This window comes from Amylibacter marinus (assembly GCF_030160015.1).
GTDB classification, from domain to species: Bacteria; Pseudomonadota; Alphaproteobacteria; order Rhodobacterales; family Rhodobacteraceae; genus Amylibacter; species Amylibacter marinus.
The window spans coordinates 1-115343 of sequence record NZ_BSNN01000001.1 but is presented as its reverse complement, the minus strand read 5'-3'; the positions used below and the strand labels follow the sequence as shown (position 1 = coordinate 115343).

At 50.6% G+C, this 115343-nt stretch carries 113 protein-coding genes, 2 tRNA genes and 1 riboswitch (1 of these 116 running past the window's edge); of the genes, 44 read left to right on the top strand and 71 right to left on the bottom strand.

Going from position 1 to position 115343, the window contains the following annotated elements; translation table 11 throughout:
• Positions 1 to 684: the final stretch of an excinuclease ABC subunit UvrB gene (uvrB, locus tag QQL62_RS00575; RefSeq protein ID WP_284375117.1), read on the top strand. The gene continues 1485 nt to the left of window position 1, outside the view; the window shows 684 of its 2169 coding nt (coding positions 1486–2169); its start codon lies beyond the left edge, outside the window; its stop codon occupies positions 682 to 684.
• A gap of 12 nt (positions 685 to 696) precedes the next feature.
• On the opposite strand, the gene QQL62_RS00570 is transcribed toward uvrB, so the two are convergent.
• Positions 697 to 2994 carry a glycosyl hydrolase family 28-related protein gene (locus QQL62_RS00570; protein ID WP_284375115.1) on the bottom strand — a complete coding sequence of 766 codons (2298 nt, stop codon included), beginning with the start codon at positions 2992 to 2994 and terminating at the stop codon, positions 697 to 699.
• 220 nt (positions 2995 to 3214) lie between these two features.
• On the opposite strand from QQL62_RS00570, the gene QQL62_RS00565 reads away from it, so the two are divergent.
• Positions 3215 to 3673 (top strand): signal peptidase II, encoded by a 459-nt coding sequence (locus QQL62_RS00565; protein ID WP_284375112.1) that lies wholly within the window; start codon positions 3215 to 3217, stop codon positions 3671 to 3673.
• Positions 3674 to 3723: 50 nt separating this feature from the next.
• Here QQL62_RS00565 and QQL62_RS00560 read toward each other — a convergent pair whose 3' ends face one another.
• The 4 genes from QQL62_RS00560 to QQL62_RS00545 form a co-directional block, all read right to left on the bottom strand.
• Entirely contained in the window at positions 3724 to 5940 is a 2217-nt protein-coding gene (locus QQL62_RS00560) for a 3-hydroxyacyl-CoA dehydrogenase NAD-binding domain-containing protein (RefSeq protein WP_284375110.1), read from the bottom strand.
• 11 nt (positions 5941 to 5951) lie between these two features.
• Positions 5952 to 6443, bottom strand: a complete 492-nt coding sequence (locus QQL62_RS00555; RefSeq protein WP_284375108.1) for a hypothetical protein — start codon at positions 6441 to 6443, stop codon at positions 5952 to 5954.
• 65 nt (positions 6444 to 6508) lie between these two features.
• Positions 6509 to 6967 carry a cupin domain-containing protein gene (locus QQL62_RS00550; protein ID WP_284375106.1) on the bottom strand — a complete coding sequence of 153 codons (459 nt, stop codon included), beginning with the start codon at positions 6965 to 6967 and terminating at the stop codon, positions 6509 to 6511.
• On the bottom strand, positions 6967 to 8181 hold the full coding sequence (locus QQL62_RS00545) for an acetyl-CoA C-acetyltransferase (RefSeq protein ID WP_284375104.1): 1215 nt from the start codon (positions 8179 to 8181) through the stop codon (positions 6967 to 6969). Before QQL62_RS00545 ends, QQL62_RS00550 begins: the two co-directional genes overlap by 1 nt.
• A gap of 251 nt (positions 8182 to 8432) precedes the next feature.
• Between QQL62_RS00545 and QQL62_RS00540 the strand changes: the two genes are divergently transcribed.
• Together QQL62_RS00540 and chrA are read left to right on the top strand one after the other, a co-directional pair.
• Positions 8433 to 9248 (top strand): sulfurtransferase/chromate resistance protein, encoded by an 816-nt coding sequence (locus QQL62_RS00540; protein WP_284375103.1) that lies wholly within the window; start codon positions 8433 to 8435, stop codon positions 9246 to 9248.
• The gene (gene chrA / locus QQL62_RS00535) at positions 9245 to 10507 is read left to right on the top strand and encodes a chromate efflux transporter (protein ID WP_284375101.1); all 1263 of its coding nucleotides are present in this window, start codon (positions 9245 to 9247) and stop codon (positions 10505 to 10507) included. Before QQL62_RS00540 ends, chrA begins: the two co-directional genes overlap by 4 nt.
• Here chrA and QQL62_RS00530 read toward each other — a convergent pair.
• Together QQL62_RS00530 and QQL62_RS00525 are read right to left on the bottom strand one after the other, a co-directional pair.
• Positions 10504 to 11460 (bottom strand): alpha/beta hydrolase family protein, encoded by a 957-nt coding sequence (locus QQL62_RS00530; RefSeq protein ID WP_284375099.1) that lies wholly within the window; start codon positions 11458 to 11460, stop codon positions 10504 to 10506. The genes chrA and QQL62_RS00530 overlap by 4 nt on opposite strands.
• 237 nt (positions 11461 to 11697) lie before the next feature.
• Complete coding sequence (locus QQL62_RS00525; protein ID WP_284375097.1) at positions 11698 to 13344, bottom strand: lysine--tRNA ligase; 1647 nt, start codon at positions 13342 to 13344, stop codon at positions 11698 to 11700.
• 107 nt (positions 13345 to 13451) lie between these two features.
• Between QQL62_RS00525 and QQL62_RS00520 the strand changes: the two genes are divergently transcribed.
• Together QQL62_RS00520 and QQL62_RS00515 are read left to right on the top strand one after the other, a co-directional pair.
• A complete protein-coding gene (locus QQL62_RS00520) occupies positions 13452 to 13877 on the top strand; it encodes a tellurite resistance TerB family protein (protein WP_284375095.1) in 426 nt (141 codons plus the stop codon).
• Positions 13878 to 13938: 61 nt separating this feature from the next.
• Positions 13939 to 15210 (top strand): DUF2330 domain-containing protein, encoded by a 1272-nt coding sequence (locus QQL62_RS00515; RefSeq protein ID WP_284375093.1) that lies wholly within the window; start codon positions 13939 to 13941, stop codon positions 15208 to 15210.
• A 1-nt stretch (position 15211) separates the two neighbouring features.
• Here QQL62_RS00515 and dacB read toward each other — a convergent pair whose 3' ends face one another.
• The 3 genes from dacB to QQL62_RS00500 form a co-directional block, all read right to left on the bottom strand.
• On the bottom strand, positions 15212 to 16558 hold the full coding sequence (gene dacB / locus QQL62_RS00510) for a D-alanyl-D-alanine carboxypeptidase/D-alanyl-D-alanine endopeptidase (RefSeq protein WP_284375091.1): 1347 nt from the start codon (positions 16556 to 16558) through the stop codon (positions 15212 to 15214).
• Between the two features lie 183 nt (positions 16559 to 16741).
• Positions 16742 to 17344 carry a nicotinate-nucleotide adenylyltransferase gene (locus QQL62_RS00505; protein WP_284375089.1) on the bottom strand — a complete coding sequence of 201 codons (603 nt, stop codon included), beginning with the start codon at positions 17342 to 17344 and terminating at the stop codon, positions 16742 to 16744.
• A 66-nt stretch (positions 17345 to 17410) separates the two neighbouring features.
• Positions 17411 to 18328: a LysR family transcriptional regulator gene (locus QQL62_RS00500; RefSeq protein WP_284375087.1), complete on the bottom strand. Its 918-nt coding sequence runs from the start codon at positions 18326 to 18328 to the stop codon at positions 17411 to 17413.
• A gap of 120 nt (positions 18329 to 18448) precedes the next feature.
• On the opposite strand from QQL62_RS00500, the gene QQL62_RS00495 reads away from it, so the two are divergent.
• The 5 genes from QQL62_RS00495 (at position 18449) to QQL62_RS00475 (ending at position 23649) form a co-directional block, all read left to right on the top strand.
• A complete protein-coding gene (locus QQL62_RS00495) occupies positions 18449 to 18685 on the top strand; it encodes a hypothetical protein (RefSeq protein ID WP_284375080.1) in 237 nt (78 codons plus the stop codon).
• Positions 18686 to 18912: 227 nt separating this feature from the next.
• Complete coding sequence (ettA, locus tag QQL62_RS00490) at positions 18913 to 20568, top strand: energy-dependent translational throttle protein EttA (RefSeq protein ID WP_284375078.1); 1656 nt, start codon at positions 18913 to 18915, stop codon at positions 20566 to 20568.
• Between the two features lie 191 nt (positions 20569 to 20759).
• Positions 20760 to 21308: a hypothetical protein gene (locus QQL62_RS00485; RefSeq protein ID WP_284375075.1), complete on the top strand. Its 549-nt coding sequence runs from the start codon at positions 20760 to 20762 to the stop codon at positions 21306 to 21308.
• Positions 21309 to 21406: 98 nt separating this feature from the next.
• Positions 21407 to 23263, top strand: coding sequence for a monovalent cation:proton antiporter-2 (CPA2) family protein (locus tag QQL62_RS00480; protein WP_284375074.1), 1857 nt, complete (start codon positions 21407 to 21409; stop codon positions 23261 to 23263).
• A complete protein-coding gene (locus QQL62_RS00475; RefSeq protein ID WP_284375072.1) occupies positions 23260 to 23649 on the top strand; it encodes a VOC family protein in 390 nt (129 codons plus the stop codon). The genes QQL62_RS00480 and QQL62_RS00475 overlap by 4 nt, the downstream gene beginning before the upstream one ends.
• Here QQL62_RS00475 and QQL62_RS00470 read toward each other — a convergent pair.
• Positions 23644 to 24336: an HAD family hydrolase gene (locus QQL62_RS00470; RefSeq protein WP_284375070.1), complete on the bottom strand. Its 693-nt coding sequence runs from the start codon at positions 24334 to 24336 to the stop codon at positions 23644 to 23646. The genes QQL62_RS00475 and QQL62_RS00470 overlap by 6 nt on opposite strands.
• A gap of 4 nt (positions 24337 to 24340) precedes the next feature.
• Positions 24341 to 24889, bottom strand: a complete 549-nt coding sequence (locus tag QQL62_RS00465) for a TetR/AcrR family transcriptional regulator (RefSeq protein WP_284375066.1) — start codon at positions 24887 to 24889, stop codon at positions 24341 to 24343.
• A gap of 95 nt (positions 24890 to 24984) precedes the next feature.
• Here QQL62_RS00465 and QQL62_RS00460 point away from each other — a divergent pair, with 95 nt between their 5' ends.
• The 4 genes from QQL62_RS00460 to trhA all read left to right on the top strand — a co-directional run bounded on the left by QQL62_RS00460 (position 24985) and on the right by trhA (position 28829).
• Positions 24985 to 25761, top strand: coding sequence for an SDR family NAD(P)-dependent oxidoreductase (locus QQL62_RS00460; RefSeq protein ID WP_284375064.1), 777 nt, complete (start codon positions 24985 to 24987; stop codon positions 25759 to 25761).
• A gap of 63 nt (positions 25762 to 25824) precedes the next feature.
• Positions 25825 to 26616: a crotonase/enoyl-CoA hydratase family protein gene (locus tag QQL62_RS00455; protein ID WP_284375062.1), complete on the top strand. Its 792-nt coding sequence runs from the start codon at positions 25825 to 25827 to the stop codon at positions 26614 to 26616.
• Between the two features lie 41 nt (positions 26617 to 26657).
• The gene (gene rimO / locus QQL62_RS00450; protein ID WP_284375060.1) at positions 26658 to 28037 is read left to right on the top strand and encodes a 30S ribosomal protein S12 methylthiotransferase RimO; all 1380 of its coding nucleotides are present in this window, start codon (positions 26658 to 26660) and stop codon (positions 28035 to 28037) included.
• 93 nt (positions 28038 to 28130) lie between these two features.
• Positions 28131 to 28829, top strand: a complete 699-nt coding sequence (gene trhA, locus QQL62_RS00445) for a PAQR family membrane homeostasis protein TrhA (protein ID WP_284375057.1) — start codon at positions 28131 to 28133, stop codon at positions 28827 to 28829.
• Here the strand turns inward: trhA and QQL62_RS00440 are convergent.
• Positions 28826 to 29176 carry a YigZ family protein gene (locus QQL62_RS00440; RefSeq protein WP_284375056.1) on the bottom strand — a complete coding sequence of 117 codons (351 nt, stop codon included), beginning with the start codon at positions 29174 to 29176 and terminating at the stop codon, positions 28826 to 28828. The genes trhA and QQL62_RS00440 overlap by 4 nt on opposite strands.
• Before the next feature lie 48 nt (positions 29177 to 29224).
• On the opposite strand from QQL62_RS00440, the gene QQL62_RS00435 reads away from it, so the two are divergent.
• A complete protein-coding gene (locus tag QQL62_RS00435) occupies positions 29225 to 29479 on the top strand; it encodes a DUF8831 family protein (protein ID WP_284375055.1) in 255 nt (84 codons plus the stop codon).
• Here QQL62_RS00435 and QQL62_RS00430 read toward each other — a convergent pair.
• From QQL62_RS00430 to QQL62_RS00420, 3 genes are all read right to left on the bottom strand, one after another.
• On the bottom strand, positions 29463 to 29822 hold the full coding sequence (locus QQL62_RS00430; RefSeq protein ID WP_284375053.1) for a diacylglycerol kinase: 360 nt from the start codon (positions 29820 to 29822) through the stop codon (positions 29463 to 29465). The genes QQL62_RS00435 and QQL62_RS00430 overlap by 17 nt on opposite strands.
• Before the next feature lie 73 nt (positions 29823 to 29895).
• The gene (locus QQL62_RS00425; protein WP_284375051.1) at positions 29896 to 31845 is read right to left on the bottom strand and encodes an acetoacetate--CoA ligase; all 1950 of its coding nucleotides are present in this window, start codon (positions 31843 to 31845) and stop codon (positions 29896 to 29898) included.
• Positions 31846 to 31922: 77 nt separating this feature from the next.
• The gene (locus tag QQL62_RS00420; RefSeq protein WP_284375049.1) at positions 31923 to 32774 is read right to left on the bottom strand and encodes a lytic transglycosylase domain-containing protein; all 852 of its coding nucleotides are present in this window, start codon (positions 32772 to 32774) and stop codon (positions 31923 to 31925) included.
• Between the two features lie 344 nt (positions 32775 to 33118).
• Between QQL62_RS00420 and QQL62_RS00415 the strand changes: the two genes are divergently transcribed.
• From QQL62_RS00415 to QQL62_RS00360, 12 genes are all read left to right on the top strand, one after another.
• Positions 33119 to 33295 (top strand): hypothetical protein, encoded by a 177-nt coding sequence (locus tag QQL62_RS00415; protein ID WP_284375047.1) that lies wholly within the window; start codon positions 33119 to 33121, stop codon positions 33293 to 33295.
• 136 nt (positions 33296 to 33431) lie between these two features.
• The gene (cpaB, locus tag QQL62_RS00410) at positions 33432 to 34271 is read left to right on the top strand and encodes a Flp pilus assembly protein CpaB (RefSeq protein ID WP_284375045.1); all 840 of its coding nucleotides are present in this window, start codon (positions 33432 to 33434) and stop codon (positions 34269 to 34271) included.
• Between the two features lie 183 nt (positions 34272 to 34454).
• Complete coding sequence (locus QQL62_RS00405; protein WP_284375043.1) at positions 34455 to 35882, top strand: type II and III secretion system protein family protein; 1428 nt, start codon at positions 34455 to 34457, stop codon at positions 35880 to 35882.
• Between the two features lie 5 nt (positions 35883 to 35887).
• Positions 35888 to 36553 carry an OmpA family protein gene (locus QQL62_RS00400; RefSeq protein ID WP_284375041.1) on the top strand — a complete coding sequence of 222 codons (666 nt, stop codon included), beginning with the start codon at positions 35888 to 35890 and terminating at the stop codon, positions 36551 to 36553.
• Positions 36554 to 36727: 174 nt separating this feature from the next.
• Positions 36728 to 38284 (top strand): P-loop NTPase, encoded by a 1557-nt coding sequence (locus tag QQL62_RS00395; protein WP_284375039.1) that lies wholly within the window; start codon positions 36728 to 36730, stop codon positions 38282 to 38284.
• The gene (locus QQL62_RS00390) at positions 38285 to 39703 is read left to right on the top strand and encodes a TadA family conjugal transfer-associated ATPase (RefSeq protein WP_284375037.1); all 1419 of its coding nucleotides are present in this window, start codon (positions 38285 to 38287) and stop codon (positions 39701 to 39703) included.
• An 8-nt stretch (positions 39704 to 39711) separates the two neighbouring features.
• Complete coding sequence (locus QQL62_RS00385; protein ID WP_284375035.1) at positions 39712 to 40674, top strand: type II secretion system F family protein; 963 nt, start codon at positions 39712 to 39714, stop codon at positions 40672 to 40674.
• 9 nt (positions 40675 to 40683) lie between these two features.
• The gene (locus QQL62_RS00380; RefSeq protein ID WP_284375033.1) at positions 40684 to 41658 is read left to right on the top strand and encodes a type II secretion system F family protein; all 975 of its coding nucleotides are present in this window, start codon (positions 40684 to 40686) and stop codon (positions 41656 to 41658) included.
• Positions 41636 to 42253 (top strand): tetratricopeptide repeat protein, encoded by a 618-nt coding sequence (locus QQL62_RS00375; RefSeq protein WP_284375031.1) that lies wholly within the window; start codon positions 41636 to 41638, stop codon positions 42251 to 42253. The genes QQL62_RS00380 and QQL62_RS00375 overlap by 23 nt, the downstream gene beginning before the upstream one ends.
• 10 nt (positions 42254 to 42263) lie before the next feature.
• A complete protein-coding gene (locus QQL62_RS00370; protein ID WP_284375028.1) occupies positions 42264 to 43103 on the top strand; it encodes a tetratricopeptide repeat protein in 840 nt (279 codons plus the stop codon).
• Position 43104: 1 nt separating this feature from the next.
• Positions 43105 to 43596 (top strand): A24 family peptidase, encoded by a 492-nt coding sequence (locus QQL62_RS00365; protein ID WP_284375026.1) that lies wholly within the window; start codon positions 43105 to 43107, stop codon positions 43594 to 43596.
• Positions 43597 to 43646: 50 nt separating this feature from the next.
• On the top strand, positions 43647 to 45062 hold the full coding sequence (locus QQL62_RS00360) for a DUF8689 domain-containing protein (protein WP_284375024.1): 1416 nt from the start codon (positions 43647 to 43649) through the stop codon (positions 45060 to 45062).
• Between the two features lie 40 nt (positions 45063 to 45102).
• Here QQL62_RS00360 and folD read toward each other — a convergent pair whose 3' ends face one another.
• The 14 genes from folD to ruvC form a co-directional block, all read right to left on the bottom strand.
• Entirely contained in the window at positions 45103 to 46002 is a 900-nt protein-coding gene (gene folD / locus QQL62_RS00355; RefSeq protein ID WP_284375022.1) for a bifunctional methylenetetrahydrofolate dehydrogenase/methenyltetrahydrofolate cyclohydrolase FolD, read from the bottom strand.
• Positions 46003 to 46143: 141 nt separating this feature from the next.
• Positions 46144 to 48075, bottom strand: a complete 1932-nt coding sequence (gene ftsH, locus QQL62_RS00350; protein ID WP_284375019.1) for an ATP-dependent zinc metalloprotease FtsH — start codon at positions 48073 to 48075, stop codon at positions 46144 to 46146.
• 74 nt (positions 48076 to 48149) lie between these two features.
• Complete coding sequence (gene tilS, locus QQL62_RS00345; RefSeq protein ID WP_284375196.1) at positions 48150 to 49361, bottom strand: tRNA lysidine(34) synthetase TilS; 1212 nt, start codon at positions 49359 to 49361, stop codon at positions 48150 to 48152.
• Positions 49362 to 49405: 44 nt separating this feature from the next.
• A complete protein-coding gene (locus QQL62_RS00340; RefSeq protein WP_284375017.1) occupies positions 49406 to 50212 on the bottom strand; it encodes a tetratricopeptide repeat protein in 807 nt (268 codons plus the stop codon).
• Positions 50213 to 50214: 2 nt separating this feature from the next.
• On the bottom strand, positions 50215 to 50706 hold the full coding sequence (gene pal, locus QQL62_RS00335; protein ID WP_284375015.1) for a peptidoglycan-associated lipoprotein Pal: 492 nt from the start codon (positions 50704 to 50706) through the stop codon (positions 50215 to 50217).
• Positions 50707 to 50784: 78 nt separating this feature from the next.
• On the bottom strand, positions 50785 to 52107 hold the full coding sequence (tolB, locus tag QQL62_RS00330; protein ID WP_284375013.1) for a Tol-Pal system beta propeller repeat protein TolB: 1323 nt from the start codon (positions 52105 to 52107) through the stop codon (positions 50785 to 50787).
• Complete coding sequence (locus QQL62_RS00325; RefSeq protein WP_284375011.1) at positions 52104 to 53180, bottom strand: hypothetical protein; 1077 nt, start codon at positions 53178 to 53180, stop codon at positions 52104 to 52106. Before QQL62_RS00325 ends, tolB begins: the two co-directional genes overlap by 4 nt.
• Positions 53181 to 53186: 6 nt before the next feature.
• On the bottom strand, positions 53187 to 53660 hold the full coding sequence (gene tolR, locus QQL62_RS00320; RefSeq protein WP_284375009.1) for a protein TolR: 474 nt from the start codon (positions 53658 to 53660) through the stop codon (positions 53187 to 53189).
• A 9-nt stretch (positions 53661 to 53669) separates the two neighbouring features.
• Positions 53670 to 54362: a protein TolQ gene (tolQ, locus tag QQL62_RS00315; protein WP_284375007.1), complete on the bottom strand. Its 693-nt coding sequence runs from the start codon at positions 54360 to 54362 to the stop codon at positions 53670 to 53672.
• A 104-nt stretch (positions 54363 to 54466) separates the two neighbouring features.
• Positions 54467 to 54886, bottom strand: coding sequence for a tol-pal system-associated acyl-CoA thioesterase (gene ybgC, locus QQL62_RS00310; protein WP_284375005.1), 420 nt, complete (start codon positions 54884 to 54886; stop codon positions 54467 to 54469).
• On the bottom strand, positions 54883 to 55551 hold the full coding sequence (locus QQL62_RS00305) for a hypothetical protein (protein WP_284375003.1): 669 nt from the start codon (positions 55549 to 55551) through the stop codon (positions 54883 to 54885). Before QQL62_RS00305 ends, ybgC begins: the two co-directional genes overlap by 4 nt.
• Positions 55548 to 56582 (bottom strand): Holliday junction branch migration DNA helicase RuvB, encoded by a 1035-nt coding sequence (gene ruvB / locus QQL62_RS00300; RefSeq protein WP_284375001.1) that lies wholly within the window; start codon positions 56580 to 56582, stop codon positions 55548 to 55550. The genes QQL62_RS00305 and ruvB overlap by 4 nt, the downstream gene beginning before the upstream one ends.
• Before the next feature lie 31 nt (positions 56583 to 56613).
• Positions 56614 to 57288, bottom strand: a complete 675-nt coding sequence (ruvA, locus tag QQL62_RS00295; RefSeq protein WP_284374999.1) for a Holliday junction branch migration protein RuvA — start codon at positions 57286 to 57288, stop codon at positions 56614 to 56616.
• The gene (gene ruvC, locus QQL62_RS00290; protein WP_284374997.1) at positions 57285 to 57797 is read right to left on the bottom strand and encodes a crossover junction endodeoxyribonuclease RuvC; all 513 of its coding nucleotides are present in this window, start codon (positions 57795 to 57797) and stop codon (positions 57285 to 57287) included. Before ruvC ends, ruvA begins: the two co-directional genes overlap by 4 nt.
• A 219-nt stretch (positions 57798 to 58016) precedes the next feature.
• Between ruvC and QQL62_RS00285 the strand changes: the two genes are divergently transcribed.
• On the top strand, positions 58017 to 58220 hold the full coding sequence (locus QQL62_RS00285; RefSeq protein WP_284374992.1) for a DUF1127 domain-containing protein: 204 nt from the start codon (positions 58017 to 58019) through the stop codon (positions 58218 to 58220).
• Between the two features lie 11 nt (positions 58221 to 58231).
• Here QQL62_RS00285 and QQL62_RS00280 read toward each other — a convergent pair whose 3' ends face one another.
• The 5 genes from QQL62_RS00280 to rpsD all read right to left on the bottom strand — a co-directional run bounded on the left by QQL62_RS00280 (position 58232) and on the right by rpsD (position 63006).
• On the bottom strand, positions 58232 to 58645 hold the full coding sequence (locus QQL62_RS00280; RefSeq protein ID WP_284374990.1) for a hypothetical protein: 414 nt from the start codon (positions 58643 to 58645) through the stop codon (positions 58232 to 58234).
• A 31-nt stretch (positions 58646 to 58676) separates the two neighbouring features.
• Positions 58677 to 59561 carry a 50S ribosomal protein L11 methyltransferase gene (locus QQL62_RS00275; RefSeq protein WP_284374987.1) on the bottom strand — a complete coding sequence of 295 codons (885 nt, stop codon included), beginning with the start codon at positions 59559 to 59561 and terminating at the stop codon, positions 58677 to 58679.
• 49 nt (positions 59562 to 59610) lie between these two features.
• Positions 59611 to 60996 carry an MATE family efflux transporter gene (locus QQL62_RS00270; RefSeq protein WP_284374985.1) on the bottom strand — a complete coding sequence of 462 codons (1386 nt, stop codon included), beginning with the start codon at positions 60994 to 60996 and terminating at the stop codon, positions 59611 to 59613.
• Complete coding sequence (locus QQL62_RS00265) at positions 60993 to 62228, bottom strand: MFS transporter (RefSeq protein WP_284374983.1); 1236 nt, start codon at positions 62226 to 62228, stop codon at positions 60993 to 60995. The genes QQL62_RS00270 and QQL62_RS00265 overlap by 4 nt, the downstream gene beginning before the upstream one ends.
• Before the next feature lie 157 nt (positions 62229 to 62385).
• Complete coding sequence (gene rpsD, locus QQL62_RS00260; RefSeq protein WP_284374981.1) at positions 62386 to 63006, bottom strand: 30S ribosomal protein S4; 621 nt, start codon at positions 63004 to 63006, stop codon at positions 62386 to 62388.
• Between the two features lie 213 nt (positions 63007 to 63219).
• On the opposite strand from rpsD, the gene QQL62_RS00255 reads away from it, so the two are divergent.
• Complete coding sequence (locus QQL62_RS00255; RefSeq protein ID WP_284374978.1) at positions 63220 to 65976, top strand: [protein-PII] uridylyltransferase family protein; 2757 nt, start codon at positions 63220 to 63222, stop codon at positions 65974 to 65976.
• Positions 65977 to 66005: 29 nt separating this feature from the next.
• Here QQL62_RS00255 and QQL62_RS00250 read toward each other — a convergent pair whose 3' ends face one another.
• The 5 genes from QQL62_RS00250 to QQL62_RS00230 all read right to left on the bottom strand — a co-directional run bounded on the left by QQL62_RS00250 (position 66006) and on the right by QQL62_RS00230 (position 73224).
• Positions 66006 to 67004 carry a type I glyceraldehyde-3-phosphate dehydrogenase gene (locus QQL62_RS00250; RefSeq protein ID WP_284374976.1) on the bottom strand — a complete coding sequence of 333 codons (999 nt, stop codon included), beginning with the start codon at positions 67002 to 67004 and terminating at the stop codon, positions 66006 to 66008.
• A 61-nt stretch (positions 67005 to 67065) separates the two neighbouring features.
• The gene (locus tag QQL62_RS00245) at positions 67066 to 68352 is read right to left on the bottom strand and encodes a beta-barrel domain-containing protein (RefSeq protein ID WP_284374974.1); all 1287 of its coding nucleotides are present in this window, start codon (positions 68350 to 68352) and stop codon (positions 67066 to 67068) included.
• On the bottom strand, positions 68352 to 70421 hold the full coding sequence (locus QQL62_RS00240) for an ATP-binding cassette domain-containing protein (RefSeq protein ID WP_284374972.1): 2070 nt from the start codon (positions 70419 to 70421) through the stop codon (positions 68352 to 68354). The genes QQL62_RS00245 and QQL62_RS00240 overlap by 1 nt, the downstream gene beginning before the upstream one ends.
• Before the next feature lie 42 nt (positions 70422 to 70463).
• Entirely contained in the window at positions 70464 to 72908 is a 2445-nt protein-coding gene (locus QQL62_RS00235; RefSeq protein ID WP_284374970.1) for a calcium-binding protein, read from the bottom strand.
• A 239-nt stretch (positions 72909 to 73147) separates the two neighbouring features.
• Positions 73148 to 73224: transfer RNA gene (locus QQL62_RS00230), tRNA-Met, on the bottom strand.
• A 255-nt stretch (positions 73225 to 73479) separates the two neighbouring features.
• Between QQL62_RS00230 and QQL62_RS00225 the strand changes: the two genes are divergently transcribed.
• The 3 genes from QQL62_RS00225 to QQL62_RS00215 are packed head-to-tail and all read left to right on the top strand — an operon-like array spanning position 73480 to position 75922.
• Complete coding sequence (locus tag QQL62_RS00225) at positions 73480 to 74895, top strand: Glu/Leu/Phe/Val family dehydrogenase (protein WP_284374968.1); 1416 nt, start codon at positions 73480 to 73482, stop codon at positions 74893 to 74895.
• 10 nt (positions 74896 to 74905) lie between these two features.
• Positions 74906 to 75352, top strand: coding sequence for a D-aminoacyl-tRNA deacylase (dtd, locus tag QQL62_RS00220; RefSeq protein WP_284374966.1), 447 nt, complete (start codon positions 74906 to 74908; stop codon positions 75350 to 75352).
• 27 nt (positions 75353 to 75379) lie between these two features.
• Positions 75380 to 75922 carry a DUF2799 domain-containing protein gene (locus QQL62_RS00215; protein ID WP_284374964.1) on the top strand — a complete coding sequence of 181 codons (543 nt, stop codon included), beginning with the start codon at positions 75380 to 75382 and terminating at the stop codon, positions 75920 to 75922.
• On the opposite strand, the gene trpB is transcribed toward QQL62_RS00215, so the two are convergent.
• The 5 genes from trpB to rpsA all read right to left on the bottom strand — a co-directional run bounded on the left by trpB (position 75923) and on the right by rpsA (position 80512).
• Positions 75923 to 77152, bottom strand: coding sequence for a tryptophan synthase subunit beta (gene trpB, locus QQL62_RS00210; RefSeq protein ID WP_284374962.1), 1230 nt, complete (start codon positions 77150 to 77152; stop codon positions 75923 to 75925).
• Positions 77142 to 77792: a phosphoribosylanthranilate isomerase gene (locus QQL62_RS00205; RefSeq protein WP_284374960.1), complete on the bottom strand. Its 651-nt coding sequence runs from the start codon at positions 77790 to 77792 to the stop codon at positions 77142 to 77144. The genes trpB and QQL62_RS00205 overlap by 11 nt, the downstream gene beginning before the upstream one ends.
• Positions 77793 to 77877: 85 nt before the next feature.
• Complete coding sequence (locus QQL62_RS00200; RefSeq protein ID WP_284374957.1) at positions 77878 to 78225, bottom strand: LapA family protein; 348 nt, start codon at positions 78223 to 78225, stop codon at positions 77878 to 77880.
• A 48-nt stretch (positions 78226 to 78273) separates the two neighbouring features.
• Complete coding sequence (ihfB, locus tag QQL62_RS00195; protein WP_284374955.1) at positions 78274 to 78555, bottom strand: integration host factor subunit beta; 282 nt, start codon at positions 78553 to 78555, stop codon at positions 78274 to 78276.
• A gap of 277 nt (positions 78556 to 78832) precedes the next feature.
• Positions 78833 to 80512, bottom strand: coding sequence for a 30S ribosomal protein S1 (rpsA, locus tag QQL62_RS00190; protein ID WP_284374953.1), 1680 nt, complete (start codon positions 80510 to 80512; stop codon positions 78833 to 78835).
• A 323-nt stretch (positions 80513 to 80835) separates the two neighbouring features.
• Between rpsA and QQL62_RS00185 the strand changes: the two genes are divergently transcribed.
• Positions 80836 to 81132, top strand: coding sequence for a hypothetical protein (locus QQL62_RS00185; RefSeq protein ID WP_284374950.1), 297 nt, complete (start codon positions 80836 to 80838; stop codon positions 81130 to 81132).
• 126 nt (positions 81133 to 81258) lie between these two features.
• On the opposite strand, the gene QQL62_RS00180 is transcribed toward QQL62_RS00185, so the two are convergent.
• The 4 genes from QQL62_RS00180 to QQL62_RS00165 form a co-directional block, all read right to left on the bottom strand.
• A complete protein-coding gene (locus QQL62_RS00180; protein WP_284374948.1) occupies positions 81259 to 82272 on the bottom strand; it encodes a serine hydrolase domain-containing protein in 1014 nt (337 codons plus the stop codon).
• 43 nt (positions 82273 to 82315) lie between these two features.
• Entirely contained in the window at positions 82316 to 82948 is a 633-nt protein-coding gene (cmk, locus tag QQL62_RS00175) for a (d)CMP kinase (RefSeq protein ID WP_284374946.1), read from the bottom strand.
• Positions 82945 to 84279 carry a 3-phosphoshikimate 1-carboxyvinyltransferase gene (gene aroA / locus QQL62_RS00170; protein ID WP_284374943.1) on the bottom strand — a complete coding sequence of 445 codons (1335 nt, stop codon included), beginning with the start codon at positions 84277 to 84279 and terminating at the stop codon, positions 82945 to 82947. Before aroA ends, cmk begins: the two co-directional genes overlap by 4 nt.
• A gap of 154 nt (positions 84280 to 84433) precedes the next feature.
• A complete protein-coding gene (locus QQL62_RS00165; protein ID WP_284374941.1) occupies positions 84434 to 85471 on the bottom strand; it encodes an alpha/beta hydrolase family protein in 1038 nt (345 codons plus the stop codon).
• Between the two features lie 157 nt (positions 85472 to 85628).
• Here QQL62_RS00165 and QQL62_RS00160 point away from each other — a divergent pair, with 157 nt between their 5' ends.
• A complete protein-coding gene (locus QQL62_RS00160; RefSeq protein WP_284374939.1) occupies positions 85629 to 86642 on the top strand; it encodes a helix-turn-helix transcriptional regulator in 1014 nt (337 codons plus the stop codon).
• On the opposite strand, the gene trmB is transcribed toward QQL62_RS00160, so the two are convergent.
• The 10 genes from trmB to QQL62_RS00110 all read right to left on the bottom strand — a co-directional run bounded on the left by trmB (position 86637) and on the right by QQL62_RS00110 (position 95702).
• Positions 86637 to 87359, bottom strand: coding sequence for a tRNA (guanosine(46)-N7)-methyltransferase TrmB (gene trmB, locus QQL62_RS00155; RefSeq protein ID WP_284374937.1), 723 nt, complete (start codon positions 87357 to 87359; stop codon positions 86637 to 86639). The two genes, QQL62_RS00160 and trmB, sit on opposite strands and share 6 nt — an antisense overlap.
• 57 nt (positions 87360 to 87416) lie before the next feature.
• The gene (gene metK, locus QQL62_RS00150; RefSeq protein WP_284374935.1) at positions 87417 to 88583 is read right to left on the bottom strand and encodes a methionine adenosyltransferase; all 1167 of its coding nucleotides are present in this window, start codon (positions 88581 to 88583) and stop codon (positions 87417 to 87419) included.
• Between the two features lie 3 nt (positions 88584 to 88586).
• Positions 88587 to 88634, bottom strand: a riboswitch (SAM-SAH riboswitch).
• A gap of 33 nt (positions 88635 to 88667) precedes the next feature.
• Positions 88668 to 90167: an apolipoprotein N-acyltransferase gene (gene lnt / locus QQL62_RS00145; protein ID WP_284374934.1), complete on the bottom strand. Its 1500-nt coding sequence runs from the start codon at positions 90165 to 90167 to the stop codon at positions 88668 to 88670.
• Between the two features lie 28 nt (positions 90168 to 90195).
• Positions 90196 to 91044, bottom strand: coding sequence for a hemolysin family protein (locus QQL62_RS00140; protein WP_284374933.1), 849 nt, complete (start codon positions 91042 to 91044; stop codon positions 90196 to 90198).
• A 20-nt stretch (positions 91045 to 91064) separates the two neighbouring features.
• A complete protein-coding gene (ybeY, locus tag QQL62_RS00135) occupies positions 91065 to 91577 on the bottom strand; it encodes an rRNA maturation RNase YbeY (RefSeq protein WP_284374930.1) in 513 nt (170 codons plus the stop codon).
• Positions 91570 to 92589 (bottom strand): PhoH family protein, encoded by a 1020-nt coding sequence (locus QQL62_RS00130; protein ID WP_284374928.1) that lies wholly within the window; start codon positions 92587 to 92589, stop codon positions 91570 to 91572. Before QQL62_RS00130 ends, ybeY begins: the two co-directional genes overlap by 8 nt.
• Before the next feature lie 129 nt (positions 92590 to 92718).
• Positions 92719 to 93039, bottom strand: coding sequence for a hypothetical protein (locus QQL62_RS00125; RefSeq protein WP_284374926.1), 321 nt, complete (start codon positions 93037 to 93039; stop codon positions 92719 to 92721).
• Entirely contained in the window at positions 93036 to 93632 is a 597-nt protein-coding gene (locus QQL62_RS00120; RefSeq protein WP_284374919.1) for an OmpA family protein, read from the bottom strand. The genes QQL62_RS00125 and QQL62_RS00120 overlap by 4 nt, the downstream gene beginning before the upstream one ends.
• A gap of 217 nt (positions 93633 to 93849) precedes the next feature.
• Positions 93850 to 95172, bottom strand: a complete 1323-nt coding sequence (gene miaB / locus QQL62_RS00115) for a tRNA (N6-isopentenyl adenosine(37)-C2)-methylthiotransferase MiaB (protein WP_284374917.1) — start codon at positions 95170 to 95172, stop codon at positions 93850 to 93852.
• 83 nt (positions 95173 to 95255) lie between these two features.
• Positions 95256 to 95702: a Ros/MucR family transcriptional regulator gene (locus QQL62_RS00110; protein ID WP_284374915.1), complete on the bottom strand. Its 447-nt coding sequence runs from the start codon at positions 95700 to 95702 to the stop codon at positions 95256 to 95258.
• A 163-nt stretch (positions 95703 to 95865) separates the two neighbouring features.
• Here QQL62_RS00110 and QQL62_RS00105 point away from each other — a divergent pair, with 163 nt between their 5' ends.
• Positions 95866 to 96723 (top strand): hypothetical protein, encoded by an 858-nt coding sequence (locus QQL62_RS00105; RefSeq protein WP_284374913.1) that lies wholly within the window; start codon positions 95866 to 95868, stop codon positions 96721 to 96723.
• A gap of 10 nt (positions 96724 to 96733) precedes the next feature.
• Here the strand turns inward: QQL62_RS00105 and irrA are convergent, their stop codons facing one another.
• Positions 96734 to 97165 (bottom strand): iron response transcriptional regulator IrrA, encoded by a 432-nt coding sequence (gene irrA, locus QQL62_RS00100; protein WP_284374911.1) that lies wholly within the window; start codon positions 97163 to 97165, stop codon positions 96734 to 96736.
• Between the two features lie 149 nt (positions 97166 to 97314).
• Here irrA and fabA point away from each other — a divergent pair, with 149 nt between their 5' ends.
• The 7 genes from fabA to QQL62_RS00065 are packed head-to-tail and all read left to right on the top strand — an operon-like array spanning position 97315 to position 103584.
• A complete protein-coding gene (gene fabA / locus QQL62_RS00095; protein WP_284374908.1) occupies positions 97315 to 97821 on the top strand; it encodes a bifunctional 3-hydroxydecanoyl-ACP dehydratase/trans-2-decenoyl-ACP isomerase in 507 nt (168 codons plus the stop codon).
• Positions 97822 to 97864: 43 nt separating this feature from the next.
• Positions 97865 to 99091 (top strand): beta-ketoacyl-ACP synthase I, encoded by a 1227-nt coding sequence (fabB, locus tag QQL62_RS00090; RefSeq protein ID WP_284374906.1) that lies wholly within the window; start codon positions 97865 to 97867, stop codon positions 99089 to 99091.
• A 6-nt stretch (positions 99092 to 99097) separates the two neighbouring features.
• Entirely contained in the window at positions 99098 to 99886 is a 789-nt protein-coding gene (locus QQL62_RS00085) for an enoyl-ACP reductase FabI (RefSeq protein WP_284374904.1), read from the top strand.
• 8 nt (positions 99887 to 99894) lie between these two features.
• On the top strand, positions 99895 to 100674 hold the full coding sequence (locus tag QQL62_RS00080; protein ID WP_284374903.1) for a metalloprotease: 780 nt from the start codon (positions 99895 to 99897) through the stop codon (positions 100672 to 100674).
• Between the two features lie 48 nt (positions 100675 to 100722).
• Complete coding sequence (locus tag QQL62_RS00075; RefSeq protein WP_284374901.1) at positions 100723 to 101409, top strand: haloacid dehalogenase type II; 687 nt, start codon at positions 100723 to 100725, stop codon at positions 101407 to 101409.
• Positions 101406 to 102380 carry a threonine ammonia-lyase gene (locus QQL62_RS00070; RefSeq protein WP_284374899.1) on the top strand — a complete coding sequence of 325 codons (975 nt, stop codon included), beginning with the start codon at positions 101406 to 101408 and terminating at the stop codon, positions 102378 to 102380. The genes QQL62_RS00075 and QQL62_RS00070 overlap by 4 nt, the downstream gene beginning before the upstream one ends.
• A gap of 1 nt (position 102381) precedes the next feature.
• Positions 102382 to 103584, top strand: a complete 1203-nt coding sequence (locus QQL62_RS00065; RefSeq protein WP_284374896.1) for an endonuclease/exonuclease/phosphatase family protein — start codon at positions 102382 to 102384, stop codon at positions 103582 to 103584.
• Here the strand turns inward: QQL62_RS00065 and QQL62_RS00060 are convergent.
• The 3 genes from QQL62_RS00060 to QQL62_RS00050 form a co-directional block, all read right to left on the bottom strand.
• Positions 103581 to 105086, bottom strand: a complete 1506-nt coding sequence (locus tag QQL62_RS00060) for a malonate--CoA ligase (protein ID WP_284374895.1) — start codon at positions 105084 to 105086, stop codon at positions 103581 to 103583. The genes QQL62_RS00065 and QQL62_RS00060 overlap by 4 nt on opposite strands.
• Before the next feature lie 216 nt (positions 105087 to 105302).
• Positions 105303 to 106868: an alanine/glycine:cation symporter family protein gene (locus tag QQL62_RS00055; protein WP_284374893.1), complete on the bottom strand. Its 1566-nt coding sequence runs from the start codon at positions 106866 to 106868 to the stop codon at positions 105303 to 105305.
• Positions 106869 to 106876: 8 nt separating this feature from the next.
• Complete coding sequence (locus QQL62_RS00050) at positions 106877 to 107314, bottom strand: universal stress protein (protein WP_284374891.1); 438 nt, start codon at positions 107312 to 107314, stop codon at positions 106877 to 106879.
• Positions 107315 to 107509: 195 nt separating this feature from the next.
• On the opposite strand from QQL62_RS00050, the gene QQL62_RS00045 reads away from it, so the two are divergent.
• A complete protein-coding gene (locus QQL62_RS00045; protein WP_284374889.1) occupies positions 107510 to 107980 on the top strand; it encodes an Lrp/AsnC ligand binding domain-containing protein in 471 nt (156 codons plus the stop codon).
• 8 nt (positions 107981 to 107988) lie between these two features.
• Here the strand turns inward: QQL62_RS00045 and phoB are convergent, their stop codons facing one another.
• From phoB to QQL62_RS00005, 8 genes are all read right to left on the bottom strand, one after another.
• Complete coding sequence (phoB, locus tag QQL62_RS00040) at positions 107989 to 108687, bottom strand: phosphate regulon transcriptional regulator PhoB (protein WP_284374887.1); 699 nt, start codon at positions 108685 to 108687, stop codon at positions 107989 to 107991.
• Between the two features lie 4 nt (positions 108688 to 108691).
• Positions 108692 to 109357, bottom strand: coding sequence for a phosphate signaling complex protein PhoU (gene phoU, locus QQL62_RS00035; protein ID WP_284374885.1), 666 nt, complete (start codon positions 109355 to 109357; stop codon positions 108692 to 108694).
• A gap of 8 nt (positions 109358 to 109365) precedes the next feature.
• Positions 109366 to 110130 carry a phosphate ABC transporter ATP-binding protein PstB gene (gene pstB, locus QQL62_RS00030; protein WP_284374883.1) on the bottom strand — a complete coding sequence of 255 codons (765 nt, stop codon included), beginning with the start codon at positions 110128 to 110130 and terminating at the stop codon, positions 109366 to 109368.
• Between the two features lie 2 nt (positions 110131 to 110132).
• On the bottom strand, positions 110133 to 111401 hold the full coding sequence (pstA, locus tag QQL62_RS00025; RefSeq protein WP_284374881.1) for a phosphate ABC transporter permease PstA: 1269 nt from the start codon (positions 111399 to 111401) through the stop codon (positions 110133 to 110135).
• Positions 111394 to 112362: a phosphate ABC transporter permease subunit PstC gene (gene pstC, locus QQL62_RS00020; protein ID WP_284374879.1), complete on the bottom strand. Its 969-nt coding sequence runs from the start codon at positions 112360 to 112362 to the stop codon at positions 111394 to 111396. The genes pstA and pstC overlap by 8 nt, the downstream gene beginning before the upstream one ends.
• Positions 112363 to 112526: 164 nt before the next feature.
• Positions 112527 to 113564, bottom strand: a complete 1038-nt coding sequence (locus QQL62_RS00015; RefSeq protein WP_284374877.1) for a PstS family phosphate ABC transporter substrate-binding protein — start codon at positions 113562 to 113564, stop codon at positions 112527 to 112529.
• Positions 113565 to 114002: 438 nt separating this feature from the next.
• Positions 114003 to 114078, bottom strand: a tRNA-Trp gene (locus tag QQL62_RS00010).
• 106 nt (positions 114079 to 114184) lie between these two features.
• Positions 114185 to 115144, bottom strand: a complete 960-nt coding sequence (locus QQL62_RS00005) for a glycosyltransferase family 2 protein (RefSeq protein WP_284374875.1) — start codon at positions 115142 to 115144, stop codon at positions 114185 to 114187.
• Between the last annotated feature and the right edge of the window lie 199 nt (positions 115145 to 115343).

Below are 115343 nucleotides of genomic sequence, written 5' to 3'. Positions count from 1 at the left end.
GATACAATCGAGCGTATCGAAATTTTACGCGATTTGCGGCTTGGCGCATTTGATGTGTTAATCGGTATCAACCTGTTACGCGAAGGCCTAGACATCCCTGAATGCGGATTGGTTGCAATTTTGGATGCAGATAAAGAAGGTTTCTTGCGCAGCGAGACCTCTTTGGTACAAACAATCGGACGCGCTGCACGAAATGCCGAGGGGCGCGTGATTATGTATGCAGATCGCATCACGGGATCGATGGAACGTGCACTGGGGGAAACCAATCGCAGACGTGAAAAACAAATCGCGCATAATGAGAAACACGGGATAACGCCTGCAACAGTAAAAAAGAATGTAGAAGACGTTCTGAAGGGTATGTTTGGCGGAGATACGGATCAATCTCGCGTGACCGCACAAATCGATAAAAAACCCTTGGTCGGTGCAAATTTGGCAGCGCACCTAGAGGCCCTGCGCAAGGATATGATTGCAGCGGCCGAAAACCTAGAGTTCGAAGAAGCCGCCCGTATTCGCGACGAGGTCAAACGCCTAGAAGCTGTCGAAATGACCATCGCGGAAAATCCTATGGCACGTCAATCTGTTGTGGATGATGCCATTGAAAGTGCACTACAAAAAGGCGGGCGTTCCACCGCTGGAAAGGGTGGAACGCGCGTGCGCAAAGGAAAAACCCAGCGTAAGTTTTAAAAAATTTTTAGCCTAATCACCCAGCAACTTGTCGGCACGGACAGTACAGAGCACCGTGCCCTTAACATTGCTGGACCACTTGATATCAATTTCATCGCCGTTGGCACCCTGCTCTGTCTCGGCATAGGGCTGTGTGAATACGGCTGAGTTACTGCTATTGGTAATCGCGCCATTGGGTGTGATCGCCGTTACATATTTGGCCGGCAATCCAAACGGTAAATATTCGGCCAGTTCACCTGTCCACGTATTGCTGGTGGATGATGAAGATACCTCGATCGTTACGGGATTTGCTGTGGGGTAATCCACATTGATGAAGCTGTTATTCACCATCGTGAATTCTTGGGTTTTGTTTGTATCAAGGGGGGCAAAGCTATCATCATAGCTCTCGATTTTATCGATATCCGTACCTGAAATCTTAAACACGTTCCCTGAAATATTAAACCCATTGATGAAGTGATCCGCGCCATAGGGCTTCAAGCGAATCAAGGTAAACCATGGATCAACATGCGAAATCAGGCAGAAATTATTGGCGATACTCAATCCAGAAAACGAAGACCCAGTGTTATCGGGGGTACCATCATGCTCGTTGTTCCATTCGATAAAACAATTATCGATATAGTTGGATGTGATAACAGTATTTGTATAGTTTTCGGTCAACACAATACCGGCGGTTTTATCATGCGTCCCTTGGTTATCACCCTGAAAGAAATGGTTCCCACTGATGATATAACCACCGGCCGTTAACACAGCAAAATGCTTAAATCGAACCACCCGGTTGTTGCGAATTTTTGCATCATTGGTGTTGATATTCAACGCGATGGTCGTTCTGTCGGCTACAGCAAGAGGTTGTTCGCTAGATAAAAATTGATTTCGATCCACATTCAACCCTGCACAGGCTGTTCCTATAGACGTAATCCCGCGATCTGCTGGGGACGAGAAGAAACAATCCTTAACCGTATTCGTCAGCCCCGATTTCGCCAAAATGATGCCGCTGGCAACTCCGCCACCGTTGAAATCAATGTTCTCCAAAATCAGTTTCGAAATCTTGGCAAACCCGCTGAAATCCAACAGGTATTGGAATCGTGTGAACGTATAACTTTGGGATGCCGCCGCGCCATACAGAGCATTACTTAGTGAGATCGTGTTCGTTACGGTATCAATATCCTTCACGTAGACCTCGCGCCCAACGCCCGTACCCTGTACCAAAGACCCAACCGCAATTGAGGCAATGTTTGTCACGTTTGTCAGCTGGAAATCATTGGCGGAGGCATCGTAACTGGCTGTTTCTGTGACACTAACGCTATCCCAATTCGTGCTGTTCTGCGCTCTGATTTCTCCGTTTTTCAGCACGCGGCGGGTGCTGAAAATATCGTGATTGCCCACGACTGCATGCACATCAATTGGGCCAGTCAAACTAATGCTGCGACCACCCAGATCAAATGTCTCATGATCTGTAAAGTTAAAGAGCGCTTGAATACCCTTTTTCAACGCCGTGGTCTCATCTCCGAACGCTTCTTCATAGCTTTCAAACTCAAAGTTTTTGGTCAGCTGAAGAATTGCATTGTCTGGCATCGCCAGCGTACCCTCGAACCGCATCCGGTTGTTTATCGTCACCGTTTGCCCAAGATAATATGTGCCCTCTGGCACTAGTATATCGCGCCCGTCAGCGTCGGCGTCTGCGGCTTCAAATGCAGCACTGTTATCTGTTACCCCATCACCAATGGCACCGTAATCTTGAACATCCACGACATCGATCATTTTCCTTAGGAATACCGATGTCACATCTTCGATGACAATATCTTCCACACGCACAACCCCGCCAGAGGTACCGATCAAATCCAAACCAAAATGTCCAAAAATAGGCAAACGACCCCAAGCTAAATCAACCCCTGTACGGTTTCCACCACCGATGATGGCGCTGACCTCAACGACTTCGCCATAGCTTGTTAGTGCAACAGAATCCCCAACCTCAACCAAGCCAGATACATGCGCACCCCCAGCGCCCCCAGCCCAGCCAGCAATGCGAACCGATGGCAAGGCACCCGAAATTGCCTTTACTCGGGCCGACACTCGCAGATAGCACCCCGCCAGCATTGGCGTTTCCGCCATAGAGCGAATTTTTTGCGTGCTTTCAACTTTTTGCACCTCGAAACAGGTGCCAAAGTCGGCATCTGCAGAGATCAGCGTCGCATTGCTGGCCCCGTCATAGGTTAGTGATCCAGGCGTTCCATCTTCGCTGGACCAAACATCTAATCCGTCTCCAAATGCTGGCGGCATCAGGACAACCCCATCAGTAATGACTTTGTTCATCAAATTTCCTCTTGGCTAATACTCGTGACGCTTGGCGCCAGCTATGCCATTGGGCCCCATGCCCAACCGCGACCCGTTTTTTACTAACAATGGATTAACAGAGCCTAGGAACAGCGTGCGCCGCAATCCCTAGTCTCAGATTGGTCTTGAAAAATAGGGGAGCTTGCATATTTCTGAAACTTGCATATGTGTTGAACAATTCCACTAAGGAGGGTTTAAAATGATCTTTAATCTTATTATCGGTGCCTTGGCCGGCTATGGCACCCGTTACGCAGAAGAACCACTTGCCGCATTTTTGAAAGATAAATTTGAGATAAAGCAGCCAGATATGCGGGTGCTAACCTTTGTCGTTCTGATGCTTGCTGCGGCTATATTGATAGCAATTTCAGGTAAGAATGGGCAGCCATTTCCGCTTGTTCTTGGGGGTGCAATTGGGTTTTTCCATGTTTTTCTACGCAAAGTTGGAACAGAACAATATACAATTCAAAAGGCGAAAATGGACGCGCGTAAGAATTCTTCATCAGCCCCAAGTCAATCCGATGACTCCGCTGTAAAAGAAGAACCAGAGCCTCAAGAAGAACCAGAGCCTCAAGAAGAACCAGAAGAGGCTGAACCAGTCACGCCGAAAAAATCCAACGTGAAAAAACCAACACAAAAAAAACCTCCCGCGAAAAAATAACCAAACGACGAGATCAAAATAGAAAAGGGGCCGCACCGCGACCCCTTTTTTTATACCGAGAATTCGGCTGCAGAGGCGGCCTTGGGGCCATAGCGGCCATAAAATGTCTCGCCACTTTCTGCTAAATCCCGCAGCAACCTTGGTGTGGTAAAGCGCGCGCCAAATTGCTTGGTTAGCTGGTCACAGATTTCCACAGCATTGGCTGCCCCGATCATATCAAGCCAGCTAAACGGACCACCTGACCAAGGTTGGAAACCCCACCCTAAAATTGCACCAACATCGCCCTCGCGGATATCCTCTAAAACTCCTTCTTCAAAGGCACGAACGGCCTCTAAGACCTGTGCCATCGCTAGACGGTTTTTGATTTCTTGAATTTCCGGCTGTTCATCAGCAACCGGCCATTCCCGCCGCAAACCGCCCCAGATACCTACACGCTTGCCTTTCTCGTCATAATCGTAAAACCCTTTGCCATTCTTGCGTCCCATTCGATCATCATTGTACATTTTCTTAATAATCGCATCCGCCGCAGTGAAGGGATATTGATCCCCAAGCGCATTTTGCGTTGCAGTCATGATCTTATAAGAAAGATCAATAGATACCTCATCGGCCAATTGTAGCGGCCCAACGGGCATGCCCATCAGCCTAGCAACGTTATCAACCATCGCAGGCTCTATGCCTTCATCCAGCATCAAAACCCCCTCATTAACATAGGGCAGGATGCAGCGATTGGCATAAAAGAACCGCGCATCATTCACCACAATCGGTGTTTTCTTAATCTGACGCACAAAATCCAAGGCCTTGGCCACAGCCTCGTCACCGGTATTTTGACCTTTAATAATCTCTACCAAGTTCATCAGATGTACTGGGCTGAAAAAGTGAATGCCAATGTAGCGGCTGTCATCACGGCTGGCCCTCGCCAATTCCGTAATTGGCAAGGTCGAAGTGTTGGTGGCAAAGATCGCATCTTTTGGCAATTTTGCCTCGGCCCTTGCTGTAACATCGGCCTTAACACCTGGGTCTTCAAAGACGGCCTCAACTATCAAATCACATCCATCTAATGCTGCATAGTCAGGTGTTGCGGTCACGTTTCCGATGATCTCGGCGGCCTTATCGGCGGTGATTTTTTTGCGCTTTACCCCCTGATCCAGCAACCCTTGAATGGTCTCCTTCCCACGCTGGGTTGTCTCATCGTCGCGGTCAATCAGCACCACCTCGATTCCAACACGCGCAGACACAAATGCAATACCTGCCCCCATCATACCAGCGCCCAGAACACCCAACTTTTTGACCGACATATCCTTTACCGCCTTGGGGCGCACCGCGCCTTTTTCCAAAGCAGTTTTATGGGTAAACAAGGTGTTGATCATCGCGCTTGAACTTGGGTTCATCAACACATTGGTAAACCAACGTGCCTCGATCTTAATCGCCGTATCAAAGGGGACCTGTGCGCCCTCGTAAATCGCAGATAGCATTGCCTTGGCCGCGGGGTAAACCCCCTTGGTCTTGCCGTGGATCATCGCGCTGGCACCAACATAGGTCATAAACCCTGCGGGGTGATACGGCGCACCACCTGGCATCTTAAAGCCCTTAGTATCCCATGGCTTAACTATATCCGCATCTTTAGCGGTCTTCACCCAGTTCTTAGCACTGCTTAGCAATTCATCAGCGGGCACCACCTCATCAACCAGCCCAATCCGCTTGGCCTTCGCTGGGTCACTTAGCTTACCCTCCATCAAAACGGGGGATGCAGACATCATATCTAACTTACGTGTCAATCGGGTCGTCCCACCTGCACCAGGGAAAATCCCTACCAAAATTTCTGGCAAACCAATTTTTGCCTTGGGGTTGTCGGCCGCAAAAATGCGGTGACATGACAGCGGGATTTCATAGCCAATGCCCAATGCGGTACCGGGCAAGGCAGCGGCAATCGGTTTACCGCCTTTGTTTTTATCATCCATTCCCGCACGTTCAATTTTACGCGTGATTCGATGAAAGTTCATGATGCCGTCAAACAGACCACGCGCAGGTTCATCCCCCGCCATTTCCGCCATCTTCGAAATAACATTCAAATCCATGCCGCCCGCGAAATCGGCCTTGCCTGATGTAATGACTGCCCCGATCACCGCATCATCCGCCAGCACCTTGTCTACCAATGCATCAAGTTCTGCAGTGCTATCAAGGTTCAAAACATTCATCGATTTATCTTGGCAATCCCATGTGATTGTCGCAATCCCATCGGCATCAACGTCATAGTGAAAATCCGCCATTTTTGGCCTCCTTACATTTGTATCAAGCGAACCAACTCCCTGGCCGCATGTATATTTCCATCAACTTGCTTGATCACCCGCAGCGCGGTTATGATCGGATCTTTGGTCGAAAAGCTCTCCATCACGATTTTCTCAATTCGAAACCCAATATCGGTTGGGCGTAAATAATAAACCGCGATCGTGGGTGCGGCTGGTTCTTGATTGGCTTGAACCACATTCCATTCAAGGCGCAACAGGCCATTTTCAGAGTCAACAACTTCGTAGGATATGGCCTGCCCACCAAGGATATCCACATCCTTCAATTCAACAATTGACCCCATAATTTCATACAGCACCTGATGTTCTCCCGCGCTGTGAATGCGAAATTCGTCCTCGCCAACAATATAAACGAGAGGATAGTTGAAGCACTTGGTGCCCTTGGACCAATCTACGCCAATGCGAAGCCCCAATATCCAATCCAGCGTTTCTTGTGGATTTATCGGCACAAAACTAGGCCGTTCCATCACTGGAACTCCGCGAAGGTCGCAAAAATGTATATTGGATGTCTCGTTCATGCCTGCCTTTCACCCTAGAATTCAGAACCATCTTTGCGCGTAAACACATAATTTCCGTTCTGAGCAGTCGCCTTCATATCCACATCTGAATATTCGACATACTCGTCTCTTTCGCGCGCCCCAATCACCAAGAAGGCTGCCTTAGTTTCGGAATGATTAACAAAATGGTGCCCATTCTTCACACCCGCAGGGAAGGCCGCAAACTCTCCAGCAGTCAAAACCACCGATCCGGAATCCTCGACCAAGGTCAGGAACCCTTCGGTTACCATCACAAGCTCATCTTCATATTGATGCCAATGGCGCAAAGATGACTTTGCACCTGGATTTAGAGTTACTAGGTTTGCGCCGAACTGAGACATCCCACCAGCATCCCCTATCCGTAAAGAGGATCGCCCCTCCATTTCGGCATCATACGGGGCTGGATAGACCGATCCCGTTTTCACAGGTACTGTAGAAAGATCAATTTTTGGCATTATACACGCTCGATAATGGTCGCCGCACCCATTCCGGAACCAATGCATAGAGTCGCCAAGCCGGTTTCTTTGTCGCTGGCCTCCATCTCGTCCAACAATGTCCCAAGGATCATAGCACCAGTCGCCCCCAGCGGATGCCCCATGGCAATTGCTCCCCCATTCACATTCAACTTGCCGTGATCAACATCAAAATACGTCATGAAGCGTAGAACAACGCTGGCAAATGCTTCGTTCACCTCGAATAGGTCAATATCCCCAATTGCCATCCCACTTTCGCGGAGGATTTTTTCCGTTACAGGTACCGGGCCGGTTAGCATGATGGTTGGGTCAGTTCCGATTTTAGCAGTCGAGCGAATACGCGCACGTGGCTTCAATCCGTTGGTTTCACCGAACTCTTTATTCCCAATTAATACCGCCGCAGACCCATCAGAGATCGCCGAAGAATTGCCCGCGTGATGCACATGATTGATCCGTTCTAATTCAGGATACTTCATTAAGGCAATTGCATCAAAGCCAGGCATGGTCTCGCCCATATCCTTAAAGCTGGCGCGCAAACCGCCAAGCCCTTGCATATCTGTGGGGCGAATTTGCTCATCAACGGCTAACAACTCTAGCCCGTTTTGATCCTTAACGGCGAGGCGCGAGCCATTGAACACACCAGCCTTCGTTGCCGCCGCCGCGCGCTTTTGGCTTTCAACCGCATAGGCGTCACAATCATCCCGGGTAAATCCATACTTGGTTGCAATGATATCCGATGAAATTCCTTGGGGCACAAAATAGGCCTTCATTGCCAAATAAGGGTCAACCGCAATTGCGCCCCCATCCATGCCCATCGGCACACGGCTCATGCTCTCGACTCCGCCGGCAATATAGGCGCTACCGGCACCACCGCGCACCTGATTGGCAGCCATGTTCACAGCCTCTAGGCCCGATGCACAAAACCGGTTGATTGAAACGCCTGGCACAGTTTCGTTCAAATCCGAATATAAAACGGCAGACCGCGCCAAACAAGCGCCCTGCTCTCCGATCTGGGTAACATTCCCCCAAATAACATCCTCGATCTGAGATCCACCCTCGGCCAGATTATTCCGCTCGACAATACCGTTCAGCATATCCGCAGATAATTTCACAGCGGTTGCTTCATGCAGGGAACCATCCTTGCGTCCTTTGCCGCGAGGGGTTCGAATTGCATCATAAATATAAGCTTCGGTCATTGTTCGGCCTCCGATGTGGTCACGATTGTCTGGGCGCAACTTGCCCCAATAAATAGAACTGTTGACATCAATAGAGTGCGCTATGCGCTAAACTTCAAGAACAATCACCACCTCATGACGTTAACGTCACGTAATTTCTCAGCTTGACCAAACCGCTACAATTTGGAAAATTCAGATAAGGGGTATTCGCGAACGCCCCGTGAGGCTGCGGCCCAAGATTCGCATCCACACCTAGAAAGGAAGGATGCGCTATGCCATCTCCAAACCAAATCACCGCTGCACAATTGAACCGAAAGATCGGGACACCGAACTGCCCCATACTTATCGATGTGTCTATTGACCAAGATTTCGATGCCGACCCATATCTCATCCCAACAGCCATGCGCCGTGATTTCAAGACCATCGACCACTGGGCGCATGAGTTTCACGATGCCAAGGTGGTATTGATTTGCCAGAAGGGATTGAAACTTTCGTCTGGGGCATGTGCGATTCTGCGCAGCAAGGGAATCGACGCTGAATTCCTTGAAGGCGGCAATCAGGGTTGGCGCAAGACAGGGCTGATGCGCATTCCCGCGGCCACTGTTCCTATCGGCCCTATGGGCCACAGTGTTTGGGTCACACGGGATCGCCCGAAAATAGATCGCATTGCCTGCCCTTGGCTAATTCGCAGATTCATCGATCCCAACGCTCAGTTTTTGTTTGTGCCTGCAACACAGGTCTTAGACGTTGCCGAGAAATATTCGGCAACGCCCTTTGATAGTGCCAATACCTTCTGGGGACATCGCGGCGATCATTGTAGCTTTGACACCTTCACCACCGAATTCGGGCTGAATAGCGCGCCCCTAATGGCGCTCGCGCGCATTGTACGCGCCGCAGACACGGGAAATTTGGAATTAGCCCCAGAAGCCGCTGGCCTGTTGGCGGCGTCTCTTGGATTGTCTCGCATACACCGTGATGACAACATACAACTAGAGGCCGGTTTGCCACTCTACGATGCCTTCTATCGCTGGGCGCGAGATGCATCCAATGAAACACATACCCACCCAACAGGCGCGTCAGTATCATGAGCAATTCGCCAACGCTTGCGCAGGCTAGCAAAATCTGGGGTAAAATTGGTCTTCTTTCTTTTGGCGGACCCGCCGCACAAATCGCATTGATGAACTCTGAAATAGTTTCTAAACGCGGTTGGATGTCAGAACGCCAGTTCCTATCAGCGCTCAGTTTCTGCATGCTATTACCAGGGCCAGAGGCCATGCAACTTGCAACATATGTTGGATGGCGGCTAAATGGGACAATTGGTGGATTGATTGCGGGGACGTTATTTGTCCTTCCTGGTGCTATGTTGATCATGGCCTTGGCAACACTTTACACGCTTTTCGGTACAGTACCTCTGATCGATTCTCTATTCCTCGGAATCAAAGCAACAGTTGTGATCATCGTTATCGAAGCGCTATTGCGTGTTGCTCGGAAAACATTGCTTGGGCGTATCAACTACATCATTGCGGCCTCCGCTTTTATTGGGATTTTTTTCCTAAATCTACCCTATCCATTGATCGTGATTTTTGCTGGTCTGTGCGGGTGGTTCTTTCTTAAATCCCCTCCCAGCGAACCAGTTAGCCTACCCAAGATTTCTATTTGGGCAACGATCAAAACGACCCTTATCTTTGGTGTACTTTGGGCGGCCCCGATCGTTGCGCTTTGGGCGACTACCGGCCCAAGTATTTTAACCGAGATTGCAGGTTTCTTTTCACGACTTGCGGTTGTCACCTTTGGTGGCGCCTATGCCGTGCTGGCCTATATGACCCAAGACGTCGTGTTTGCCAAAGAATGGTTAAGCGCTAGCCAAATGATGGATGGCCTGGGACTAGCGGAAACTACGCCAGGCCCGTTGATCTTGGTCACTGAGTTTGTAGGGTTTCTTGCTGGTGCCCAGCAAGGGGGGATTGGGCTGGGGTTTGCCGCCGCTTTGGTGACGCTTTGGGTTACATTTATACCCTGCTTCTTGTGGATATTTGTAGGGGCTCCCTACATTGATTGGTTGGGCGCGCATTCACGGTTTTCCAGCGCGCTTAGCGCGATAACGGCCGCGGTTGTCGGCGTTATCCTTAATCTTTCAATCTGGTTTGCAATTCATGTGTTTTTCGAAACGGTTACACCCACATCCATTGGCCCAATTCAATTGCTAATACCTTCGCTGTCGACCGTGAATATAATAGTCTTGGGCCTGACGGCTCTTGCCGGGTATTTATTGTTAATGCGCCACTGGAATGTGGTGTGGGTATTGCTGATCTGCGGTGGGCTGGCGGCAATGCCAGCCCTATACTAAGGCAATGGCAGCAACATTCCCGCATGTGCGCGCCAAAACTGAATGATTTCACTGAGCAAGTTGATATCACAATTTCGAGAAGGGCAAGGGGCACGATTCCCGCCCCAGCCCGGCCAATCATGCCCCCCATCAAGGGTTGTCAGAACCGCCACCGCAGCACTTTCGGTACCCTGTTCAAAGTAGTCCTCGCGCACAGTGATCGTTTGATCTGCAGGCGCGGGGCCTGCCCCTAAATTGGGGTAAAGAGATTCGTGGCGCTGGGTATTCGCATTATTAAATCGCACCAGCCAATCGCGCGTGATCGATCGAATCGTGGGCATATCATACACACCAACTGATTTAGACAGATGGGTAAAATAAAAGCATTCCATGACATGGCGAGCCGAGCGAACGGGTTGGCAGGCAGGGTTTTCATCTACAGCCTTGGCCACCACGGCAAGTGGAATATTTTTTTTGTCTTCGGTTCCCATTTGAAACAAAAACGGGCGCTTAATCGTTTGATTTAGGGTGAATCCATCTAAATTGGATTCCTGTTTGCTGGCATTCCTTTTTCGTTCCGTCATCCCAGCACCGGCAACAGCAAATCCCGAGAACCGCTCAGCAAGTTGGCGCGTTAGCAACAGTTGATAGATGAAATCCCCACCGTTAGAAAACCCCAGTGCAAAAAACGCGTTACTCTGACGCTCTTGTTGAAACTTATCCAAGAGCACTTGCGTAAACCTTAGATCATCGGTCCACTGGCCCCCTGAACAGCTGTCGTTCTGGGCTAGATCTTTCCATGTATCCGCCCCACGCCCGATTTGGCGCCATACCAAGGAACATTTACCATCAACGCGCGAAGGGGACGCATCAGGGATAACCAATATCATGGATTGCTCTGTGCTTTCCCGCCACAGATTTGCCAGCGCTTTGGCTTTACCTCCTGCTCCATGATAAGAGAGAATAACGGGCAAATCACCTCCTTGTTGCGGCAGATGTTGGCAATAAGTTCGTTCGCGTCCGTCCACCAATATCGCACAGGATTGGAACTCTCTCGAGCCGCAATCGACCGTGGATTTAGGGGGCGTACAAACCTGTGCAAATACCGAACAAGGTAGGCATAGCAAAAATACAAAAAGCAAAAAGCGCATCTATCAATTCTCTGACTTATTAGTTTCCCCCAATAAGCCACAGAACTGATTAAATTTGATTTAAGTTAGATCACCATTTAGAGCTGCTTGTATCAAGTTGATCGTTTCAGCAACGCCATACAATGCAATAAACCCTCCAAAGCGAGGCCCTTGGGATGCTCCTAGCAACACTTCATAAATGGCCTGAAACCAGTCACGTAAATTGCCAAAACCATGATTTTTACCGATTGCAAAAACCAGTGCCTGCAGGTCATCACCATTGCTTAAATCATAACCAGATAAATCTACAGGATCCTTGCCCATATCAGCATTCTTCTTATGAATCATTGTTTTTGCCAATTCAGCATCCGCCAAACCTGCCGCTAAATCAGCCAATGCTGCCGCCTCTTGGGGGGTGGCCTTTCTGAATGTTTTGGCAGGTTTCACAAAGTCATGGTAATAACGCACGGCAAATCCTGCTGCCTGATCCATGACAGGGTTGTTTGCAGGAGACGCATCCGGTGCATACCGGTTGATAAATCCCCACATCTTGTCTTTGGTCTCTGCACTGGAAACCGAGGCCAAATTCAGCAACATCGCAAATGAAATAACCATATCCGATTTGGGCACATCCCCTTTGTGGATGTGGTACACTGGGTTGGCCAACTGCGCCTTGGTATCTTGGGTATGGTATGCATTTAGCTGTTGATGGTATTCGTCCACTGCCTTGGGGATCACATCGAAATGCATACGCTTTGCGGTCCCTGGTTTTAAATACATAAAGTACGACAAACTTTCCGCGCTGGCATAGGTCAACCACTGATCAATCGATACGCCGTTACCCGAGGTTTTTGATATTTTGTGCCCTTCCGCATCTAAGAAAAGCTCGTAAAAGAAATGCGCGGGCGCGGGCGCGCCCAAAATACGGCAAATTTTATCGTAGATATGCGTATTCGTTGAATGATCTTTACCATACATTTCGAAATCCACATTCAACGCGGCCCAACGTGCTCCAAAATCGGGCTTCCACTGTAACTTCACATTGCCACCGGTGACCGCTAGCGTGGTTTCAGTACCATCCTCATCATCAAATGTGATGGTATGGTTTTGGGTATCGACTGATTTCATCGGCACGTACAAAACACGCCCCGTTTTGGGCGAGATCGGCAGGAATATTGAATAGGTTTTGCGGCGTTCTTCACGTAGGGATGCAAGCATCACCTCCATGATATCGTCATATTTTTCCACTGCGCGTTTCAAAACTTCGTCAAACGCGCCGGAGCGGTAATACTCTGTCGAGGAATAGAACTCGTACTCAAACCCAAATGTATCCAAAAACCGGCGTAGCATCGCATTGTTATGCGCCCCAAAACTATCATGCGTCCCAAAGGGATCTGGCACATCGATCAGGGGTTTTTGAATATGCTCTGCCATCATCTCTTGGTTTGGCACATTGCTAGGTACCTTGCGCATTCCATCTAGATCATCACTGAAGGATACCAGTTTGGTTGGAATGTCGCTGATAACGCCAAAGGCATGCTGAATCATTGCAGTACGTGCCACCTCGCCAAAGGTGCCGATATGCGGCAAGCCAGATGGGCCATACCCTGTTTCGAATAAAACAAAGCCCTTTTCCGGTGTCTTGCCCTTCAAGCGTTTCAGCACCTTGCGCGCCTCCTCAAAGGGCCAAGCTTTTGATTTCATCGCTTCTGTGCGCAGATCAGACATGTTTTTTCTCTTTTAGCAGGTTTTCACCAGAACCCCTATTGCCCCACGCCCTTGGGGTCAATATTCTGTGCCTAACAAAAAGCAAAAACCACATAAAGGTAACGCAAATGACAGAGAACTCTCCAGCACCATGGTCCCCCCAAGACGCTCTTGTGGCAATGATGGTGGCAGCCTCTGTTTCGGATCAAGCCATTAAGACCATCGAATTACTTTCAATCGAGCGGATCGTGAATTATCTGCCCGTTTTCTCTGATTACAATATTGATCACCTAAGCACGGTTTCAAATTCGGTGTTTGACTTGCTCGAAAACGAAGACGGCCTCGATGCACTCTTTGGTTTGGTTAAGGCATCATTGCCTGAAAAGCTGTATGAAACGGCCTATGCCTTGTGCTGTGATGTTACCGCATCCGATGGCCGCCTGCGCGAAGAGGAATTGCGGTTTTTACAAGAAGCCCGCTACGAGCTGAACATTTCGCGCCTGCATACCGCGGCCATTGAACGCGGCGCGCGAGCACGGCATTTGGTGGAATAACACCTCCTTGATTTTCGTACTCAGGCGCGTAAACTCCACCCAGATATTTAAGGGATAGATTATGCGCTTGTTTGCAATTTTAATAGCATTCGTCGCGGTGGCCAACTCGGCCAACGCCTTTTGCGGTTTCTATGTGGCCAAGGCCGATGGAGAGCTGTTCAACGAAGCATCGAAGGTTATTTTCGTGCGTGATGGGCGTAAATCCACCATTACGATGTCTTCGGATTACCGCGGGCCAGCCAAAGATTTCGCGATGATCGTCCCCACCCCCAAGGTGCTGAAGCGTGAACAGGTCAAGACCGTTTCAACCAAGACCGTGAACCACCTTGATGCCTACACTGCTCCGAGATTAGTCGAATATTTCGATAACGACCCCTGCCGGCCACCCATTGTTCTTGAAACAGTATTGAGCAGCGCACCAATGAAAAAGGGGGCTGCCGCAAAACGCAAGGCAGGAGCGCGTGCATTGGGTGTTACGATAAAGGCCGAATATGCAGTTGGCATTTATGATATATCAATTCTAGCAGCGAAACAAAGCAATGGGCTTGTTACATTCCTTCGCCAAGAAAACTATAAAATTCCCGATGGCGCAGAACCTGCGCTAGACCACTACATCAAAAACGGGATGAAATTTTTCGTTGCTCGGGTAAATCTAATACGCCATGCAAAATCCAAGTATATTGAGCTAGAGCCCCTGCAGATAAAATTCAAATCCTCGAAATTCATGTTGCCCATTCAATTGGGCAAGGTGAATTCCGCGGGCACCCAAGATATGCTGATGCTGGCCCTAACACGCACAGGTCAGGTAGAAACCAAAAATTACGCCACCAAAAAAATTCCTAGTAATGTGAATATCCCCAGCTTTGTGGAATCCGAATTCGCGAATTTCTACAAATCGATGTTTGCCAAGTCTGTAGGAAAATCGGGTATTGTCATGGAATATGCATGGGATATGGCGTGGTGTGACCCCTGTGCCGCGGATCCACTATCAGTGGCACAGCTACAAGAGCTTGGCGTCGATTGGCTAAAAGGCCAGACCAAAGGTCCCGCACGCGATGTGTTTGTCACGCGCCTACATGCCCGATATTCCAAGGACACAATGCAACAAGACCTTGAATTCAAAGAAACCAAAAACCGCGCAAACTTCCAAGGGCGCTATGTGATGAACCAGCCTTTCACAGGAGCGATGAATTGCCCAATGGCCAAAGATTACATCACACGTAAGCGCCGCGACATTCAGCACGAGGCACAAATGCTCGCAGATATTACTGGCTGGTCCATGGGATCCATCAACAAAAAGATCGCCCAGTCAGTTCCAAGAAAGTTTAGATAATCTAATACATACGCGCCCAGCGCGCTAACAATTGGTGCTGCATTATCCGAGACCTGCGGGCCCAGCCCGGTGCTCCGGGGGCGCGATCCCGTTGTGATTTTGGAATTTTGGCACGCTGCTTCAGATCTACAGTAAATATAGCAAACACCAGCTGCCGACCCCGTGGTGTTTCCATATAGCCAGACAACGCAGATGTGAAATTCAACGTACCGGTTTTCGCGACGATATCAGCCCCCTTTATTGGCGCCTTCTTCCAGTTTTGGTTGCGCAATTCTACTGGCTTCAGCAATCCTCGAATACCGCCGTCCCAGCCTATTCCCTGTAAAACCTTTGCCATATCCCGCGCGGATACGCGGCTGTCTTCGCGTAGGCCCGAATGATCTACCATTTGGATGCTATCTGCTGCGTAATTTGCCACAAGCCAACGACTCATAACAGCGGCGCTATCCGCCACACTTCTAGGCTTGGCTGCCCGTTCAATACTGCTGGTCAACCCGATGGTTTCTGCCATCAAATTATTGGAAAATTTTAGCATCGATTGCACCGTTTTAGCCAAAGCTTGACTGTGATCCTCCGCCAATACATGGCCAATAGGCGCGGTTTTACGAACCTGTACACCTGGTAAAGCTACTTCGAAGTTTTTGCCCAATATCTGCAAAACCTCGCCAGCATATCGCGCAGGGTCTCGAACCGGCAACCAGCGATTGCCCCCACCACCTAAATCTCCGCGTGCGACGCTCCACCGCTCTACCCCTCCTGATTGAGCATATTTATAGGTTGGGGTATCGCGCTCGATCGGCTTCACTTCGATACCCTCGATTATAGGTTTATAGCCCGAAGTTTTAGCGCTTAGGGTTATTCCATAATCGGTGCCCTTGCGTTTCCACTCAAAAAATACACGGTTAAAGTTAAGGTTAAGCCCCGAAATACTGGGATTATATCCTACATAATCTGGCTGATCGCGATCTAAAACGCGCTGATAGGGCAATGAGCCACCATATACCATGAACCTACCGCTAATCCCTTTGATTCCTTGGGCACGCAGCCCAATCAAAAGCTGGGCCAATCCATTGGTATCGAGCGCTGGGTCTCCACCACCGACCAAGGTTAGATCCCCCTGCAAAATCCCCTGTTTTACTACGGTACTACTGGCGATTAGCTGCGTTTTAAATCGCCACTGCGCCCCAAGGTTGCGCAGAGCGTAGCTGGCGGTAAATATCTTGGCAACGCTGGCCGGGGGCAGTTCTTTATTGGGATGACTGCCCTCTAAAACCTCACCAGTTACTGCATCGGCAACGACAATACTATGGGTGCCACTGGGCGACAGTTGCCCGATGACATCCGCCAAAGATCGGGCGCTCTTTGCGCCAGTAAGGTCGGTTGGCCTTTTGGGGGGTGGTGCCGCATGTGCACAGGACACAAGCGTACCAGACGATAGAAGGCCAGCTAAAAATTGGCGTCTTAAAATGAGCTTGGAGTAATTGCTTTTCATAGAAACAGGTTGGCCTGCGCGGGGCGGTGCGTCAATCGCTTAGCGCACCCATTTGCCACTTTGGCGGATTTCTGTAGAGGACATGCTGTCCATCGGGCCGGTAATCAATGACCAGCACGGGGCGTCGCGAAATGGCAAGGCAGTAGAGCGTCGCGCCGAGAGCCTATTTCTACGGAAACGCCGCGCAGCAGGTGACCCACCTGCGGCCAATTGTTGGCCTGGGCGTGCCATCACGCCAATTGGCATGATTTGCATGATTTCATCCCAACGATCCCACTTGTGAAAGCTGGCTAAATTATCAGCGCCCATCAACCACACGAACCTTTGGCTGGTATAGCGGCTGGTGATTGCCTGTAATGTTTCTGCGGTGTAGCGGGTGTTAAATTGCCTTTCTAAGTCGGTAACAATGATCCGCGGATGATCCAGCAATGTTTGACAAGCATCCAACCTGCGATCCAGATCTGCCGGCCCTTCACTCTTCAAAGGGTTGCCCGGGCTTACCAGCCACCAAACTTGGTCTAGCCCAAATTCCTTCAGCGCCCAGCGCGAAATGTGTACGTGACCAGAATGAGGAGGATCGAACGACCCGCCAAGCAATCCGATCCGCAAGCCGTCCGTTGCAATTGGAAAACCGGTTTTCATAGCGTCGCTCTTTATTTTTGTCATATATACTAGGCAATTATTCAGAGTGAAACCCTGAATTACCCCTTAAGGGCCGAGCACCTCGTCCATCAGAATGCTGTTTTGCGTCAGAAAATCCACGAATAGTTTTGTTAGGCTACGCTTACCAGCGTTTTGCGGCCAGACAGCATAAACGCCAACGGGATCAGTGGTCCAATCGGGTAGAACACGTACCAAGCTGCCCTCCGCCAACTCTTGGGTAACATACATTTCAGGCATAATTGCAATGCCGCCCGAAATCAGCGCCATTTGTTTTTCTGCTTCACCATTATCCATGTGGAATGGCCCCTCGATCTTGGGTTTGAAATGTTTTTCTGGATCGTCCACATTCTGCAAACACCACTCGCCACTCCAACGAAACGCCCCGATCCAAGGGAACCCAAAAGCTTCCAAATCCTCGGGTTTTTGCGGGCAACCATGTTTTTCAATCAATTCGGGACTGGCATACAAACAGCCATGACCATCCATCAACTTTCGCGCGCGAAGATTACTATCTGGCATCTGTCCGACCCGAATAGCCATGTCAAACCCATTATCGATCAAATTCACAAATTCGGTTGAATAGGAGACTTCGACCAAAATCTTTGGATGAGCGTCTGAAAACTCCTTTAATACACGGGTGAATTTTGGAGCCGCAAGAAAGCTGGGCATTGTCATTGTCAAAACACCGGAATGCTCTTTGATATCATCCTGTAACTCTTCTAAACCAGTTTCCGCGGCATCGAGCATATCGCGCGCGTGTGCGGCCAGCTTTTCCCCCGATACCGTCAACGTTAGAGATCGCGTCGAGCGATAGACCAAGGCTGTATCCAGGTTTTTCTCTAGCTGCGAAATATGTTGGCTAACCACTGGGGCAGAAATATTCAGAACCTTAGCAGCGGCGGCGAAACTTCCGGTTTCAGCGACCTTTGCAAACACCCCAAGAGATTTTAGATTTGGCAACATTTCAATTACTCGATTTTTTAGAACTATCAAATTTGATAATAAGATATTTTCGCCAAAATGGGAACACCTTATATCGGTGGGGCGCAGGCTCCTCCCCGCGCTCTGACAATGGAGAATGATATGAAAACACCTGTTATCGCCGCCGCCCTTCTTTTACTTTCTAATGCCGCCTTCGCATTAGATGTGAACCCAAGCTATACCTTCCCCAAATCTTCAAAGCCTTTTGAAAAGCCCTTCGATTTCTCTATTTTCAAGGCACGCGGAAATACGGCAAAGGATCTAGCAAACCAGAACATAGAACGCCCCTGTGTACCCTCAAACGCACAGGCTGAAATTTGCACGAATTCAGCTGAATAAGCGACGTTCTATTCCCGCCCTGCCGCGTCTCCCCCTTGTGGCAGGGCAAACCGCCCTTTGCAAACACCCGCCAAGGTTGCTAGGCTTTGTTAAATTTAGCAAAGTGATAGCAATGAAACTCTTCCCCCCAAACACCCCGCAATAACCCATCTTGCCCCCCAGCCGCCCACACAGTATCAAGGCGAAAATCACAAACGTGAACAACACCTATCTGCGGAGCATCCCCAATGGCCTCTTATCAATATGTTTACCACATGGATGGCGTTTCAAAAACCTATCCAGGCGGCAAGAAATGCTTTGAAAATGTAAAGCTATCGTTCCTGCCGGGCGTTAAAATCGGCGTTGTGGGCGTGAACGGTACAGGTAAATCAACCTTGATGCGCATCATGGCTGGAATTGACAAAGATTTCACCGGTGAAGCATGGGCCGCCGAGGGCGCAACCGTTGGCTACCTGCCCCAAGAGCCTACATTGGACGAAACTCTATCGGTGCGTGACAATGTAATGCTGGCTGTTGCCACCAAAAAGGCAGTGCTAGACAAATACAACGAACTGGCCATGAATTATTCGGATGAAACCGCCGATGAAATGGCCAGACTTCAAGATCAGATTGATGCCGAGGATTTGTGGAATCTTGATGCCAGCATCGATATTGCCATGGAGGCTTTGCGTTGTCCTGCGGATGATGCAAATGTTGCAACCCTTTCGGGTGGTGAAAAGCGCCGCGTAGCATTGTGCAAACTCCTACTCGAGGCACCAGATATGTTGTTGCTCGATGAGCCAACCAACCACCTAGATGCCGAAACAATTGCATGGTTGCAAAACCACCTGATGAATTACAAGGGCACCATCCTGATCGTAACCCACGACCGCTACTTCTTGGATGATATCACCTCTTGGATTCTGGAGTTGGATCGCGGACGCGGCATCCCCTATGAGGGCAACTACTCATCCTGGGTCGAACAAAAGGCCAAGCGCCTGCAACAAGAGGCCAAAGAGGATAAATCTCGCCAGAAAACACTAGAACGCGAATTGCAATGGATGCGCCAAGGGGCCAAGGCCCGTCAGGCGAAATCCAAGGCGCGTATTTCCGCATATGAAGATATGGCAAACCAGTCAGAGCGCGAGAAAGTGGGCAAGGCCCAAATTATTATTCCCAACGGCCCTCGTTTGGGTGGCAAGGTGATCGAGGTTGAAAATCTCTCCAAGGGCTTTGGAGAGAACCTTCTAATCGATGATCTATCCTTTAGCCTTCCCCCAGGGGGCATTGTTGGTGTAATCGGGCCAAATGGTGCAGGTAAATCTACGCTATTCCGCATGCTAACAGGCCAAGATCAGCCTGATAGTGGAACTGTAACCTACGGGGATACAGTACAGCTGTCTTATGTGGATCAATCCCGCGACACCCTTGATGATAACAAAACAGTTTGGGAAGAGATTTCCGACGACCAAGATATCATCAAGTTAGGCGATGCGGAGGTTAACTCACGTGCCTATTGTTCGTCTTTCAACTTCAAAGGCGGTGACCAGCAGAAGAAGATGTCGATGCTGTCAGGTGGAGAGCGAAATCGCGTGCACATGGCCAAACTCTTGCGTGAAGGCGGCAATGTATTGTTGTTGGATGAACCGACCAATGATCTAGACGTCGAAACCCTACGTGCCCTCGAGGATGCGGTAGAAGATTTTGCAGGCTGCGCGGTAATCATCAGTCACGATCGCTTCTTCCTTGACCGCCTCTGTACACATATTTTGGCATTCGAGGGCAACAGCCATGTTGAATGGTTCGAGGGCAACTTCGAAGATTACGAAGAAGACAAGAAACGCCGCCTTGGTCCCGATGCACTTGAGCCAACACGCGTGAAGTACAAAAAATTCACACGCTAGTTTTAGCGCTCTTTGGATACTTATTGGCCAGTGTATGAAAGTACACTGGCCTTTTTGCTATAAACTTGGATTTTCCGCGATCTCTTGATAGTCTCTTAATCAGATCAGCAATCTGAATGTCGATACCCAGTTGGGAACTGCTTTGAAATTGCGGGCTGCGCTTCAGAATTGCACAGAACATAAGGACCAGAATGTTTCGTATATCTCTTATCCTAGCTACGGCGCTAGCCCTTGCATCACCCCTACAGGCCAAAGACCGCGCAATGAAAAAAATTTCAAAACTGCCTTCCGCGCATGCGAAATCAGTTTGCTATGAAATTCAGGGAAGACAGGGTTGGCAGCGCATGAACATGCCCGCAAATTCTGACGCGCAGGTTCTGACGATTTTTGGCCCTAAGAACACCAGCCGACAAGATAAGAAAGCCTACCCAAAGGCCAAAAAAATTGGCTGGTCTGTAATCGATCTGTTTCACAAGCGGGTTGGCCCCGAGGGCCATCACGGCGCTGCGGCTGTTGCCCTAGCGCCATTTGATATCTTCAAATATTTCAACGATGCACCGCATGGAGCCATTTTGGTGCGCCTACCCAACGGTTGGATCGGCGATGTCCGCGACCCTAATCGCCCGATTTCTTTATCTGGCGAAGCCTATTATGATTTTCGCATCAATGACTCGGATCAATCCTTGGGCGACAACGGTGGGTTTCTGGTCATGTGCATTGTCGATGCTGCGCATTATTGATCAAAATCATAAGGTAGAACCCCGCTTTCAATCTAAATGGGGCTTTCTCATCTTTGTCAAAGGTTTCAAATTCATAACCACCTAGAGAAAGCCACCCAATGGATACCTTCCTACTCCAAGCTACGATCTATCTTGCGGCCGCCTGCATCGCAGTGCCCGTCGCCAAACGTCTGGGGCTGGGGGCGGTGCTTGGCTATCTTATTGCTGGAGTTCTGATAGGGCCAACATTTGGCTGGGTCGGATCAGAGACCCAAGACCTACAACATTTCGCCGAATTTGGTGTTGTGATGATGCTGTTCGTGGTAGGCTTAGAGTTAGAACCAAAGGCCCTGTGGGACATGCGGGCAAAGTTGATCGGCCTTGGGGGACTTCAGGTGGTGCTTACCACACTGGTGATCACGGCTGCCTTTATGACATTGGGCCATATCTGGACGGTTGCTCTGGCCATTGGATTAACATTTTCGCTCTCGTCTACGGCGATCGTTGTGCAGACACTGAATGAGAAATCCCTTATGCCAACACAGGGTGGGCGATCTGCATTTTCGGTACTATTATCCCAAGATATCGCGGTGATCCCAATGCTTGCCTTGGTACCTCTGTTGGCTCTGTCTACCCCCCATGCTACCAGCCATGACGCCCACGCCAGCATGAGCCTGATCGACGGGCTGCCCGCATGGGGCGTTACATTGGTGACAATCAGCGCTATTGCACTGGTGATTCTTGTCGGCAGGTTCCTAACCCATCCTATTTTTCGATATATCGCACAGGCGCGTCTGCGTGAAATGTTCACGGCCATCGCGCTCTTGCTAGTTGTTGGGATCGCTCTACTGATGACCTTGGTTGGGCTTTCTCCGGCGCTTGGTACATTTTTGGCAGGTGTTGTTTTGGCCAACTCTGAGTTTCGCCATGAGCTCGAGGTCGATATCGAACCCTTCAAGGGCCTTTTGTTGGGCCTGTTTTTCATCACCGTTGGCGCGGGGATAAATTTCACAATTTTAGGCACTCAACCGTTATCAATTTTGGGCCTAACCTTGATGGTTATGGTGCTGAAGGGGGCTGTTTTATGGGTCCTTGCAATCATTTTCAAACTGCGTGGTAAAGATCGTATTCTCTTTGCATTGTCACTGGCACAGGCAGGGGAATTTGGTTTCGTTATGTTAGCCACTACGGCACAAAACCACGTTATCCCGACAGGCCTGATTGAAAAGCTCTCTCTGATCGTGGCATTATCCATGTTGCTGACTCCGCTTCTATTCATCCTTTACGAACAAATTGCCAAGCGCTTGACGGCCGCGCCCTCGCTTCGCGAACATGATACAATTGATGAACAAGGTACAACGATCATTGTCGGAATGGGACGGTTCGGGCAGATTGTTAATCGCATGGCCATTGCCTGCGAAATAAAAACCGTCGTGATTGATCACCATATCGAGCAAATCGAAACCATGCGCCGCTTTGGGGTAAAGGGTTTTTTCGGGGATCCAACGCGCCCAGATGTGATGCATGCGGCAGGGCTAGAAAATTGTGCCAATTTGGTTGTAGCCGTTGATGACAAAGAAGCCGCAGTAAAGCTTGTAAAAAACGCGCGAAAAATTCGACCCGATCTGCGGATTATTGCCCGCGCTTATGATCGCGATCACGTTTATCGCCTGTATCGTGCCGGCGCTACCGATATTGTGCGCGAAACATTTGATAGCGCCCTGCGCGCCTCGCGGTATATGCTAGAAGGGTCAGGTTGGGCCGGGTTTGATATAGAGAACGCGACTGATGCGTTCTTTAAATCAGATCGGGGTGCCTTGGCTGAACTAGCAGAGCTTTGGGATCCAGACGTACCCTCAGCCAACAACAAACCCTATGTTGAGCGCGCGCGCGCCATTAATGCCGAATTTGCCACTGGATTTTTGGCAAACCTTGCAAACCTAGGGGACGCGAAGGAACAGGACCCCAAAGAATGAGCCGCCATATCCATGCACTTACACTTGTTGTACCAGATTACGATCAGGCCATTGCATTCTATGTTGGTAAATTAGGGTTCACACTTGTCCAAGATACCAAGCTGGACGCGGCCAAGCGGTGGGTATTGATCGCGCCTGCCCCTGATGCTCAGACCAATATTCTGTTGGCCCGCGCCGCATCCCCGGAACAATCCAATGCAATAGGGAATCAAACCGGCGGTCGGGTGGGGTTTTTCCTGCACAGCGATGATTTCGACGCTGATTATGCCCACATGTTAGCACAGGGTGTAAACTTTTTAGAGAAACCACGCAGCGAACCTTATGCAAAAGTGGTGGTATTTCAGGACCCCTTTGGCAACAAGTGGGATCTGTTACAGAGCCTATAGTTGCCGAATTAATTCGGCCGCATGGGCGATGTCCGTTGCTTCTAGATATCGTGCATGATCTGTTTGTGGCTCTGCTAACTCTAGCTCCCATGTGGTGTGATACGGGACATGTACCCCCCATCCACCAGCATCAATTGCGGGCAAGACATCCGATTTCACGGAATTGCCGATCATCGCGCAATGCCCCGCCCCGCCATGGCGCGCAAAAATATCGCGGTAGGCCTGTGGGTGTTTTTCGCTAACGATCTCAATGGCTTGGAAATATTGTGCCAAACCAGATTCCAACACTTTGCGTTCTTGATCTACCAAATCTCCCTTGGTGATCAACATCAATTCGTAACTCGGTGCAAGTGTTTGGAGCGTGCTTAAAACCTTGTCTAACAGCTCTACAGGATGATCCATCATTTCACGCCCGATATCGATGATCGTAGCCATATGACGCGCCTCTAACCGATGATCGCTGGCCTCAATCGCCGCCTCCATCATAGAGAGTGTAAAACTTTTAATCCCATAGCCCAGCTTGCCCACATTAGTGCGCTCTTTTTCCAATAGAACCTCTGAAAGTGCTACCGCATCGATGAAATCACTCATCAATTCCGCGAAACGCGCCTGTGCCTGTGCAAAATGATGCTCGTTATGCCAGAGCGTATCATCGGCATCAAAACCCACTGCCTTTATTTGTTGCATAGCCCTATCCCACGTAACGTAGGGCCTCACGCCCTAGGTAGCGAATTTGCGACGCAAAGGCGCTATTATTGGCGGTTGCCACCCCTGCTAATTTGAAATTATCACGTACTTGGCACAATCCGATAATTGAGGCCATAAACAGCGCCGCACGTTCGTGACCAAACGGGCCTCCAATTTTGACGGCTATTTTGTCTACGAAATCTACCTGAAATTTATCTTGGATAAAACACCCGACCTCTGGATCATTGATATTGTTCATCATCAATTCCATCACCATTTGGATATGCATATCATCAGTTTCGGTTAGTTTAACAACGAAATGGTTCAAAATATTCGCATCCGGATCCTCGAACAGCTCTGGCCATGTTAACGCGCCCTCTAGGCTTGCCTCGAATAACCCCATTTTTGATCCGTAGTACCGCGAAATCAATGCAGCATCGACACCCACAGCCGTGGTAATATCGCGCACCGATACGTTTGAATACCCGCGTGTCCAGAATAGGTTCACCGCTGTATCTAACAATTTTTCTTTGGTGGTTTTTTTATTGTCCATAGCGACAGGATAAACACGATCAAGCTTTTGTCAACAAGTGTTGACACTCCCTTTTTCCGAGTTATACTCCCAAGAACAACATCAAGGGACAGCAAATGGCAAATACAGCACTTGTTACCGGCGCATCATCTGGAATTGGGCGTGCATTGGCAGAATATCACGCGCAACAGGGGGGGGATTTGATCATCACCGCACGGCGAAAACCAGCATTGGATGCACTAAAGGGCGAACTGGAAGCCAAATACGGCATACGCGTTACCGTTATCGAAAATGATCTAGGCAACTCGGATGGCGCGCAACAACTCTACGCCAAGGTGAAAAATCTGGACACGCAGGTGGATATCCTCGTTAACAACGCAGGTTTCGGCGGTCACGGTACCTTTCTCGCACGCGACTTAGGCGATGATCTGGCAATGATTGATCTGAACGTTGCTGCGCTGGTCGCTCTGACTCATCTGATCGGTAAGGATATGAAATCACAGGGCGCGGGGAAAATGTTGCACGTTGGCTCTACCGCTGGATTTATTCCTGGGCCACAGCAGGCCACCTATTTTGCAACCAAAGCTTTCGTCAACAGCTTTAGCCAAGCCATTGATCATGAAATGCGCCCCCACGGGGTAACCTCAACGGTTCTTTGCCCGGGATATGTGCATACGGAATTTGCACAGGTTGCGGCCCTAGAAGGCACCGGATTAGTCAAGCAAAAGGGCGCAACCGCTCCGCAAGTGGCCAAAATAGGCTATGACGCAATGATGGCGGGTAAATTGGTAATAGTGAATGAATTTGCGCTTGGTTTTATGTTGAATTGGATCATACCATTCCTACCCCGCCGAATGGTTCTAAAGATTACCGACAAAATGCAAACGAAATAAGCCACCCAACGTCATTTGATCTCGCACCTTGCCCAACAGCGCCAAATCAGGCCTACTTGGCCCATGACACAGACCCTAACAACCGAAATCACAGACGATATTGCACGCGTTACCCTAAATCGTCCCCAACAAAAAAACGCGATGTCTTTTGACATGATGCGCGAGCTTTATGATGTTGGCCAACATCTCAGTTCTAACACAGAGCTTAGGGCGATTATTCTGATCGGTGCAGGTGACACATTTTGCGCGGGCATCGATTTAGGTGATTTGATGGGGGCCGTCGGCGATATGGATGCAATTCACAAGCGGCTATCAACCCAAATTACTCCAGAGATTGGTAATTTTTTCCAAGCTCCTACCACCATTTGGGGCCAATTGGATGTACCGGTGATTGCCGCGATTCAAGGCTACGCGCTCGGGGCGGGGGCTCAATTGGCGCTTGGGGCTGATTTTAGGTTTATCGCCCCTGATGCTCGTTTCGGTCTGCTCGAGGCCAAATGGGGACTGATCCCCGATATGGGTGTTACCCAATCGCTACCACGCCTAATCCGCGAAGACCAAGCAATGGATTTGATGATGACCGGCCGAACCTTGGACGCAGATGAGACCCTGCAAATGGGGCTTGCGACCCGCATAGCCAATGATCCATATGCCGAGGCATTGGAATTTGCACAGCTTCTGTCTCAGCGCTCGCCCGACACCCTGCGCGACGCCAAAAAGCTCGCCCGCACAGCTTGGGCCACCCCCAACGCGCTACAGCTAGAGGCAACCCTACAGTCAAAGATCATCGCAACCCCTAATCAAATGGAAATGGTCGCTGCAAGCATGGGCAAGCGCGCGCCAAAATTCAGGTGATGCGCCTTCCCCTCTGATCCGCGTTCCTCTATAGGAGGCGCATGAGCCAGAACCCGCCAAACCTACGCCCCGACCTAGCCCCCTCTGCCCGCATCAGCGAAACACCCCGCGCAGGCCAGCCCAAAGTTGGCATGGTCAGCCTTGGATGCCCCAAGGCTTTGGTGGATTCAGAACGCATCCTGACCCGTCTACGCGCCGAGGGCTATGCCATCAGCCCTGATTATACTGGTGCCGAAGCAGTGATCGTAAACACCTGCGGTTTTCTAGACAGCGCCAAGGCCGAAAGCCTTGATGCCATCGGTGAAGCCTTGGCTAAAAACGGCAAGGTTATTGTCACCGGCTGCCTCGGGGCGGAAGAAGATTACATCCGTGGAACCCACCCATCGGTTTTGGCTGTCACAGGCCCACACCAATACGAGCAGGTGCTAGATGCGGTGCATTCCGCCGTCCCCCCCAGCCCCGACCCCTTTGTTGATCTTCTACCTGCCAGCGGCGTATCTCTGACCCCTCGTCATTATAGCTATTTGAAAATATCAGAGGGCTGTAACCACAAATGCAAATTCTGCATCATCCCAGATATGCGCGGTCGTCTGCAATCGCGCCCAGCACATGCGGTACTACGTGAAGCTGAGAAACTGGTCGATGCTGGCGTGCGCGAGCTGTTGGTAATTTCACAGGATACATCTGCATATGGTGTGGATATCAAACACAAAGTCGAGCGCGATCACCGCGCCCATATCACTGACCTAACCCGTGATCTGGGTTCCCTTGGGGCATGGGTGCGTCTGCACTATGTCTACCCATACCCACACGTACGCGATCTGATCCCCTTGATGGCGGATCACTCAAATAACATTCTGCCCTATATGGATATCCCGTTTCAACACAGCCACCCAGATGTGCTGAAGCGTATGGCGCGGCCTGCGAAATCATCCAACACATTGGCCGAAATAGCCGCTTGGCGCGAGGCATGCCCTGATATCACATTGCGATCCACGTTTATTGTCGGGTATCCAGGCGAAACCGAGGCCGAATTCCAGCACCTGCTGGATTGGCTAGACGAGGCCCAGCTGGATCGCGTTGGCTGTTTTCAGTATGAAAACGTGGATGGCGCACGCTCAAACACCCTGCCCGATCATGTGGACGACGAGATCAAGCAAGACCGCTGGAACCGCTTTATGGAGAAATCTCAGGCGATTTCCGAGGCAAAGCTGGCCGCTAAGATCGGCACCCGCATGGATGTAATTGTGGATGATATCGATGCAGATGGGATTGCCACATGCAGAACCAAGGCCGATGCGCCCGAGATTGATGGGAACCTGTTTATCGACGAGGGCACGGATGCGATTGCCGTTGGCGATATTGTGAATGTTGAGGTTGATGAGGCGAGTGAGTATGATCTGTGGGGTGTTATTAATTAGATATCGTGTTTTCTGGTATTTGACCGACATAGGCCTACCGCTAACGCCTATGTTACACAGGTTTAACAATTTCATGCTACCCTAGGGTCAGTCGTGTTAACCATACCCAGCCCCACGGATCCCATGAGCCCCAATCATCCAGACTATTACCCCCCCTACACCCCGCCAGAGCGCGTCGCGGATGGCACAATGCATTTGGTAGGAGTAGTGGGATCGATACTGGGAACCATGATGCTAATCAGCATTGTCCTGAGCACAGGTAGCATTGATAAAATCATGGCCGCTTGGATATACGCCCTATGTATGATTTTTGCTTTTTGCGCATCGGCCGCCTATCACTTTACCCCTGTAGAACATTTTCGGCCGCTGTTTCGCCGCATGGATCATGCAGGTATATTCCTGAAGATCGCGGGGACATATACACCGCTGGTTGTCATCATCGGCACAGGGTTTAGCTATTTCATCCTAGGTGTGGTCTGGGCGACGGCGCTGTTTGGGGTGGTGTGGAAGCTGTTTTATTGGTCCACCCCCAATTGGCGCTCTACCCTATTGTATCTGGCACTGGGCTGGCTCAGCCTTGCATTGGTCTGGCCACTATTTCAAACGATGCCACCCTATTGCGTTGCTTTGGTCATTCTTGGCGGGTTGACCTATACCATTGGCGTCATATTTTATCGGTGGGATACACTGCGGTATTCCGTGGCTATCTGGCACGGCTTTGTATTGGCCGCCTCTTCTTGTTTTTATTTTGCGATCTATTATTCCCAGACAGGCTTGCCGAATTTATTCTAGCCTTCGCTAAAATAGGCCCGCACACAGGTCTGCACATGGCGAAACCGATCCCCGCCGAGATGCACCCCCCCATACCAGCGCGTCACCACAATTATTTCATCCGTGACATTCTGGCGTTCTAACATCCGCAAGATCACAGCCCCTGCACCCGTTTCGCCGTCATCGTTTTTAACCTGCGTGCCATCGCTAAGAATAACGCCCCAAGTATTATGAGTGGCTTTGGCGAATTTCTTACTCTTCTTAAGATGTTTTATAAATGCCTTAGCCTCGGCACGATCACAGACCACGCCACCGCTGACGGCGTATTTGGATCCACGATCATTTAGCACACCCATGATTTGCTTCATGCGTACCTCCTGCTTGCACGCGGTAGCGCCCTGCGCTAGCCTAGGCCTATGTTTACAATCGAGCACGAATTTGACGCAACCGTAATAACATTGATTGATGAGGGCGCAGCGCCACTCTCCGAGGATGTTACGATAAACGCCTTTGCCTCCTGTATTACGGTCGAACAGGTTGATCCACATACCGATACAGTTATGCGCATCACCCTATCACCAGGCCAAATGCGTGATCTAGCCGCGGCCCTTGATCTGCCCGAAGGCAGTTACCAAATTGCGCCACCACCGGCCACTAATCCAGCAAAATAATAGCCCATGAAACTAGCCCAGCTAGAGCCATTATCGCTACCGCTGCACATCCTGCATCCTTGGCCTTTTTGCTAAGGGGATGAATTTCAGGGCCGATGCGATCAATCGCGGCCTCAATGCCGGTGTTCAACAGCTCCATTACCAATATCATCAACCCCAGCACGATAATAACAATCCGTTCGATACTGGTCATTTCGACAAAACACATCAAAACCCACGAGGCGATATTCACGCCAATCCATTGTGCAAAGCTTGCCTCGTCTTTTAGAGTAATCGCGATACCATCATAAGTATTGATCAGGCGTGTTCCTACACGTCGAAATTCTCGTGTGATATATCCCATTTGACACTCCTAAATACGGCATAAAAAACCCCGCTTAGCATTGCTAAACGGGGTCTCGCAAGGTTTTACAGATCTAGACCGCCAGTTCTGGCAGATCCTCAAACAGCGCAAGTGCCTCAGGATTTGCCATGCTTCCTGTGTTTTTCACAGCTCTTCCATGCACCACATCCCGCACGGCCAATTCCGTGATCTTGCCGGATTTTGTCCGCGGGATATCATCAACGGCAATGATAATAGCAGGCACGTGGCGCGGCGTGGCATGGGTGCGGATCTCGCTTTTAATACGTTTTTTCAGACTATCATCCAAAGCTACGCCCTCGCGCAGGCGCACAAACAGCACCACACGAACATCATTGTCCCAAGTCTGTCCAATAACCATAGCCTCCAAGACCTGCTCAACGCGCTCTACCTGACGGTAAATTTCCGCCGTCCCTATGCGTACCCCACCCGGATTCAAGACCGCATCAGACCGGCCATGGAAAATGGCGCCACCTTCGGGTGTAATTTCAACAAAATCGCCATGATGCCAAACATTCTCAAATTTGGCAAAATAGGCGTTGTGGTATCGAGAACCATCTGGATCATTCCAAAACCCGACGGGCTGTGAGGGATGTGGCCCAACACAGACTAACTCTCCTGCCCCCGTTCCCTGAGCTTGTCCTTGATCATCAAACACCTGAACATCCATCCCCAATAGCCGCTTCTGGCACTGGCCACGATAAACTGGGCTAATGGGGCTACCACCCGTGAAACAGCCGCAAATGTCGGTGCCCCCCGCGATAGAAGACAAACAAACATCCGCTTTCCAATCGCGGTAAATATAATCAAAGCTATCCGGCGCTAGGGGGGATCCCGTTGAAAAAATGGTGCGTAGCGCGTCTAACCCACCCGCTTTTGCAGGGGCAATCCCGCCCTTGGCACAGGCATCGATATATTTGGCCGAGGTGCCAAACTGCGTCACCTTCTCCTGTGCGGCAATTTCCGACAACCGATTCCCATCGGGGTAAAAGGGTGATCCATCAAACAAGATTAGCGTCGCCCCAGATGCAAGCCCAGAAACCAGCCAATTCCACATCATCCACCCACAGGTGGTGAAATAGAAAAAGCGATCTCCAGGGCAAATATCCGAATGTAGCTGATGCTCTTTAAGGTGCTGTAGCAGAATACCGCCAACAGAATGCACAATGCATTTTGGCAGACCCGTGGTGCCCGAGGAAAACAGGATGTACAGTGGCGCATCAAATGGCACGGGCACATATTCAACCTGTTCGACAGTGAACTCAGCGCCAAAATCTGCCCAGCTAACAGATTTTGCACCTGTCAAAGTGCCAACAGGTTCATCCGCATAAGGGAAAACCACCAACTTTTGCACAGACCCGAGCGCATCAGCCAGCCGTTCGGCAGTTTCAAGACACTCAAATTCCTTGCCGTTGTATTGGTATTTTTGTGCCGCGAACAAAACCTTTGGCTCAATCTGACCAAACCGATCGTTTATACCGTTATAACCAAAGTCAGGTGAGCCAGATGACCAAACAGCACCCAGACTGGCCGTGGCCAGCATCGCCGCGATTGCATAGGGCGAATTTGGCACAAATCCAGCAACCCGGTCGCCAATGCCTACGTTTTCCGCCCGTAGCGCCTGTTGAATTAACGACACCTGAGCATGCAGCTCATCCCAGCTCCAGACGACCAAATCACCAGCTTCTCCGTGAAACACGATGGCCTGTTCGGGGCCTTTCCGCTTCAATAGGTTTTCAGCATAATTCAAACGGGCCTGTGGAAAGAACCGCGCCTCTTTCACATCTGCTTCGTTTTCCAACACAGGCTTGGGGTTGCTGCCGATCACACCGCAGAAATCCCAAACCTGCCCCCAAAACGCGGGCTTGTCTTTTACGGACCAATCCCAAATATCATCGTATTCAGACAGCTCTAATCCCAATGTAGTGCTGGCCCTTTCAGCGAACTTGCACAAAAGGGTTTCTTTACTTTTTTCAGGGTCTGGCGACCACAATGCTTTAGCCATCTTCTTCTACCTTTACTATTTTGCGCATAAAAAGCCCTGAAACCCGCTAGGGTCAAGCGTGTTAATACTTATTTTTACTATTGTTTCAGACTTTGCGCGCGAAAAATACAAGCTTCTGTGACTAGAACAGGTGGGCTGGTACATAGGTTTCGTGCAACCATCCAAGCCGCGACAACCTTAGGGACATATGCACGGGTCTCTGGATAGGGTGGTACCGCACCGTTTTTCTTCACCGCATTTTCGCCCGCATTATATCCCGCAAGAGCAAGCAGCGGATCATTTTCAAACTCTTTTAGCAACCACCCCAAATAGGCGGCGCCACCCGCGATGTTTTGCGCAGGATCACTGCTATCTGTAACCCCAAAGCGCGCGGCAGTGTCAGGTATTAATTGCATAAGCCCCTTTGCGCCTGCTTTGCTTTGGGCATCAACCTTGCCAGCTGATTCTACGGCGATCACGGCTAATATCAGTGCCGGCGACACCCCCGTATCCAAAGATCCAACGAGGATTTCTTTGCCGAATTTTACCGCTATAGTTTGCAAAGATTGCAAGCTGGGTTGATAGAAATCTTTTGGCGCATTGCCCATCTGGCGAGATGCAGTCAACATGCGATCAAAAGCGGCATCCTTAATGTCTGGCGACAGTGCAGACCAAAACCAATCTTGCAAATCACCAACTGGCGCAGGTGCGACACCAATCTCTGGTGCACGATCCTCTATTAGGGTTGTAGGGCGTGGGTTTTCTGGCGGGGCCAAGGCCAAGGCCTGTTCCTCGGGATCAATTTGGATATTAATTTTGGATCCAACCGGGCGATTCTCTACTTTTACCCGCTTAAATGTCGGTTTTGCGCTGGTTTCTTGGGCTAGGGCCGTGCTGACCACACCAAAACACAGGCATAATACGCCAATAACTCTGAAATAAAGAGACATCCACCCAAAATCCTTTTCCCTAAAATTGCAAAAAATCATCCTTTTTACCAGAAAAACCTGATTTCAAGGCCTCAATTGTGAAAAATAAAAGGTTTTTTAACACTTACACGGCAACCTATAGAGGTGTAAAAAATGGTTAATGTGTTGTATTTAAAGCATATTGTCATTTTTTCCGCCATTCATATTATTTTCCTTTTGCCGCCATAGTCTCGCCTCAATTAAAGGGCTAATTGTACTTAGTTGAACGCAGACTGCTAAAGCGTTTAATTCTTTACAGCTTACGCTAAGGTAAGCTTAATTTAAAATCCCACCTAGGTGGGCTGTAAACAAAAAGGGTGACCAAAATGAAACTATTTAAGAAATTCCGCCAAGACGAAGCCGGTGCTGTGACTGTAGACTGGGTTGTTTTGACAGCTGGTGTTGTAATCCTAGCCGGTATCGCAGTTGGCGCCGTACGTGACGGCATCGGCAGCATCACAAGCAAAATCTCTTCTGCGATCGACAACCCGATCTCTTCATAATCCTTCGATTATTTAGAACAAGAAGTTTCAAGGCAAAGCGCAAGCTTTGCCTTTTTCGTTTGGATTTCCTTCTTGGCGTTGATCTGAATGTAAAATAGTCTATGACTCCTCTAACACCTAGATCAAAAGGAATACTATGCGACTACTGTTTCTTCTCGTTCTTCTTCTGGGAATCGGCGTGGCCGGATTTGCTGGCTATCTGACCTTTGAACGCTTTAGCCATTATGAGAGCGAAATCAAACGTCTGGAAAAAGTCGCAAGTAAACTCGTGAAGACCACAAAGGTGGTCGTTGCCAAGAAAGAGCTGAAGTACGGCGATGTGCTGGAAAAGAAAAACGTCAAGCTCGTGGATTTTCCGGTAAAAACAGTTCCAAAAACCACGTTCAAATCAATGGAAGAGCTGTTTGGAAAACCTGGCGAGGACAAGCCTCCGCGTATTGTTCTACGTGCAACCGAAGCATCCGAGCTACTGTCCACAGCTAAAATTTCAGAATTTGGAGAAGACGCTGGCGTTGCCTCCAGACTAGAGCGTGGGACGCGAGCATTTACCCTGCGTGTCGATGTGGCATCTGGCGTTTCCGGTTTTCTTCGCCCTGGGGATCGTATCGATATTTTCTGGACAGGTCGTGTTGGTCGTCAAACTGTATCGCGCTTGATTCTTGATGGCATTCAGCTGATCGCAATTGACCAAATCGCCAACGAGGACCGCAAGCGCCCTGTTATCGCACGCACCGTTACCGTCGCTGTGACTCCGCAAATTGTGGGCTCTTTGGTTCAGGCACAGGCCACAGGCAAGTTGCTGTTGTCTCTGCGCGGCATTGGCGATGATACTAAGAGTGGCACAATCGAGGTTAATCAGAACGATCTTTTGGGTCGCGAAGTTAAGGAACAGGTCAAAGAAGAAGTCTGCTCGATCAAAAGCCGTAAAGGTGGCGAAGTTACCGAAACAATCATCCCTTGCGCTGACGAACAGTAAAAACCTTCGGCAGCGCACCTCAGTCTGGTGGTTTCACGCAGCAACACCGCAAAATACAGTAGTGTTGCGCTATATCCACATTTTTCTAGCCTGCTATCGCATTGAATCTTGTAATATTTCGCGATCTGCGCCAGTCTGCATCTAATAATTATAAAAACAATAGTGATCAGAGAGGCAGATCACATGAAACTTAAGCAGCTATGTTTGGCAGCCCTATTGGGCATGTCAGTATCACTTATTCATACCACAAGTACTGTGGCGCAATCCAAAAGTATCGTCAAAGTGACGAGCCAGCAAACGTCTGAAAGCATCGTCGTGCCGTTAAACCGCGCGATCGTGTTAGAATCAGAACAGGCCTTTGCCGAGCTATCTGTCGCAAATCCCGGTATTGCTGATATCGCGACCCTATCGGATCGATCGATCTACGTTTTGGGCAAAACGCCTGGGCGTACGACATTAACGTTATTGGGGGCCGATGGGCGCCTGATTACCAACGTAAATGTCGTGGTAAACCCAGATCTGGCCGAATTCAAAGAGCTGGTGAATGAAATTATGCCCGGCGAAAAGGTAGAGATCCGTGCGGCAAACGACGGGATCGTGATCAGCGGCGTTGCCTCTGGCACCCAAACCTTGGCCAGAATCGTAGAATTGGCCGAGCGCTATGCACCGGGGCGGGTTTCCAACCTTGCAACCGTTGGTGGCGCACATCAGGTCATGCTGAAGGTTCGCTTTGCGGAAATGACCCGTTCTGTGGCCAAGGGCCTAGGGTCTAGCCTTGCTGGCGGCAACGGCAGCACCGCATTTGGCTCTGGATCTTATGTTGGTGCGTCCACTTTGGGCACTGTATTGGCCAACGCGCTAAATCCCATTGCAAATGCAGATGCAACCGGCGTTATCGGTGGAACCATCAATGTTGGGAACTTTGCGGTCGATGTATTGATCGACGCCATGGAAACCAAGGGTTTGGTGCGCACATTGGCTGAACCTAATCTGGTAACCCTCTCTGGTAACGAGGCCGCATTCCTTGCGGGTGGTGAATACCCAATCCCCGTTGCATCAGAAACCTCAGGGGGTGCCTCAACGGTTACCGTTGAGTTCAAACCTTTTGGCGTAGAAATGAAATTCTTGCCAACGGTTCTGGATAACGGTTCAATCAACCTTCAGCTTCAAACAGCCGTTAGTGAAATTGACCCGACCAACTCGTTTACAACCGATGTGATTTCAATCCCCGCATTCACTCGCCGCGAAGCCGCGACAGTGGTGGAAATGAAAGATGGCCAAAGCATAGCTATTGCTGGCCTTCTGAAGGATGATTTCACAGATTTCGCGTCACAAATGCCATGGTTGGGCGATGTTCCCGTACTGGGCACCCTGTTCCGCAGTGCGAATTATCAGCGTGAGCAAAGCGAATTGGTGATCATCGTTACCGCGCATCTTGTCACGCCTGTGGATGGTGACGTCTTGGCCTTACCAACGGATCGCATCCGCCTACCCAGCGAATCTGACCTGTTCCTAACAGGACGTGTAACCGGGAAAAGCGACCAGAAAACATCTAACGGAACCGTAGCAACACAAGACTTCAAAGGGTCTTATGGCTACGTACTGGAGTAGAGCAGATGAAGCATACACACCTAATCGCCAGCTCAGCTCTGGTATTCACCCTCGCCGCATGTAGCGCTGACAATGACTATCGCAGCGATGGCTTCTCATCCGAGGCTGGTACCCAGATCACCGGTCAAGGGTTTGGCGTGGCATCCGCCCATAACGCCGCCGCCCTGAATGGCGATCTGCGTCTGGAAATGATCAAGAACCTAACACGGTTGTTCGCCAGCGAAGCCCCTGCTACAGTTAATTTCGCCTTCAATTCATCGAAATTAGATGCTGCGGCCAAGGATTCCCTGCGCAAGCAGGCCCAATGGATAAAAGATCATCCACAAATTACCTTCCGCGTGTTTGGTCATACGGATAAGGTCGGATCAGATTCCTATAACAAACGTCTGGGCGCACGCCGTGCCCGCGCCGCGGTTAACTATTTGATCAGCCAAGGCGTTTCGCGCAAGAAAGTCGAGGCGGTTGTTTCATTTGGCGAAACGCGCCCATTGGTCTTGACCGAATCGCGTAACCGAGAGAACCGCCGCACCGTTACTGAGGTACGCGGTTTCTACTCAGGTAAAAAGGGTGATGGCATCGATGGGAAATATGCGGTGAACATCTATAAAACCTATGTTGGCGCGGCCCAAGAGGCCTCCCTACCAGAAACGACCATCAACGTTTCACAATAAAGATCGCTTTGGGCCTGTAGCCCCAAATCTACGCAATTGTTTGCTTCTGGGAGAAAATCTCTCAAAAACAAACAATTGCCTTTATTTCGATGTACGATATAGGCATAATTTTTGTTGTGCCTATATACTATAGGCTGGCACAATAGGCGCTGTTTTAAGGGTGGGAACGAATAGATGAATACTGAAACAGGAACTCAATACAGCGATGACGTTGTGCTAAGTTGCGCAATTTCTCAACGGCTAGAGGCCTATCCAGAGCTCATCAATGAGATGCAGCATTATTTTGGCGACAATTGGGGCGGGCTTGAAATCGGTGATGCGATCTCGGTTTTGAACAGCTCACATGCAAAACATATGCAAAGCATGGTGATGGCACTCAGCTCACCTGACGAGCAATACCTTGATATAATTGAAGAAATTATCAAAACTTCCAAGGCTCAGAAAATTAGAACCGTGATCCTGACACAGGATCTTTCTGCTACTGCTCTGCATCGGTTGATGCGCAGCGGTGCAGATGATTTCGTACCCTACCCGCTGCCCTCTGGCGCACTACCGGCGGCCCTAGGAATTGCCACCACACCACCTTCCCCTGCCGCAACTGTTCCGCCCGCTCCCGTACAGTCATCCCCGCAGCCCAAAACAGAGGCGCCTGTTGCAGAAACAGAATCAGCAGATCCTTCACCCAATCCGACCCCCCCTGCCCCAGAATCAGCGGCAGAATCGGAGGCGCCAGCACAACCTCAAGAGGTTACCGCGCATAATTTTTCTCAACCAGCACCCGAAACAGTAAAAGAAAAAGCCCCCGAGGCGCCATCGGCGGTGCAGCCGGAGCCCCAGCCCCCTGCGCCTGAGCCGATGCCAGAGCCCCTGAAGCCTCAGCTAGACAAACAAGCCCCCACCACGGAGCCTGAACCGGCCCCCAGCTCACCCGATGTTGTGTCCACCCCCAAATCTGGCACCGTGTTTCCGGTGTTTGGTGGCGCAGGGGGTGTTGGTGCCTCGACATTTGCTGCGAACCTTGCTTGGGAGTTGCAATCTGTTTTAGGTGATGAGGGTCGCGTTTGCCTATTAGATTTCGGATTTCAGTTCGGCTCTGTTGGAACCTATCTGGATACGCCACGTACCGATGCCACATTAGAGCTATTTTCCTCTATTGATATCCTAGACGAAGAAGGTTTGACGCAGAGCCTTTCACTATACCGAGATACCCTGTCTGTATTGACCGCCCCACCAGATTCTGTGCCCCTGGAAATCATGCACCCCGAGCAAATCGGCAAGATGATCGATCTAGCCGCTTCGCAATTTGACTATGTCATTATCGATCTACCCAATGCGCTATTAAGCTGGAGCGAAACCGTTCTGGACCGTGCGCATTTGCTGTTTACCCTATTGGAATTGGATATGCGATCCGCGCAAAATGCCTTGCGTTTCCTACGTGCCCTAAAGGCAGAAGAACTGCCGTATGAGAAAGTGCAGTTCATCTTGAACCGCGCACCAAAGATGACAGATTTGAATGGCCGTTCTCGTGTAAAACGTATGGCAGACAGCCTGAATATTGAATTCCGTTGGATGTTGCCCGACGGCGGCAAACACGTGGTCAGCGCCTGTGATCAGGGCTCGCCTCTAGCAATCACAGCAGCACGTAACCCCTTGCGTAAAGATATGCGCAAGATTGCCGAAAATCTGATTAACCTTTCAAGCGAGACCCCAAAGAAGAAAGCGAAGGCATAGATGTTCAAACGCTTTAACACCGAGCGACCAAATACATCGACACCCAATCTTGCGCCCCTTGAAACAACCAAGGCCGCAAAAGCGGAGCCAAAGGCGGCCCCCAAGGCCGCGGTCCCCGACAAGGCCCTTTCACGAGACGAGAAACGCCGCATTCGTCTAATGGAAATTCGTATGCAGATGCACCGGCGTCTGTTAGAAAACCTGAACCTTGGCGCCATTGAAACCGCCAGCGACACAGATCTAAAACGCGAAATTTCGGCCATTACGGCAGATGGCTTGGCGGATACAGGCACGGTATTGTCCAAAGACGAGCGCCTTTCCCTGAACCAAGAGCTGTTTGACGAGGTGACTGGCCTTGGGCCGCTAGAACCGCTACTGAAAGACGATACGATCAACGATATTTTGATAAATGGGTGCAAGAACATCTTTATCGAACGTGCCGGTATCCTTGAGCCCAGTGATGTGGTTTTTAGCGATGAAAACCATCTACGCCGCGTGATCGACAAAATTGTTTCTGCGGTGGGACGCCGTATCGACGAAAGTACCCCTTATGTGGATGCGCGTCTATCGGATGGATCGCGCTTTAACGCCATGGTGCCCCCGATTGCCGTAGATGGGGCCTTGGTCTCTATTCGTAAATTTAAGCAAGAGAAGCTGAGCGTTGATAAATTGGTCAGCGGCGGTGCTTTTAGCGAAGAAATGGCGGCCTACCTACAGGCGGCGGTGTCCTGTCGGCTGAACATTTTGGTATCCGGTGGTACCGGTTCTGGTAAAACCACCACACTAAATGCTCTTTCTAGCTTTATTGACAATAACGAGCGCATTGCAACCATCGAAGACACCGCCGAACTTCAACTACAACAGGATCACATCGCCAGAATGGAAAGCCGCCCCGCCAATGTGGAAGGGAACGGCGAGGTTTCACAGCGTGACCTGCTGAAAAACGCCCTTCGGATGCGCCCAGATCGCATCATCGTTGGGGAAACCCGTGGCGACGAAGTTATTGATATGTTGCAGGCCATGAACACAGGTCACGATGGGTCTATGACCACCATTCACGCCAACTCAGGGCGCGATGCCCTGGTGCGTGTTGAAAATATGATTTCGATGTCAGGCGTTGAGATGCCACTGCGCGCGATGCGGGCGCAAATTTCTGCCGCCATTAACATCGTGGTGCAGATCAAGCGCCTACAGGATGGTAGCCGGAGAATGGTTTCGATCGCCGAGGTTTCGGGCTTGGAAGGCGAAGTGATCACCATGCAGGATATTTTCGTCTATCAGATTAATGGCACCCGTCCCGATGGAACGATCGAGGGTCGATTTGTACCGACAGGTCTGCGATCCCATTTCGCTCAGCGATTCGAGCAGTGGGGCTATGGTCTGCCGACCAGCATCTTTACCAAAACTGCGGCTCAATAGGAAAAACCATGGGATACGATGCACTCATACTGGTACTTATTTTCATAGGCGTCGTGCTGATGGTCGAGGGCATGTATTTGGTGGCCTTCGGAAAATCTATCTCGTCCAGCGCTCGGGTAAACCGCCGCCTAACTCTCATCGAGGAGGGCAAGGATCACGAAGATATCCTGTCCACATTACGCCGTGAGCGCGAGCAACACCAAAACTCTTTTAAATTTCCAGTGTTCTCAATTCTGAGTAAAAAAGCAGCACAAGCGAATATTGCATTTTCTCCCAAGGCTCTGGTTTTGGTGATGATTGTTGTCGCCATTTTTGGCTTTGTTATGCTGACTGTTTTTGCTGATGCCAGTTTCCTTATTCGGGTTTTGGTATCGGTGATTATGGGCACGGGGGGCGTGTATTTTTGGCTTAACAGCAAGGCCAAGAAACGTCTGTCCCTGTTCGAGGAGCAGCTGCCTGATGCGGTCGATCTTATCGTTCGCTCATTGCGTGTGGGCCATCCATTCTCCAGTGCGATCAATGTGGTTGCAGAGGAAATGTACGACCCCATCGGCTCCGAATTCGGACTGATAGCAGACGAGGCAACCTATGGGTTGGATATTAATTCCGCCCTTGCTGATATGGCCGAGCGTATCGATTTGCAGGATGTTCGCTTCCTTGCAGTGGCCGTAGGTATCCAGAGCCGATCTGGCGGTAACCTTGCCGAAATTCTTGATGGATTGGCCAAGGTAGTGCGATCGCGATTTAAGCTGTTTCGCCGCGTCCGTGCAATTACTGCCGAGGCCAAATGGTCGGGATGGTTTTTGTCGATTTTTCCGTTTGCCGCAATTGTTATGGTTAACGTTACCAACAAAGGGTATTATGACAAGGTGGCTCAATCACCGTTTTTTGTACCCGCCTGTATTTTTGTAGGAATTATGCTGACCATGAATATCATCATCATGCGCGCGCTTGTGAATATCAAAGTTTAGGATAGTATTTTGGATTTAGTAAAACGCATCGTAGACTTTATTATAAACGCGATGGGGCCCAATGGCCCTTTGATTGTTGCGGGCGTGCTAGGGCTGTTTTTGGTTTTGGTGATGGTGCCATTGGTTCTGCGCCCCTCCAAGGATCCCTTTGACCGCATTGCTGGTTCTGGTTCATTTGTTGACGAAAAGGTCATGCAGAAAGAGATAGGCCTGCGCCAAGAACAAAACACATCGCAATTGGATCGCTTCGCTGCATATCTCGAACCCCAGGACCAAAAGCAGTTCTCGGATCGCCGACTAAAAATGATCCAAGCGGGATATCGCACCACAGGTGCCGTGCGCACCTTTCACTTTGCTCAGCTGGTTCTGGCTATTGCTGGCCTTTTGCTGGGGTCAATTTACCTGTTTCTATTCTCTGGTAACGATAGCATTCAAATTCTAGCGGCCAAGGTTCTGGGCCCTTGTTTAGCTGGTTATTACTTGCCAACCTATTGGATCGAGCGGCGGCGCCAAATTCGCCAAACCGAACTTCAGGATGGTTTTCCTGATGCTCTGGATTTGATGCTGATTTGCGTAGAATCCGGCCAGACTCTGGATCACACAATTCAGCGTGTTGCGGGCGAGGTCGAGGTATCATACCCCACCCTATCCGAAGAGATGACCATCATCACAAATGAAATCCGCGCGGGTAAAGATCGCCCACAGGTGTTACGTGATTTTGCCGAGCGTGCAGAAATTCCAGATATCAAAGCCTTCGTTACTGTGATGATTCAATCCGCTAAATTCGGTACACCAGTTGGAGATGCCCTGCGGGTATTCTCGTCTGAAATGCGCGACAAACGCGTGATGCGCGCCGAAGAAAAGGCCAACACCCTGCCCACAAAGATGACCCTGGTAACCATGCTGTTTACCGTTCCACCTTTGTTGGTGATTTTGGTTGGGCCATCGGTTTATGATATCTATGAATTCTTCACCACACAATAACTCCCGCCGCTTGCGCGGGGTTGGGCTTGGCCTGCTTTGTCTAGCATTAGTGGCCTGCGAAGCCACCCCTACCCGCCTATCCCCCACACGCGAGGGCATCAAGGCCCCGGCCGGCACCATCAAGGTGAAAGAGGCCGTGGATGGTTTGGTTGTTGGGCACCGGCTCATGGCGGCGGGTGAATATGAACTGGCACTAAAGGCCTATGGTCGCGCCAGCGCAGAACATGGATTTAATGCGGATATCCTCAGTGCTATCGGCTCTGCCAATCTTAAATTGGGGCGTATTGGTCAGGCAGAAACATTTCTACGCAACGCAGTCAAACTGGACGATCAATTTGCCGCCGCTTGGAACAACTTAGGTGTGATCCTATCAATCCAAGGCAAGCTACGAGAAGCGGAGCGTACCTTCAGCCTCGCCTTTGCATTGGATCAGGGTCGATCAGAGGAAATCCGCACAAATCTTACCAAAGTCCTCGCTAAAATTGAGGATGAAGAGTATATTCAAGCCCAAGAACAACAAGAATACGAGCTGGTCAGACGTGGTAACGGGCGCTTCCTGTTGTTACAGACACCAAACTCGGACACAGAGCAGTAGAGGAAATCAGATGCGCAGACATCTCACTATTGGAGCGTTGCTGGTCAGCGCTATCGGGCTTGCGGCCTGTGATGTAGATACCAAAGAATCCGATCAGAAAAAACTGGTCGGCGTGGTTGATGAAACCAACCTGAATGAAATCATGTTAAACGCCGCTGATCCCAACGAGGCGGTTTCCTTCTTTAAAAACTCTTTGCAAAAAGACCCAGAGCGCGTCGATTTACAACGCTATTTGGCGCTATCGTTAATTCGTGCCAAGCGCGCCCCAGAGGCAAACGTGGTTTTTGCCCAGCTGGATCAGGCTAATAAACTTACCGATCAAGACCGCGTAGAATATGCGGGGTCTCTTATCCGCGCTAGCGAATGGAAAGATGCTCGCGCCCAGCTGAATAGAATCCCCCCAACCGTTGAAACATTCCAGCGCTATCGCTTTGAAGCCATGGTTGCCGACAGCCAAAAACAATGGAAAAAGGCCGACAGTTTCTATGAAACCGCTTCGAACCTAACCACCCAACCAGCCGGCGTGTTGAACAATTGGGGGTATTCCAAGTTGACCCGCGGTGATGCAAAAGGTGCCGAACGATTGTTCACAGAGGCCATCACTTTCGACAAAACTATGTTCACCGCCAAAAACAACTTGGTTTTGGCGCGGGCCTCTCGCCAAATCTATGACTTGCCTGTAGTGCCAATGACACAGATTGAACAAGCCGAGTTGACCTATACAATGGCACTGGCGGCCATCAAGAATGGCCGTACAGATCGCGGTCGCGGATTACTTGAGAAAGCGATCGAGCTGCACCCACGCCATTTTGAAGCCGCAGTGAATAGCCTGAAAGGACTACGGGGGTAATATGTCTGAATTCGCCGCACTGTTTTTCCTTATCGCTACATTTCCGGTTTTGTTTATCTGTGCCTATACAGATCTACGTTTTATGACGATTTCCAATCGTGCAAATATGATTTTGTTTGGAATTTTCCTTGTTTTCGGTGTTTTTCTACTTCCCTTTCCTGAATACGGCATGCGATTGCTTCAGGGGGTTGTGATGCTGATTGTAGGCTTTTTACTGACATCATTCGGCGCGATTGGTGGCGGCGATTCCAAGCTGTTGGCAGCAGTTGCACCCTATGTTTTATTGGACGACGCCTCTGGATTGGCCATGGTTCTTTGTGTTATAGTTCTTGCGGCGGTGCTTGCGCATCGTATACTAGGGTTAATCCCGCGATTTCGCGCCGAGGTCGTAGATTGGGTTTCTTGGCAAAAACACCGAAATTTCCCATTTGGTGTCCCGATTGCCGCCACATTGTTCCTGTACTTGTTTTCAGAGGCGCGAATCGTTAACTAAAACTGTAAGATGCAGTTTGATTAAAATTTATTTGGAACCGAGAGCCCGACATGAAGTTTCTAGTACCAGAACCCTCTGATTTCATGGAGAAACCAACGCACCGCGCGTTTGCTAAAGGCACGACCAATCGGCCGCCCGAAGATTCCAAAGGTCAAACGGCCCCGACGGTGAACTTCGAAAACGCACCTCGCGCCCCGCGATCCATCGAAGAAGTTGGCATGGAGCCAACGTTTTTGTTGAACTTGTTGATCAAAACCATGTACCGCACAAACATCGAGGTGATCTCTCGGCTGACGAAGGTTATGTGTATTCTGACACCGGTATGCCAAGAAATTATTGAAATGGGTCGCGAACAACGTTTCATCGAGACAGTGGGCAAATCCCTGACATCTAGCTCTACGGAGTTACGCTATCAGCTAACCGATGCTGGTAAACGCCGCGCAGTGGATGTTTTGGTGCAATCAGAGTACTACGGCGCGGTCCCCGTTCCACTTGAAGAATTCAAAGAACAGGCCAATAAACAGTTGATCAAGAACCTGTCAGTTACCAAGGATGCCTTGGTAAGTTCGATGCGGGGATTGGTAATTCACAAGGGCATGCTGGATGCCATTGGGCCTGCGGTGAATTCCGGTAAATCTATTTTGTTCTATGGCCCTCCGGGAAATGGTAAATCGTCTTTGGCCAATGCCATTCGCGATGCGGTGGGCGAAAAAATATTCGTCCCGCGCTATTTGGAATATAATGGCCAAGTTATCGCTATGTATGATCCCATCATCCATGAAAACGCCGAAACCAATGTGAATGACGACAGCTCTTTACGAGTTGCAGCAGATAGTTTTGACAACCGCTATGTGTTGGTAAAACGTCCTGTTGTGATCACCGGTGGTGAGCTGACACTCGAGATGCTGGATTTGACCTATAGTACGGATTCAAAAATCTATACCGCCTCGCTACAACTAAAGGCAACCGGCGGGATTTTCATTGTAGATGACCTTGGCCGGCAACAAGAACCACCGCAGGCGATGATCAACCGTTGGATTTCGCCCATGGAAAGTGGCGAAGATATTCTTGATTTCGTCACGGGCGAGAAGTTCTCTGTGCCGTTTGATTGCATGACAGTATTCTCAACAAACTTTCACCCAAACGAATTATTTGACCGCGCGGCCCTGCGCCGAATTTCACATAAAATCCTGGTGGATGGCCCGAACCGTGATCAAATGCTGCAAATCTATCTGTCCTATTCCAAGGCCGTTGGCCTGGATTTCCCCGAAGATGTGGCGATCTATTTGTTCACCAAGAAATACCCAGAGATCAACAACGCGTTTGCGGCATTTCACGCCAAATTTTTGGTTGATCAGATGTTTAACGAGGCTGAATACCACGGCCAAGAACCCATAATCACGATACCACTGATCGAGAAGGCGTGGGAGAATCTATACGTTAAGGATCACGAGTTCGATTCATAGAAAGACCCGCGATTTCGCGCGGGCCCTTTTCAGAATATGCTTAAGCGGTCAGGCCTTCTGGCTCTGACAGGCCATTGGAGCGGCAACAGGCGGTCAGCGTGCTTGCCAGCAGGCAGGCAATGGTCATTGGCCCTACACCACCCGGAACGGGCGTAATGGCCCCTGCAACCTTTACTGCGCTGTCAAAGTGCACATCCCCAACCAGCTTCGTCTTACCTTCTTTCTCTGGATGATCTATCCTGTTAATGCCCACATCAATCACTGTGGCACCCTCTCCGATCCAATCACCCGTGATCATCTCTGGGCGCCCAACGGCCGCCACAATGATATCAGCGCTGCGACACAGTGCTTCGATATTCTTGGTTCTGCTATGGGCAATTGTCACAGTACAGCTATCGCGCAACAATAGGCTGGCCATTGGTTTACCTACGATATTAGAGCGCCCAACCACAACAGCATTTAGCCCCGATAGGCTACCATGATGGTCACGTAGCATCATCAAGCATCCCAATGGGGTACAGGGTACCATGGATTTTTGCCCGGTATTCAGCAGGCCAACATTAGAGATATGAAAGCCATCTACATCCTTTTCTGGTACAATAGAATTGATCACCAACTCTTCGTCCAGATGGGCAGGTAACGGCAGCTGACACAAAATACCATGCACCGTTGGATCAGTGTTTAGCTGATCGATTAGCGCTAAAAGATCCGCTTCGGATGTATCCGCAGGTAACCGATGCTCAAAGCTGTTCATACCAACCTCGACCGTCGATCTGTGCTTGTTCTTCACATAGACTTGGCTGGCAGGATCCTCTCCAACCAACACCACGGCAAGGCCAGGCACCAGCCCATTTTCTTCTTTTAGACGCACCACATGTTCTGCCACCTTGGCACGCACGCCGGCGGCGAATTCCTTGCCGTCTATAATTTTTGCTGTCATCGCATTCAATCCCTATGAAACAGATCTTTTCACTCATTGTGCAAAATTTCCGCTCTGTGGCATGCTTGGTTTTCGACACAAAAGCGTTGATAACGTCACAGAACGGGCGCTAAATAAAAGCCCGCCGAAGCGGGCTTAGATTTATGTATTTGGTTTAGGTTCCAATTCTGGATCCTTGGGTTTGCGTGGCTTTTTCTTGGTGGTGGGAATTGCCGCAACGCTCGGCGCTGATCCATTGTCGGAATCCTCGTCATCCTCGCCATCACGCTTCAGAGGTTTGCCCTCAATCACATTGGTGATTTCTTTGCCTGTCAAGGTTTCATATTCCAACAATCCCTCGGCAAGATTTTTCAAGTCCCCTGCACGCTCTGTCAATATTCGCTTGGCGGTTGCATAGCCCTCGTCGACCAATTTGCGCACCTCGTCATCGATGATCGCTTGTACGTCAGGGGATGCATTGGTGCCATTACCCTGAGGCCCCAGATGCGTCTGCTGCTCGTTGGAATAGTTTATATTCCCCAGCTTCTCAGACATGCCAAACTGGGTCACCATCGCACGGGCAATATTGGTCACATGCTGGATATCAGACGATGCACCCGAGGTTACGTTTTCTGGGCCAAAGGTCAACTCTTCTGCCACCTTACCACCCATCGCCATGGCAATTTTCGAGGTGTACTTAGTACGCGTTACAGACAACTGATCTTTCTCAGGCAATGACAGAACCAACCCCAGAGCACGGCCCCGAGGAATAATCGTGGCCTTGTGGATCGGATCGTGCTGCGGCACATTCAGCCCAACCACTGCATGCCCAGCCTCATGATAGGCGGTCAATTTCTTCTCATCCTCAGACATAACCATCGAGCGGCGCTCAGCGCCCATCATCACCTTGTCTTTGGCATGCTCAAAATCATCCATGGTCAAAAAGCGCTTGCCAGTTCGCGCAGCGCGAAGAGCAGACTCGTTCACCAAATTTGCCAAATCTGCACCCGAGAACCCAGGTGTTCCACGTGCAATGATCCGCAGATCAACATCAGGGCCAAGAGGCGTTTTGCGGGCATGGACCTCCAAAATCTTGGCACGGCCAGCAATATCAGGATTGGGAACCTGAACCTGACGATCAAAGCGACCAGGGCGTAACAAGGCCGGATCCAATACATCGGGACGGTTGGTTGCCGCCAACAGGATTACGCCCTCATTAGCCTCAAATCCATCCATCTCGACCAATAGTTGGTTCAAGGTTTGTTCTCGCTCGTCGTTACCGCCGCCATAGCCGGCACCACGGTGGCGACCAACCGCATCGATCTCGTCGATAAACACAATACAAGGCGCATTTTTCTTTGCCTGTTCGAACATATCGCGCACACGCGATGCACCAACACCCACAAACATTTCGACAAAATCAGAACCGGAAATTGTGAAAAACGGAACGCCCGCTTCGCCAGCAATCGCACGAGCCAACAGTGTTTTACCTGTGCCCGGAGGGCCCACCAACAGCGCACCCTTTGGAATCATCCCACCAAGGCGCGAGAATTTTTGCGGATCACGCAAAAATTCCACGATCTCTTCCAGTTCTTCTTTGGCCTCATCGATACCAGCAACATCGTCAAATGTTTTGCGATCTTCGTTTTGATTTAGCAACTTCGCCTTGGATTTACCAAAGCCCATTGCACCACCCTTGCCACCGCCCTGCATACGATTCATGAAATAAATCCAAACACCAACAATCAGAATAAATGGCAACATATATTGAAACAATGTTGCAACGGTTGATTCTTCTTGGCGCGCGGCATCGATTTCGACACCCGCCTCTAACAGCTTGGCTGTTAGGCTGGTATCGAAACGAGCGTTTGGTACGATCGTGCGCTCGGTGCTACCATCTTTTAGGGTGATTGTCAGGTTTTCACCGTCCATAATCGCCTTGCCAACGTCACCTTTTTCAATCTTTTCAACGGCTTCACTATAGGTGATGCTATTGCCAGCACCCTGCGTCGATGATCCGCCAAAAATCTGAAACAGGGCCATCATCAAGAAAATCAAGACAATCCAAAACGCAATATTTCTGCTGTTACCCAATGTAATACTCCTCTTAGATGTCAGAGAGGCCTGACATATATCCTGCTACTGACTTATAGTATTTTATCAGAGATTCAATGCATCACGATCAACGTAAAAAACTCGTGAACACTGCGGCGAAGCTCAAAGCGCCACTCACCCTGAATTCCGGCCAGCGGTGCCGCGATCAATTCATCCGAATGCCAAACAGATGGACAGGACATCAATGAGAGACGAGATGCACCTAATGCGCGCCACTCAGGGCATTTCGGCAGGCCCTCTGGGCCCAATGGCCGAATATCTGCACCGGCTGGGCCGATCACCTTCCAGCGCCCGTCGAACACATCACCACCCTTAAATGCATTGACGGCTGAAACCTCTCTGCAGACCTCTGCGGTGGTACCATCGGTCAAGATATGGCACCCAAGTAATGTATGATCTTGGCCCTGCGACAGCTTGGCCGCACTTTCTAATAGGGCATCAAAACGTGGACGATAGGGCGCACCGGAAACCCACATCAGACAATGTGCAAAAAGACGATAGCGCAATTCCAACGGCAATGCCCCAAAGGCCTGTAGGTCAAGGTAAACCGATCCTAATGCACTGGGTTTTGCAACACCTGCGGCGTGAAACTTGGTCAGGCGCTCTAGTCCGCGGCGCGCAGTGCTCATGCGTGTCGCGGTCTCAACCAAGCGATCGACCGTCAACCCCAACCCATCTAATGCCTTTTGCGCCTTGCGCATCTTAATACGATCAAAGCGCAAATCCTCGTTACTTGGATCATCAATCCATTTCACGCGCTTGGTCTTTAAATACTGTCGTAGATCATCGCGGCGTAGGCTGAGCATTGGACGGAACCACACCGTATTCCCCTTGGTACGCATACTGGCCATACCAGACAGGCCATCCACACCAGATCCACGTGCCAAACGCATCAAAAATGTTTCGGCCTGATCTTCGGCAGTATGCCCCGTGGCAACCGCACAAACGCCAATACGACCAGCCCATTCGCCAATCAATCTGGCGCGCGCCTCTCGGGCCTCGTCTTGGGTATTGCCACGTCGATCCCAACCGCGCCATTTCAGAATCTCGCAAGGAACGCCCAGCTTGGCACAGCGCTCAGAAACCATCTGTGCCTCATCCGAGGATTCAGGGCGCAACCCATGATCCACCGTTGCCACAAAAATCTTCCGTCCCACTTGATCGGCCCAAGCCCGCATCAAATAGAGCAGGGACATAGAATCTCCTCCGCCAGATACGGCCAGACCAATTTTTTCACCACTGATGCGCCCCTGCCAGAGGTCCATCGCCTGAATAAATTGGGCTTCGAGCTCTCTGCCTGTTTGCACGCCTAGCCACAGCCCAATGTTTGGGCCTCTGCGGTGGCGCTTTGTGATGCCACATGCCCCCCAAAGCGGCTGTTCACCTCAGCCAGCGCCTGGCAGGCCTGATCAACTTTGCCTAGTTTACCCAAGCTAACCCCAAGCCAATATAGCGCATCTGGCGCGACGGCACTGGTGGGTTCGGCAGAGAAGCTGTCTAGAAATCCACGCCCAGCGTTTTTCCAATCCTCGACCTGTACCAAGGCCTGACCGCGGTGGTATTGTGCCTGAGCTGTTAGCGGCCCGCCGGGGTAGGTATTGGTGAAATCAAGGAACAAATCCGCAGCCACCAACGCCTCGCCGTTATCCAGAGCCGCTTTGGCGGTCTCGAAATCACCACGTTCTGACACCGTAAGTTCGATACCGGTGTTTGCAGGCGCTGTTGTCGTAGGCACTGTGCCGCCAAGCGGGGCGGTTTGGCCAAGCTGAGTTACATCCCCGCCCTCCAATTCGGTTAGGCGAAATTCTATATCACCAATGCGATTGCTTCCATCCCGCACGATCTGCTCTACGCGAAATTGCAACTGTTCTACTTGGTTGGTCAGCCCGCGCAATTCGGCCTCGATCAGATCAACACGCTGAAGTGGTGTACCGAATTGCTCGATACCCTGTGCGGGCGATGTTTCTACCAGCTCGATCCGCAGGCCTTCAATTTGGCTAGACAACAGATTCAGCTCGGCGCGAATTTCCGCCAGATTTTGCTTGCTATCCTGTGCGAATGCACCGCTTGCAAGAACCATCGTACAGCTGATGGCTATGGCCTTCACACCCCACATAATTAGCTACCCAAACCACCGGTAACCACAGTGACAGAGCGGCGGTTTTTTGACCAGCAAGCCTCATCAGAACAGATCTCTAGCGGGCGTTCTTTGCCATAGGTAATGGTGCGCAGGCGCGCATCAGTCAGGCCTCGGCTAACCAAATAGCTTTGCACTGCGGCGGCGCGCCGAGCACCCAATGCAAGGTTGTACTCGCGTGTACCCTGTTCATCGGCATGGCCTTCGATCAACACGCTATTTACCGGATGCTCTAGCAACCATTCCGCCTGTTGGTTCAACAAAGCAATCCCAGCTTCGTTCAACGTAGATTGATCCACATCAAACAACACCGTGTCCCCAATTGTCTCGTTAAAATAGGCAATAGAATGCGGGTCTAGATTACTTTGGGTGATCCCATCAGATCCGCCCTTGTTTTTACCAAACGGATCATCGCCACAGGCGCTCAATCCCAATACTGCTACTATAGCAACCACTGCTTTTACTGAGGTCATTTTGCTCTTCCTCTCATTTTGGCCATTTGGGGCCTTTTCTTCTTCATACCAGTTGTTCCAAGGATTGGAAATCACCAGTTATTTCAATAGGCGTGACCATGCAGGATCCGACCCGAAATTAGGGGTTTTAACCTGTTTTAAATTGCGCCCTGTTATATCCACAGAATATAGCGATGGCGCACCGCGCGCACCGGCGGTTTCACGAAAGAACATGATCACACGCCCATTTGGCGACCATGTCGGGCCCTCATCTAGGAACGATGCTGTTAGCAAACGCTCGTTGCTACCATCGGTGCGCATCACACCAATATGAAACCTCCCACCACTAATTTTTGTGAAAGCAATGCTATCTCCACGCGGCGACCAAACGGGGGTACCATAGCTGCCCTTGCCAAAACTGATACGCTTGGGGGTGCCGCCGGTTGCCGGCATGACGTAAATCTGCTGTTTGCCGCCGCGATCGCTCTCAAATACAATCTGTGATCCATCGGGCGAGAAGCTGGGGGCGGTTTCAATCGATGCACCAGAAGTCAGGCGTGTTTTCTGCCCTGTGGCCAATTCAATGATATAAATATCTGTATTGCCGCGCTCGGTCAGCGATAAAATCACCCGCGATCCATCTGGGGAAAAGCGCGGTGCAAATGTCATACCCGGCTGTTCATCCAAGGAACGCCGTTTTAGCGTGTCTACATTCATCAAGAAAACCTTCGGCATGCCGGTTTCATAGCTTGTGTAAACTATCTCTTTGGCATTTGGGGAAAACCGCGGGGCCAAGACAATCGAGTTTGCATCGGTTAAAAAACGATTGTTCGCGCCATCGTAATCCATAATTGCCAGCCGTTTCTGACGCGCATTCTTTGGGCCCTCTTCGGAAATATAGACCACCCTACTATCGAAATACCCGGTCTCGCCGGTCAGGCGCGCATATACGGCATCGGCCACTTTATGCGCCATGCGCCGCCAGCTACCCTTGGTTGCAACAAACTGCAGCCCCTCGCCAAGATCACTTTGGGCGAAAACATCAAACAGGCGGAATTTTACGGTAATTTGATCACCATTCAGCGCCACAGCACCCGTAATCAGCGCCTGAGCATTAATCGACTTCCAATCGCTAAATTGAATGGGAGCATCAAAGTTATCAATACCCGAGATATGGGCTGACGCCGGAATTTCGCGAAACAAACCCGATCCTGTCAGATCATCCATTATCACCTGTGTGATTTCATTGGCATAGCGCCCGGCACCATTGCCACGGCCCACAAATTTGGGCGCTGCGATGGGCATAGGCTCGATGACCCCTTCTGTAATTTCAATCCGCAAGGGCGCGGCTAGCGGGCTAAGGGGCGCGTATACTGCAAATCCCATCAACGCGACAAAGGCAATTTTCACAAATAATTTCATCTCAACACCATATTTCTAGGGTTAAACACGATTTCTATCTCGCGCCATGTTTCATATTTTTCGTCAGGCAGATTGTAGGGCTGACAGCGGATCAAAGCCCGCCGCGCCGCTTCATAGGCCTGTAGAATGCCCGCCGCTGATCCGCTTTGCGGGGAAACGCGCGTTGGCTCACCTTCCAAGCGGCCCTCGCGGTTCAGATTGATTTTCATTGTTACCACGTTATCGCCATCATTCTTTAGGCCAACGGGCACGTTCCAGCATTGCTGTATCGAAAACACCAAACCAGATTTTTCAGATCCGCTTAGCGGTGGGCCTTCTACCGCCGCAGGGGTGCTTGAGGGCGCCTCGGCATCTGCCTGCGCGATCGCAGCGGCGATATCCTTGGCGATTTGATCTTCGATCTCTTTTGCCAGATCCACAGGATCCGGTTCCGGTGCGGGAACTGGTTCTGGCTCCGGTTTTGTTGGCTCGATAGGGCGCAAATTTTTGGGGCGCCCCTCTGGCCTGCTGCTACGCGCAGGTGCCAACGCGCTGATGCTTTCCTCAGCCTCGGTTACAATTTCTGTGGTCGTCTCTTTCGGGGCCGCTGGCTTATCCGGTTCTTCGGGCTTCGCTTCGGCGGGTTTTTCCACCGGCGTAGGTGTTGTTGCCACCGCAACCTCTGTATCGGGGATAACAGGCTCATCCGGTGCCTCGACCACCTGATCAGAAATGGTCTCGGCGGGTTTTGGTGCGGCATCGCTTGAGTTTTCGGGCGCGTCCTGCCCTGTTTGCGCTATGTTATTCACTGGCGCATCTGGGGTCTCGTCGACCTCGCCAATAGGCTCAGGAAGGGGTTCTGGATCCGGTTGAGGCACGACGACAGGCTCGGGTTTTGGCTCTGGGGCTGGGGCAGGTTCATCGGGCGCGATAACGCCCGCCTGAAGTGCCGCAAATTCATCAGATGTAATCAGGCTCACCTCTGATACCTTTAGGGTTGCCTCGGCCTTGCCATCAAACCAAGGTACGCCAAAAATCGCCGCAACAATCATCGCCCCATGTATTGACGCCGAAATTTTAAGCCCAGTATCCATCGCGCGCTATTGATCCGCCCCGTCCAATGTGGGCCCACCACCATCCGTAACCAAACCGATGTTGTTAAACCCACCGTTGTTTAAGGCGCCCATCACCTGCATGACTTGCCCATACTCTACACCAGAATCCGCGCGCAGGAAAATCTTGCTCGAGCTGCGCTCTGCAGCAACTGCACGCAATTTACTGACCAATGAATCGCGTTCTATTTCGGTGTTTTGCAATAGAATTTGCCCCTCGGAACCGATCACAACGGTTAACGGTTCCTCTTCTTCAGTGGGCAGAGGTTGGGCGGCCGTTTTAGGCAACTCGATTGGCACGCCAACCGTTAGTAGCGGTGCCGCAACCATGAAAATGATCAGCAACACCAGCATTACATCCACAAAGGGTGTTACGTTGATTTCCGCCATCGGCCGCCGCTTGTCGTGGCTGCGCCGCCGTTTAGACCCGCTACCACCTCTAGGCGTTACAGATGCACCCATTGCGGCCTCCTATTGATCCAGTTGGCGGGAAATTATAGTGGCAAACTCGTCAGCAAAGCTGTCGTACCCCCCAATTAAACGATCCGCATCAGCAGATAGCTTATTGTAAAAGATCACCGCAGGGATCGCCGCCAGTAACCCCAGCGCCGTCGCAACCAGAGCTTCTGCGATCCCTGGTGCCACAACGGCCAGATTGGTGTTTTGCTGAATGGCAATCTCTTCAAAGGCATTCTTGATCCCCCAAACAGTACCAAACAATCCAACAAAGGGTGCAATCGCGCCAACAGTTGCCAGAAAGGTTAACCCATTGTTCAGCTTTTCGCTCTCGCGCGATATCGCCACATCCATTGAGCGGTCGATGCGCTGCTGCGCGCCGCCGATTAGCCCCTCGCCACGGTGCGAACGTTCCCACTCGGTCATAGCAGCGGTAAAAATTCTCTCTTGGGCACCATTAGGTGTGTTGCCAATATTCTGATAAAGCTTGTCCAAAGGTTCGCCAGACCAGAATGCGCGGTCAAACAAATCCGCATCGCGCCGCGCCGCGCGATAATTAATGGTTTTTTGAATAATGATCGCCCAAGACCATACAGAGGCGAAAATCAAAATTAACATCACAACCTTTACCGTAATGGTTGCGCGTAAGAATAGTGCAAGCAAAGAGAAATCAATCTCTGACGCTGCTACAAGGGCTTCAGTTTCCATAATATCGCTCGTTCTGCCTGTGGCCGCTGTTTGGACGCGGCGCATTTGTTATGCCCCTAACATAAGGATAAAAACGCAAAAAAACTATGTTTTTACAGCGATTTTTACGCGTGGGCGGCAAATTGCTGTAATTTTGCCCGAATATCGGATGGTATGCGCGTGGGCGCCCCACTTGATTTCACACAAGCCACTGTTATTTCAGCAGAAAATAACAACTCATCCATACGAAATACGTTCTGAGAAAATATCATTTTTGCCCCAGACATCTGTAACAATTGCGTTTTCACAATCAATTGATCATCCAACTGCGCTGAGGCGTGGTAATCCGCTACGACCTTTCGCACCGCGAAAATCAACCCCGATTGGGCCAATGCACGCTGGTCAACATCCGCCTCGCGTACCATGGTGGATCGAGCGCGCTCGATGAATTTCAGATAATTGGCATAATACACAATCCCCGCCATATCCGTGTCTTCGTAAAAAACCCGCAAGACATATTCATGGATTGCGCGCGCGTCGCTCATTGCGCACCCTCTTGGTGCATATCCGCAAACAGCATCCCCGCTCGCGCCGCCAAGCGCAGAGCATGGCTGGGATCATCTGCCGCAATGGGCATCACCGGATCATAGGCCGCACGCACCAACGCGGCATAATTTGGTTTGGCCAAGCACAGGCCATTTTCCTTGAGCACAGCAATGGGGCTGTGGTCAGCAAAGGCATTTGATTGAAACAGCGTTAGGCACTGGAAGGTCTCACCCGTTGCCAGAACATGGGCTGGAATATCCGCATCCGCCTCCGACAAACGCACCAAAACAATGCACATTTTGATCCCGCCCTCGGCATCAAATGCAAATGATCGATATCGGTTGGCGTTGCGCGCTTTTAGCTGAGGTATAATTTCGCCAAGGTTTGGGATCATACGATCCAAATCAGGTACGGCTAGAATTTCGTCCCAAGACTGACAAAAGAACCACATGAAATTCGCACCCAATTCAGGATCGGTCTCTGCGATACTGCCCCCTGTAATTCCTACAGTGGTGGTTATTGCCGCCTTTAGATGCGAGAGCGTTTGATCATCAACACCAAAAATTACAGGCGCAATCGGGCGCCCCCAACGGGCAAACCTGTACCCCTGTTCTGTGGTGTACAGGGCCTCTATCTCTTCAACCCCTAATGCCTGATCGCTCATGTATCACCTTCAAACAACTCACTTTGATCTGCACGTTTTGGCGGCGCCAGACCCAGATGCGCCCAAGCTTTGGCCCCCAAAACCCGTCCGCGCGGTGTACGCTGGATCAATCCCTGTTGCAACAGATAGGGCTCCATAACTTCCTCAATGGCATCGCGCGCCTCGGACAAAGCGGCCGCAATCGTTTCTACTCCAACCGGCCCACCGCCGAAATTCTCGGCCAACATGCTTAGATAACGTCGATCAGCACCATCAAGGCCTAAATCATCAACCCCTAGGCGTGTTAGCGCTCCATCAGCTACAGGCTTGGATATCGATCCATCGCCCTCCACCACTGCAAAATCCACCACTCGACGCAACAGTCGCCCCGCGATACGCGGGGTGCCTCGGGCGCGGCGGGCAATTTCATGCGCTCCAGCCTTGTCGATTTCAGCCCCCATCAAACGCGCACCACGTGTCACAATGCGGCTTAATTCCTCTACGGTGTAGAATTCTAGCCGAACGGGAATGCCAAAACGGTCTCGCAACGGGGTGGTCAACAAGCCTAGGCGCGTTGTAGCCCCAACCAGGGTAAAGGGCTGTAGGTCGATACGCACCGAACGCGCAGCCGGGCCTTCACCGATCATCAAATCCAGCTCGAAATCTTCCAGCGCGGGATATAGCACCTCTTCCACAACAGGATTTAGGCGGTGAATTTCATCGATAAACAATACATCGCGCTCTTCCAGATTGGTTAGGATGGCCGCCAAATCCCCTGCCTTGGCCAAAACTGGCCCTGAGGTCATGCGGAAATTCACCCCCAACTCCTTGGAAATAATTTGTGCCAACGTAGTTTTTCCCAAGCCGGGCGGGCCATAAAACAAGGTGTGATCCATAGCTTGGCCACGTCTTCGGGCGCTTTCGATAAACACCGAAAGATTGGCGCGCGCCGCCGCTTGGCCGGTAAATTCCTCGAGACCCTGGGGGCGCAGAGCGCGGTCAAGATCCTCGGGCATTGGCTGAGGGCGCAGGGATGGATCAGGTTCATTCATAGCCATGGCCTACCTTATGCACAGAGACAGATCAATTGCTGGGTGCGAGCAATTTCAGCGCCGCCTTTATCAATGCACCAGAACCGGCCTCGGGGTGTTCACCCTGTGCCTGTGCCACAGCAGCAGCGGCATCGCCCTGTGCATACCCAAGATTCACGAGCGCAGATAGCGCATCGGCCTGTGCGCCTGCCGTCACATTTACCACAGGTGTCGATGTCTCAGGCGCAACCGGTGTGACCACATCGATCACCACGTCCTGATCCACCAATGCCTCTTCTGCGCCGCCGGCCCCCATGGCCATGATTTTTGGTGCCTTATCCTTCAGCTCGGTCACAACGCGCTGCGCAATTTTAGGGCCAACCCCAGGGGCCGATTTAATGGCCGCAACATCCCCAAGAGAAATTGCCCGGGATATGCCCTCGGCCCCCAAAACACCGGCAATTGCCAGCGCCGCCTTGGCACCGACACCTTGAACCGTAGTCAAGAGTTTGTGCCATTCCTTATCCGCCAAGGTCAGAAAACCAAACAGCTGTAAATTATCCTCGCGCACCAATAAATCTGTATAGAGCGCGACCACACCGCCACGCGCCGGCAGGCGTGCGAGCGTGCGATCAGAGCAGAACACCAAATACCCAACCCCCTGCACATCCACCAAAACATGGTCTGTACCGCGGTAATCTACCCGTCCAGTGATTTTACCGATCATCTTGCCACCCCCGCGCGGGCCAATGCCGCATCTAATTTCCCTGAGAATTGGGCATGGTGTGCGTGGCACAGCGCAATAGCCAATGCATCCACGGCATCTTGGCCATGAAATTTTACCTTCGGCACCTGCATCCGAACCATGTGCTCTACCTGCTTTTTGTCGGCGTGACCAACACCAACCACCACCTTCTTTACCGAATTTGGGGCGTATTCAGCCACCTGGATCCCTGCCTGAGCGGGTACCAGCATGCATATGGCGCGGGCCTGGCCCAGCTTCAGCGTGCCAACACCATCTTTATTTACGAATGTTTTTTCCACTGCGGCGGTATCGGGCACATGACGTTTGATCACCTCGGTTAGTTCGCTGTGCAGCTGTAGGAGGCGCTGCGCCAGATCACCTGTGCCCGAGTGACATGTTCCATTTGCCACATGCGTGATTCGCGATCCCACCACATCCAAGACACCCCAGCCCATGTTAACCAACCCAGGATCCAATCCAAGCACCCGCATATCATTACCGCCCTGTTTTTCTTTTGACCGCACACTAGCACGAAACAAGAACATCAGCCAAGACGCAATTTCAATGATACGGAAGCGACCTCTTCTAGGTCGCTTTTATCGCAATGCAAAAATCGCATCTCAGGCATGCAAAAACAGTACTGGTCAGGTTGGGGGTACGTGCCTAAATGGGCCTTATGGAATAACACTGCTCATGAAAGGAATGGACTCATGGCGACGCTTACAAAATCCAATAGAACCTTCGGAGCAATCAGCACCTTAAAGGTTGTGAATAAAATCGAAGCCACCGTGGCATCATTTCACGCTTGGCAAAGCGCCTATCAAACCAAACGCGTGCTGCGCAAATTGTCTGCGCGCGAGTTGGAGGATATTGGCCTATCACGCGCTGATATCGAAATGATGTTTCAAAAGTAAATTCAACAGCTTTAGCTACCTGATGCCTCAGAGGGTTCCTCTGGGGCATTTTCTATTTCAGCCTCCCTGCCATCACCTTTGGCAAAGAATGCCCCTTCCATGGCCATCATAATTGGCCCTCGGGCAATTGCTATCGCCGCGATCTGTTGCATTTGATCACCCGCGCGCAGTTCCGCTAGGCGTGCCTGATAGGCCGCCTCGCCCATGTCATTGACCACATATGTCTTCACTGCAATCAGCCCCAACCATGCAATGATCAATGTAACAAACAGCCGCCGCCACGGAAATTTGGCGCGCTTGCGCCGCTCTTCTTCTTCGTTATCATAAATCCCCATACGCCCGTCTGTGCGCGCGCGCACCTTTACGGTTGGGGCCTTTTCCAACTTGGCCAATCGTTTATGAAAATCATCTCTGCTGTTTGACATAGGTTAAATAAACGCCATTTCAGCCCTTAGATCAAGTAGCTGTGCGATTCCGCTTTTGCATATGCAATGTGCTCCATTCGCCAATCTGGCTGTGATTCAACAGATCGAATCCGTGAAAACCATAGGTTTCAATAACATCCTCTGCCTGGGGGTTCAGAATACCCGATAAAATCACATGAGCGCCTTCAGCACCAAAGCGCTCCATATCTGGGGCCAAATCCAACAACGGCCCTTTTAGGATATTGGCCAAGATCAAATCAAAGGGTGCCTTGGCCCGCAGATCAGGGTGGTCAAACCCTGCACAGGTCACCACATCAACCCGCCTGTCCAAATCATTGCACTTTACATTGGCGTGCGCCACATCAGTGGCCACCTCGTCTATATCGCTGGCCAGCACAGTGCCAGGCCATAACTTGGCCGCGGCCATCGCCAAGACGGCCGTGCCACAACCAACATCGATCACATGCTTGCCAATAAATCCCGTGCTCGCAAGCCTATCAAGAGCAGTTAAACAGCCCTCGGTGGTGCCATGATGCCCCGTACCAAAGGCCATTGCAGCCTCAATTAACAACGGAGTTGTATCCAATGGTACCTGATCCGCATCATGGGATCCGTAAACGAAAAATCGCCCGGCGCGAACGGGAGTTAACTCGCGTTTTACATGGGCAACCCAGTCGGTTTCTGGCAATTCAGATACAGCAAAGGGTTTGGCGCCGTGCAATGCGGCCAATAGGTCTAGGGCAACCTCATCCGGTTTTTCGGTAAAATATGCACCCACTTCCCAAAGGCCAGAGCCATCTTCTATTTCAAACACCCCCACGCCGGTTGGTTCAGGAATAATATTTTCAATATCTGCACCTAGGGCCTCTCCTGCGGTCAGCCCCGTAAGTGTTGTAAGCGCTGTAAATGTTGGCATGTTCACATCCTCAATCTTTGCTTGGCGATAAGCCGATTTCGCACTGCGGTCAAGCAGAGGCACGCATGCCGCCCTTGGCGCGGGATTTACGTGTGCGGTCCTCGACCTTTGAAATAAATCGCCAACCAAAGACCGCGGCAACCAGCCCCGCCAAGACCCATGCCAGCGCTTGCCCATAAACCACACCAGATGCACCACCATAATACGCACCCGCAAGGCACAAGGGGTACATCAATGCGCCATCCTTTATCCAATTAAACCCAGTGGAATAAATAGGCCGGCCCAAATTATTAAAGCAGGCATTAGAAACATAAAGTGCACCAGCAAAGACAAATCCCCCTGCGGCGATGTAATTAAATGCCGCGACCACCTCGGCGGCCTCGCCACTTAGAGAAAATATCCCAATAATCCACGGCGTTAGCAAAGCTAGAATTGCCCAAACACCCAACACATAAACCGTTGAAAAAATTAGGCTATCGCGATAGGCGTCACGAACCCGATCAAATTGTAATGCGCCAAAATTTTGCCCTACAATTCCCCCAATCGCCCCAGAAAGGGCAAAAACCCCCCCAAAGGCCACAACCGTAATGCGCCCCATTACCGCCCAGCCGGCAATCGCCGCATCCCCGAACTCGGAAATTTCGTGCGTCGCAATGAAATTCCCAACAGGAGAGGCCAACTGCGTCAGCAATGTTGGCACCGCAATAACCATAAAGGGTCGCGCATAGAATTTAATATCTGTCCAGCTGAACCACGCCATCAGATCCTTAACCCTGATGACAAAATATAACGTCAAGATCACCGATATAATGCGAGAGGACGAAATGCCCAGCGCGGCACCATGAATCCCCATATCTAAGCCAAAGATGAAAAACGGATCCAAAATCATCGCCGCCAAACCAGCCGAGATTGTCCCAATGGTTGATCGAATAGCATCGCCCTCGGCGCGTAAAATGGCAGACCCAATCATCCCCACCACCATAAATGGCAAGCTGGGAACGGAAATCAGCAGAAATGCTGCCGAAACCTCTAGCACCTGCCCCCTAGCCCCAACGCTGGCCAAAATCTCGTGGCGAAACAACAACAGCAGGATCATAGCCACCGTCAAAACGGCCACGCTGATCACGGTCGCTGCGGTGGCCTGACGCCGCGCGGTTTGCCAATCTTCTTGCCCCATTGAACGCGCAACCAATGCGCTAGCGCCGATCATAAAGGCCACACCAATGCTGATGGTGAAAAACTGTACCGTCCACGCAAAGCCCATGGCCGCCATCAGAACCTCGTCCTCTAGCCTCGACACCCAAAACAGGGTGATCGCCTCGATCAGGAACATAAACGTTAGCCCAATCATGCCAGCCGTGGTCATACGCACAACATGGCCCATGGTCGACCCGGTTAGAAACCGAGCATGTCGTTTTGCCGAAACGGTGCTCATACCATTTTCTTTCCGCTGGATGTCTTGAAAATCGTCTCAAACCCAATATCGGGGGTGCGCGGTATACAAAGTGCAAGCGCAAGTGATAGCAACGCGATAAAGGCCGCCACACCAAATACCGATGCAGGGGATATCAGCCAGACATACCCCAACAGGGCTGGCAAAACTACCGCCCCGATGTGATTGATCGTAAAGGCAACCGCCGCCGTCGGAGCAATATCCTCGGGCGCAGCAATTTTTTGAAAATATGTTTTCAGAGCGATCGACAACGCAAAGAACAAGTGATCCGCCACATAAAGCCCCGCCGCCATCCAAACCGGCCAATCAAAAATATAGATCCCGCCATAGGCTGCAAAAATAATCACAAGGCCCAGATACTCAATGCCCAACGCCAGCCTCTCGCCCAAACGTCCGACCAAGTGCCCCATTATCGGGCCAAAAATCATATTCGCGATGTAGTTAATCAAGAATAAGGCCGTAACCTCGTGCACCTCGAACCCGAAACGCTCGATCATCATAAAGGCCGCGAAAACCAAGAAAATCTGGCGCCGCGCCCCGGCGAAAAACTGGAGCGTGTAATACAGCCAATAGCGCCGCCGCAATACCATTTTGGTGCCCTGAGATACCGGCCCCTTGAACCGCGGGAATGCCGCGAAACAATAAAGCGCAATTAGCACAGTCCCCCCGCCACCGATCATATAGAGCGTATTGTAATCCCAGTGCCAGAACTTCCACGCCACCATAATCCCACAATAAGCCAACAAGGATGCGGCCGATCCCGCCGCCAGCATATACCCCAGCATCTGCGGTGCGCGCTCTTTTGGCAGCCACTGCAATTCTAGAGACATCTTAGCGGTTTCGTAGTAGTGAAAGCCAAGGCTTGAAAAAAATGTTGTTAGCAACAAACCAGAAAATGAAGGAAACCATGCCGTAACGGCCACAAATGCCCCCAACAGTAGCAACGATACATAGGCCAGCGTCTGTTCGCGCATCACCCACAGAACAACAATCACCCCTACCGCGAAGAAACCTGGCACCTCGCGTATGGATTGAAGCCACCCAAGGTCTGACCCATCAAACCCTGCCCGATTGTGCACGAAATTGTTTAAAAGAGCAGACCATGTGGCAAAGGCCACCTGCATGCCAAAGCTCATCAATATCAACAAGGCGAAGGGCCGTCGCCATTTAGCCAAATGCCCCGCATCAAGGGCTGGAATAGCTGATTGTTGCATATAGTTCACCCTTGTCTATGCCCCTTGGGCCTACGCCCGCACCCTGAGCCATGGGTCAAGGAATGTCCACAAGGGGCGCGTATTAAAATCTGATTTCAAAAATAAAAAAAGCCGCGCAATCTGCGCGGCTTTAAAATTCTTACAATCCCGAAAAGGATTAGTTCTTGGCGTAATATTCCACCACCAAGTTTGGCTCCATCATCACTGGATATGGAACATCACTTAGACCAGGAGTGCGTACAAACTCGGCCTTCATTTTAGATGCGTCAACGTTGATGTATTCTGCGAAATCGCGCTCGGCAGATGCCAATGCCTCGATAACCAGCGCCATTTGACGTGACTTTTCTTTCACTTCGATCACATCGCCTTCTTTAACGCGGTATGAAGGAATGTTCACCTTCTTGCCGTTTACCGTTACGTGGCCGTGGTTTACGAACTGACGGGCCGCAAATACTGTTGGAACGAACTTAGAACGGTATACAACCGCATCTAGGCGACGCTCTAGCAAACCGATTAGGTTTTCACCTGTATCGCCGTTCACACGAACAGCTTCGGCATAGATGCGACGGAATTGTTTCTCTGTCAGATCGCCGTAGTAGCCTTTTAGCTTTTGCTTGGCGCGCAACTGGATACCGAAATCAGACAGTTTTTGCTTGCGGCGCTGGCCGTGTTGGCCTGGGCCATACTCACGACGGTTAACGGGTGATTTGGGGCGACCCCAGATGTTTTCACCCATGCGGCGATCTAGTTTATGTTTGGCAGCAGTACGTTTTGTCACTGGCTGGATCCTCTTGATTTGTATGAGGGCGCTTTCCTTTCCCGCGGCGTCAATGCCTTGGGCGACAGAGATCCTATTGCTAGGTTCACAAACACCAATATGGTCATCAATTTCTTGACGATGGGCGGCTTATAGTTCCCCCCAGCACAGAGTCAAGCGAAACAGGCCAAAAATCTCGTTGACCACACCCACTCGCAGCGCCATCCTATTCTAATGATATTTCAATCCCCAATCACTCACCGCCCATTGCCATTTGACCCAAAAATAGCACAGGAGGTAGGCGCATTATATACCAGCCTTGATCAGGATGCGGTTGATCTGCTGGGTGCCATTGCCGCTACCAGCCCCTATTTAGGCCGCTTGCTGACCCAGCAAAGGGATTGGGTGCTGGAAAATGCCGCACATACTCCGGAAACGGCGCTAAGTAACGCACGGATATTGCACGGCGATACTGCCAGCGCCCTGCGCCTTGCAAAGGCGCGCGTCAGCCTTTTGTTGGCCATATGTGATCTGGCCCATATTCGTCCCCTAGAATGGATTACTCATGGCCTTACAGACTTTGCCGATTTCGCGGTAAACACCGCACTTCAGGACGAGCTGCGCAAAATCCATGCCATGGGCAAATTGCCCAATGATGCGCTAAAGCAAAACTTATCAGCAGGAATTGCGGTTTTTGCCATGGGTAAAATGGGCGCGCATGAGCTGAATTACTCATCAGATATCGATCTGATCTTCCTCTTTGACGACAGCCGCTATCCAGCTGACGAAGTTTTTGAATATCGCGCGCTATTTGTGGCTGTCACGCGCAAGGTGTTTCAGGTTCTTAATCAAAATCGCGCCGATGGATATGTCTTTCGCACTGATCTGCGCCTACGGCCAAATCCAGCGGTTACCCCTGTTTGTCCCAGCATGTCAGCCGCAGAAAATTACTATCTGACCGAAGGGCGCACATGGGAGCGCTCTGCTTTTATCAAGGCGCGGGCCTGTGCAGGCGACATCGCCGCCGGCGAGGCATTTCTATCCCGCCTTCAGCCCTTCATCTGGCGGCGCCACCTAGATTTTGCCGCCCTTGGGGAAATCGAAGATTTGCTAACCCTGTCGCGCGAAACCAAGGGATTGGTGGGGCCAATAACATTGGCGGGGCACAATATGAAATTGGGCGCTGGGGGCATTCGCGAAATTGAATTTTTCGCACAGACCAGACAGCTGATTTTCGGTGGGCGCACCGCTGATTTGCGCGAAATAACCACCATTGGGGCCTTGGACGCCTTGGCCAAAACAGAACGTATCACACTGGATCAAGCGCAAACATTATCCAAAACCTACCGTGCACATCGCAGCATCGAGCATCGCATTCAAATGTTGCGTGATGCCCAAACTCATTCGATCCCCGCATCGGATGAGGATTTCACGCGATTGGCAATGCTATCTGGTTATTCTGATCCCGCTGTTTTCGGCCAAGAGATTCTAGAGAGCCTAGAGGCAACGCGGGACGCCGCAAAACCTACCGAAACCATTGCCCCCCTTGGCGCCACAGAAAATGAAGAAACGTCAAGGCTCTTGCAAAGATGGCGCGCGCTCTCGTCCCTAAAACCACAGAGAACCCAAGAAATTCTTGCGCGCCTGTACCCCGAGATCATCCGTCTGTCGCACCAACATCTCAATCCTGATCAAACGTTAGAATATTTCGAAATTTTCCTCGAAAACCTTTCCAGCAGTGTGCAGCTGTTTGCTCTGTTCGAGCGCAGAACCGATGTTCTTGCACAGGTTTTCCAGGTGGTCGCCACCTCAAAACATCTGGCGCGCGATCTGGGGCGGCGCACATCGGTCTTGGATGTATTGGCAGATCAGGGCGGGGATGCTATTCCCGCATCTCTTCGGGCCTATTCGGCTGGGCTAGATGCCCGCCTAGACCCAGAAGCGGATTACGAATCCTCGCTGATCCAGGCCCGCGCATGGAAGGCCGAAGAACATTTCAAAATCACCTATGCGCAATTGGCGTTGTTAATAGATACCGCCGCCGCCGAGCGTGCCTATTCAGATCTGGCACAGGCCTGTGTTATCCGTATGCTATCGGTCAGCAAGCAAGAAATAGAGCGCCGATACGGCCAGATCAAAGGCGATATTGCGGTGCTGGCCATGGGCAAGCTTGGTTCCTGTGAAATGACCGCCACCTCTGATTTGGATATCATTGTGATTTTTGATGGCGATGCTGATGCGATGTCGTCGCGCAAAGACATGGATATCCGGAGCTATTTCCAACAACTAACCCGCACCTTGGTGACGGCCTTATCATCCAACATGTCCTATGGGCGGCTATATGAGGTCGACATGCGGTTACGCCCATCAGGGCGCGCAGGAACGGTAGCAACCAGCCTAGAAGGGTTCGAGGATTACCAAAGGACCAAAGCCTGGGTTTGGGAACATTTGGCGCTAACACGCGCACGGGTCATAGCGGGGCCAGAAGTATTGTCACAACGCATCGAACAAGTCTGTACATCGGTTTTAACCAACCAAATCAGCGCATCAAAAATTCTTGCCGAAGTTGATGAAATGCGCATGCGGATTGCTAAAATTTCTGCGCCAAAGCCCAACAGCTGGCCCGTGAAGAAACCCTTGGGCGGGGTATTGGATATTGAACTATTGGCCCAAACGACCGCGCTACTGACCCCGGTAAAATCAAGCAAACCCCATGATCAGTTAATTCACGCAATTCAATCAGGGCTGGTGGTTTCTTCACAGGTGACCCCCCTGATCGAGGCATTGGATCTCTTTCGGGCGATTGAGCATTTGAAGCGATTGGTTGGAATGGAGGATTTCAACGCTGAGCACCTATCGGATACGGCCGAACAATTATTCACCGAAACCACCAATAGCGCGAGCTTGGCGTTGCTGCACCGTGCAATTCTAGATCACCTGCAAAAGAACAAGACATTAATCAGCGATATTTTAGAGGGTCTGAAACCCTAACCCCCCATTACGACACAGATAATGCACGGCTAGAATTCGCGGGCCGCCATACGCGCGGCCATATCCAGCATACGGTTGGAAAAACCCCATTCATTGTCATACCAACCAAAGACCCTTAGCAATCCGCCCTTGGAGACCGATGTTTCCAATCCCGACATAATCACAGATTCGGACCGCGCACGCAGATCACTTGATACCAAAGGGCGATCAATCCAGCCAATAATGCCCGCCTTTTCTGCCTGTTCAGACAACAGCCCGTTGACCTCTTCAACTGTCACCTTATTGGAGGTTTGCACGGTCAAATCAATGGCAGAAACGCTGGCGGTAGGCACACGGATTGCCCGAGCCTCGATACGCCCAGACATCTTGGGTAAAACAGCGCCCAACAAGCGATGCGCGCTGGTTGTTGTGGGCACCATGGATAATGCCGCCGCCCGAGATCGCGCCATATTCCGCCGTGGTTGATCTACGGTTGGCTGGCTGGATGTATAGCAATGCACAGTGGTCATATGCCCACTTTCAACCCCATATGCGTCATCCAGTACTTTTATTAAGGGAGCCAACGCGTTTGTGGTGCAAGAGGCATTAGATACAATTTTGTGCTGAGCTAGGTCATGATCGTTTGCGCCCAAAACCACTGTTGCATCCGCAGAGTCACACGGCCCAGAAACCAAAACATTGCGTGCACCGGCTACCAGTCCTCGCTCTTCGAATGCGCGATCCCCAGAAAGACCTGTACATTCCAATACGACATCCAACCCATCAATCGAAAGAGCCGAAATATCCGGAACTTGGGTAAACGGAATGCGCCGCCCATCCACGACCAACGCGTCCTCTTCCATTTCCACGGTCCCAGACCATGTGCCATAGACACTGTCGAACTCAAATAGATAGGCGCAGATATCCAGTGGTTCGATATCATTGATTCCCACGAGATCGAATTCCGCTCGGTCCTGCATCAAAATTCTTAGGATAGAGCGGCCAATGCGGCCAAAACCGTTGATGAGTATTTTAGGAGGGTTCGCCATTACATGCCTGAGATAAGGGGGTGAGTTTAAAAACAATCTGCCCAAGATCAGAGAATGTCAATCAATCCTGTAAGGCCCCAGAGAAAATTTTGAAAAACGGCGCTGCGATGTAGTCGTAAAATGTCGTTTGGCGCCCCTCTAAAGCAAGAGATACGGGCATATCCGCAGACAAATTCAAGGGCGTACCCACAGATGCGAGAGCGGCTTGCAATTCTTGATCGTTAATCTGTGCAGTGGCTGAATACCCTAAGGTTGCCCCTGTTTCATCCTTCAACGCATCAGGCGAAATCGAGACCAACTCGGCGCTGATTTTACTAAGATTACGCTGTGGGAGGCTGGAAATTGTTAACGTGCCGAGCATGCCCACATAAGTTTGCTCTATCGCTTGGGTTGGAATAATCAAGCGCACGACTGGACTGTCTAGCGGTTGCGCGATTTTGGCGATGGTTTGCCCACGGCCAATGAACATCCCGCTGGACTGGTAATTAACCTCCACCAGAAACCCATCAACGGGGGCCGTTATTTCGGCCTGCGCGATTTCGTGGCGCAGGGTAATCGCCCCTCTGGTCAACTCCGGCAGGCGTGCTTGATTGCTGGTTAATTGGGTTAGCAATTCAATCCGAAAATTCTGACGCAGTTGTTGAACCTGATACTGTGCAGTTTCGATTTTTTCCTCGAGCGCGATCAGCTCGGTTTGTTTTGAATGGATGTTGGCACGGATCGCCAACACCTGCTTGCGCAGCTCATCAGACTGACTTTGTGTTGCCAGCCCCTTATTTGTGAGTAGAAGGCGCTGCCGTTCTTGAGCAATGGCCACTTCCAATTGTTGCTCGAGGGCTGCGATTTCATTCTGTGTAGAGATACGTTGCTGTACCGCAGAACCCGCAGAAATCTCGCTTTGCGCCACTTGGTGGTTCACCTGATCGAAACGTGCTTTATACCGCGCATAGAGTGCGCCGCTCATCACAGATGACGCCCCGCTCGGATCATCTGACAAGAAAAGCTGCAAAACCGCGTTTTCCTCGATGATTTGTGCGGTTTGAGTTTCTATTTGCTGTAGGTTTTCACGCTGCTTACTTACATCTAAAACATAGAGTTTCTGACCAGTTTTTACACCGTGGTGCAGAATTGCGTCGGCCTGTAAAATAGCACCGCCGTAGGGGTGCTGAATATCAACGCCTTGATTCGCAGACACCAACGTTCCATTAGCACGGATTGTTGTTGCCAAATGAGCGGTTACAGACCATATCCCCACCACCAACAACAACAACACGATCACAATCGCCGACATACGTAAAGGCCTGATCGCCGCCTGAAATAACGCATCGTTTTCTGTCGTGTCCGGCATTATGATACCATCCGCTGTGGCTGATTGGTGGAAACCTCAGCTGTAAAATATGAATTTCCTTTGATGTTTTCGATATTCAGTCGGTCGCTGATTTGCGCCAATACCGCTAGGCTTATCTCATCGTCTGACAAATCAATCATACTGACCTCTGGATGATTGATTAGCGATTTTATTTTCGGCAACTTTTCGACAACATCTGTTTTCCGCTCCTCCGAAAGCGTCAACTCGCAACTGTGCTTTTGGATAAACTTGAAGGCAAATGTAATCTCGCGTTTTACATTTGCAGGACCGTTTTGCAGGGCTGTATTAAACATTTCCGTTGCCGCTAAAATTGTTTTTTGGGCGAATTCTTTGTCAGAATGGCGGTTGAATTGCGTTTGAACCCAATCATTCAGATCCTGCAAACTGGCGGTATTCAACGGCACCTTGATCTTTTGTTTGCCGTCATTCAAGCGTCCCAACACCTCGGCTCTGGGGCCAAAATCGGCCATCTTGCCCTGATCCAACAACAGGATCTTATCCGCTAGCCCCATAACCCCCGAGCGATGCACCACCATTACGATTGTTGTACCCTGCTTTTTCAATAGCGCAAGAGTATCGAATAATTGTCGCTCACCATGCGCATCAAGCAGCGCATTTGGTTCATCCAAGAACAGGAATTTTGGGCGAGCATAGATTGCGCGTGCCAAAGCAACCCGTTGCTTTTGACCAGATGACAAAAGAAAGGACTCGCTTGCCATATCTGTTTGGTAGGCTTGAGGGAGAGCTGAGATTAGCCCGTGTACACCGGCCGTTTTCGCGGCCTGCAAAATATCATCATCATTGGGCTCTAGTGCAAAACAGCTGATGTTTTCGGCGATCGTTCCTTTGATGAGGCGTGCCTGTTGTGGCAGGTATCCGATGGTGTCTCGCCGCGTTGCCGCACCCAATGTCCGGACTTCCGTTTCTGCCATAAAAACTGATCCAATCGGGCAAGGGTCGATCCCGCAGAGCGCATGTAAAAGAGTGGTTTTCCCCGATCCACTATCCCCAATAATCGCAAGGCATTGCCCCTGTGGGATCGTTAGCGAAATGCGATCAAGTCGCGGCATTGCGCCTGCGCCCCTTGGGTAAATCAAGCCATTGCAGGATAATTCGCCGTGTAGATCATTTGTTTCTGTATGCTTGGTTTCCGTATGGTCATCTAGCCTACTAAGGGATTTGAATGCGGCAAGCCCACTGCGCAAATCTGGCAGGCTGTTTATCGCACCTTCTATGGTTTGTATGGTCTTTGCAGAAAGAATAGAGGCCGCAATCATCCCCCCGGCGCTCAGATCTCCTGCCACGACCAGCGCCGCACCTAGGCTCAGCGCTAGAATTTGCGATGACATGCGCAATGTGCTGAGTGCTGCCGTCTCACCTACGCTGATCTGCAGTGTTGTGGCCTCTTGCAATTGGCGTTTTCGTTGCAGGGAAAAATACCGCAAGAATAAATTGTCCGATATCGCATTGATGCCTGCGCGCAATTGGGGATCTGCCGCATCTTCCAAGACCTGCATCTCATGCTGGGATAGGGTCTGGGTCGCCAGCGACTGATCCCTTGACGCCCAACTGGATAGAAACTTGATTAAGACTGAAAGTGTAACGATTGTTCCAACCAAGATCAGGAAATTAACATGGATCAATGCAAGTGCGCCAAGAAACAAAGGAATCCATGGTATATTCACCGCTGTCGTCGCACCAGAACCTGCAAAGAATTTTTTAAACTCTCCGACGGATTGAATTGCCTGCTGCTGGGTTTCATCCGCCTGCGAAAGAGCCAGCTTTGCCCCAAGGTTTTCGCCCCAGATTCCGATACGCTTTAAACTGATGTCGCGCAGGTATTCCACAATACCATTGGCGATAATTATGCCCAGCGCCAAAGTCAGCAGTAAATACAGTGTATTCATGTTCTCGCTTGGCACCACACGATCCAAGACCTGCATCATGAAAATCGGGCTGATCAAAACCGCAAAATTTGTGATGCAACTGAAGATCACAAAAGGTGGTATCAGTGCCTTAACTTTGAAAAATTGATTTTGATCGCCCACGTTTGCAGAATCCTTTCGGGATGGTATCTAAGGAAAAGCCGATTAAAGGATAAAGTTGCTCTCATCCAAATCATCAGGATCGACTGATTTGATGATCAACTTGTCCCCTGGATTCCCGCCGTCTAGACCACTTAGATCAATCTCGGTGGCCCAGCCTTTGTTTGTCATCAGTCCCTGCAGATCATTGAATTCCAAACCATAGGCCGATAGATCAATTTGATCAGCATCCGCTTCAAAGTCATGGATCATATCTTTGCCACCACCGGCGATGACAAAGGTGTCGGATGATCCATCCTTCCACCAATTGCCACCCCACATATGATCATCCCCAGCCCCTGCATCGATGATATCTTCGCCCGAACCGCCAACCAATTTATCATTGCCAGCCCCGCCAGATAGATAATCATCACCCGCGCCACCAGTTACAAAGTCTTTTCCATCGCCACCGGCGACAATATCATTGCCGGCACCGCCCAAAACCTTGTCATCACCAGCACCACCGGCCAAACGATCTTCGCCGTCACCACCATAAAGTCGATCCGCACCGGCACCACCCTCGGCCACATCATTGCCGTCGCCCCCGTGAATAACGTCATCACCATATCCCCCAAAAGCGGTGTCATCACCGGCACCACCGCGCAGATCATCGTCGCCACCCGTCATCAGGGTAATCGTTGGCATGGTCATCACAATATCCGAGCCAGTATCAACCTCGGCAAAAGGATCAATAGATCTGGGGTCGGCCGCACCATCATTGGAACCGGTGAGCTGACTTTCAGCCATATGTTCGGCATAGGCAGTGCCCGTATCGAAATCGGCATTTATTTTGTAGATGCTTCCTTTGATATCCGTTGACCCGTCCAAATCATGATCACCTTTGTTCAACCCCGCATATAAATTTCCCTCGCCATCTAGGAACACAGCGCCATAGGCCCCTTTAACCATACCATCGACCATGGCGCCCTCGAACAAGGTGCCGCTAATTGGGATACTGGTGATCATTGGGGATCCGTTAACATCCAAGGATGATAGATCAATTTTATGAACCTTGCCTTCTCCGCCATTTACGGCCGGCGCTTCTACCGCATAAAAGGAATTTTCCTTGGCACTATAGGCTATATCGTACATGCGCCCAGTGAACAAACTGTTGTCGATATCGTAGTTCACGGCAATGGGGTCACCGTTCGCATCAAGATTGTCCACATCGACCTTAGTAATACGGTCCATCGAAGAGTTAAATGTCCATAGATTACCGGAATCGTCGAAATCCCCGACATAATCACCCGTCGGACCATCCCCGATTCTATAGGCATTACCTTCTGCATCCATCATGACAATGTCTTTGGTTGCAACGGGATTACCCAGTGAATCTACACCCGCCTTTTTGGCGATACCATAAATCAAATCATCCTCGGCATTAAATCCAATGGCATTCAATTTTAGTCCGGTAGAATCTCCGGCATCCTCATAGGTATTGGTAGCTGTATCAAAAACCTTTAGCTGCCCATCTATCACCTGATACAGGCTGGCCTGCCCAGGAGCAAATGCAGCAACATCAACAGTTTCCCCGCCGATGGTGACTTCTTTCTCATAATAATCGATCACGCCATCGGTAATGATCTCGGGGCCGGTATAGGCATTTCCATCTGGTACCGAGCGAAACGTCAGCTCTGCGCCACCTTCTACACCCTCTAGAGTGAAGTTATGGGTTTCCAGACCCGCAGAGGCATCAATTTTTGCAATCACCTCGCCGTTCCAAACCACCTCTATCTGGCCAGACAAGCTGCCCCCGCCGGTGTTCGCCGCCAGATCAAAGCTCATCTCGTAGGAAGTGCCGGCAACGGTTTTTACCATCTGTGTCATACTAGCAGAACCATCTGGCGCTGTTTCCGAAGACCACCCACCAGCGGCCGCATGTTGCGCAAAGCTAGATGCGCAGGCCGCACCGCCCGTGGCAATACTGGCACCACCAAGGTCCCCGTACATCACATCATTTCCGTCGCCGCCGTTAATAATATCAGCCCCCGCACCGCCGTAGGCCAAATCATCGCCGCCATCTAGATTAATGATATCGGCCCCTTCACCACCGTAGGCCGCGTCATCACCACGCCCAGCATTCAAAAGGTCTTCGCCCTCGCCACCGTATAGCGCATCATTTCCGCCGTTGCCGATAACCACATCGTCACCAGCACCGCCATAGATGGTATCATCAAAACTATCGGTTGCGAATTTTGCATTTGCTGACAGCTTGGTTGGGTCATAGACCCAAACCCCATCGACCAGCGCCCATTCGCTGCCAACCTTATCACCCACTGCAAGATCGCTGTCATCGCCGCCAAAGATCACATCGCTGTCCAGCTCGCCCTCTACACGATCAAGCCCTGCCCCACCAATGGCGGTATCATCCCCTGCACCAGACAGAATCTCATCGTTATCTGATGTGCCCGTTAGTGAATCTTTGTTGTTTGTACCAGCTAGTTTCGCCATATTCCCATCTCCATAATTTAATAAAGGAGCTAGACTGGATTACATAACGTTACCTTAAAATCGGCGTTGAATAGCGGCTTTCCAACTGAGTTAGTGTATAAAACTTTCTCTATTTGGCGGCTATAAATCTAAATCACACGACCATCACGACCCTTTTAGGAACGCGAATATTTGTAGTCTATCATGATACCTGCACACCCAGCCATGCAATGCAAAAGAACCCAAAATAAAGGAAATTTTGGTAGCGGGAGAGGGACTTGAACCCCCGACACGCGGATTATGATTCCGCTGCTCTAACCACCTGAGCTACCCCGCCACAGAGTGTGGGCTGAATATGGGAATTACGTAGGTGCGTCAAGGGAGAAACAAGCTTTGCCAAGCAAGTTTTTCTCAGATATCTGGGCCGCTATCTATTTGATCAATCACTTTGAATTATTAACCATATTTTCAAGGAAACCGCTTTTGTTAGAATTGGTTTTGTGTTTTGGTATTTATACACAAACAGATTAAAAAACAGGCAATCTGATCAATAATTAATCAATGCCTAAGAAAATCATACACAGGAGCCCCTATGACCGCAGCCCCAGAACCCAGCTTTCGCGATTCCGTTGACATTATGTTTGGCAAAGCTGTTGCCTTGCTGGATCTATCTCCAGGCCTCGAGGAAAAGATCAGGGTGTGCAATTCGACCTATAAGGTGCGTTTTGGGGTGCGCCTGCGCGGCGACATCCATACCTTCACTGGGTACCGATCTGTACATTCCGAGCACAAAGAGCCGGTAAAGGGCGGCATTCGTTTCGCCACATCTGTTAATCAAGATGAGGTCGAGGCGCTGGCAGCACTCATGTCCTATAAATGCGCATTGGTCGAAGCGCCATTTGGCGGCTCAAAGGGGGGGCTGCATATTAATCCGCGCGACTGGGAACCCGAAGAGATGGAGCGCATCACCCGCAGGTTCGCATACGAGCTGATAAAGCGCGATCTGATCCACCCCTCACAAAACGTGCCCGCCCCCGATATGGGCTCTGGCGAGCGCGAAATGGCGTGGATTGCAGACCAATACCGCCGCATGAACACCACGGACATCAACGCAGATGCATGTGTAACCGGCAAACCCTTGAACGCTGGTGGTATTGCAGGGCGCGTCGAGGCTACCGGTCGCGGCGTACAATATGCGCTACGCGAGTTCTTCCGCCACCCAGAGGATATTGCCGCCGCCAGTTTGGATGGCACCCTGAAGGGAAAACGTATCATCGTACAAGGGCTGGGCAATGTGGGATATCACGCTGCAAAATTCCTACAAGAAGAGGACAACGCAAAAATCACCGCAGTGATCGAGTATAACGGCTCGATCGAAAACGATGATGGGCTGGATATCGAGGCGCTCAAGCAACACATATTGCAAACCGGTGGCGTTAAGGGGTTTGCCGGTGGCACATTCGTAGAAGATGGGGCCGCATTGCTCGAAAAAGACTGTGATATCCTGATCCCTGCAGCAATGGAGGGCGTTATTTCCGTTGCCAATGCGGATCGCGTCAAGGCAAACCTGATCATCGAGGCCGCCAACGGGCCAATAACGGCGGGCGCGGATGAGTTGCTAGAGAAACGAGGCGTTGTCATTATCCCAGACATGTATGCCAATGCAGGCGGTGTAACGGTTTCTTATTTCGAATGGGTCAAAAATCTTAGCCATATCCGTTTTGGCCGTATGCAACGCCGCCAAGAAGAGGCCAGTCACGCCCTGCTTATAGAAGAGCTGGAACGACTGGTGGGCAAGCCTGTATCCGAGGAATTTAGGAACAAGTTTGTTCAGGGCGCGGGCGAGCTGGAATTGGTGCGTTCTGGACTGGACGACACCATGCGCACAGCCTATCAATCAATGCGCAACGTATGGCATGCACGCGATGATGTGCACAGCCTGCGTATGGCGGCCTTTTTGGTCTCGATCCAACGCATTGCCGCCAGCTATGAGGCAAAACAACTGTAGGGGGCGAAATATGCGCTGTCTAATCCAACGGGTTAAATCCGCAAGTGTCGTGGTAGACGGCGCAACGATTGGCGAAATTGACCAAGGTCTGCTGATCTTGGTCTGCGCCATGGGCAGCGATTCAGGCGCCGAGGGCGAAAAACTGGCCCGCAAGATCTCTAAACTGCGCATCTTCAAAGATGCAGAGGGCCGCATGAACAAGTCCGTAACAGATATTGGCGGTGGCTGTCTGGTGGTTAGCCAATTTACGCTGGCCGCCAATACCAAAAGCGGCAATCGCCCAGGATTTTCCGCGGCTGCAGCGCCAGATATTGCCCGCGCGCAGTACGATACATTTTGCGACGACCTGCGCGGTCTGGGCCTTCCGGTGCAAACGGGTGAATTTGGGGCGGATATGGCGGTATCTCTGGTCAACGATGGCCCTGTTACCATCTGGATCGACAGTGATATTGGATAACAATCCAATATTTGCTAGCCTTTTGTCATGCTAAAAATCATCCCTTGCCTATCAGCCCTATGCTTCCTTACCAGCTGCACCATAACCCAACGCGGGTGCGAGCAGGGCAATTGGTACGAGCGAGGGCAACAGGATGGGGCCCAAGGGCGTGCGGAATCCTATGTTCATGACTATCAAAAAATATGCTCGAAACACGGCATAGTCGTTGATCAATCCGCATGGGCGCAGGGCCGCATCACAGGCCTAAAATCCTATTGCACCATCGAGAACATCTATGACCAAGGCACCAAGGGCCGCAGCCTGAAACCGGTGTGCCCAACCAAGGACCTAGATAGCCTGCGCGCCTCGCATGCGTTGGGGTATAAATACTATACCATCGGTCGCGAAATTGACGATCTAGAACGAGAACGTAATGCGCTGTTGCGTGACTATAACAATGCCGCTGATGGGCCCGAGGGGGATTCTATACGCCGCTTTAGCAGGACAGAGATCCACCATTTGGAATTTCGGATAAGGATGCTGTATATTGAACAGCGCCGATATGATGATCGCATCCTAGATCAGCTGTGATCATTCCTCGTGCATATCCCAGCCGAGAGCACGCGCCACGGTAAAGATGTCTTTGTCCCCACGCCCGCACATATTCATCACCATGATATGATCCTTTGGCAATTCACCCGCGATTTTGCGCACATGCGCCAAGGCATGGCTGGGCTCTAGAGCCGGGATAATACCCTCGGTGCGGCATGAAAATTGAAAGGCATCCAATGCCTCGGTATCTGTCACCGATACATATTCCGCACGACCTATATCATGAAGCCATGAATGCTCTGGCCCAATCCCCGGATAATCAAGACCCGCAGAAATCGAGTGACCCTCCAGGATTTGGCCATCGTCATCCTGTAACAGGTATGTGCGGTTGCCATGCAAAACGCCAGGGCGCCCGCCCGTAAGCGAGGCACAGTGCTCCATCTTCTCGTTCACACCCTTGCCACCAGCCTCGACACCAATGATGCGCACATCTTTATCATCCAAAAACGGATGGAACAATCCAATGGCGTTAGAGCCACCACCAATACAGGCGATCAGACTGTCCGGTAGGCGACCTTCTGCCTCTAATATTTGCTGTTTGGTTTCTTTGCCGATGATGCTTTGGAAGTCGCGCACCATTGCGGGATATGGGTGCGGGCCTGCGGCGGTACCGATGCAATAAAATGTTTCGTCAACATAGGTAACCCAGTCGCGCAGCGCATCATTCATCGCATCTTTCAACGTTCCGCGCCCAGAGGTTACCGGAACGACCTCGGCCCCTAGCAATTTCATACGGAACACATTTGGCGCCTGACGCTCGACATCATGCGCGCCCATATAGACCACACATTTCAGCCCGAATTTGGCGCAGACTGTGGCCGTGGCCACGCCGTGCTGTCCGGCACCAGTTTCTGCGATGATACGCGTTTTGCCCATGCGCCGTGCCAATAGAATTTGGCCCAACACGTTGTTGATCTTATGCGCGCCAGTGTGGTTCAGCTCGTCGCGTTTGAAGTAGACCTTCGCTCCGCCCAATTCTTCGGTAATGCGATCTGCAAAATACAGTGGGCTCGGCCGGCCCACATAATATTTCCACAAATGATCCATCTCATCCCAAAAGGATTGATCTGTTTTGGCATGTTCATACTGTGCCTGTAGATCAAGGATCAGCGGCATCAGCGTTTCAGAAACAAATCGCCCACCAAAATCGCCAAAGCGACCCTTTTCATCGGGGGCATTCATGAAGGAATTAAACATGTCATTTGCCATTTAGAGGCTCTCCTTGGGCGGCGTCGATGAAATCGGATATTAACTCTGCATCTTTAACCCCAACCGCAGCCTCAACGCCAGAGGAAACATCCACCTGCGTGGCGCCAGTAAGGCGAATGGCATCCGCCACGTTCTCGGGTGTCAGCCCACCGGCCAACATCCACGGCACCGCCCAGCGCCGCCCCGCGATCAAGCGCCAATCAAAGGCCAAACCATTCCCCCCCGGCAGGTCGGCATTTTTCGGCGGTTTCGCATCCACCAACAGCTGATCGCACACGCGGCCGTATTCCTGCAAGGCAGGCAAGTCGCCTTCGTCAGCAAGGCCAACGGCCTTCATAACTGGTAGTGAGAATCGGTCCTTGATTTCGCTGACGCGTTCGGGGGTTTCGCTGCCGTGTAGTTGAATCATATCTAAGGGAACGGCGTCTAGGATTTGCTCTAGCTCTACATCAGACGGGTTAACCACCAATCCCACCTTGCACCGCCCCGCAGGCACTAATTGTGCCAATGCCGCCCCTTGGGCCAGCGAAACATTGCGCGGCGATTTTGGAAAAAACACAAAGCCCACATAGGAGACACCCGATGCCAAGGCCACATTTAGTGTTGCCGGTTCTGACAATCCACAGATTTTTACACGCATAATTCACCCAAATTAGACAGACTCTGTGTTTAGCCCATTTTGGGGTTGGTTTTCAAATTCGAAATAAAATCTTATGAAACTGGGCCTAATGCTTGTCTAAGAGCGCGATGATTTCATCCTGTGGTGCATCTTTCGTAGACTTTAACGCCTTTACCTCTTTTTCCAGTTGGCGCAGATCTTTCTTGGATCGCCCCAGTTCTTTGCGGTGCTTATACTCGCGCAGATATTCCCAGAAGAAGCCCACCAAAAGACCGATGAACACCCCGATCAAGATAACCAAAAAGAGCGGCAAGCTGATGGATTGTGATAGACCCAATGCATCGGCCAATCCGCGCGGCAAAAGGTTCAGCTCGACAAAGGCGCGATTGGCCAAAGCCAAAACAATCAATGCAATGGATATAATCAACAGAAAGCACAGACGAATGAAGCGCATTTAGCGGCCCCCAACAAAGATTTCAGGTATCTGATATCTAAGAGGTAATCAGCGCCCGTTCAAGCGCTCGCGCAGAAGTTTTCCTGTCTTATAAAATGGAACCGACTTCTCTTCTACATCTACGGCTTCGCCGGTGCGCGGATTGCGGCCCTTGCGGGCATCACGTTGTTTTACAGAGAAAGACCCGAAACCGCGTAACTCGACGCGATCGCCATCGGCCATAGCCTCGATGATTTCTTCGAAAATAGTTTCGATGATCCGTTCTACATCTCTCTGATACAAATGCGGATTTTCTGCCGCGATTTTATCAACTAGTTCAGACCGTATCATTCAAAGCTCTCCCCAGAGGTACAATTGCAAGGACAATATTTGCAGATTTTAGCCCCCCTGCAAAGTAATCGTTTTTAAAATACGTAAATTAACAAAGTGCCTGTGGCAGTTTAGTGATGGAAGATAGCAATTGAGCGGATAAATTTCCACTGTAGCGGAAATCATACCCCAGCCTCTATATTTGGCGCGCTCCGCCGCGAATCACATTGCGCGCGCCCCAAATACAAAAAGGGCGCCGCAAGACATGCGACGCCCCCTGTTCTAATGTGGATAGATCTTAGTCGTTGCTTTTCAGCGCCGCGCCCAAGATATCGCCCAAAGATGCACCAGAATCTGAAGAACCATACTGTTCCACAGCTTCTTTTTCTTCTGCGATTTCACGCGCTTTGATCGACAGACCCAGCTTACGTGTTTTCGAATCGATTGACGTTACACGCGCATCGATCTTGTTACCAACTGAGAAACGCTCTGGGCGTTGCTCTGCGCGGTCACGAGATAGGTCAGAGCGACGGATGAAGGCTTTCATGCCATCGTACTCTACTTCGATGCCACCATCTTCAATGGATGTCACTTCTACAGTCACAACCGCACCGCGTTTCACGCCAGCGATTGCATCCGCAAATGGGTCACCTTCAAGAGCTTTCACAGATAGTGAAATGCGCTCTTTTTCGGCATCCACATCGATGACGACAGCCTTAACGATATCGCCTTTGGCATATTCACCCAAAGCTTCTTCGCCTGACTTGTCCCATGCCAAATCTGACAAGTGAACCATGCCGTCGATTTCGCCTTCAAGACCGATGAACAGACCGAATTCAGTGATGTTCTTAACTTCACCTTCAACTTCTGCACCCTCAGGGAAGTTCTTCGCGAAGCCTTCCCATGGGTTGCCTTGAGTTTGCTTCAGACCAAGGGAAACACGACGTTTGTCCATTTCGATTTCCAGAACCATAACTTCCACTTCTTGGCTCGTAGAAACGATTTTGCCTGGGTGGATGTTTTTCTTGGTCCAAGACATTTCTGATACGTGTACCAAACCTTCAACGCCTGGTTCCAGCTCTACAAATGCGCCGTAATCAGTGATGTTGGTAACACGGCCGGTGTGTACTGTTTCCAATGGGAAACGCGCTGCAACAGCATTCCATGGATCGTCTTGCAATTGTTTCATGCCCAAAGAAATACGATGTGTCTCTTTGTTGATCTTGATGACCTGAACCTTGATGGTTTCACCAATTGCCAGAACTTCTGATGGGTGGTTCACACGTGACCAAGCCATGTCTGTTACGTGCAACAGACCGTCAACACCGCCCAGATCAACGAATGCACCGTAATCTGTGATGTTTTTAACCACACCGTCAACCGCATCACCCTCGGACAATTTGCCGACAATTTCTGCACGCTGTTCAGCACGTGATTCTTCTAGGATTGCACGACGTGAAACAACGATGTTTCCGCGACGACGGTCCATTTTCAAGATTTGGAATGGCTGAGCCATGCCCATCAATGGGCCAGCATCACGCACGGGGCGCACATCAACCTGAGAACCAGGCAAGAACGCAACCGCACCGCCCAAATCAACAGTAAAGCCGCCTTTAACACGACCAAAGATAGCACCTTCAACGCGCTCTTCTTTTTCGTATGCTTTTTCCAGACGATCCCATGCTTCTTCACGACGCGCTTTCTCACGAGAGATAACCGCTTCGCCACGTTGGTTTTCAACGCGATCAAGGAATACCTCGACAGTGTCGCCAACTTCGATTTCAGGAGCTTGGCCTGGGTTTGCGAATTCTTTAAGGTCGATACGACCTTCCATTTTATAGCCAACATCGATGATAGCTTGACCAGCTTCGATTGCGATGACTTTACCTTTTACAACAGAACCTTCATCAGGTGTGTCGATGTCGAAGCTTTCGTTCAAGAGGGCTTCGAATTCCTCCATAGTGGCTTTAGAGCACATATATGTTAATCCTTATCAGTCATTTTTACGGGCCGCGCGGTTACATCCACGGGTCTTTGGGTTTCGTTACAATCACCAGTGCAGAGCAAACTTACAAACACACAAAGGGCCGGTGATTACCAGCCCTGCTCACTCTTTGGGGTCATTGCCCCGCTGCCTTATGGCGATTGAGGCGGATATAGGCAATTTTTCCATGCAGGTAAAGGCCAGAATTGCAAGCGTACTTCCCGACAATACGATCACTTTTACCCCACGCAAAGGTTAATTGCCCGTTACTAATCCCAAATCTAAACCTCTGCTCAAGCAACCAACAGGAGAGACCAATGCTTAAAACACTTACAATCACCGCAATCGCTTTAACCGCAATGTCTGGCGCATCATTCGCCATGGACAAAGAAAAAGACGCAATGGCGAAAGACGAAATGGCCAAGGGCGAAATGATCGCATGTGATGCCAAAGGCTTTGAAATGGTCGGCAAAGAAGTGGAAATGGCCAAGGGCGATAAGAAAGAAATGGCAATGGAAGAGCTATCTATGGCCAAAAAGAAAATGGAAGCTGGCATGGACAAAGATTGTTCAGCGCATTTGGACAAAGCCAGCATGACCGCGACCCACAAATAAATTACAGTGCTGAAAGTGGCGCAGAAATGCGCCACTTGACCAAGCAACAGATCAACCTATTTGCGGAGTTGACTGTATCCAACCCAGTAACACTGCCCCAAGCCAACACCCAGAAATAAATCGAGTTTATTGCCGCGCAAATGCGACCTGAGCCAAGGATTGGTCAAGCTCGATCATCATATTCCAATCGGGGCAGCGATCATAACCCACAACCACGCCCAGCTTTCCTTGCCAGAATGCAAAAAATGCACCGACCTGTTCGCGTTCGCCAAGGCATACTGCTCCATGATGCCAAAAATTATGCCCAACCGTGCTCTTGCGAAAAAATACGCCCGCACCGTAAAAAACCCCGCCATCAACAGCGGCCGCAGCAGTATCAAAGGGGGCGGCGGCGTATTTTGATGTCGATGAAAGGTTCCCGATTACAAAGCGCGCAAAATCCGCGGTGCTCATTTCCCACCCCCCCATAGCACCATAGGCCCCAAATCTTGGAGACAGGCCAGCTGTTGAAATACCATGCGGTTCTAGCACTTGTTTACGGCAGTACTGCATATAACCTTGCGCTGTAACCTTTTCGATCACCGCCCCAAGAATTGCATAGTTTTCATTGTTGTATTGAAATTTTCCAGACGTGCCTTGCTGACTCTCCCGTCCCAATGCATGTTTTGAAATCTGCTCATGGCGGTCGCGTTTACTGTACAGCCATTTCCCCATACGGCTCTGGGTGCTATCAGGCCCTAACCCAGATGTTTGCGTTAGCAGCTGCGCAATCGTAATATTGGCATTATGGGTATCGTTCAGCTTCAATCCCTGCAATCGTTTCCCAAAAACTGCGCCCAGGGGCGTTGTAAAGTGCAATTTCTTTTGTTCGATCAAGTCGAGAATGCACATGCCCGTGATGGATTTGCTTAAGCTCGCCAGCGCAAAAACTTCCTTTGCTACAGGGACAGACTTGGTCGGCGACAACAGCTCTCCGTTCTTAAATACAGTCATGGTCGTATTGGCCACACCGTGTTGTTTGGCCCAATTGGCTAGGGCAGCATCCATCGCATCTACTAGGTTGCTCTGCTCCGCCCTTGCTGGGCCGAAACAAACCCAAATCAGCAAAATCAGTAAACCTTTCAAGAACATGTACCGCATCGAAATCACCTAGATGAACACCCTAAGCGGGTAAATAAAAGAGTTATCCCTGATCTTGCATTCGTTTTTTAATAACACTGATGGCACTCTGGACCGCTACGTCAATCACCATATTTGTGGTATCAAGCAGGATAGCATCCGCGGCTTGTTCCATCGGGGCCACATCGCGGGCAGCATCATTGGCATCGCGCTGTTTTAGGGCCGCCATAACATGGGCGAGACTATCACGCCCACCCTTGTTTTTTAGCTCTTCGTATCTGCGTCGGGCGCGAATTTCGTCGCTAGCGGTTACAAACAACTTCACATCTGCATCTGGGCAGATCACAGTACCGATATCGCGCCCATCTAGCACAGCACCCATAGGACGCTTTGAAAACGCTCTTTGAAACGCCAGCAATTCTTGGCGAACAGCAGGGAGCGCTGCAACCCTAGATGCGGCTTGGGCCACCTCTACTGTGCGCAGATCGTCGCGCTCTAAATCCGTGGGCGTTAGCTCTGCTGCCAATTGGGCCGCGGTGGTCTCTGAAAGAGTTTCAAGTCCTAATGTCTTTCGTCCAACGGCGCGGTACAACAACCCAGTATCCAGATGCGCAAAGCCAAAATGTGCGGCTACGGCCTTGGAAATCGTGCCCTTACCTGCCGCGGCGGGCCCATCTATGGCAACGGTGAAACTCATGCGATATCAGCGCCTAGACCTGTCATAAGAGGCGTAAAGATCGGAAAGCTGGTGGCGATTGCACCTGTGTCATCCACCGAAACGGGCTTCTTGGTTGCCAAACCCATGCACAGGAACGACATGGCAATCCGATGATCAAGATGAGTTGCACAAGTGCCCCCCCCTTCAACTTCACCGTCTTGGCCATATACAATTAAGTAGTCTTCACCCTCCTCGATGGTAACACCGTTTGCTTCAAGCCCACGTGCCATAGCATCAATACGATCGCATTCCTTAACCCGCAATTCTTTCACGCCGCGCATGATTGTCTTACCCTTGGCGAAACTGGCAACTGCGGATAGGATCGGGTATTCGTCGATCATGCTTGGGGCGCGTTCTGGCGGAACCTCGACCCCAACCAAATTACTGGCCTTAACCCGCAAATCAGCAACCGGCTCGCCACCCTCTTCGCGTTCGTTTTCAAATGTGATGTCGGCGCCCATTTCAACCAATGTGGTAAACAGCCCTGCCCGCGTGGGATTTAACCCAATGTTGGGCACTAGAATTTCCGAACCTTCGACAATCAATGCGGCACAAACAGGAAAAGCCGCCGAAGACGGATCACGCGGGACGGCAATGGTTTGGGCCTGTAGCTCTGGCTGGCCTTGTACTGTGATTTCAAACCCAGCAGAGGTTTCTACGGTTTCGACATTGGCTCCAAAACCGCGCAACATACGCTCGCTATGATCGCGGGTCTTTTCCTTTTCGATCAGAACGGTTTCGCCTCTGGCGTTTAAACCAGCCAACAGAACAGCCGATTTAATCTGAGCCGATGGGTGTGGTGAGGTATAGCGTACCCCCATGGCGTCGGCGGCACCAACCATGGTTAGTGGCAACAAGCCCTTGGCTCGCCCATGGGGCGTAGCGCCGAATTTCAACAGCGGATCAGTAATGCGCCCCATAGGCCGCGACCGCAAACTGGCATCCCCCGTAAACGTTGCGGTAATCGGGCAGGTCGACATTGCCCCCATAATCAGGCGCACCCCTGTACCGGCATTCCCACAATCGATCACATCCTCGGGTTCCGCGAACCCACCAACACCTACACCGTGGACAGACCATGCGCCTTCGCCGTGGCGGGTAACCGTGGCCCCAAAAGATGCCATCGCCTTGCCTGTATCCAGCACGTCTTGGCCCTCTAACAGGCCTGTGATTTTGGTTTCACCAACCGCTAAGGCCCCTAGTATCAGTGATCTGTGCGAGACAGATTTATCCCCAGGGATATGGGCTGTACCGCTCAGCGGTCCGCTGGATTTTCCTGTCATTGGGATGGGGGCGCCGTGTCCTGCCATGATCTTCTCCTTGATTTAGGTCTATGTACCCCATCCGTCAAAAACCGTCCACGGCAGTTTTCTATTTCCTTCGAGATGGCCGCAGTTCAGAGCGACATAATCCCTGCACAAGAATTCGGGGCAACGCCATTGGCGTGCCCCGATCCTTCGTGAATTATGATTGATCCTCAAAAAAATGCGCCACGTTCTCGACGATCATTTGATGTGCCGCCCGGCGTTCCTGGCGCCCCTCTTCGCATACGAATATATCATCAGGCTCTTCTTCTTTTAGAATATCCAAAGCAGCCGCAGTGCAGACCCCTAGAAAATCAAAATGCGCAAGCCCCTCTGGCTCGTGATACTGTACGATATCCTGCGAAAGAGATGTCACAAGTGCGCGCGATTCAACATCTAGATCAAGGCCAGAAATATCCTGCGGCGCACCATAAACAATCATCGGTGTACTAATTTGACCAAGGCTTTCTGGTGAAAACGTCTGTGTGCCTCCCAAATCAAAAACCGCAATGGATTTAATCCGATCATCCCGCAGGTCAACCTGCATCGCTGCGCGATCTGTATTAGATTTCGCAACATTCCAACGATCGAATATAGTACAAACCAAATCCGCAGGGTTATCAGCACAAAACCCATCAAAATGATCGGGGTCAAATCGCCCACCAGCCAACGCAACGGCCGTAAAGCCACCCAATGAATGCCCAGCCATATGGATGCGCGCAGGATCAATCACCGATTTGAACGCGGGCTGATCCAATAAATAATCTAGGGTACGCGAAATATCCTGTGGCCTACGCCACAACGAGCGCCGTTGATCTGCGTTGCGGTTAAACGTGCTTGTGCCAGGGTGGTCAATCGCGGCAACAATGTAACCTTGCTTGGTTAATGCACTGGCAAGCCATGCTTGGTTGCGCGCGTTCCCGAACATGCCATGTGATAGCAGCACCAAAGGGTGCGTTTCAGTTGTTAATGGTGCATCTGGTATCACCGAAATCGGCTCCCATACCACATTTCCATGTGCAGGAACTGGATTTTCGACTTCTGTTGTCGGGTACCATAAAAACCCGTTTAGGTGACGCGTACCATCCTTCTCAAGGATTACCAGCTCTTTCATGCCAGTTTGGTAATCCTGAGCAATAGCCGCAGGGGCAGCAATCATAAATGATAATAGGATTGATATTGGTGTTTGATATCTCATGGGGTAATCTCCGAAAAGTTGATGAGACAGAAATCAGATAAAAGAGCAATAAAAACAACCACATGAGCCAAATATCCTGTCCTACATTGCGTTTCAGGACAGCCAAAACAGAATATAGGACACCTAAGGTGTATTTAAGAACACGAAAGAAACCAGCTTGTTAGAACTTCCGCTACCGATCCTAACCTTTATCTTGGCATTGGTTGCCTGCGTAATGATCTGGCGCATCAATTTACAGAATCACCTAGCGCGGTTCTTTTTTACCGCTGCATTTGGTTTTTTGACCGCAGGCACCTTGGCGGTTGGCCTACGTTTCGGGTACCGGATTGACTTTCTTGCCTATGTACAGCCAATAATTCCGCTATTTGTTGGCCCTTGTATCTATCTGGGATTTCGCGCGTTGGGCTGTGGCCCGAAACACATGCGCCAAGTTGGTGTCGCCCATTTGGGCATACCTTTCATCCTTGGGATAGTTCCGCTTTTCATTGCGAACATTCGAACCACCTATGATTTAATGATCGGCCTGAGTTACCTGACCTATTGTGCGTTGCTGATCGGGCTTTGGAGACGTGGGCCAGATAGTTTGCAACTGGCCCCTTTAGCTCTGCTAGAAAATTTGCGCAGATGTATGCTATTTGCGGCCGCTTTACTTTTCATGTCTTTTGTTTTTGATACCAGTATTGCTGTTAGTTTTGCCCTCGGAAAATCAAAAGAAGCGATAAATTTGATCTCGGTTGGTTCCTTTGTTTCCGCCCTATCGATGATTGCCGCAATTGTGTTTTTCACGCGCACCTCTGCGCCCCACGCGGCACCTGCGCCCAATGTAGATAGCGTGCATTCAGAGTTAGAACAGAGAGCTTCTGCACTTTTACAAGATAGCCATTTGTATTTGGATACCAATCTAACATTGGATCGGTTGGCAAAGCGTCTGCATGTCCCTACGCGCCAGATCTCAGAAGCCATTAATCAGACCAAAGGCATCAATGTATCACAATACGTCAATGGCTTTCGCCTGCGCCATGCCGCGCAATTACTTGTGAATACACGCCACAGTGCGACACACATAATGGAACAATCTGGATTTCTGACCCGTTCGAATTTTTACCGAGAGTTTGAGCGGGTGTACGGGCAATCCCCGCTAGAATACCGAAAATCGCAACAAGGATTATAGGCGACGGAAGGTTACATAATGCGGGGTTCGCCCCTCTCGCAGGGCCTTTTGTTCATAGCGGGTAGAAATCCAATCAGACCAAGGCCTGCGCCAATCGTCGGCCTCTTCAGCCAACCACTCAAAATTACCGTTCTTGTGGACCTCTTCCAAGGTCTGGCGCACATAGTCTTCGATATCTGTGGCCACACGGAAAATAGCACCAGGTTTCAGGCACCGTGCCAAGGGCTCTAAATGTTCAGGGGTTACAAAGCGACGGCGATGATGGCGCGCCTTTGGCCATGGGTCAGGATAAAGAAGAAACGCGCGGGAAATTGAAGCCTCTGGCAGAACGTCCATCATATCCCGTGCATCCCCGGGATGAACGACCACATTATCAACACCAGATTCGCGTATCTTTCCCAACAGCATCGCAACACCGTTTATATAGGGCTCGCATCCGATTATCCCAACATCAGGATTAAGGCCCGCTTGGTGTACCATATGCTCACCACCGCCAAATCCGACCTCTAGCCAAATTTCGCGATCATCCCCAAACCAATCCCTAGGATCAATGGCTGTACGATCAGGATTATCTGCCCAAGTCACCCCAGAAGGCTTTAGATCATCCAAATCCTCGGCCATATAGCGTTGCTGTGATTTATGCAGAGATTTACCCTTGATCCGCCCATAAAAATTACGCCTAGGGGCGCCCGAAACATGTTTTTCGCGTTTTGTCATAATCCGATCCCTAGCCCAACAGCGGTTGTGGCTCTGTAAGGAGTATCGCCGCTTAGGTCAAACAGCCTTTTTCAGGGTTTCTACCAAATCAGTGTCTTCCCAAGAAAACCCGCCGTCCGCATCTGGTGCACGGCCAAAGTGGCCATAGGCAGCGGTGCGTGCATAGATTGGGCGACGCAGATTAAGGTGCTGAATAATTCCCTGCGGGGTCAGATCCATAGACTGGGCCACCGCCTTTTCAATCTCGGCCTCATGCACCTGCCCTGTACCATGTGTATCCGCATAGATTGACAGAGGCTTTGCCACGCCAATGGCATAAGACAGCTGAATTGTGCATCGCTTGGCCAGACCAGCCGCCACAACATTTTTGGCCAAATAGCGCGCCGCATAGGCCGCCGAGCGATCGACCTTTGTTGGGTCTTTGCCGGAAAACGCCCCCCCCCCATGCGGGGCGGCACCCCCATAGGTATCCACAATGATTTTACGCCCTGTCAGGCCAGCATCCCCATCAGGGCCACCGATTACAAATTTTCCTGTTGGGTTTACGTGCCATTCCGTTTCGGGCGAAATCCAACCCTCTGGCAGGGTTTTGCGGATATAGGGTTCCACCACATCACGCACATCTGATGAAGACATACCCTCGTCTAAGTGCTGGGTAGACAGCACAATAGAGCTAACCCCAACAGGCAACCCCGCACGATACACAACAGATAATTGCGCCTTGGCGTCTGGGCCTAGCTGCGGCACATCACCCGCGTGTCTGGCCTCGGCCAGATTGCGCAAAATCGCATGCGAATATTGGATGGGGGCGGGCATCAGCTCGGGGGTTTCATCCACTGCGTAGCCAAACATAATGCCCTGATCACCCGCGCCGTCGTTATCGACGCCTTGCGCGATATGTGCAGATTGTTCATGCAGATGGTTTTCCACAGCCAAGCTCTGCCAATGAAACCCGTCTTGCTGATAGCCTATATCGCGGACACATGCGCGCACGATATCCTCGACCCCGCCCATAAATTCCTGCAATTTCTGCACAGAAGAAAGACCAACCTCGCCGCCAATAACAACACGATTGGTGGTAGCGAAAGTTTCACAAGCAACGCGCGCCAGCTCTTCGTTGGAAAGAAGAGCATCAAGGATCGAATCCGATATACGATCACAAATTTTATCGGGGTGGCCCTCGGAAACGGATTCCGAAGTGAATAGATAGTTCTGGCGGGACATGTTTGCTCCAGTGATTTTGGTCATTGCGTCAGGAAGCCGTTGCAAGGACAGATGGGGTTTGGTTACGTCTTGTACGCGGGTGCGTCAATCACTTTCCCGTAGAATTGGGGTTTTGCTACGCATGGTTCCTAAAAACAAAACAACCAGCAGAAGTATTCCCAAGAACCCATAATCCCCAATCCGTGAATATAGAGTTTTACCTGCGGGCGCTGGTAAAGCGACATCGATGTATCCCTGTTGCTGTAGCGGCAGGAAATCCACGACCCGCCCATAGGCGTCAATCATGGCGCTGATACCAGTGTTGGCGGAGCGCGCCATTGGCAGCCCCTGTTCGATCGCACGGACGCGCGACTGTGCAAGATGCTGGTAAGGCCCGCTGATGGTTCCAAACCATGCATCATTAGTGATGTGAACCAGCCATTTGGGGCGTTTACCCGGACTGTGGGCATAGCTGGGGAAAATAGCCTCGTAGCAAATAAGTGCCAGGAAATCGGGCACATTGCGCCCCGCAATTAACTGTGGGCCAGCCCCCCCCTGAAAGCTGCCGGCCTGTTCTGTTAGGCCCGCAAGGCCGAAACGTTCAAAAAATCTCGCCATCGGGAAATACTCACCAAAAGGCACAAGATGATGTTTATCGTAGATTGCATTCATCCCGCCGCGCGGATCGACATAGATAAGAGAATTGAAATGCGCATCCCCTTGATTGCGCACAATGCCAGAAATATACGATGTCTCCGGCCCCGTAGCGTTGGAAATCTCTTTCAGCGCGGGCAGTTCATCCTGCATAACAAAGGGCAATGCCGTTTCTGGCCAAATCACGATATCGGGCCGGCGCGCGGTTTTGGCTGCAGTATACCCCAGCTGGCGGCGGTAAAACACATCGCGCATATCGCGGCGCCATTTCAAATGCTGGGGTGCATTGGGTTGTACAATGCGCACCACGGTTTCGCCCAAGCCTTGGTTATCAAGCGCGGGCATTCGCCAAACACCCCACCCTGCGATCACCGCTAGCACCGCCGCGCCATATGCAGCGCCCACAAACATACGTGGGCCGAATAGTGCCGGCAAGAAGGCCACCAACATCAGAATGAGACCAGTCCCGTGAATTCCGAAAACAGACACCAGCTGAATAAACGGTGTCCCTAACCATGCATAGCTAAGATGCCCCCAGGGAAATCCAGTTAGCACCGTAGCGCGCAAATATTCAAAAAATGCCCACAGGATGGCCAAGCCAATTATCCGTTTCTTAGCACAGGTAAACCAGCGCACCGACAGATAAAATGCCATACCCCAAAACAACGCAAGCCCCCCCGCCATAAACAAAAGAGCAAAAGGCGCCATCCAGCCGTGAACCTCGGGTTTCACGAAAAAGGGTTCTACAATCCACGAAAGCGTCAGCGCGAAATATCCAAGCCCCGTCCACCAGCCAATGGCCAGCCCGATACGGGGACTGGGGGCCTGTGTGGTAGCAAAGGCCAAGAATGGCAGAATAAGGAAATAGCCCAAGCTAAGGCCAAACGGCGCTTGCCCAATAGCCAACCCCAGACCAAGGCCCATGAATGTAAAGCGTTGTTTCCAGTTCACTGGCGTACCTCAGTGTAAATTTAGCAACCTACCCCCGCTTGCATACGCGAATTTTCTTAATACGACGTGGGTCTGCTTCGAGAATTTCAAAATCATATCCTGCAGGGTGGCTAATGACCTCGCCGCGCACAGGTACACGCCCCGTCATAACACAAGCAAGCCCCCCAAGGGTATCAATATCTTCGTCATCGGTATCAGATGCCAAATCAACCCCCAGGACCTGTTCGAAATCCGCCAGTGATGCGCGGGCTTGGCAAACATATATGCCCGGATCTGTTTCCACCCACTCCGCGACATCTTGAACATCATGCTCATCAGATATATCCCCAACCAATTGCTCGATCAGATCCTCGATGCTTACCAATCCATCCACGCCGCCATATTCATCCACGACCAAGGCCAGATGGGTGCGCTCGGTCTGCATTTTTTGCAACAAGACATCCAAGGGCATAGACGGTGGAACGAACAAAACGGGGCGCAACAGTTTCTCGATGCTGAAACTGCGACCCTTGCCATTAAATCCATATTTTAAGGCGATGTCCTTGAGATGCACCATACCTACAGGGTTATCCAAGTTATCGCTATAAATCGGCAGGCGAGAATACCCGCTTTTGGAAAATTCCGCGATAATATCGGACAGGGCCATATCAGAAGCAGCAGAGACAATATCCGCACGCGGAATTGCCACATCTTCTACGCGCATACTTTTCAGCTTGCGAAACCCGATAGAGGGTGAGGAATTTAAGGGGGGGAGTGCCTGCGGCCTGTTTTGCGCGGATGATTTGAACAATCTGCGGAAAAAGCCATTTGATTTGTTTTCAGAGGTCAATTGCGCGCTTTGCGCCGCGATAGAAGACCCGTCAGTTGTGTCGCCCATTGGTCCTTTCCAAGGTTTGGCTATGGTTTATCTTCCCTATATGGGTCTGATATACCCAGAGTTTCAAGAAGCAATATCTCTTTGCCTTCCATAAGTGTGGCATCCGCATCAGTTTCGTGATCATATCCCAACAGATGCAAATACCCATGGATCAGCAAATGAGTTACATGATCGCGCATCGAAATACCCTTGGCCTGCGCCTCTTTGCGACAGGTCTCAAATGATACTGCGATATCCCCCAACTCGTTTTCACCGAATACATTCACCGTCGGCAAATCTGGAACCCCACCAGGAGCTTCCGGGGCTAGTTCTTCATTCGGCCATGACAGAACATTTGTGGCTGCATCCTTGCGGCGATGATCCGCATTCAGCTGTTGGATTTTGGCATCATCACAGGCTAGAACATTGACGTGCCAGCCCCCAGCCAACCCGATATCCCTTAGTACGATATCAAATGCGCCCAGCGCAAGTGTGTCAAGTTCGCTCTGTGCCCAGCGCGAATCCTCTAGAATAACTTCAACAGAATTAGTCATCTTGGCTGTATTTAGCATCATATGCACGAATGATTTTTGCGACCATCGGATGACGTACCACATCGCCAGCACTGAATTTAACAAACCCAATGCCCTCGACATCCTGCAGAACATCACGGGCCTCAACAAGACCTGATTTCACACCCCGCGGCAAATCTATTTGCGACACGTCACCGGTAATTGCCATCCGCGAGCCTTCGCCAAGACGCGTCAGAAACATTTTCATCTGCATTGTCGTGGCATTTTGTGCTTCGTCCAATACCACATAGGCATTTGCCAAGGTTCGCCCACGCATAAAGGCCAGCGGGGCTATCTCGATTTTCTTTTCCTCGATCAAGCGTTCCAGCTGTTTGGCTGGCAAAAAATCATTCAGCGCATCATAAAGGGGTTGCATGTAGGGATCGACCTTTTCCTTCATGTCACCTGGAAGAAACCCCAACCGCTCCCCAGCCTCGACCGCTGGGCGCGACAAAATGATTTTATCCACCATGCCTTCAATAAACAAGGAAACCGCCGCCGCCACCGCAATATAGGTCTTGCCGGTGCCCGCAGGTCCAAGGCCAAAGACCAGCTCGTGCTCACCCAGCAACTCCATATACGCCTTTTGGGTTGGACTACGCGGCTCTACTGTTTTTTTACGGGTACGGAATTCTACCCCACCCGCTTTGAACATTTCAATCTGATCGCCATCACGCGCGCCCGTGCCATCCGCCGAATTTCCAAACCGCAATATCGCATCGATATCGCCCGGCCCTAGGTCTTTGCCTTGTTCTAGGCGCAAATACATTGCGCGAACCACATCAATGGTTTTTTGGACGCTGTCCTCATCCCCAATAACAGCTAGTTCGTTACCACGGCGAATGATTTGACTGGCTAGAGCGGTTTCAACTTGGGTCAGGTTTTTGTCAAATTCACCGCATAAATCAATAAGCAGGCGATTATCTGGAAATGCAATAACTGCTTCTGGAACAGTTTTGGTATTTTCGGCAGGCGCTTTCACCTTGGCTGTCAATTCACGTACTCCAATGCGTGTGTTTATATGTAAGAATGATGCCGCATCCGCGTAAAGCCTGCAAGGCTGATTAAATGAAAAAGGCCACAGAAATTTCTGTGGCCTTTTCTCAAGATATTTTTTGGGGTCTTAACGGCCGTCAATCCGGCTTGGTTCGCCGCGCTTGAACGGGCCAATCGCATTGTTTGGCAATGCAACACCTGAACAAACAGGTTTCCCATTGTCATTTAGGCGCGCAGAAAGGTAACCCTCTACACCATCATCGATAATCCAGTGGTCACACCCATGTGGATCTACCCAAATACCAGCGACCATATTGGACAATGGCCCAGAATCGATACCGGTATCTACGGTTTTGTCCTTGATGTTATAAAACACAGGATCAATTGCAACACAGCCTGACAGACCAACCACAATAGCACAACTTAGTGCAGTGAATTTTAGGCTCATGATGCACCTCCGACACATTGTACTTCGACACGACGATTCTTAGCCTTACCAGCGGCAGTATCGTTTGATGCGATAGGCTTACGCTCGCCGTAGCCGCGGGTTTCTACCTTTGAGGCGCCATTTGCACGGGCAATTTTCGCAACCGCATCCGCACGTTTGTTAGACAATGACAGGTTATACGCATCACTTGCATCGCTATCTGTGTGACCTTCGATCACATAGCTGGTGCCCGGCTGTTTCTTGAAGAATGCCGCCAATGTGGCCGCGCCTTGAGCAGAAACCGTTGCGCTATTAACCGCAAAGAATTGATCCGAGTTAGCAACCAAGCAGCGCTTACCGCGTTGACATACTGGTTTGCCATCTGGTGTTACATTTGGCGTCATAAACCCTTCGACACCATCATCCATGACCCAGTGTTCACATCCATCAGGATCCACCCATACCGCTGGTACATAACGTTCGCCCGAGATGGGTCCAGTTGTCGGATTATCAGCAGACAGACCGTCAGCATGAACACCTGCAGAACTGCTGGCAACCAACAGCGCGGCAGCCACCAAACCTGAGCAGGTATTTTTTAAGGAAGTTGAAAACAAATTTTGCCCCTTTATTAGATTTCTTAATACGAAACATTGATGGGCCCTAAAGCACCCATTATTGCGCACAGGATAACAAGAATAACGCAAGTTTCAAGCACTCTGTTACATACAGGACAAGGCATTGCAATATTCCTAACTGCCTGTCGATTTTATGCCGCACAGCGCCCGCAATCACAGGCTGTTTTACGACCTATCACTATGTACTCATGGGATATTAAGCCAACTCGCCCTTTAGAGAATTCGTATCAGCCGCAACAATTTTCACATTCACGACCTGACCGATTTTCTGCTGATCTACCTGTAGATGCACCCCGTGCAGATACTCCGAGCGCCCAACCAGCTGTCCCTCTAGGCGTCCGGGTCGTTCCAGCAGTACAGGTAAGGTTCGCCCAACCATGGAATGCATGAATTCTCTTTGCTGTTCTGACAACAAATCCTGCAACCGCTTCAAGCGCTCGGATTTAACATCTTCGGGCACCTGAGTCTTGCGATCCGCCGCAGGGGTGCCGGGACGAGTGGAATATTTGAATGAATAGGCTTGGGCATATTTCACCCGGCGCACCAAATCCAAGGTTTGCTCAAAATCGGCATCTGTTTCACCAGGGAACCCAACGATAAAATCACCCGATAGGGCAATGTCGGGGCGCGCGGCACGTAGCCGGTCAATAATTTCGATATAGCTCTGAGCGGTATGCTTGCGGTTCATCGCTTTCAGCACCTTGTCTGATCCCGCCTGCACCGGCAAATGCAGATATGGCATCAACTTTGGTTGATCGCGGTGCGCATTGATCAGCGCATCATCCATGTCATTCGGATGCGAGGTCGTGAAACGAATGCGGTGCAAGTCTTCGATCTCAGCCAACGCATCAATCAGTTGTGGCAGGGTTTGATCGCCGTTCTCGCCCGTACCATGATATGCATTTACATTCTGCCCAAGCAGCGTGATATCGCGCACGCCGCGCTCTACCAAATCACGCGCCTCGGCAATGATTTGTGCCACAGGCCGAGAGCTTTCGGCGCCGCGTGTATAGGGCACAACACAAAAGGCACAGAATTTATCACAGCCCTCTTGGACCGTCAGGAACGCTGCTGGGGCACGCTTCATCTTGGGGCCACGTGGCAGGTGCTCGAATTTATCTTCCTCGGGAAAATCGGTCTCGATCGGTTTTTTGCCTTGTTCTACGGATCGTGCCATATCGGGCAGCCGGTGATAGGATTGTGGGCCCACAACCATATCCACCATGGGTTGGCGGCGCATAATCTCGCCCCCCTCGGCCTGTGCAACACACCCAGCAACGCCAATTTTCAAATCGGGGTTCTTTGCTTTCAGCGGCTTAAAGCGGCCCAGGTCAGAGTAGATTTTCTCGGCGGCTTTCTCGCGAATATGGCAGGTGTTCAGCAGGATCATGTCTGCCTCTTCGGGCGAGGAGACCTCGGAATACCCATCTTGGCCTAGGGCCGTGACCATGCGTTCGCTGTCATAGACGTTCATCTGACAACCGAAAGTTTTTATAAACAGTTTTTTATCTGCGGACATGTTATTAGCCTGACGCTATCGCCGAAATTTAAGGATTGCGTCAGCCAGTACACAAGAATGCAGCGGGGTTCAATCCCAACCACCTACCCGCGCTTGCGCCCAAGCCCGATTTTTTTGGCCAACTCTTGGCGTTTGGCGGCATAGCTTGGGGCGGTCATGGGGTAGTCTGGATCCAAATCCCATTTGCGGCGGTATTCGTTTGGCGTCATGCCATAGACCGACATCAGATGCTTTTTTAGCATTTTGAATTTCTTACCATCTTCGAGGCAAATAATATAATCCTCGGTGATGCTGTCTTCGATCTTCACGGCGGGGCGCAGAACATGCACATCCGAGGCCGCACCATTTTGCAATCCACTTAGCTGTGAAAACACCTGATCAATAAGCTTAGGAAGTTCGCTAGCATCTTGTGGCTTACTCATCAAAACCGCAGACACAATTTGCGCCGTACAAGCGACCAATTGATAGGGGCCTTCCACCTGTTTTGAAATCAGATCTTGGACTGAAACTGAAGGGCTATCAACTTTCATCCTAATACTCCTTTAAACGATTATTTACCCCCAAATATGACTTAACAAAATCAATTCAAGTAGTGCGTGTTAATTAATAAATTCTAAATTCATGATAGGGCAATGATTGTATCTTTACAGGACGCAAGGTAAGAACTGCGTAACGGTCAAGGAGTTCAATTTTATGAAAACGCTCAGTTACGCACATCTTCAAAGTCAAGAGAAATTGGGCGCATCAGCCAAGACAATTGCTCTGATTTTTGCAGATGACGACGTGAACTTGCACCATACAATTACCCATGCCATGGGCCTTGGATTTCAGCGTATTTTCATCTTTGGCAATCCGGAGCTAACGCCTGATTTAGATGATGATCGCTTGATTTGGGTTACAACAGATATTTTGACCAATGATGCGGTCATTGCAATCGTAAATACCTATATTGGACTGTTTCCAAACACATGGATACACTATTGTTTCAACGCTGAATATCTGTACTTCCCGTTTTGCGACACCCGCGGTATCGGGGATTTCGTTGGGTTTCTAGACGAGGAAAAACGCTTATCGGCCTTTGCCTCCACCATCGATCTGTATCCAGAAAGCATCACCAATACAGATCAGGATTTCGCACCGCAGCACGCCCACCTTGATCGGATCGGCTACTATTCCCACGCCAGAAGAGACGAATTCGGGCCACTTCCGCGCCAGCTAGATGTATTTGGTGGCTTACGCTGGCGCTTTGAAGAACACATCCCCTGGGAGCGCCGCCGCATCAACAACGCATCCGTTTTCAAGGCCAGCGAAGGATTAAAGCTGGGGCAAAATTTCACTTTCAACATTCCTGAATATGAAACCGTACAATGCGAATGGCACAACAGTCCGACCACCTGTGTCTGTTCGTTTCGCGCGGCTAAATATCTGCTGAACAACCCAGAATCGCGGGCCCAAATCCGCAGCTTTAGCTGGCCCAATTCAATCGAATTCGACCAATCTGCAAAGCAACTGCTGGAATTGGGGATGATGGAACCGGGGCAATGGTTCTAGCACGATTTGTTTAATGAGGGTCTGATGCCTTGCGACGCAACCGAATAACCACATCCACCCGATCAATTTCGTAGCCCTCTGGCGCCTCTGGTAATTTTTCAAACTGAACGGATTCCTTTGGCGCATCTGATAGTTCCGCAGTCTCGGACCAATAGAAATGCGGGTGATCATCCGTGCGGGTATCAAAATAGGATTTCTGTCCATCTACGGTGATCTCGTTCACCAGCCCTGCATCACAAAACACACGCAAGGTATTGTAAACGGTGGCCAGCGAAACGCTTAGGTTTTCCTCGGCTGCAGCCATATGCAGGCTCTCGGCACAGACGTGCCTATTTTGGTTATCCCCAACCAATAGGCGCGCCAAATCAAGGCGCTGACGCGTAGGCCGCACCCCGCCCTTTTTAAGCCATTCTTGGCTGATCATTTCAGGTGTGGTTGTCACAGGTCACCTATGATTTGCTTGCCCTTAATATGCCCCCTTCTATACCAGAGTTCAATTAAATTAATTTGGCAATCCGTTGGCAGCCCAACCCGCTATTGCCACCTATTGCTTAGCAATGGTAAGTATCGAAAAAAAATGGAGCAGGGTGAATGACCGACAGACCAACCAGCTATGGCAAAGAAGATCTTATTAAATGCGCGCAGGGCGAGCTGTTTGGCCCGGGCAACGCTCAGTTGCCCATGCCCCCAATGCTGATGATGGATCGCATCACCGAAATTTCCGCCGATGGTGGCAGCAATGGCAAGGGTCATGTGGTAGCTGAATTCGATATCAACCCTGACCTCTGGTTTTTTGAATGCCATTTTCCTGGCAACCCAATTATGCCGGGTTGTCTGGGGCTAGATGGTTTATGGCAACTAACGGGTTTCAATTTGGGCTGGCGCGGCATGCTGGGCAAAGGCATGGCTCTGGGCGTTGGCGAGGTAAAGCTGACCGGTATGGTCACCCCAACGCGCAAGATGTTAACCTATCACGTGGATTTCACGCGTGTGATCGATCGGCGCCTAAAGATGGGTGTTGCAGATGGCAAGGTGTTCGCCGATGGTGAGGAAATCTATTCCGTCACAAATATGAAAGTGGGCTTGGCAGACACTTAACCCCTGCCCCCCTGATTTATAAGAATTCAAAAGGAGTATGCTTATGCGCCGCGTCGTCGTTACTGGAATGGGGATTGTTTCCTCTATCGGGAATAACATCCAAGAAGTTACCACCAGCCTGAAAGAAGGAAAATCGGGCATTGTGGCCGCGCCTGATTATGCGGAAAAAGGATTTCGCAGCCAAATTCACGGCATGCCCCAGATCGATGTCACCGAACATATCGATAAACGCCAGATGCGTTTTATGGGCCAAGGTGCGGCATATAACTATCTATCAATGGAGCAGGCGATCGCAGATGCGGGCCTAGAACCCCATGAGGTATCTAATGAGCGCACCGGTTTGGTGATGGGCTCTGGTGGCCCCTCTACGATCAATTTGTTCGCCGCGCATCAGATCACGCTGGAAAAGGGTGCGCCGAAACGCATGGGGCCCTTTATGGTCACGCGCTGTATGTCCTCGACCAACTCGGCCTGTTTGGCAACGCCCTTTAAAATCAAAGGCGTGAACTATTCAATCACTTCGGCCTGTTCAACCTCTGCACATTGTATTGGAAATGGCGTCGAACAAATCCAATTTGGCAAACAAGATATTGTATTTGCTGGCGGCGGCGAAGAATTAGACTGGACCATGTCTTGCCTGTTTGATGCTATGGGAGCGATGTCCTCTAAGTACAACGACACACCTGCAACCGCATCGCGCGCCTTTGATGCGTCACGCGATGGGTTTGTAATCGCCGGTGGTGGCGGTGTTGTGGTACTAGAAGAGCTAGATCATGCCTTGGCGCGTGGTGCCAAAATCTATGCCGAAGTCACAGGCTACGGTGCTACATCTGACGGCCATGATATGGTGGCCCCCTCCGGTGAAGGCGGCGAACGCTCTATGCGGCTGGCCACAGGTACATTGGGCGAGCGTAAGGTAAGCTATATCAACGCCCACGGTACATCGACCCCTGCTGGGGATGTAACCGAGGTACAGGGCGTACGCCGTGTCTTTGAAGGCCAAGAACAACCAATCATCAGCTCGACCAAATCCCTAACGGGCCACTCTTTAGGGGCAACAGGTGTTCAAGAGGCGATCTACAGCCTGATCATGCTGGATAATGATTTTGTTGCCGCATCGGCCAATATCACAGATCTAGACCCAGAGCTAAAACCAGAAGAGATAGCCACCCAGCGCATCGATAACGCTGGTCTGGATACGGTTCTGTCAAACAGCTTTGGCTTTGGTGGCACGAATGCTACCATCGCCATGAGCAAATATACTGGATAGATTGATATGTCAGATTTGATGAAGGGCAAGCGCGGCCTAGTTATGGGCGTGGCCAATGATAAATCTATCGCATGGGGTATCGCACGCGAAATGGCCGCACAGGGCGCCGAGCTGGCGTTCACCTATCAGGGTGAAGCCTTTGGCAAGCGGGTAAAACCGCTGGCCGAGAGCCTCGGCTCGAATATTCTGGTGGATGTGGATGTAACCGATGACGCCTCTTTGGATAACGCATTTGCGCAATTGCAGGAAAAATGGGGTAGGTTGGATTTCGTTGTTCATGCGATTGCCTATTCTGATAAAAACGAGCTGACAGGTCGCTTTGTTGATACATCTCGCGAGAATTTTAAGAACTCGTTGGATATTTCTTGTTTCTCTCTTATCGAGATATCGCGTCGTGCGGCCGAGATGATGGATGATGGTGGCACGATCCTAACCCTGACCTACCAAGGCTCAAACCGTGTAACGCCTTATTACAACGTGATGGGCGTAGCCAAGGCCGCACTAGAAAGTGCCGTGCGCTATCTGGCAAATGATCTGGGGCCACAGGGCATTCGCGTGAATGCCATCAGCCCCGGCCCCATGCGCACATTGGCAGGCGCAGCGATTGGCGGCGCGCGCAAAACATTCCGCACTACAGAGGCAAATTCTCCGCTGCGCGCCAATGCAACACTAGAATCCGTTGGCGGCACCGCCGTTTATTTAGCCTCGGATTTTGGGGCCTGCACTTCTGGCGAAATTATCCGCGTTGATGGCGGCTATCACGTGTTAGGCATGGCGCAGCCAGAAAACCTGTAAGGCTCAGCATGACCGTCGCTCTTTCCTTAGGTCTGTGTTACCTGACCTATCTGATTTTACGCGGCGGTTGGCGTACCTCTCGCGGCCGATTGCGCATCGATTTTTCGATGAACGCGCTGATCATGGCGGCCCTATCAATTGCGGCGGCTATGTTCTTTTTTGGGCCAATCACCGGCCTAGCATTGGTCGCGATCATCGCGATCCACGAGTTTGGCCATGTGGCCGCATTTCGCATTTGCGGTCACGATGACGCAACCTTTCGCCTGATCCCTCTGATGGGCGGGGTTGCCAGCTCTGCCAAGCGCCCAGATGGGCCGCTGCAACAATATTTCATTTCGATAATGGGGCCTGCGATCTGTATCGCACCAACGATCTTGGCCCTGTCCTTGGTTTATGGAAATTACGATATGCCCCCGATGTTACGGGAATTCCTGTGGGATTTTGGCATTTTCTCTGGCACGATCAATTTCTTCAACCTACTGCCAATCGGTCCCCTTGATGGTGGGAAAATCTCACACATTCTGTTTGAAATTTTCTGGCCCAAGGCCGCCAAGCCCTTTGGGATGGTAATGATGGGCATTGCCCTATTGGTTGGGATTTATATGCAGAGCATCTTTATCATATTGCTGACGCTGATGTCCCTGCCAAATGTCACACAACCGCCCCCCTATATTTTAGCAAGAAAACCCACGAAACGACAGGGGGCGATGCTTTTGGGAACCTATTTGGTTAGCGCGGCAACGCTGCTTTGGGCTGGCATACCTCTATTGGCCTATTATCTGCGCTAAGGTTTGACCCGCATGCAGAATTGGTCATAGTGCAGTAAGGAGCATAGTATGATCAAAGCCTGTATATTCGATGCCTATGGCACACTGTTCGATGTGGCCGCCGCCGCGCGTATTTTAGCCGCAGAGAAGGGGCGTGAGAGCTTTGCTAAACACTGGCCAGAAATTTCCCAGAACTGGCGCCTAAAACAGCTTCAGTACACTTGGTTACGTGCGATTATGGAGCAACATACTGATTTTTGGCAGGTCACCCAGGAGGGGCTGGACTATGCACTAGAGGCCTCCGACCAAACAGACCCAGAACTGCGCGCCGCATTGTTGGCGCTGTATTGGGAATTGCCCGCATATCCCGAGGTTCGAGAAATGCTGACCCGGTTAAGGTCAATGGGTCAGAGCACTGGCATTCTGTCTAACGGTTCGCCTGATATGTTGATGGGGGCGGTTAATTCGGCCGACATCGGTGCACTGTTGGATGCAACAATCAGTGTCGAAGACGTCGGTGTATTCAAGCCTGCCGCCCCTGTTTATCAGTTGGTCTTGGATAAATTTAATGTCGTACCCAACGAGGTTTTATTCGTATCATCCAACGGATGGGATGTGGCAGGTGCGTCTGGTTTTGGCTTTACAACGCTGTGGGTTAATCGCGCCAAAGACCCGATAGACCGCTTGCCCTTTGCTCCACATAAAATCATATCTGACCTGCGCACCGTCCCAGAAATTGTCAAGGAATTCTCATGAGCTCGCTTAGCGAAATCCAAGCCGCCGCCGCGCGCATCGCAGGACATACACGAAAAACGCCCCTGCTCTCTTCGCCTTTTTTGGATCAGATTGCAGGGCGCCCGATATTTGTGAAACCAGAATGCCTTCAGCACAGCGGATCCTTTAAATTTCGCGGCGCGTGGTCAGCGATTTCGAATCTCAGCATGGATCAACGCCGCGCGGGGGTTATTGCCTTTTCGTCGGGTAATCATGCACAGGGGGTCGCCATGGCCGCCGCTCACCACAATTGCAGTGCAATAATTGTGATGCCTTCAGATGCCCCAGAAATTAAGCGTACAAATACCCAAGCATTGGGAGCAGAAGTGGTTCTATATGATCGCGAAACAGAAGATAGAGAGGCCGTGACCGCAGCGCTTAATCCCGATGGCGCTCGCACCTTGATTGCGCCATTTAACAACCATGATGTCATCGCAGGGCAAGGAACCATCGGGCTGGAAATAGCTGTACAATCTGCAGAACTTGGAATCGATAGCGCCAGCGTTCTAATTCCCTGCGGCGGTGGCGGGTTAACATCCGGTGTGGCCCTAGCGCTGGAACAGCACCCAGGCCTGACCGTACATCCCGTAGAACCCGAGGGATTTGATGATGTGGCACGTTCGCTGGTTTCGGGGAAACCCGAGATAAACCAGCGCTTGTCTGGATCGATTTGCGATGCAATTCTCACTCCAAGCCCCGGAGAGCTGACCTTCCCTATACTAAACAGGCTTTGCAGCGAAGGCATTGTGATCCCCGAAGAGGATTGTCTGCGGGCCATGGCCCTGGCGTTTGAGCGGCTAAGAATAGTAATCGAACCGGGTGGGGCCATTGCCTTGGCTGCCGCCTTGTTCCATCCGGACAAGATTGCTGGCGATACGGTAATCGCAGTTGCCAGTGGTGGGAATGTCGGCGCAGAAATGTTCACCCAAGCCCTTAAAAATATGAAAGCATAGCATGAGCACATTTACCATCAGCAGCTTCAACGTAAAAAACTTGATCGGTGCCGATCAGGAATTCTACAGATTTGAAAAATACACCCCAGAGGAGTACGCTTGGAAGCAAGACTGGCTGGCAGATCAGGTCCTATCGCTGAACGCTGATATCATCGGCTTCCAAGAGATTTTCACCGAAGAATCGCTACAGGACGTGATTGCCGAGGTCAACAAGCGTGGCGCGGATCACAATGCAGATGTCATCCCCGATAGATCCAAGCGCTATCATCGCAAAGCTATTTTTAAGAAGCTACGCCACGAGGCCTATGGCGAAGGCAGCTTGTTTTTCGCACCGAATATTCACGATGGTGAACCGGGACATCGCCGCCCTGGGCTGGCTATGCTATCACGCCACGGTTTTGTTGGTACGCCAGAAATAATCCAAGAGTTGGAAACACCCCTTAGCATAAAATTCCCAGAACTGGGGGGTGGGGACGCTGGGAAATTCACCCTAACGCGCCTATCTCGCCCCATGATCAAAGCCCACATCAATGTTGATGGGCAAAAAATTTGCGTCTTTAACTGTCACTTGAAATCCAAGCTAGGGGAATACCTGCGCCCCGCAGGTGCCGAGTTTTCGCCAGAAGCCGATTTGACCAACTATGACCCAATTGGCCGCGCTATGGGGGCGCTGCGCGCAACCGTCCGGCGCATGGCCGAGGCCTTGGTTCTGCGCCGCCTCATTGTTGCCGAGCTAGCCTTGGGGACGCCCGTGATGGTTCTGGGCGATTACAACGACAGCGAGCATGCGGTATCATCGGAGATCATCGCCGGCGAAAAACCCTTTAAGAACTATGCGTGGATGCGCCGCCATAATGCCGAAAAGCGCAATGATCGCTATAGTGATGAAGAGAACATCCATATTCGCGGTGAAATCGAACGTAACCGCATGATTTCTGCCGAGAAGTTATTCGTACAAAAGAGCCTACGTGACATGGTCTACACCTCAGCCTTTGGGGGCGTGTATGAAAGCATCGATCAGATTTTGATGAGCAATCATTTCATCCCCACATCAGAGAATGCGATTGGTGAAATGGAATATTTCAGCGTGTTTAATGACCATCTGACAGATGGATCACACCCAGAGGCACCCTATAATAAGCTGGCCTCTGATCATGGCCAGATCATGGCGCATATGAAAATATGGGGCGATAAAACCAGCTAAGCGAACAGATTAGTGTACTGTTTACGCAGCAGGTTCTTTTGCACTTTACCCATGGTATTACGCGGCAAGATATCCACAACAATCAATTGGCGCGGCTGTTTAAACCGCGCCAATTGACCCGCTAAACCAGTTTGAATGCTGACGATATCCAATTTCGCGCGGGGCCGTGCCACCAAAATCCCTACGGGGGTTTCACCAAAATCGGGGTGTGGTACGCCAATAACAGCACTCTCTAAAACGCCAAATTGCGCATCCAAAACCTGTTCTATTTCCTTAGGGTAGATATTTAGCCCCCCCGAAATAATCAGGTCTTTCTCGCGCCCCACAATGTGCACATAGCCCTGATCATCTTGACGCGCCAAATCACCCGTGATGAAAAACCCATCCGCGCGAAACGCTTCTGCGGTTTTTTCTGGCATATTCAGATAGCCCTGAAACACATTTTCTCCGCGCACCTCTAGCATACCAATTTCACCCCGTACCACCGCCGTGCCCTTGCTCTCATCAACGATTCGAATGTCCACATCGGGCAGGGCCAACCCTACGGTGCCAGCCCGCCGTGCTCCACTATAGGGATTAGAGATGCTCATACCTGTTTCTGTCATCCCGTAGCGCTCTAGGATTCGATGACCTGATATAGCCTCAAATTTTTCGTGCGTGTCCTGCAACAAGGGTGCGCTACCAGAAACAAACAACCGCATGTTTTCCGTGACTGACCGGTTAAACGCAGGTGAATCTAGCAATCTGGTGTAAAATGTCGGAACGCCCATTAGGGCCGTAGCCTTTGGCATCTGTTCGATCACCAATCCGGCATCAAATGCTGGCATTAAATAGACCTCTGCACCAGAGATCAGCGCCACGTTCATCGCAACAAACAGCCCATGAGTATGGTAAATCGGCAGGGCATGAATAAGACGGTCGTGGTGATCAAACTGCCACAAATCAACCAAGGTCTGGGCATTTGACAACAAATTTCCCTGTGTAAGCATTGCCCCCTTAGAACGCCCGGTGGTTCCAGAGGTATAGAGCAATGCGGCCAAATCATCAGCACAGCAAGCAACCGTAGAAAAGTGCCCTGGCTGTTTCTGCGCGTGATCCGCTAAGGTTCCCGTGCCATCGTCATTTAATGTCAGCATCGCAATGTCGGGTAAATTATCCACTAAACAGGCATATTTGTCCTTATCACAAATCAGCAATTTAGCAGCGCTATCGGTGATGAAATATCTCAGCTCTGCCGCTGTATATCCCGTGTTCAGCGGCAAAAAAACGATCCCCGTCTGTAGGCAAGCCAAATAAATGCACAACGCGGTGGGGGATTTTTCCACTTGTACCGCCAAGACATCCTCTTTGCCTAATCCAAGCGCGCAGAGGCTATTTGCGATACGTGCGGTTTGCGTGATGACATCCCTAAAGCTCAGGTTCTGCCCATCAGGTGTGGTGATACATACGCGCTCTCGGTCCAAATGAGGGCCAAGAAGGGCATCAAATAGCGGATTGGGCATATGGCACCCCTGTCATAGAATAATCAGTCATCCCCGAACAGTTTTGGATCGCGCGGGTTGCCATAATATGACGACATGGCACGTGGCATTCAACCCGTTCTTATCCCATGGCCCCAGTCTAAAATGTGGCCGATTGCCTGCCGCCTGCGGCAACGGTGTAATACGCATTGCTATTGCGACGGATCGGCGCGCGAGATAACCCGCGCGCCGCTATTATTATTCGACGAATTTCTTGATTTCGCCTGATTCCAAACGGTCGGCATAAGAAATCAATTCTTTCTTCACCAGCTTCATCAGGAAATACAGCGCAAGGATGTTCACCACGGCCATGGCAAAAATCGCTGCGTCAGAGAAATCGATCACTGGGGTAAGGCTAGCCGCAGCACCGATAACGATGAATACACAGAAGATAACCTTGAAGGTCAGTTCTGATTTCGCACTTTCTCCGAACAAGAATGTCCATGCCTTTAGCCCATAATATGACCAAGAGATCATGGTAGAGAATGCAAACAGAACAACCGCAATGGCCAAAATGTATGGGAACCAGCTGATGCTCGCACCGAAGGCCGCAGAAGTTAGCGCAACACCACCAACACCACCGACAGTAGCAATCGCATCACCAGCTTCGTTCAGGGCATAATTGCCAGTCACCGGATCAACAATCAGCTGTTGTGAAATGGTAATAACCAAGGCAGTCATTGTACAAACCACAACCGTGTCGATCAGCGGCTCTAACAAGGATACAAAACCCTCTGTGATCGGTTCTTTGGTTTTCACCGCTGAGTGGGCAATCGCCGCTGAACCAACACCAGCCTCGTTTGAGAATGCCGCACGTTTGAGCCCTTGGATCAAGGCACCAACAAAACCACCGGCAACACCCAGACCGGTAAAGGCACCAGCAAATATCTGACCGAATGCCCAGCCGATTTTATCGTAGTTCACCAACAGAATGATCAATGCTGCACCAACGTACAGAATGCCCATCAATGGAACAATCTTCTCGGTTACGTTCGCGATCGATTTGATACCGCCAACGATAACGGCAAAAACAACACCCGCGAATACCAAGCCAGTGATCCAGCCAGGATATTCACCAACAATACCTGAAATCTGTGCGTGGGCTTGGTTTGCTTGGAACATGTTGCCCCCGCCCAATGCACCCAAAATACAGAATACCGCGAACAAAACAGCCAAGATTTTACCACCCGGTAGGTTAAGTTCGTTAAAACCCTTGGTTATGTAATACATCGGGCCACCAGAAACGGTGCCATCTGGGTATTCATTCCGGTACTTAACACCCAGCGTACACTCGGTGAATTTCGATGCCATGCCCATAAGCCCCGCTAGAATCATCCAAAACGTAGCCCCCGGGCCACCGATACCAACGGCCACGGCAACACCAGCGATGTTCCCCAGACCAACCGTACCGGATAGCGCGGTCGCCAATGCCTGAAAGTGACTTACCTCACCAGCATCATTGGGATCAGAATAATCCCCCCGAACCAAGTGAATCGCATGCTTAAAGAAACGAAACTGAACGAACCCAAAGTAAAAGGTAAAGACAGTAGCTGCCACAACCAGCCACATCACAATCCATGGGAAGGACACGCCCCCGACCTCAAACGGCAGAGGCGCAAAAATGAATCCCACAAACGGGCCGGTAACTTTGGCAAATGCGGCGTTAACCTTCGCATCGAATCCCATGGCCTCTTCGGCCAGAACGGGGTTTGCTAGAATAGTGGCCATCATGGCCATCAGCGTAATTTTCATTTTCGTAAACATAATATCCCCTATCCTACGACCGTGACTGGTACATCGGCATGCATCACCAAATTCTGGGTGGCGCTGCCGAAAATGCGTTTGGCAATACCGCTATCAGATGTGCGGCCCACAATGATCTGTGATGCCCCATTGGATACGGTAAGCTTGTTCAGTGTTTCCGCAACATCCCCATGCTGAACAATACCGCGCGCCTTGAAACCGGCGGCTTTCAATTCTGCGACCGCAGGATCCACAATGCGGGTTGTTGCTGTTTCCAGCTCCTCTTCACGACGTTTGTGACGTTTGGCATTTTCCTCGGCTGTTTGAAATGAAAACGGCGACCACTCGATCACATAAATTGCAATCAGTTCGCAATCGTCAATACGGCCTCCCAGCTCTTTGGCAAATGCAAGAGCACGGCTACCCGTCTCGGCACCATCAAGCCCCACTACTAGTTTTACAGTCATGCACTCTCTCCTTTTATGCAAAAATCTTAACCAAATTTGCGATTAATTTTACAGATGCACAACACTAGGTTGTATAACTCTCGCATTTATGGTTAAGGGGATAGAATAGTGATATACACTAGGAATAGGCTTTCTTTTTGGGGAAATTAACACTATATTTGCTAAATAATCTCATATTTTTAGGGAAAATTACCAATGGGCAGGGATTTAGATAAAATTGATCTTCGAATTCTGGAGGAGTTAGAGGCCAATGGGCGCCTATCAATTGTTGATCTTGCAGCACGAATCAATCTTAGCAACACCCCATGTTCCGAGCGCGTTAAACGGCTGGAAAGAACGGGGTACATAAAAAAGTACAAAGCGATTTTGGATATGGAGCGCCTTGGCCGCGCTCATTTGACCGTGGTTCAGGTATCGCTTTCAGCAAATGGGGCAACCTCGCTGACCGAATTTAATCGCGCGATCAAAGAGATTCCCGAGGTCGAAAGTTGCCTGATGGTTGCCGCGTCATTTGATTACTTGCTCACCATTCGCACACGCGACATGGCACATTTCCGCGAAGTTCTGGGCGAGAAGTTAAACAACCTACCCAGCATACTGCAGACCAGTTCTTTTGCGGTGATGGAAACCGTGGCCAACGAGGCAAGCTACTTTTCGCGCTCCTAGATCAGGATTTATTCTAAACCGCTATCCAACGAATAACCAAATCCCCGCACCGTGCGGATGTATTTTTGATCGATCGCAGAATTCAATTGCTTGCGTAGGCGGCCAATATGCACATCCACAGTGCGGGTTTCGACCTCTAGGTTGTTTTCCCAAACCCGTTCCAGCAGCTGATCGCGCGAAAACACGCGACCTGGGGCTTCCATGAAGACCCGCAACAATTTGAATTCCAGCGGCCCAAGTACAATCTGCTTTCCTGCGGCGCTGACTACATGGCGGACTTTGTCCATGTACAAGGCCTCATAGGATAGCACCTCGGCGCCTGTGCTACCGCGGCTGCGCAATCCAGCGCGCACCCGCGCTAGAAGCTCTTTGATAGAATAGGGCTTTACGATAAAATCATCCGCCCCTGTGTCTAGCCCACGCACCTTGTCATCTTCTTCGCCGCGCGCAGTTAACATTATCACAGGTATATTTTGCGTGGCCCGGTCTCGCTTAATTTGCCGGCAGACCTCTAGCCCTGAAATCTGAGGTAACATCCAGTCCAGTAGGATCAGGTCGACATGACCCTCCTTCAGATGCAACAGCCCCTCTTCACCTGTTTCAGCCCTCAGAACATCATAACCCTCGACACCTAGGTTATAGGAAAGAAGCTCAAGTTGAGAAGGTTCGTCTTCGACAATCAGAATTCTGGGGTTACCAACAGACATCGGTTTACTCTTCTAACAGTTCGCCAGTAACAAGGTAGTGCACCTGTTCTGCAATATTGGTCACTTGGTCGCCAGAACGCTCGATGTTCTTCGAAATAAACAACAGATGCGTGCAGGCCTCTATATTGCGTGGGTTTTCCATCATATAGGTCAACAATTCGCGAAACAGCGCATCTGTCTTGTCGTTGACATCTTGATCCGCCTCACGCGCTTTCATTGCCTTGTCTAGATCACGGTTAACATAGGCCTCCATAACCATATCCAGCATCGCCGTGATTTTGTCTGACATTTCCGAAATACTGCGCAAAACAGGTTTCAACTTTGACAAATCATCCAACTCGCGGGCGCGGTAGGACAAGGTCTTGGCGTAATCACCCATGCGCTCAAGGCTGGTAGAAACCTTTAGCGTGGTAATGGCGCTGCGCAAATCCTCGGCCATTGGTTGACGCAAGGCGATCAATCGGATGGCCTTTTCGTCAATCTTTTCTTCGAGGCGATTGATCGCGCTGTCGCCTTTGATCACCTTTTTGGCCAATGCATCATCGCCAGATTGCAAGGCTTGTGCCGCATCTTTGATTTGTACTGCTATCTTGTCGGCCATTTCGACCAATAGCTGTTCAATTTCACTTAGGTCTTTATCAAACCGTGTAACGATATGAGTATGTTCCATTGTCTTTCCTATCCGATCCGACCTGTAATATAGTTTTGGGTGCGCTCATCTTTGGGCGATGTGAAAATTGTTTTGGTTGGGCCGCTTTCCACAAGGTTACCCATGTGGAAGAACGCCGTGCGTTGTGATACCCGTGCAGCCTGCTGCATAGAGTGAGTTACAATGATAATGGTAAAGTTTTTGCGAAGCTCATCAATCAATTCTTCGATAATCGCGGTGGCGATAGGATCGAGTGCTGAACAAGGCTCGTCCATCAAGACGACGCGGGGCTTCACAGCAATTGCGCGCGCAATACACAGGCGCTGTTGCTGCCCACCAGATAGACCGGTTCCGGTTTCCTGTAGGCGGTCTTTTACCTCTTCCCATAATCCGGCCTTAATCAATGACCACTCGACCAGCTCTTCCATTTCGGCTTTGCTGCTGGTTAGACCGTGAATGCGCGGGCCATAGGCCACATTGTCAAAAATCGATTTCGGGAATGGGTTTGGCTTCTGGAAAACCATCCCGACCTGAGACCGCAAGGCAACCACATCCACATTGGCGGCATAGATATCCTGATCTGCTATTTTAATCTCGCCTTCGACGCGACAAATATCAACCAAATCATTCATGCGGTTGATACAGCGTAAGAAGGTGGTTTTACCACATCCAGATGGGCCAATCAGCGAGGTCACCTTATTTTCGGGGATCTCTAGGTTAATTTTGTCTAGGGCTTGTTTCTGGCCATAGAATACATCCACATCGCGTGCGGTTATGATGGGGGTCTTTGTCATTATTAAAACCTCAGTTCGTATTTCTTACGCAGGATAATCGCTGCAATGTTCATCAAAACAAGGAACAGAAGCAAAACGATAATCGCCGCAGATGTTTTTTCTAAGAAGGCTCGTTCAGGCGCATCCGCCCAAAGGAAGATTTGTACAGGTAGCGCTGTTGCCGGCTCAAGGAAGCTTTTGGGCACGTCTACGATAAAGGCGACCATACCAATCATCAACAATGGTGCGGTATCACCCAAGGCCCGCGCCATACCCACAATCGCCCCTGTAAACATCCCAGGCAAAGCCAAGGGTGCAACATGATGGAAGGTGGCCTGTACGGGGCTTGCACCCATCCCCAGAGCCGCCTCGCGGATTGACGGAGGAACCGCACGCAGGCTGGCGCGTGAAGCGATGATAATCGTAGGCAGGGTCATTAGCGACAAGACCATCCCACCAACCAGTGGTGACGAACGTGGCAGGCCGAAGGTGCTTAGGAAAATTGACAGCCCTAGTAGACCAAATACAATCGAGGGCACCGCCGCTAGGTTGTTAATATTGATCTCGATGATATCAGACCAGCGGTTTTTAGGCGCAAATTCCTCTAGGTAGACCGCAGATAGGATTCCAATAGGGAATGATAGTAGAAAACAGACCGACAAAGACAGGGCTGATCCAACCAAGGCGCTTAGGATTCCGGCCAATTCCGGTTCACGGCTATCGCCATTGGTAAAGAACTTGGTGTTGAAAACCGATTTGATCGCACCGTTTTCTGCCAAGTTGTCGATCCACCCGATTTGTTGATCATCAAGGCGACGATCACTTTCCGGTACATGCCGGTCAATCTGTCCCTTGGAGAAGATATCCACATCATCCGAGGCACTTACCCAAATAATCTGAGTGCCTCCCAAAATGCTGGGGTCCTCTTCTATTTGATTGCGCAATTCGAAACCAGCATCCGTACTGACCAAACCATATAGCTTTCTTTTTTCTGCTCGTTTTGTGGCATCCGGGAAAGTTTCGCGCAGGGCTGCTTTGATTATCGCGTCAAAACGTGCGCTACGGATATCTGCCGGATCAACGTTTTTGGCGGACAGATCCAACTTCAACGCTATCTGATGCGTTTGTAGGGCACTTTTCCCCTGCCAAAAGATAGATCCAACCATAAAGATCAGAAACGCTAGCGACAGTGCAATAGCAAAGCGGCCCATCATCTGGAAACGCGTCTCGGCACGGTGACGTTTTGTAAGGTGCGCTTGGCCCTTAAGAAAACTGGTGTTTGTACTAGTCATATTGTTCTCTATATTTCTTCACGATACGCAGGCTGAAATAGTTCAACAACAGGGTTGCCATGAACAATAACAGGCCAAGGGCGAATGCGGATAGGGTTTTTGCGCTATCAAATTCTTGGTCCCCAGTAAGTAGGGCAACGATTTGCGCAGTAATGGTGGTCACGGCATCTAACGGGTTCGCGGTAAGATTTGCGGCCAATCCAGCCGCCATCACCACAATCATTGTTTCACCGATCGCACGGGAGGCGGCCAACAAAAGGCTGCCAGCAATTCCAGGAATTGCAGCGGGTAAAATCACCTGACGGATGGTCTCGGCCTGGGTTGCACCCAGCCCCATCGAGGCATCACGCATGGCCTGGGGTACTGCGTTGATCACATCATCTGACAGAGATGAAATCAAAGGCACAATCATGATTCCCATGACCAGACCAGCCGCAAGTGCGCTTTCTGATGCGACCTCCAGACCGACACTGCTGCCTGTCCAGCGGATAAATGGCGCGACCGTCAATGCAGCGAAAAATCCGTAAACAACCGTTGGGATACCGGCCAGAATTTCCAGCATTGGCTTGATCACATCACGCGAGCGTTTACTGGCATATTCCGCTAGAAAAATTGCAGATGCGAGCCCCAGCGGTGTGGCGACCACCATGGCGATTGCAGAGATCAACAACGTACCGGTAAATAAGGGGATGACCCCAAACTTACCCTCTGCCGCGACCTGATCTGTTCGCAGAGCGGTCTGCGGTGACCATTCAGTTGAAAACAAAAACTCCGTAATCGGAATTTTTTTAAAAAACTCGATGGCCTCTACGACCAGCGAAAGCACGATACCAATTGTAACCCCAACAGCAACAAGAGAACATAGGATCATGGTAAGCTTAAGAATGCTTTCGCCAATCTTTGTTCTATTGCCGGTGTTGATGATGAAATCGGTTGGATTAGATTGAGCCTTGGCAGTCATAGGCAGTCCCCAGTTTATATTCCTGTCCGATTCTTACGAACAGGTTAACAATAGATTTTCTATGTAACGCTTAGACTTCAGTTATGTAACGGTTTTGTAAACATACCCAAGCGCGCAAAAAAAAAGAGGCCCAAGGGCCCCTTTCTAAATTCTATTGCAATGATTTACATCGCTAGGTTGCTAAGACCAGTGATTTTACCAGCCCACTCAGCGCGCTCAGCTTCGGTCATTGGGATCAGGCCCTTATCAGCTAGGTAGCCCTCTTCACCCCAAGCATCTTCTGATGTGAATTCAGCCAAGAACTCTGCAACACCTGGAACGACACCAACATGGTCTTTCTTCACATAGAAATACAGTGAGCGAGAAACAGGATATGTACCCTCTGCGATTGCTTCAAATTCTGGCGCAACACCGTTAATCTTGGAACCTTGAACCGCATCAGAGTTTTGCTCTAGGAAAGAGAAGCCAAAGATGCCCAAAGCAGCTGGGTTAGCCTGTAGCTTTTGAACGATCAGGTTATCGTTTTCGCCTGCTTCTACATATGCGCCATCTTCGCGGATTGTGTGGCACAATGATTTATAGGCAGCCCGATCAGTGCTCTTCAATTCTTTGATCCAAGCAACCGATTTACAGCCGCCTTCCATTGCCAACTCAACGAATGCATCACGTGTACCAGATGTCGGGGGTGGTCCCAATACTTCGATTTTTACTGCTGGCAACTGTGGGTTCACTTGATCCCAAGTTACATAAGGGTTCGCTTGTAGTTTACCCTCTTCTTCGGCTGGAACATCTTTGGCCAATGCCAAGAAGATATCTGCCAAAGTTAGGTCAAACTGTGTCGCTTGCTTCGAGTTTGACAAAACAATGCCGTCATAACCGATTTTAGCTTCTACGATGTCGTTGATGCCGTTTGCGGCACATTTTTCCACTTCGGAGGATTTGATCCGGCGTGACGCGTTTGTGATGTCAGGATGTGCTTCACCAACACCAGCGCAGAACAATTTCAAACCACCGCCAGAACCAGTTGATTCAACAACAGGTGTTTTGAAATCTGTATTTTTACCAAAGCGTTCAGCAACGGTTGTAGAGAACGGGAATACAGTAGATGAGCCAACAATCTTCAGCTGATCGCGATCAGCGAAGGCAGGTGCAGCGACAGCTGTCATGGCAACAGCAGTAATGGATAGAGCTTTAGTGAACATCAGTTCGACCTCGGTTTAGTTAATACGTCCCGATTCTTATCGGATGAGAAATGTTTAGAATTCCTATGTGACAGGAAGGCATAGATTGTGTAACAATTTTGCAAAATCAATTAAATCACGGAATTATATACGAAAAATTAACGATTTTCCGAAAGTCGGAGGCTGACTCTTTCATTCATGCACTTGCAACCCTTAGGTGATATCGCAAGGTGGTGACGCCTTGATCTCGCCTCATATCGATGATCTGCATACCGTCAGCCGCGACAATCCCTCAAAAGCAACCTTAGCGTTCTCTAGTTGCATCAAATATGGTGTAAATTTCTGCCAATATTCCTGCTCCGCAAAAATGCGTAGACTGGAGTGAGTTTTGGATGACAGCCAGCTGATAAAATCAATGTGTCAAAGTTCACGCTAGCACATTGATTGACACCAAAACTTTGGCAGGGGCTGAGGGACTCGAACCCACGACCCTCGGTTTTGGAGACCGATGCTCTACCAACTGAGCTAAACCCCTATACCAAAGTGGTTACGCTTTACGAAATGCGGACAGGCAATGCAAGCGAATGCTGAACCGGTTTTGATATTTTTCAAAAGCAACAAAGAACAGACCGGCGCATGGGTTAACGCGCGCACACCCGATCATATAGTGCGCGCAGTTCTGGGTTCTCTTGGGTCCGTTCGAACATTTCCAATTGTTTTTGCAGGGCCATCAAGCGCAGGCTAAGCAAACGCCCCCCGGATAGATCATTTAGCCGCTCCATGGTTGCACTTAGATGTGACACCCGCTGCTGTAGAATCAGATCCTGTTCGTCATTAATATTGTACATGTCCCAATAACCCGCGTTTACATCCACAGGCGGGAACCCAGGGCGTCCCTTTAGGGCCTTTAGCAAAAACGTCTGGGCGTCCCTTAGTATATAGTGGTTGATTTGGGCAAAGCGACGCCCCTCGGGATCACTGCTATACCAGTTATGGCTATCAAAACTCCCCTCAGCCATTCCAGAGCCATTGGTTTCTGCGGGCTGGGCTATCAAGGGCTCGCGCGGGCGATGAATACCTGGGCGTTTGAATGCCTCCGAACGGAACAATGTCTTGAATGCCGATGGTTTGGTGCGGATCAAATCATCCTTTTGAGCCATAGTAAATCGCTCGGTAATCAACTCTCCTGATAGTTCCTGATGATCCCCTGACCCAAAAATCTTCCAATTGAGTCGAATCTCATCGGCCTGTGGAACATGATTGAACAAGGACTGCACGGTTTGCTCTGGCGTTTTCACACATAGAAATTCGTCCCCATCCAATGCCAAGACATAATCCGCATCGTGGTATTCTGGCATTTGCGAGACCCGCCGGTAGGCCCGCATCTGCCAATTTCTTTTTTCAGCAGATTGCGCGCCCCCATTTAGGAACAGCTTGATCGCCCCGATTTCCTGCAAAATCGATAGCGCCTTGCGCGTTCCATCGGTGCTGTCATTTTGAAACACTATTATATCGTCAAAACCTGCGTTCAGATGATGGGCAACCCATTCCCAAACCGCACTACCCTCGTTGCAAATAGACGTAACTAACAAACAGCGCATTGAAATAGCTCTTTCACTAAAGGTGGATGACCGAATCTTAGCCGCGAAAGGCTGCATCCGCCACCCCGATAGACAGATAGCGGCAATCGCGTTACTTTTTCACCCCTTATTCGCCCTCGATCGGCGCATTCTCCTGTGTCATTCAATCACGCGGCAGTGAACTTTGATTTCAGTCTTTCACAAGCCGCTCTTTTTTTCA

What these genes read in the sequence shown, in the direction of transcription:
- QQL62_RS00570 (WP_284375115.1), bottom strand. Translation starts at nt 2,994, where the DNA reads ATGAACAAAGTCATTACTGATGGGGTTGTCCTGATGCCGCCAGCATTT.
- QQL62_RS00565 (WP_284375112.1), top strand. Translation starts at nt 3,215, where the DNA reads ATGATCTTTAATCTTATTATCGGTGCCTTGGCCGGCTATGGCACCCGT.
- QQL62_RS00560 (WP_284375110.1), bottom strand. Translation starts at nt 5,940, where the DNA reads ATGGCGGATTTTCACTATGACGTTGATGCCGATGGGATTGCGACAATC.
- QQL62_RS00555 (WP_284375108.1), bottom strand. Translation starts at nt 6,443, where the DNA reads ATGGAACGGCCTAGTTTTGTGCCGATAAATCCACAAGAAACGCTGGAT.
- QQL62_RS00550 (WP_284375106.1), bottom strand. Translation starts at nt 6,967, where the DNA reads ATGCCAAAAATTGATCTTTCTACAGTACCTGTGAAAACGGGATCGGTC.
- QQL62_RS00545 (WP_284375104.1), bottom strand. Translation starts at nt 8,181, where the DNA reads ATGACCGAAGCTTATATTTATGATGCAATTCGAACCCCTCGCGGCAAA.
- QQL62_RS00540 (WP_284375103.1), top strand. Translation starts at nt 8,433, where the DNA reads ATGCCATCTCCAAACCAAATCACCGCTGCACAATTGAACCGAAAGATC.
- chrA (WP_284375101.1), top strand. Translation starts at nt 9,245, where the DNA reads ATGAGCAATTCGCCAACGCTTGCGCAGGCTAGCAAAATCTGGGGTAAA.
- QQL62_RS00525 (WP_284375097.1), bottom strand. Translation starts at nt 13,344, where the DNA reads ATGTCTGATCTGCGCACAGAAGCGATGAAATCAAAAGCTTGGCCCTTT.
- QQL62_RS00520 (WP_284375095.1), top strand. Translation starts at nt 13,452, where the DNA reads ATGACAGAGAACTCTCCAGCACCATGGTCCCCCCAAGACGCTCTTGTG.
- QQL62_RS00515 (WP_284375093.1), top strand. Translation starts at nt 13,939, where the DNA reads ATGCGCTTGTTTGCAATTTTAATAGCATTCGTCGCGGTGGCCAACTCG.
- QQL62_RS00505 (WP_284375089.1), bottom strand. Translation starts at nt 17,344, where the DNA reads ATGAAAACCGGTTTTCCAATTGCAACGGACGGCTTGCGGATCGGATTG.
- QQL62_RS00500 (WP_284375087.1), bottom strand. Translation starts at nt 18,328, where the DNA reads ATGTTGCCAAATCTAAAATCTCTTGGGGTGTTTGCAAAGGTCGCTGAA.
- QQL62_RS00495 (WP_284375080.1), top strand. Translation starts at nt 18,449, where the DNA reads ATGAAAACACCTGTTATCGCCGCCGCCCTTCTTTTACTTTCTAATGCC.
- ettA (WP_284375078.1), top strand. Translation starts at nt 18,913, where the DNA reads ATGGCCTCTTATCAATATGTTTACCACATGGATGGCGTTTCAAAAACC.
- QQL62_RS00485 (WP_284375075.1), top strand. Translation starts at nt 20,760, where the DNA reads ATGTTTCGTATATCTCTTATCCTAGCTACGGCGCTAGCCCTTGCATCA.
- QQL62_RS00480 (WP_284375074.1), top strand. Translation starts at nt 21,407, where the DNA reads ATGGATACCTTCCTACTCCAAGCTACGATCTATCTTGCGGCCGCCTGC.
- QQL62_RS00475 (WP_284375072.1), top strand. Translation starts at nt 23,260, where the DNA reads ATGAGCCGCCATATCCATGCACTTACACTTGTTGTACCAGATTACGAT.
- QQL62_RS00470 (WP_284375070.1), bottom strand. Translation starts at nt 24,336, where the DNA reads ATGCAACAAATAAAGGCAGTGGGTTTTGATGCCGATGATACGCTCTGG.
- QQL62_RS00465 (WP_284375066.1), bottom strand. Translation starts at nt 24,889, where the DNA reads ATGGACAATAAAAAAACCACCAAAGAAAAATTGTTAGATACAGCGGTG.
- QQL62_RS00460 (WP_284375064.1), top strand. Translation starts at nt 24,985, where the DNA reads ATGGCAAATACAGCACTTGTTACCGGCGCATCATCTGGAATTGGGCGT.
- QQL62_RS00455 (WP_284375062.1), top strand. Translation starts at nt 25,825, where the DNA reads ATGACACAGACCCTAACAACCGAAATCACAGACGATATTGCACGCGTT.
- rimO (WP_284375060.1), top strand. Translation starts at nt 26,658, where the DNA reads ATGAGCCAGAACCCGCCAAACCTACGCCCCGACCTAGCCCCCTCTGCC.
- QQL62_RS00440 (WP_284375056.1), bottom strand. Translation starts at nt 29,176, where the DNA reads ATGAAGCAAATCATGGGTGTGCTAAATGATCGTGGATCCAAATACGCC.
- QQL62_RS00435 (WP_284375055.1), top strand. Translation starts at nt 29,225, where the DNA reads ATGTTTACAATCGAGCACGAATTTGACGCAACCGTAATAACATTGATT.
- QQL62_RS00430 (WP_284375053.1), bottom strand. Translation starts at nt 29,822, where the DNA reads ATGGGATATATCACACGAGAATTTCGACGTGTAGGAACACGCCTGATC.
- QQL62_RS00425 (WP_284375051.1), bottom strand. Translation starts at nt 31,845, where the DNA reads ATGGCTAAAGCATTGTGGTCGCCAGACCCTGAAAAAAGTAAAGAAACC.
- QQL62_RS00420 (WP_284375049.1), bottom strand. Translation starts at nt 32,774, where the DNA reads ATGTCTCTTTATTTCAGAGTTATTGGCGTATTATGCCTGTGTTTTGGT.
- QQL62_RS00415 (WP_284375047.1), top strand. Translation starts at nt 33,119, where the DNA reads ATGAAACTATTTAAGAAATTCCGCCAAGACGAAGCCGGTGCTGTGACT.
- cpaB (WP_284375045.1), top strand. Translation starts at nt 33,432, where the DNA reads ATGCGACTACTGTTTCTTCTCGTTCTTCTTCTGGGAATCGGCGTGGCC.
- QQL62_RS00405 (WP_284375043.1), top strand. Translation starts at nt 34,455, where the DNA reads ATGAAACTTAAGCAGCTATGTTTGGCAGCCCTATTGGGCATGTCAGTA.
- QQL62_RS00400 (WP_284375041.1), top strand. Translation starts at nt 35,888, where the DNA reads ATGAAGCATACACACCTAATCGCCAGCTCAGCTCTGGTATTCACCCTC.
- QQL62_RS00395 (WP_284375039.1), top strand. Translation starts at nt 36,728, where the DNA reads ATGAATACTGAAACAGGAACTCAATACAGCGATGACGTTGTGCTAAGT.
- QQL62_RS00390 (WP_284375037.1), top strand. Translation starts at nt 38,285, where the DNA reads ATGTTCAAACGCTTTAACACCGAGCGACCAAATACATCGACACCCAAT.
- QQL62_RS00385 (WP_284375035.1), top strand. Translation starts at nt 39,712, where the DNA reads ATGGGATACGATGCACTCATACTGGTACTTATTTTCATAGGCGTCGTG.
- QQL62_RS00375 (WP_284375031.1), top strand. Translation starts at nt 41,636, where the DNA reads ATGAATTCTTCACCACACAATAACTCCCGCCGCTTGCGCGGGGTTGGG.
- QQL62_RS00370 (WP_284375028.1), top strand. Translation starts at nt 42,264, where the DNA reads ATGCGCAGACATCTCACTATTGGAGCGTTGCTGGTCAGCGCTATCGGG.
- QQL62_RS00365 (WP_284375026.1), top strand. Translation starts at nt 43,105, where the DNA reads ATGTCTGAATTCGCCGCACTGTTTTTCCTTATCGCTACATTTCCGGTT.
- QQL62_RS00360 (WP_284375024.1), top strand. Translation starts at nt 43,647, where the DNA reads ATGAAGTTTCTAGTACCAGAACCCTCTGATTTCATGGAGAAACCAACG.
- folD (WP_284375022.1), bottom strand. Translation starts at nt 46,002, where the DNA reads ATGACAGCAAAAATTATAGACGGCAAGGAATTCGCCGCCGGCGTGCGT.
- tilS (WP_284375196.1), bottom strand. Translation starts at nt 49,361, where the DNA reads ATGGACCTCTGGCAGGGGCGCATCAGTGGTGAAAAAATTGGTCTGGCC.
- QQL62_RS00340 (WP_284375017.1), bottom strand. Translation starts at nt 50,212, where the DNA reads ATGTGGGGTGTGAAGGCCATAGCCATCAGCTGTACGATGGTTCTTGCA.
- pal (WP_284375015.1), bottom strand. Translation starts at nt 50,706, where the DNA reads ATGACCTCAGTAAAAGCAGTGGTTGCTATAGTAGCAGTATTGGGATTG.
- tolB (WP_284375013.1), bottom strand. Translation starts at nt 52,107, where the DNA reads ATGAAATTATTTGTGAAAATTGCCTTTGTCGCGTTGATGGGATTTGCA.
- QQL62_RS00325 (WP_284375011.1), bottom strand. Translation starts at nt 53,180, where the DNA reads ATGGATACTGGGCTTAAAATTTCGGCGTCAATACATGGGGCGATGATT.
- tolR (WP_284375009.1), bottom strand. Translation starts at nt 53,660, where the DNA reads ATGGGTGCATCTGTAACGCCTAGAGGTGGTAGCGGGTCTAAACGGCGG.
- tolQ (WP_284375007.1), bottom strand. Translation starts at nt 54,362, where the DNA reads ATGGAAACTGAAGCCCTTGTAGCAGCGTCAGAGATTGATTTCTCTTTG.
- ybgC (WP_284375005.1), bottom strand. Translation starts at nt 54,886, where the DNA reads ATGAGCGACGCGCGCGCAATCCATGAATATGTCTTGCGGGTTTTTTAC.
- QQL62_RS00305 (WP_284375003.1), bottom strand. Translation starts at nt 55,551, where the DNA reads ATGAGCGATCAGGCATTAGGGGTTGAAGAGATAGAGGCCCTGTACACC.
- ruvB (WP_284375001.1), bottom strand. Translation starts at nt 56,582, where the DNA reads ATGAATGAACCTGATCCATCCCTGCGCCCTCAGCCAATGCCCGAGGAT.
- ruvA (WP_284374999.1), bottom strand. Translation starts at nt 57,288, where the DNA reads ATGATCGGTAAAATCACTGGACGGGTAGATTACCGCGGTACAGACCAT.
- ruvC (WP_284374997.1), bottom strand. Translation starts at nt 57,797, where the DNA reads ATGCGGGTGCTTGGATTGGATCCTGGGTTGGTTAACATGGGCTGGGGT.
- QQL62_RS00285 (WP_284374992.1), top strand. Translation starts at nt 58,017, where the DNA reads ATGGCGACGCTTACAAAATCCAATAGAACCTTCGGAGCAATCAGCACC.
- QQL62_RS00280 (WP_284374990.1), bottom strand. Translation starts at nt 58,645, where the DNA reads ATGTCAAACAGCAGAGATGATTTTCATAAACGATTGGCCAAGTTGGAA.
- QQL62_RS00275 (WP_284374987.1), bottom strand. Translation starts at nt 59,561, where the DNA reads ATGCCAACATTTACAGCGCTTACAACACTTACGGGGCTGACCGCAGGA.
- QQL62_RS00270 (WP_284374985.1), bottom strand. Translation starts at nt 60,996, where the DNA reads ATGAGCACCGTTTCGGCAAAACGACATGCTCGGTTTCTAACCGGGTCG.
- QQL62_RS00265 (WP_284374983.1), bottom strand. Translation starts at nt 62,228, where the DNA reads ATGCAACAATCAGCTATTCCAGCCCTTGATGCGGGGCATTTGGCTAAA.
- QQL62_RS00255 (WP_284374978.1), top strand. Translation starts at nt 63,220, where the DNA reads ATGATATTTCAATCCCCAATCACTCACCGCCCATTGCCATTTGACCCA.
- QQL62_RS00250 (WP_284374976.1), bottom strand. Translation starts at nt 67,004, where the DNA reads ATGGCGAACCCTCCTAAAATACTCATCAACGGTTTTGGCCGCATTGGC.
- QQL62_RS00245 (WP_284374974.1), bottom strand. Translation starts at nt 68,352, where the DNA reads ATGCCGGACACGACAGAAAACGATGCGTTATTTCAGGCGGCGATCAGG.
- QQL62_RS00235 (WP_284374970.1), bottom strand. Translation starts at nt 72,908, where the DNA reads ATGGCGAAACTAGCTGGTACAAACAACAAAGATTCACTAACGGGCACA.
- QQL62_RS00225 (WP_284374968.1), top strand. Translation starts at nt 73,480, where the DNA reads ATGACCGCAGCCCCAGAACCCAGCTTTCGCGATTCCGTTGACATTATG.
- dtd (WP_284374966.1), top strand. Translation starts at nt 74,906, where the DNA reads ATGCGCTGTCTAATCCAACGGGTTAAATCCGCAAGTGTCGTGGTAGAC.
- QQL62_RS00215 (WP_284374964.1), top strand. Translation starts at nt 75,380, where the DNA reads ATGCTAAAAATCATCCCTTGCCTATCAGCCCTATGCTTCCTTACCAGC.
- trpB (WP_284374962.1), bottom strand. Translation starts at nt 77,152, where the DNA reads ATGGCAAATGACATGTTTAATTCCTTCATGAATGCCCCCGATGAAAAG.
- QQL62_RS00205 (WP_284374960.1), bottom strand. Translation starts at nt 77,792, where the DNA reads ATGCGTGTAAAAATCTGTGGATTGTCAGAACCGGCAACACTAAATGTG.
- QQL62_RS00200 (WP_284374957.1), bottom strand. Translation starts at nt 78,225, where the DNA reads ATGCGCTTCATTCGTCTGTGCTTTCTGTTGATTATATCCATTGCATTG.
- ihfB (WP_284374955.1), bottom strand. Translation starts at nt 78,555, where the DNA reads ATGATACGGTCTGAACTAGTTGATAAAATCGCGGCAGAAAATCCGCAT.
- rpsA (WP_284374953.1), bottom strand. Translation starts at nt 80,512, where the DNA reads ATGTGCTCTAAAGCCACTATGGAGGAATTCGAAGCCCTCTTGAACGAA.
- QQL62_RS00185 (WP_284374950.1), top strand. Translation starts at nt 80,836, where the DNA reads ATGCTTAAAACACTTACAATCACCGCAATCGCTTTAACCGCAATGTCT.
- QQL62_RS00180 (WP_284374948.1), bottom strand. Translation starts at nt 82,272, where the DNA reads ATGCGGTACATGTTCTTGAAAGGTTTACTGATTTTGCTGATTTGGGTT.
- cmk (WP_284374946.1), bottom strand. Translation starts at nt 82,948, where the DNA reads ATGAGTTTCACCGTTGCCATAGATGGGCCCGCCGCGGCAGGTAAGGGC.
- aroA (WP_284374943.1), bottom strand. Translation starts at nt 84,279, where the DNA reads ATGGCAGGACACGGCGCCCCCATCCCAATGACAGGAAAATCCAGCGGA.
- QQL62_RS00165 (WP_284374941.1), bottom strand. Translation starts at nt 85,471, where the DNA reads ATGAGATATCAAACACCAATATCAATCCTATTATCATTTATGATTGCT.
- trmB (WP_284374937.1), bottom strand. Translation starts at nt 87,359, where the DNA reads ATGACAAAACGCGAAAAACATGTTTCGGGCGCCCCTAGGCGTAATTTT.
- metK (WP_284374935.1), bottom strand. Translation starts at nt 88,583, where the DNA reads ATGTCCCGCCAGAACTATCTATTCACTTCGGAATCCGTTTCCGAGGGC.
- QQL62_RS00140 (WP_284374933.1), bottom strand. Translation starts at nt 91,044, where the DNA reads ATGGGCGACACAACTGACGGGTCTTCTATCGCGGCGCAAAGCGCGCAA.
- ybeY (WP_284374930.1), bottom strand. Translation starts at nt 91,577, where the DNA reads ATGACTAATTCTGTTGAAGTTATTCTAGAGGATTCGCGCTGGGCACAG.
- QQL62_RS00125 (WP_284374926.1), bottom strand. Translation starts at nt 93,039, where the DNA reads ATGAGCCTAAAATTCACTGCACTAAGTTGTGCTATTGTGGTTGGTCTG.
- miaB (WP_284374917.1), bottom strand. Translation starts at nt 95,172, where the DNA reads ATGTCCGCAGATAAAAAACTGTTTATAAAAACTTTCGGTTGTCAGATG.
- QQL62_RS00110 (WP_284374915.1), bottom strand. Translation starts at nt 95,702, where the DNA reads ATGAAAGTTGATAGCCCTTCAGTTTCAGTCCAAGATCTGATTTCAAAA.
- QQL62_RS00105 (WP_284374913.1), top strand. Translation starts at nt 95,866, where the DNA reads ATGAAAACGCTCAGTTACGCACATCTTCAAAGTCAAGAGAAATTGGGC.
- fabA (WP_284374908.1), top strand. Translation starts at nt 97,315, where the DNA reads ATGACCGACAGACCAACCAGCTATGGCAAAGAAGATCTTATTAAATGC.
- fabB (WP_284374906.1), top strand. Translation starts at nt 97,865, where the DNA reads ATGCGCCGCGTCGTCGTTACTGGAATGGGGATTGTTTCCTCTATCGGG.
- QQL62_RS00085 (WP_284374904.1), top strand. Translation starts at nt 99,098, where the DNA reads ATGTCAGATTTGATGAAGGGCAAGCGCGGCCTAGTTATGGGCGTGGCC.
- QQL62_RS00080 (WP_284374903.1), top strand. Translation starts at nt 99,895, where the DNA reads ATGACCGTCGCTCTTTCCTTAGGTCTGTGTTACCTGACCTATCTGATT.
- QQL62_RS00075 (WP_284374901.1), top strand. Translation starts at nt 100,723, where the DNA reads ATGATCAAAGCCTGTATATTCGATGCCTATGGCACACTGTTCGATGTG.
- QQL62_RS00070 (WP_284374899.1), top strand. Translation starts at nt 101,406, where the DNA reads ATGAGCTCGCTTAGCGAAATCCAAGCCGCCGCCGCGCGCATCGCAGGA.
- QQL62_RS00065 (WP_284374896.1), top strand. Translation starts at nt 102,382, where the DNA reads ATGAGCACATTTACCATCAGCAGCTTCAACGTAAAAAACTTGATCGGT.
- QQL62_RS00060 (WP_284374895.1), bottom strand. Translation starts at nt 105,086, where the DNA reads ATGCCCAATCCGCTATTTGATGCCCTTCTTGGCCCTCATTTGGACCGA.
- QQL62_RS00055 (WP_284374893.1), bottom strand. Translation starts at nt 106,868, where the DNA reads ATGTTTACGAAAATGAAAATTACGCTGATGGCCATGATGGCCACTATT.
- QQL62_RS00050 (WP_284374891.1), bottom strand. Translation starts at nt 107,314, where the DNA reads ATGACTGTAAAACTAGTAGTGGGGCTTGATGGTGCCGAGACGGGTAGC.
- QQL62_RS00045 (WP_284374889.1), top strand. Translation starts at nt 107,510, where the DNA reads ATGGGCAGGGATTTAGATAAAATTGATCTTCGAATTCTGGAGGAGTTA.
- phoB (WP_284374887.1), bottom strand. Translation starts at nt 108,687, where the DNA reads ATGTCTGTTGGTAACCCCAGAATTCTGATTGTCGAAGACGAACCTTCT.
- phoU (WP_284374885.1), bottom strand. Translation starts at nt 109,357, where the DNA reads ATGGAACATACTCATATCGTTACACGGTTTGATAAAGACCTAAGTGAA.
- pstB (WP_284374883.1), bottom strand. Translation starts at nt 110,130, where the DNA reads ATGACAAAGACCCCCATCATAACCGCACGCGATGTGGATGTATTCTAT.
- pstA (WP_284374881.1), bottom strand. Translation starts at nt 111,401, where the DNA reads ATGACTAGTACAAACACCAGTTTTCTTAAGGGCCAAGCGCACCTTACA.
- pstC (WP_284374879.1), bottom strand. Translation starts at nt 112,362, where the DNA reads ATGACTGCCAAGGCTCAATCTAATCCAACCGATTTCATCATCAACACC.
- QQL62_RS00015 (WP_284374877.1), bottom strand. Translation starts at nt 113,564, where the DNA reads ATGTTCACTAAAGCTCTATCCATTACTGCTGTTGCCATGACAGCTGTC.
- QQL62_RS00005 (WP_284374875.1), bottom strand. Translation starts at nt 115,144, where the DNA reads ATGCGCTGTTTGTTAGTTACGTCTATTTGCAACGAGGGTAGTGCGGTT.